The sequence below is a fragment of the Blastococcus atacamensis genome (assembly GCF_002938425.1).
GTDB classification, from domain to species: domain Bacteria; phylum Actinomycetota; class Actinomycetes; order Mycobacteriales; family Geodermatophilaceae; genus Blastococcus; species Blastococcus atacamensis.
Genome location: NZ_POQU01000006.1, coordinates 1 through 88,188, shown reverse-complemented (window position 1 = coordinate 88,188; position 88,188 = coordinate 1). Strand labels below are relative to the sequence as shown.

The window sequence follows — 88,188 nt, the reverse complement described above, 5'->3', positions numbered from 1 at the left end:
AGATGTGTATACGAGCCAGGGACACCGTGCTGTGGATCGTCGTGCCCTACGCCTGCCTGGCGGTGTTCGTCACCGGGCACGTGTGGCGGTGGCGGCACGACCAGTTCGGCTGGACCACGCACACCAGCCAGCTGCTGGAGAGCCGCATCCTGCGGTGGGGCTCCCCGCTGTTCCACCTCGGCGCCTTCGGTGTCATCGTCGGGCACGCGATGGGCCTCCTGATCCCGGCCGAGCTCACCCACGCCCTCGGCATCCCCGAGCACCTGTACCACGTGGTCGCGGTCTGGGGCGGGGCGATCACCGGCGTCGTCCTCGTGGTGGGGCTGTGCCTGCTCATCGCCCGGCGGCTCGTCAACGGGCGCGTCCGCCGGGTCACCACACGGATGGACAAGGTGCTCTACGTGGCGCTGACCGCCATGGTGGCGCTGGGCATGACCGCGACCATCGGCGAGAACCTGCTCGGCGGCGGCTACGACTACCGGGAGACGATCGCCGTCTGGTTCCGCGGCATCTTCTGGTTCAACCCCGATGCCTCTCTCATGGCCGGAGCGCCCGTTGTCTACCAGCTGCACGCCCTGGGCGGGTTCCTCTTCCTGGCGCTGTGGCCCTTCACCCGACTGGTGCACGTCTGGTCCGCCCCGCTGGCCTACCTATGGCGGCCCTACGTCGTCTACCGGGGCCGCGGCCGCGCTGTCCCGGCGCCACAGCCGCGGCCGGAGGAGGTGCGCGACGCCGCACTCGCGGCGAGCGGTTCGCCGCGCTGACCGCACTCCCGGACTGCCCACCGGCATCACTAGGTTGGGGGGCAGTTCCCGTCCCACGTCGGAGGAGCAGCCGTGACCTATCTGCCGCGCATCTACCAGGACTTCACCCAGCGCTTCCCCGAGGTGGCCGAAGCGCAGGGCCGGCTCGCCCAGGCCGTGCGCGACCAGAGCCCGTTCGACGAGAAGACCGAACGGCTGCTGACGTTCGCCCTCGCGGTCGGCGCCGAGGCCGACGGCGCGGTGCGGTCGAACGTCCGGAAGGCCATGGCCCACGGCGCGACCGCCGACGAACTCCGTGCCGTCGCGTTGCACGCGATCACCACCTGCGGCTTCCCGACCGCGATCGCGGCGCTGCGCTGGATCGACGAGGTGCTGGCGGCCGAGAGCGGGCGGGCACGTGACGGGGGGCCCGACATGGCATAGCCACCGCACCGGGCCATTCCCGTCATGTTCGAGGGATGAGCGCCGCAGCGGGGGACGACCGCACGGACAGCCACGAAGCCTTGCCGCCGCCCTGACCGGTCTGCGAAGACCGAACTGCTCGACGAGGTGCCGGACCGCCTGGCGACCGTGGCGTTGCAACCCGGCTCCATCTCGACCCGACGCTGGCCGGATCACCGAATCGGCGGCCGAGCTGGTCGCTGCCGGATACGGGCCCTCGGAGTGCTCTCCCGCAGCGGTCGAGAGGCCTTTCGGACTGGTGAGGACGCCCGAAAGGCCTTCGAGGACAACCATGTCGTCATGCTGCTGCTGACGGAGCGCGGTACTTCTCGGGACGCTGCTGCACGAAGACATGCCAGCCGCCGCCTCACCCTCCGAGCCGGCACTGCCGCTGGCGCACACCGACGGGAGTACCTAGCACCGACCGAGCATGCCGATGCGGTCCACCAACGGCTCCTCGCGGAGGGACGCGCAGGCTCGCCGTGGTCGGCCCGAGAGGCAGGCTGCTGGGGGTGATGTGCCTGATGCGTCGACGCGACGGTTTCGCATCGATGCGGACCCGGCTACCGGGGACCGCCGTGAAGGACGCGATCCCCTACGGCGTCGAACTTTCCGCAACCGTCGAGGAACTCCTCGAGCGGCTCGAGGTGACCCGCTCCCCTGCCACGGCCGCACCGTGCGGGCGGCCGCAACGCTGCCGTCCTCCTCCACAACCGACAGCTTCAGACTGCGGGAGCCTGCGTTGACCACGAGGAGTCTCATCCGGCGTCAGGTTCCCGCAGTGGGTGCCCGCCCTCGGTCGCCGGTCCGGGATGGGCACTCCACCGCCAGCCGCGGATCTCTGGCAGGTCCTCGCCGTGGGTGCGCAGGTAGCGCCGGTGCTCGATCAACTTGCCGGGCAGCCGGTCCCGCGCGCCCATGGCTCCACCCGACGGCCGCGTCCGTTCGGCGAGCGCGAGGCGGTGTTCCGGACGGACCTCCTCGGCCAGGCCACGGAGCAGCAGGCTCCACCCGTTGCGTCTTCTCGCGTCGGTCTCATCGACTTCGAAGGTCACATGGGCGTGCGAGACGGCCGACAGTGTCGTTCCCGGGTGGATGCGGATCACGATCGTAGTGCCGTCCATCCCATAGTTGACGGCGATGATCAGGGGGATAGTGCTCGGCGTTGACGCCGAGCCGGCCGATCTCCTGCCTGGCCGACAGCGCGTAGCACTCGCAGCGGGGATCACGTCCAGCGAACGGTCAAGGCTCCACCCTGACCGGCGGGGAAAGGTGCACATCGGGCGTTTCGGCGCGCGGATTGGGGACCAAGGGCCCGGCACGGCCGGGCAACCCGAGAGGCAGGCTGGCGTGGTGCGAGAAATCGACTGGGCGCAGATCGTGAGCGTCGCGACTCGGGCACCATCCATCCACAACACGCAGCCATGGCGGTTCACCGCCACCGCGGACCGGCTCGATGTCTTCTACGACCGACGGCGTGCCCTGCCGGTGGTGGACCCGAGCGGCCGGCAGCAGCTGATCAGCTGCGGGATGGCTGTGGCGTTCGCCGAAGTCGCCTTACGCGCCGCGGGTTTCGCGGTCGAGGTCGAACTGATGAGCGATCCCGGGCACGAGGACCACCTGGCGCGCCTGCGCGTGACCGGACGAGCGCGGCCCGACGGCGACGACCGCGCGCTGGCCGACGCCATCGCGCAGCGGCACACCGTGCGGGCGGCTTTCGAGCCCCGGGCCGTCCCCGCGGAACTGCTTGACCGGTTGGAGCGGGAGGCGGGCGCCCACGGGCTGTGGTTCAAGGTCATCACGCGGTCCGAGGAAGAGGTGGCCACCGTGTTCCTCCTCTCCCAGGCCGAGGAGCTGGAGCAGCGCGACCCGGCCTACGTCCGGGAACTGGAGAGCTGGGTGCGCACCGACCCCGCAACGATCGACGGCGTACCGGCGGACGCCGTACCGGCCGGCGACCCCCGCGATCGGCCATCGAACTGGTTGATCCGCGACTTCGCCGTGAGTTCCCGGGAGCGGCACTCGTTCCGCGCCCCGCAGGACCTCGACGCGCCCCCACCGGACGTCGAGCGGCCCACCGTGGTCCTCCTGGGTACGGCGAACGACCACCGCATCTCGTGGCTGGAAGCCGGCCAGGGTCTCGGGCGGGTCCTGCTCGTCGCAACGACCGCCGGGTTGGTCGCCTCCCCGCTCACCCAGGCCCTGGATTGGCCGGCGACACGCAGCCGGCTCCGGCAGCGGCTCTCCCTGATCGGTCATCCACAGATGCTCCTGCGCGTCGGCTACCCGCCGCCCGGCCTGGAGCTGGTGGTCACGGGGCGCCGCCCCGTTGGGGACGTCCTGAGCGTCGAGCCTGCGTGCTAGGGGGCGTCGGCGGGTGCACACGATGTCTAGGCCCGGCGTGATCCCCCCGTGCGCGAGCAGCCACGGCTGCAGGCGGTCCGTCCGCAGCGAGTCGCCCATCAGGTAGAACCGACTCACAGCTTGGTGGCTCGCCGCTCACCACCAGGTTCCAGCGCAGCCAGCCCCGCCGTCGGTCAGGCGTTCTGTCGTACCGGTGTCCGACTGCACATCCACACTGAGACCGCCGCACGCGAGCGGCTCGGTCGGCGGTGGGCCAGGCGTGCGAGGTCGGCCGGGTGCCGGCCGTCCGGATACCAGCAGCACAAGCACGGCAGCCGGGGGCGCCACCGCGGCGGCCAGTGCCACGACCGCCGGGCGTCCAGCCACTGGGCCCGTCCGTGCTGGCCGCGATCCGAGGAACTGCGGTGGCCTTCGGATGGACGGCCCCGGAGCGGAACGCCGCGGCACGGGACGGAGCGTCACGGGGCGGCATGCGTGGTCGCTGGTCCGGCGGAGAACACTCGGACGCACTGGCCCTGTTCCCCGCCGCACTGTGCGAGCACCGCTACGTCCGCGTCCACGCCGGCATGGTCCACGCGTGGCGGTCGACGCTCATGCGGATGGGGCTCCGCGCGGTGAGCGATCTCGCTGCCGGCTGGCTTTCCTGGCGGCACCAGCGGTGTCACTCTGGGCGGGTGCTCGGTACCCGGCAGTCCGCTCCCGACGGCGAGCCCCCGATGTCCTCATCCAGACCTGCCCCGAGGTCCGCGGACGCTTCCACCACGCTGTCGGCCATGCGACTGCCCGAACTTCTCGACGAGGTGCAGGAACGGCTGCGAGTCGTCGCGCGCACCCAGTCACGGGTGCAGGACCTGCTCGACGCCTTTCTCAGCGTTTCCACAGGGCTGGACCTGGCATCGACGCTGAGGAGGCTGGTGGAGGTCGCGGTCGACCTGGTCGAGGCTCGGTACGGTGCCCTGGGGGTGCTCCGAGAAGGCGGTGGCCTGGCGGCATTCATCCACGTCGGCATCGACGACGAGACAGCGGCCCGGATGGGAACGCTGCCCGAGGGCAAGGGCGTGCTCGGTCAGCTGATCACCGAGCCTTACCCGCTGCGCATCCCGGACCTCGGCAACCACCCGTCCTCCGTGGGCTTCCCGCCCAACCATCCCGAGATGCACTCGTTCCTCGGGGTGCCGGTGCTGGTGCGGGGCGAGGTCTTCGGGAACCTCTACATGACGGAGAAGATCCACGGCGAGTTCACCGCCGAGGACGAGGCCGTCCTCACCGCACTGGCAGGGGCCGCCGGCATCGCCATCGACAACGCCCGCCTCTACGAAGAGGGCGAGGTCCGACGCCGCTGGGCGGCCGCGGTGTCGGACATCCGCCATTCCCTGCTGGACACGGCCTCGCAGGACGACGCGCTGGACCTCGTGGTCACCCGGTTGACCGAGCTCACCGGCGCTGAGGGCACGTGGTTGCTCGTCGGCCCGGACCCCGACGACGGCCGCTACGCTGTCGCCCTCCAGCGCGGGACCGTCGAGCTGGAGGACATTGTGGGCCGGCGGCTGACGCCGGCGGACACCACCGTGGTCCAGGCCGTCGAGGTCGCCGGCGGCGTCGTGGCCGTCGACCTCAGCGCGCGGCCCTACGAGGGGCTGAACGCGCACATCGCCTGGGGTCCGTGCCTGTGCATCCCGCTGCACGGAGCGGATGCGGGCCGGTACGTGGTGGTCCTGGCCCGCCGGGCCGGCGCCCCGAACTTCCCGGAATCGGTGAAGCCGCTGGTCTCCGCCTTCGCCGATCAGGTCACGGTGGCCCTCGACATGGCCGCCCGCCAGCGTCTGGCCCGACAGCTGGACGTCTACGAGGACCGTGACCGCATCGCCCGCGACCTGCACGACCTGATCATCCAGCGCGTCTTCGCCGCCGGCCTCGCGCTGCAGTCGGTGCTCCCGCGCGTCGGCGACCCCGAGGCCCGGAAGCGGGTCCAGGGAGTGATCAGGCAGCTCGACGACACCGTCCGCGACATCCGGACGACCATCTTCGACCTGCACTCCACCGAGGCGGCCGACGGCGGCGACAGCCTCCGTCGGCACATCCTCGACGTGGTGACCGAGACCTCCGCGGACGCCGTGGTGCCCACCGTGCGCATGTCAGGGGCCGTCGACACCCTGGTCACCGGCGATCTGGCCGCCGAAGTGCTCGCCGTCGTCCGGGAAGGGGTGAGCAACGTCGCCCGGCACTCCGGTGCCCGGCACGTGACGGTCACTCTGGACGTGGCAGACGACGTCGTCGTCGAGGTGCTCGACGACGGCCGGGGGATCGACGAACGCGGCGCCCGCAGCGGCCTGCGCAACGTGGAGGAACGAGCCCGCCGGCGGGGCGGAGTGGCCGGCGTGGTGGCCCTGCCCGACGGGGGCACTCGACTGCGCTGGTCCGTGCCGCTGCGCTGAGACCGAGGCCGCGCGGTCCCCTCAGCGCGGGCGGGTGCCCGAGGGGTCGTTGCGCAGCCCCGCAGCCAGCACCGCGGCCTGGGTACGACGCTCGAGCCCGAGCTTGGCCAGCAGGTGCGAAACGTAGTTCTTGATCGTCTTCTCGGCCAGGAACATGCGCTCGCCGATCTGCCGGTTGGTGAGCCCCTCGCCGATCAGCTCCAGTACGGTGCGCTCCTGGTCGCTCAGCTTCGCCAGCGGACCGGCGGGCTCCGCGGCCCTGCGCATCCGCTCCAGCACGGCCGTGGTCGCCGTGGGGTCGAGCAGCGACCCGCCTGACGCGACGGTGCGGACGGCGCTGACCAGGTCCTGGCCGAGGATCTGCTTGAGCAGGTAGCCGGATGCCCCGGCCATGATCGCCTCGAACAGGGCCTCGTCGTCGCTGTAGCTGGTCAGCATGATCACCTTCAGCTCCGGCATCCGGGAGCGCAGCTCCCGGCAGACGGTGACCCCGTCGCCGTCGGGCAGGCGGACGTCGAGGATCGCGACATCGGGCTGGAGGGCCGGTACCCGCGCGATGGCCTCCGAGGCGTTCTTCGCCTCCCCGATGACGGTGATCTCCCCCGAGGCCTCCAGGACGTCGGCGACGCCCCGGCGGACGACCTCGTGGTCATCGAGGAGGAAGACCTTGACCGGGGTCGGCTGCACGCTGCTCACGGGGTCCATCCTGCAGGATTGCCGGCCCTGTCGGTCACGCGGCGTCGGGAGCCCCGACGGACTCCTCCGCGGAACGCTGGTCAGCGCCGCAGCGGCCCCCGCAGAGTCGAGCTCCCGATCGCATCGGACCAGTGGCGATACCGCCGGCCGCCGGACTTCCGGTCACCAGTGACGTCGGTCCCGTCACCTTCTCGTGTACCGGGCGGAGCGTCGCCACGGACACTCAACTCGAGGGCTACTGGTCCGCGGGGCCAGGTCAGTGCACGCGTCATCCAGTCGGTGCACGAGGACCAGGTGCCGGTCCGGGGCGTACGCATCTCCCAGCGAGCCGACGCCTACGGCTGACGGAACACCACCAGCGGCCGGTCGTGAAGCGTGTGCGCAAGTACCGTGTCCCCCCTCGGACACCGACATGAACCCCCACGGCTCCAAGCCGTGGGGGTTCCGTGGTTTCCCGGGAATGACTGCGGATGTGCAAGCGCCTGGACCCACGCACCTCTGAGATCGGCCTCGCCGATGGTGGTCCGTCCAGCCTGCAACTAGCGGGCCCAAGAGGGGGACGAGCCCGCCGGCTACACCTCCTACGCGAGGCTGGGAACGGCTCGGTGCGCGGCTGCGGTGCCGAAGGGCCCGGACGGCGCAGCCGCAGGAGGGCTCGTCGACTCGTGCCGTACCCGTGGCCTCGGCTTGGACGCCGAAGGCAGTGCTACCGGGTTCGCGGGGCCTGTGGCGGCGAGGTGGTCAGGACGCGATCTTCGCCGGTATGCGCCGACCTTCGAGGACCGAGAACAGGTGCTGAAGCCCGACGATGGAAGCGGCCTGGAGCAAGGGCAACCGCACGAAAACGACCCCCGAAGAGACCCAGGAAGGAGGCGAAGAGCCACATGGAGGTCGCCAGGCAGAGCAGTCGTCGGCCCCGGCAGTCGACGGCCGTCCCCCGCCAAGCGACGCGCAGCGCCCCGATCCCGAAGGCGACCGCCAGCACGATCCACAGCACCGCGGCGCTGCGTGCTCCCCCCCAGCCAGTCGGCAGGAAGCACGCCCAGCAGGGCCACCGCGATGGCGGCCGACCACCACATGCGTCCGGCGGGGCGGCCTCCCCCCGGTCCGGCCGGCTCGTAGCAGTCCAGTTCGGTCGGCGGGTGGTCGGCCAGCATCCGGGAACGGTCGCGATGAACCGCCACCGAGGGATGGTGCCGGATGATCAGCTCGACAAGATCCGCTGGCACAGCGGCCGACAGCCACAGCGCCTCGATCCGGCTGTGTTCGGCCCGCAGACCGCTCGTTCCCGCGATGATCCGACCTCAGCACGTGAGCACCGCGAGGACATGGCGGCTGATCGGGTGGTCGCTGACCTACTGCTCCGCACCGTAGGCGTAGAAGCCGCACGTGCAGTCCGGGGCCGGGCTGCGATGTGGCGGGCTGTCCTTCCCGAGCAACGCGCGGTATTGGAGCCGTCGTGCCAGCGCTCGTTCGAGAACAGGGCGTACAGGCCGCCATCCGGACCGATCCTGAAGGGTGCGCAGTGCCCTGACCTGGCCTACCTGTGGCTCGAAACCCCCGTAGGGATCCACCGCAGCTACCTCGCCGGGGCCGGTCCCCGATGCGGCTCAGGTCGCTCCGGCGACGCCGGCTGCGGAGTCGGCTCGGGGATTGGATCGGACAGCGCCAACGCAGGTGGCCGGCGAGGTCATCTCGCGGTGTGCGCGGTGCCGCACGTCCGGTCGGCACCGCCGACCCTTGATGTCACGCGCCCGGCGGAACAGCAGGGCGCACACCGGCACTCACTCGTCCCCGCTGCTCCTCTGCCCTCGGTGTTGCCGGAAGCCGGGACGGACCGAAAGCTGGGGGCGTGACCGTGCTGACCGCGCTCCTCCGGGCCCGGTCGACGGTCGCCCTCGACAGTGACGGGGAGCGGCTGCTGCTGCGCACCGACGCGACGGGGGTGGATCAGCTCGCGGAGTGGCGGTCCGGGGTACAGCGGCCACTCACCGCGTTCGACGACCGGGTGCTCACGGCCCGGTACCGCCCGGGTCACCGCCAGGTCGTCCTGGAGGGCGACGTCGGTGGCGACGAGCGGACCCGGCTCTGGCTCCTCGACCTGGACACCCCGCTCGTCCAGGACCGGTCCCGACTGCGAGCCCTGAGCCATCACCCCGACGCGGTGCACCACCTGGCTGGCGTCAGTCCGGACGGCCGTACTGTCGCGGTCCTGTCGAACCGTCGGGACCGGATCTCCTTCGACGTCTGGCTGCTCGACCTCGACACCGGCAAGGAGCAGCTGCTCTACGACGGGGGCGGATGGTGCCGACCGGGGTCCGGCTTCTCCCCGGACGGCCGCTGGTTGTCGGTCCTCCGTCCTGGACCGCGCGCGATGGACACCGATTCGCTCCTCCTCGACGTCGTCACCGGGGAGCAACAGGTGCTCCTCGCACACCCGCAGGAGGCCGCCGTCGTCGGGAGCCCGGCATGGGTAGACGCGACGACGCTGCTGGTTTCCAGCAACGTGGGCAGAGACCGCTCCGCCCTGGTCCGGGTCGGTGTCGCCACCCACGAGGCAACCGCCGTGCTCGAACGGGAATGGGACGTCGACGGCTGGACCAGCCCCGACGGCACGACGCTGCTGGCGGTCAGCAACGTCGACGGGGCGAGCCATTGCGAGCTCTTCGATGCCGCCACCCTCGCCTCGCGCGGCCCCGTTGCGCTCCCCGACCCTGACGCAGTTATCGCCTGGAGCCATCTGCTGCCCCACCCGCTCGTGCTCGACGACGGCGCGGCGGTGGTGACCTGCAGCTCCCCGACGATGCCGTCGGACGTGTGGCGGCTGCTGCCGGACACCGCGCCGCACCGGCTCACCGAGAGCCGCACCGGCGTGGATCCGGCAGCGCTGCGGCGCCCCGAACGGGCTGTGGTCAGGAGTTTCGACGGAGTCTCCGTACCCCTGTTCCTCTACCGCCCCGGGACGCCGCCCGGCGCAGGTCCACCTCCGGTCGTGGTCGTCCTGCATGGCGGACCGGAAGGACAGTCGGACCGCTCCTTCTCCCCCGTGGTCCAGGCGCTGGCCGCACGCGGGTACGCGGTCGTCGTCCCGAACGTCCGGGGTTCCACCGGGTACGGCAAGCACTACTACGGGCTCGACGACACGACCCGGCGCCTGGACTCCGTTCGGGACCTCGCCGCCGTCCACGGCTGGCTGGAGGAGGCCGGGCTCGATCCCGCACGGGCAGCGCTGTGGGGAGTCTCCTACGGCGGCTACCTGGTGCTCGCCGGCTGCGCCTTCCAGCCCGACGTGTGGGTCGCCGGCGTGGACATCGCCGGAATCAGCGACCTGGTCACCTTCCTCGAGCGGACTGCGGACTACCGGCGTGCCCACCGTGAGCGCGAGTACGGCTCACTGGACACCGATCGCGAGTTTCTTGCGTCCGCCTCTCCCCTGCGGCGAGTCGAGCAGATCCGCGCACCACTCTTCGTCGTCCATGGCGCCAACGACCCACGGGTCCCCCTGAACGAGGCCGAGCAGCTGGTGGCCGCCCTCAGGATGGGGGATGTCGCGTGCGAATTGCTCGTCTACGGGGACGAAGGACACGGGCTCGCCAAGCTGGTCAACCGGCTGGACGCCTATTCCCGGGCGATCGCCTTCCTCGATCGCGTGCTCGCGCCGGAGGCGGAAGGACGCGCCTGAGGGCGCCGGGGGACGACGATGCGACGTAGCCCGCCGCGGTACTGCCGCACCGTGGCCGACCGTCAAGAGAGCGATGTCCCCACGCTAGGAGAGGACGCGTAGCCCGCCACGTTCCCCCGGATGCCAGAGGGCCCGTACGGATGTCGGAGCAGCCGACACAGCCGGACGCCGCCGAGTCGCGAGCCGTCCTCCGCCGCTTTGCCCGCAGCGCCCATGACGTGCCAGCAGGGTGGTGAGCGGAGCCACACCGTTCGTCATGACCGCGCTGCTGGCGGGCACGGGCACATCGGCCTCGGTGTCGGCCTACATCGTCATTGGGCTCATCACGTTCGTCCCAACGCTTGCCCTGCGCGCGACCCACACCGGAGGACGGTCCGCAGTGGGCCGGACCCCGGCCCAAGAGGACGGAGTCGACGACCGGGATGGGCCCAGGCGCCTCGCGGCCGGCCCCTGATGGTGCGTGACGGTCGCGGCCGCCTGGCTGACCGTCATGACCTCTTGTTCGCTGCGGAGGCCGTCGGCAACGGCTACAGCGCGAGGCCGCTGCGCGGGTTCCCGTTCCACAGCCCGCTGTTACGGCCACCTCCGGGAATCCCAAGGCCGTCGCGGGACCGAATGGTTGCCGGTCTCTCGCCAAGCGCGCTCACCCCTACGGCCGCACCGACGGCGGACGTAGCCGTGTGCGTATGTACTGTGTCGCCCCTCGGACACCGAGTTGAACCCCCACTGCTTCGGAGCCGGTGGGGGTTCTGCTGTTTCTGGTGTCGGCGGATCCCGTCGATGCCTTGAGGGCCCATTCTTGATCGTCCCGATTGGGACGAGGTGTATCGCCTTCCAGGCGCCTCAGGTAGACCGGTGCCACAGTCGCCAAGCTCCGAGCGCAAGGACCATGGGGCCGGAACACCCATGAGGCCGGTTGGTGGCGCTACCGAAGCATCGAGTGCGCGTCCGCGGCTGGCGTGGCTATCCCCATGCACACCCGACCGGGGCCTGATGCCCCGCCACGCTCATTGGGGTGCCCTCCGTGGCGTTCCCCGGATGGATGTCTGACGTCGTCGGATGGCTCGGCGCCTGGGTCCAATCTCCCGGCTTCGGTGGTGTGGCAGCAGTCATCGCCGCGATCATCGCCTTCAAAGCAGCCACTCGAGCGGCCACCGCAGCGCGGACGACCGCAGCCCAAGACCGGTTGCAGCGTGAACGAGCGGAACGGAAGGCCCAGTGGTGGCTGCGCGCCCAGTGGGCTCTGGACCTGACGCTGAGCTCCGACAGCGAGACCCGAACCGTTGGCTTCCGCGTGCTCGAGGCGCTGGCGGATAGCGAGTGGGCAGAAGAGCACGAAGGGGACATCATCGCCGCCGCCACCGAGCGCGCACTGATCGAGGGAAGCGACACTGGACCGCAGCCACAATCGGCGAGAACATGGCGGCAACGACTAACCCCCCGCGGAGGACGCGAAGATGGCTGAAGCGAAGCAGACCGTCCGGGTAGCCGGCGGCAAGCGGGTCGCAAGCCGCACGCGCTCCGCGACCAACGGCCGGTTCGTCTCACAGAACGAGCGCGTCGCGGCGGCCAGAGCACGCGTGCAGGCGGACCGGAAACGCGGCGTGACCACCGAAGCCTGGATCGTCGACCTCGCCAAGCAAGGTGCATGAAGAAGCCCTATCCCTGCCGACGATGCCCGCGGACCGCCACCGCACCCGACGTCTCACCTCTCGCCAAGAGCACCCGCCCCTACCGCTGGACCGACGCTCGCCGTAGCCGTGTGCGTATGTAGCGTGTCGCCCCTCGGACACCAGTTGTTGCACACCGCCGAGTCGGGCGTGCACCTTAAGCGCGCAGAGTGACGAGCCCGAGTTCCTCGGCGCCGCGGATGAGCCGCTCATCGAAGGCGGCGACTCGCGCGGCCGTGTCCTGGGCGGCCAGCAAGACGCAGCAGTCCGGCATCCGCAGACCCGTATCGGCACGCAAGCGGGCCAGCCGAACAGCGGTGTCGGCGGGAAACGGCTGTTCTGCGACCTCGAGCTCCCGTAGCACCGAGCGCGCGGCGTCGAGCCGGCCGGTCCGGGAAGGGCCGACGAGCACCTCCGCGAGCGTGAGCGGGTTGGCGGCGAATTCGTCGTCGATCTCCCGTGCGAGCAACGACTCGGCCTGTTGATGCTGAGCGTCTTCGGCATCGAGGTAGGCGATGAGCACGCTGGCGTCGAGCACGATCACGCCGGCCACTCCTGGCGCAGCCGGTCCAGATAGCGCTCACCGTAGGCGCCGGTGAGGGCACCACTGTGCTCCCGCAGCGCGTCGAGCCGTTGGCGTCGCCGGTCTTCCTGTGCACGTTGGGCGACCCCCTGGCCTTCCAACGCGAGACGAGTGAGCAGCTGCGCGCGAGTGAGCTCTGGATACCGGGAGGCCGCGGAGTCCAGAGCTGCAGCGAGTTCGTCGGTCTCGGTCACCATGATCCGGGGACGCATGGTGGGCACGCGGGCTAGTGTAGCACCTCGTGGGCTAGGTGCTACACCAGCGAAACTTGTCGGTCACCACCAAGACACCTGACACCGACCGGGTGACGTCCATCGTGCCGCCGGGGGCGGCGAGCTCGGCTGGACAGGAACGGTCGGTACCGTCGGGCAACCAGGCGAGGGTCAGAAGCCCCCGAAGATGGTGCCGAGCGCGATCACCACGACCAGGGCCAGCACCGGGACGGCGACGGCCACCACGAAGATGTCCTTGTAGGACTGGCGGTGGGTCAGTCCGCAGATGGCCAGCAGGGTGATCACGGCGCCGTTGTGCGGCAGGGCGTCGAACCCACCGGACGCGAGAGCGGTCACCCGGTGCATGAGTTCCAGGCTGATCCCCTGATCCTCGGCGAGGTCGCGGAAGTCCTCACCGAGCGTCTGCAGAGCGATGCTCATGCCGCCGGAAGCCGAGCCGGTGATGCCGGCGAGCACGTTGACCGCGACTGCCAGGGAGATCAGGGGATTGCCCGAAACTCCCAGCACGGCGTCGCGCACCATGCGGAAGGCCGGCAGCGAGGCGATGACCGCGCCGTAGCCGACCTCGCTGGCGGTGTTGAAGATCGGCAGCAGTGAGCCCATCGTTCCGGCGTTGACCGACTTCTTCGCGCTGGTGAACCGCTTCCAGTTGAGAGCGAGGATGAGCGCGCACGCGGCGATCAGCGCGACGATGATCGCCCAGATGCCGCCGACGGTCTGGATGTCCGTGGCGCCGTAGGCGTCCTCGGCCAGGTAGGCGGTGTCCATGGCGGGGAAGACCCAGGTCACCATCGCGTAGTTCGTGACGATGACCACGAGGATCGGCAAGTAGGACACGGCTACCGACGGACGGTTCGCCGGCCGCTCGGTCTGCTCGTCGACGGTGGCGTCACCGGCCGTAGAGCTGCCGGAGGGCTGATCGAGCTCCCCGATGGGGTCGGCCGCCCCGGTGCCCGGGCCGGCCGCTCCCCCACCCGGGCCGGCCGCTCCGGACGCCAGCGGGCGCGGCCCCCCGGAGCCGGCGGCACCGGATGGGTTGTCACCGCGGTCGTCCGGGGCGCGCGAGGGTTCGTCGAGGTATCCTTCGCCGGCCGCCGCGGCCCGTCTCGCCCGGAAGGTCAGCCAGGCCATGCCGCCACCGAACATGATCAATCCGGCGATGGTGCCGAGGATGGGCGCGGCGAAGGCGTTGGTGCCGAAGAAGGGCGCCGGAATGGCGTTCTGGATGGCCGGAGTGCCCGGCAGCGCAGTCATCGTGAAGGTGGACGAACCCAGAGCGATCGCGGCCGGGATCAGCCGCTTGGGGACGCGCGCTTCGCGGAAGAGCGCTGCGGCGATGGGGAACACCGCGAACGCGACGACGAACAAGGACACGCCGCCGTAGGTGAGTATGCCGACGGACAGGACGATCGCGAGGAGCGCCCGCCTGCCGCCGAGCTTGTCGACGAGGGAGCGCGCGATCACTCGGGCAGCCCCGGAGTCGTCCATCAGCTTGCCGAAGATGGCCCCGAGCAGGAACAGCGGGAAGTAGGTGATGACGTAGTTGCCCAGGGCCGGCATGAAGACCTGGGTGTAGGTGGCCAGCAGCGGCAGGCCCCCAGCGAAAGCGGTGGCCAGCAGCGCCATCAGCGGCGCGAGGATCAGCACGTTGATCCCGCGGTAGGCCAGCACCATGAGCAGGACCAGCGACAGGATGATTCCAACCAGTCCGAGCATCTGACCCGCCTTTCTGTCCACAATTTTCTCGACCGGGGCGTGCCGTGGATCACATCACGAGGCCGGGTCGGCGGCGAACCCGGAAGCGGGCAGCCCGGCGCGGCGGCCTGTCGGTGGGCGCTCGGCGTCAGCAGGCAGCCGCCGCACCTGCATGTACTTCTCCGCGGCGCAGGCGCGGCAGAGCGCCCCCGCCTCGCGGTCAAGCGACGGTCCGGAAACCCGCCGGCCGGAGTGAGGACGTGTTCCGGCGAGCCGCTACACCGCCCTGGACGAGGAGCCCCATGACCACCCCGACGCCAACCGGCCCGCCGGCAGGCCGAGCCGACGTCGAATCATCGGTCAGCGGGCGATCAACACCCCTGCGTTGCAGTGGTCGACTTCCTCTACGGGATCTTGGCGGCCGACCCGTACCGCGTCGGAAAACCGTTGCGATTCGAACTCGAGGGCTACTGGTCGGCGCGGCGAGGTCGATACCACGTCATCTATTCGGTGCACGAGGACCAGGTACTGGTCCGGGTCCTACGCATATCCCACCGGGCCGACGTCTACGGCTGGCGGAACTTCGCAAGGGCGGGGTCGTCAGGAGCCGGGCGTGAAGCGAGTGCGTAAGTAGCGAGTCGCCCCTCGGCCACCGAGTTGAACCCCCCGGCACTGGCCGGTGGGGGTTCTGCTGTTTCTGGTTCGGCACGTCTGCTGGATGCCTGAAGGACGGGATCGGTCGGCCTCGGTCTCGGACGCCCCTCCGTCTCCCCGACGGACAAGGGGAGAGATGAACGGGGCGGGAGTGCCTGTGGTCAGTCCGTCGACCGCGCATCCGAGGGCACACCCAAGACTCCACAGACGCGATCGACGTCGACATCCTGTGCGAGCACGGTGGCTCCGCTACGCCAAGCCACCGCGACGATCAGACAGTCCAACAGGCCGCGAGGGGTCACCCCGACGCGACGGCAGCGCCGGTAGACACGGGCAGCCGCATCGAAGTCCGCCGCAGGATCGAGCGTCAGCAGATGACACCGCAGGAGCAATCGACGGAGATCGTCCGCCCGCCGTTCATCGCGTGCGCCGGCAAGTACCTCCATCATCACCGGTTCCGTGATGGCAAGGGGGCCGTCAGAGGCGATCAACTCAGTCATCCGCCGATCAACGGCACTGCCCGTCGCCCGGTCGAACTCCACCCAGGCGGAGGTGTCGGCGAGGATCACGCCGCGCCGCGGGGTGCGCGATCCTCCGGGACGTCCTCCATGGCTCGGGCGCCGCCCATCGACAACGCCTCATCGCGGCTCATCGGCTGACCGGCCAGGTGCCGCAGCGCGAGATCGACCGCCTCCGTCTTCGTCCGTAAGGCATAGCGGGTCATCACCGCCTGCACCAGATCATCCTCGAGTTCGATGTTCGTCCGAAGTCGCGGCATACACAAATCATACACGTAAGGTGTACGAACGGTGTACTCCGCACACCGAAGCTCGGTGGCTCAGCCGCGACCGCCACTGCATCGACGGAAACGGGTCATTGCAACCCACGCGGGGCCGCCCGATCGTCGATGAACAGCCGTGTGCCTACGAACCCTGTCGCCCCTCGGACACCGAGTTGGACCCCACGGCTCCTGAGCCGGTGGGGTCTCATTTTGCTGACGTCGGCACGTCCGCGGGCTCCCTCTGCGGTCTCCGGACGCCGATCGGTTGTCCGTTGATCGACAGGGGGCCGGCTGCCAGGTGATCGGCCGAGTCGGCGACGCGACAGCAACCGACGTGACGGGCGCGGCCGGTGCAGCACAGCTCCGGTCGCCGAAGTCCAGCCAGCGGAGGAACGTGGGGCACGTCGTCGCCCCGCACCGAGCGGGGGCTGAGGGAGGTCACGTGGGCCGGGTCCATCTGCTCGCCACGGGCGGCACCATCGCCAGCCGGCACGGGCCGGACGGGCTCGCGGCCGTCACGCCCGCCGCCGAGCTGCTCGCGGCGGCCGGACCACCCGCTGGGCTGACCGTCACGACCAGCGACTTCGGCGCCGTCGGCAGTTTCGCCCTCACGACGCCGGACCTGCGAGAAGTGGTGAGCCAGGCCGGCCGATGCCTGGCAGAGGGCGTGGACGGCGTCGTCGTCACCCACGGGACCGACACCATGGAGGAGTCCGCTTACCTCGCCGACCTCGTCCACGACGACCCGCGCCCGATCGTCTTCACCGGATCCCAGCGCCCGTTCGACGACCCTGCCCCCGACGGTCCGGCCAACCTCGCCGATGCCTTGCGGGTCGCCTCGTCGCCCCTGGCACGGGATCTGGGCGTGCTGCTCTGCTTCGACGGCCTGACCTTCGCCGCCGCCGGAGTGCGCAAGGTCGACACCCTGCGCAGCGGTGCGTTCGGCGCGCCCGGGCGGGGGCCGGTGCTCCGGCTGGCCGGAGAGTCGGTACTGGCCCTGGCCAGGCCCGCGCGTCGGGCACCCCTGCCGCTCGACCTGCGCGCGGAACTGCCACGCGTCGACGTCGTGGCCTGCTATCTCGGCGCGGACGCGGCGCTGCTGCACGCGGCGGTCGCCGCCGGCGCCGCCGGCATCGTGCTCGAGGCATTCGGCGCCGGGAACGTCCCGCCGGCGATGGCCGAGGCCGCGGAGGACCTCGTCGCCGGAGGGATCCCGGTCCTGGTGTGCTCCCGGGTGCAATCGGGCCCGGTCCTTCCCGTCTACGCCGCCGGAGGGGCGCGGCTGGCCCGGGCTGGAGCGGTGTTCGCCGGCGACCTCAGCCCCTGGCAGGGCCGGCTGCTGCTGGCCGCGGCGCTCGCCCTCGCACCCGACGATCCGCAGCGGCTCCTGGCCTCGCAGCTCGTCGTCTGACATCCCTCGCCCAGGCGCGGGCGACCTACCGGAAGGAACGCTCACGATGAGCAAAGAGATCTTCGTCGCCTTCGGCGTCGACATCGACGCCGTGGGCGGCTGGCTGGGCTCCTACGGCGGGGAGAACTCCCCGGACGACATCTCCCGCGGCGTCTTCGCGGGCGAGGTCGGCGTCCCGCGCATCCTCGAGCTGTTCCGGCGGTTCGGCCTGACACAGACGTTCTTCTGGCCGGGGCACTCGATCGAGACGTTCCCGGACGAGTTCGAGGCCTGTGTCGCGGCCGGGCACGAGATCGGCGTCCACGGCTACAGCCACGAGAACCCCATCGCGATGAGCCGCGAGCAGGAGCAGGCGGTGCTCGACCGCTGCATCGGGCTGATCGAGGAGAAGACCGGGCGACGTCCCACCGGCTACGTGGCCCCGTGGTGGGAGTTCAGCGGCGTCACCAACGAACTGCTGCTCGAGCGCGGCATCAAGTACGACCACTCGCTGATGCACCGGGACTTCGAGCCCTACTACGTCCGGGTGGGTGACTCGTGGACCAAGATCGACTACGGCGCCTCGGCCGAGAGCTGGATGAAGCCCCTCGTCCGCGGAGAGGAGACCGACCTGGTCGAGATCCCGGCGAACTGGTACCTCGACGACCTGCCCCCGATGATGTTCGTCAAGTCCAGCCCCAACAGCCACGGCTTCGTGAACCCGCGGGACATCGAGCAGATGTGGCGTGACCAGTTCGACTGGGTCTACCGCGAGATGGACTATGCGGCCTTCACCATGACCATCCACCCGGACGTCTCCGGACGCCCGCAGGTGCTGCTCATGCTCGAACGGCTCATCGAGCACATCAACGGTCACGACGGCGTCCACTGGGCCACCTTCGACCAGATCGCTGACGACTTCCTGGACCGCTCCCCGCGCAGCGATGGGCGGCCGTAGACCGGCACGACGTCCGGACCGGAACTCCGCACGCTGGTCGGCACCGACGGGCCAGTACCGGGTGGTCCAGTCCATCCACGACCAGCAGGTACGGGTGCGCGTCGTGCGCATCTCCCCCCGGGCCGAATGGCTTGAGCCACGGGTTGCGTCCGACTCCTGCCTCGAACACGGCTTCTCGCACACGGGCTCGGGCACTGGTCGCCGTGGCCGCGGCTTCGCGCCGCGGGCGTTCGGGCAGGTCTGCAGTGCGAAGAGCGTGCGCGTGCTCGACCGGCAACGCTGTCACCTCCGACAGGCGCATGCGCTCCGGCACGCACGCCGCAGGCGGCTCCGGCAACGGCAGCGTGCCGACGCGGTACCCGATGGCGATCTCCCAGCCACTCGCCGCCGAGAGCAGCAACGTGCTGGCGCGATCGGCGAGCAGGTCAGCCACGTCGTCCCGGATACGTTCGGGGGTCGTCTGGAGCCATCCTGGTCTCCGCCGCGGCACACGTGCATGACGGAAGGGTTCGTCGAACGCTTCGCGGAACGCGAGACCGTCCACGCCGAAGAGGTCAGGTGCGCACCCGATTCCGAGGCCGCCGGCGGCGGGCGAAGAACCGCTCGATCCGGCGCCACCGGTTGGGCGTCTTCTCCGGATCCATCACCTCGGACTCGGCGAGCGCCCGGTCGACCGGGCCCTGCGAGGGCGGCTCGAACGGCACGAGGGAGCGACCGGTCGGCCGGCGCAGCCGCTCGATACCCCGCACGAGCGACCCTGCGTCGGTGATCGCGGCGGCGACGTCGTCCGCGGTGCACCCGAGGTGCTCGGCGAGCAGGCTGTCACGGAAGCCGACGATGGTCGCAGCGAGCCGTTCCGCTCCCGGCCGCTCCTCGATCGCCTCGATGGCGAGGTCGCACTCGGTGTCCAGGCCCATCGAGCGGTTGTTCACGTTGCTCGAACCCAGCCGCAGCAGGCGGTCGTCGACCACGGTGACCTTGGCGTGCACGTAGATGTGCTCCCGCTGCTCGGTCACCGGTGTGTAGAGCCGGAACCGGTCGTACTCGTCGGCCTCGCGGACGATCTCCAGGGCCCGGACCCGCGCGGTCCCCATCGCCTTCTCCGACAACCAGCCGTCGGCGGTCCACGGGTTGATCACCACGACGTCGGGGCCGTCGGGCTCCCGCAGCCGCTCGGCGATCGCCTCGGCGATCCGGTGGGAGGCGAAGTACTGGCTCTCCACGTAGAGCGACGTGCGGGCCGCGGCGATGGTGGCCAGCCACAGCAGCTCGATCTCGTGGACGAGGCTCGTGCCGCCGTGCTCGGGACGGGTGCGGGAGATCGCGACGTCGACGTCGCTGAGCAGCGGCTCCACGTCCTCCGGCCAGCACGACCGCTCCTGGGGAACGGGCTCGAGCCGCTCCCCGGTGCCGCTCTCCCACCGCTCGCGGGCGAGTTCGGCGACGGCACGAGCTGCGGGCCCGGTCATCATGCTGGTCGCGTCGTGCCACGGGCCGGTCCGCCGCCCCTGGACCCGCCCGGTTCCGGGACGACGCCGGTGCGGGTTGTCGTCGGCGTGGTCGGAGGTGTCCCAGCGGTCCGCGGTGACGTCGATGCCGCCGGTGAAGGCCAGGCAGTCGTCGATGACCACGATCTTCTGGTGGTGCGCGCCGCCGACCGGGTGGTGGGTGTCGACGGCGAAGGTGAGCCGATCCGGCGTCTCCCGGTCGAGAAGCACGATCGGCTTGAGCCCCCGCCCGAGCGCGCGCAGCATGCCGAGGTCCCACTGCAGGACGCCGACGTGCAGCTGCGGGTTCTCCTCCACCGCCCGTTCGAGGATGGCGCCGAGATGGTCGTCCTCCGGGCGGCCGCCGTCCAGCGGATCGAGCCGGATCCGCGGGTCGAAGTCCCAGCCGATGAACAGCACCCGCCGCTCGGCGCGGAGCACGGCACGCTTCAGCGTGGCGAAGTAGCCGGCGGCGTCCACGAAGATCGCGAAGCGGTCGGCCCGCTCGATCCGCCAGCAGGTCTCGCCAGGAATCAACAACGGCGCGCCCTCCCGCGACGGGCCGTCATCGCGGCCGGCGGGCAGCGCCATGCCCGGATCGGTGTCTGGCTCGGCCGTCGCCTTACCGCTGTTCATCACCTCGGCAGTGTGCCCGCCGAGCGCCCACGTAACGGCCGCCCCACTCGAACGTGTCGCACGTCGGTTGCCGGAGGCCTCGTCGGCGGCGACGGGTGCACCGTTGGTCGACCTCCCCGATGTGCACCCCTGAGGCCCGCAGGCCGGCGGGCGGGCCTTCGGTCTCCCCCTGCGGTGTCAGCGCGGCACGAGCACCGACCATGCGGAACGCTGCACGCGCCACGCCCGGGCGTTCACGCCTTCCTCGACGTCGCCGTCGGCCACGAGATCGACAGGGCCGCCCGTGACGGCCACCTCTCGGCCACGGACGACGAGGACGTCGTCGCGCTCGACGTGCCGCCCGCTGGGCAGGGCCGCAGCGAAGGCTGCCCGCGCCACGGGACCCGTCGCGAGCGACACCACGACGTCGAGGAGCCCGTCGTCGAGGCTGGCGTCGGGAGCCATCGGCGTCGCGCCGCCGATGGTGGGCCCGTTGCAGACGGCGGCCATCAGGACGGGCGTGTCGCCGTCGGCAGCCCATCCGGCGGCGTCGTGCTCGACCACCCGGCCGTCGACCTCCACCCGCAGTCCCCAGCCGGCAGTGCTCACGCCCGCGATGACAGCCCCGAGCGGATATGCCACCGCCCCCAGCCGGTCCTTGAAGCGAGCCGCTTCGGCCGCCGCCCTGGCGCCGGCGCCGACGTGGACGGCATTGACCACCACGCCTCCGGCGTCGTCGCGCGCGAGGTCCAGCGGACGCGGAATGCCGTCGAGCACGACCGCAGCGCTCTGCGACGGGTCCAGCGGCAGCCCGAGGGCCTGGCCCAGGTCGTTGCCGGTCCCGAGGGGGATGATCCCGACCGGATCCTCGCCATGGAGGCCGCCCGTCGCGTCCAGAGCGGAGATGGCAGCGTGGACCGATCCGTCGCCGCCGAGGATCACGAGCCGCCGGTCCCCGCGGCCTGCCACCGCTCGTCGGAGCTCGTCGGCGTCCGCGGTCGCGGCCACTGTCACGTCCGCGCCCGAGCGCAGCACGGTCAACGCCGCCTGCACGGATTCGTCGTCGGTGGTTCCTGCGGCACGATTCACCACGACGAGCAGCCGCTGCATGGCAGAACTCCGTTCTCCGCGTCTGCGGCGAGTCCGGTCTGGGCGCGGGGCTCGCGCTCGGCACCACCATGCACCAGGGTCATCACGCAACGAGTGACGGGCGTGTGCGTACGTACTGTGTCGCTCCGCGGATTTCGATCCGAACCCCACGGCCGTTGGCCGGTGGGGCCAGGCTTGCCCTTGGCGCGCTACAGGTTCATGCCGGTGTCTCCGGAGGCTCCTCGCGCGTCGCCGCGCGGACCACCTGAACTGCCAGGTGGCATTCGTTCATGCTGGCGCCCGTGAGTCGCCGGTACTCCTTGTGGGCGGCGATGTCGGTGTGCTGCCTGACCAGCGTCACGAACTGCTGCAGCTCCGGCCTGGCACAGAACTCCGCCAACTGCTCACCGAACTGCCTCGTCAGGAAGTCGACGGCGACGTCGGTAGGGATGCGAGGCCGGAACAACTGCACGGGTGGGGTCTGCCATTCGAGTGAGGGCCAGCGAGATGCCGGCATCGACGGCGGAAGCGATGTCCGAGTGCGGACAGGCTAGTTGGGCAGGAAGCGCGTCTGCGCGCGCGGCGGACCCCGACGGCGGCGCCGGCGACGCCGGTGGTGATGAGCATCCCGGAATGCCGCCTGCCTCCGGTGCCGTTCCGCTGGACATGAAGGTGGAGATCTGGTCCGACGTCGTCTGTCCCTGGTGCCACATCGGCAAGCGCCGTTTCGAGGCGGCCTTGGCGCGGTTCCCCCACCGCGAGGCCGTCGAGGTGGAGTGGAAGGCGTTCGAGCTCGACCCCGGGGCGTCCTCCGCTGCTGCAAGTGACCCCGTCTCCTCGACCGGGTATGCCGAGCGGCTGGCCCGCAAGTACGGCACCTCGGTGGCCGGCGGGCAGCAGATGACCGATCACATGACGCAGCAGGCCGCTGGCGAGGGGCTGGACTTCCGGTTCGACCGCGCGGTGCCGGCGAACACGTTCGACGCACACCAAGTGATCCACCTGGCCGCCGAGCGCGGCGTGCAGGACGCGGTCAAGGAACGGCTGCTGACCGCCTACTTCAGCGAGGGCGAGGCCGTGGGCGACCGGGAGACGCTGGTGCGGCTGGCGGCCGAGGCCGGTCTGGACGCCGACGAGGTCCGCGAGGTGCTGGCGGACCAGCGCTACGCCACTGCCGTGCGCGCCGACGAGGCCGAGGCCGCGTCGCTGGGCATCGGCGGCGTCCCGTTCTTCGTCGTCGACCGGAAGTACGGGGTCAACGGCGCGCAGTCGGCCGACGCACTGCTGCAGGTGCTCGAGCGGGCGTGGGCGGAGAGCTCGCCGCTGATCTCCGTGTCGAGCGACGGCGCCGTCTGCGGACCCGACGGCTGCACCATCTGACACCCGCCTCGCGCGCGCCCGGTGAGAAGTCGCCGACGGCTGGATAGCCGCCGGCCCCCGGAGCCGCGGTCATGAGCACCGGCATACGTCGACGGCGACGCAGATCGCCGGCCCGGCGGTGCTGTCCCCGCTGCCGGCGCTCGCCGTCGCCGGTGGCCTCCTGCAGGCCGCCCGCCTGCTCGTCCGAGGGCTGATCCACCGGCCCGGGTGGCCGCCGACGCCTCGACACGTCCCGGGACTACTACTCGGGCCAGGCCGATCCCTTGATCATCTCGACGAAGTCGCCGCGGACGAAGCCGGGAACGTAGTGCGCGAGCACGTCGGCCTTGACGTTGCCGAACGTCGTCTCCGGGCGGTCTGCGATGCCTTCGGTGAAGGCGGCCAGGATCCGGTTCTTGAAGTCCGGCCGGGGATGGGCGTCCACCACGGCCGCGCGCTGCTCGTCGGAGACCGTGTCGTAGCCGATGCCCAGCACGTCCAGCTCCACTCCCCGGGTCAGCAGGGCGATCTCGGCCGCCATGTGCAACGGGATGTCCGGCGTCGTGTGAAGAGCGATCGCCGTCCAGACCCGGTCGGCGTCATCGCCGGCGATGCCGTGGGCGTGCAGGAACCGCCGCGCCTCATCGGCACCGTCGATCTCGAAGCGCTGATCGGTGCGACGGAACCGTTCGGTGAGCCCCAGGTCGTGGAACATCGCCGCCACGTACAGCAGTTCCGGATCGAACCGCAGACCCTGTTCCTCGCCGCGCAGCGCCCCCCAGACGAACACTCGGCGGGAGTGGTCGAACAGCAGCGGTGACGCTGCCTCGCGGACGAGGGCGGTCGCCTCCCGCGCCAACCCGCTGTCGGGGACGCGCACGCCCGCGATCGATCCGCTCATGACCAGTTCTCCTTGATCTCCGGGTGCTCCCTCCCAGGATCGACGAGCACGCGGCGAGGCGCCATGTCGGCTGGGACCGGGGGGTCAGGCAGGCCGCTGCCGGCGGTGCTCTCCCATCGTCGACGGGTGGTGGATGTCCACGACGGTCCTCACCCGTTGGCTTTCCGACATCGCATTCTCGGTCAGCGGCGTCCGCCGGGAGGTCGACCGAACCGGGCAGCCCCCCGAGGGGCGCCCCGAGTCGTCGGCCTCGGAGCCACCCAGGTTCAGCCGACGTGCCAGTGACGGCGGATGAATTCTTCGCGAGCCGCGTCGTCGTGTGCGAGCTCTCCGACCGGCGCGGCCTCCTCGGCGTCGCGCAAGCCCGCGACCACGGCGTCGAGGAGCGCGCCGGGAAAGACGCCGTCGGCCTCGAACATCCCACGTTCGGCCTCGAGGGCGTCGGCCGACTCGGCGCAGGAGGTCGGCAGTTGCTCGAACTCGCCTTCCTTGGCGGTGCTGAGCCGCTCGGCCAACTCCAGGCTGTCGGGATCAGCAAGCCCCCGCTTCGCTGCGACGGCCATACCGGCCAGCAGCAGGTGCACGTCGGCCGAGCCGTCGCCGAGCCGGAGCTCGACGGTCTGGGGGTGCGGAGCGGGTTCGGGGATGGTCTCGGTGCTGCCGGGATTGGCGTGGGCGACCATGCCGGGCAGCACGTCCCCGTTCCAGGCCAGTGGGACGCGGACCAGGCCGGTGCGGTCCTTCTCGCCCCAGCAGATGTCCCCGGGCGACTCGTTCCCGTCGGCGAACCGCAGATAGGACGTGGGAACCGTGTTGCCGAACGCGGTGAGCGCCCTGGCCGCCGAGAGGTAGCCGGCGATCAGCCGGCGCCCGATGTCGTTGATCCCGTCCCCGCCGACGATGGTGCTGGCACCGTCGCGCACCAGCCGGCTGTGGATGTGCAGGCCGTTTCCCGCGCCCTCGCCGCTCACCGAGGGGGCGAAGGTCACCTCCAGACCGTGAGCGGCGGCGACCTCGCGCACCACCCACTTCGCCAGGACGAGGTTGTCGGCCGCCTGGTCCACGGGCACAGGTTGGAGCTCGATCTCGTGCTGCACCAGCTGCCGGTCCTCCTCCAGGATGTTGCCGACCTCGCCGTGGGCGTACTTCAGCGGCACCCCCATGGCGCTGAGGTGGGCCAGCACCTGTTCCCGGACCCGCTCGCCCTTCGAGAAGGGGCTGGACTCCTGGTAGCCGCGCTCCTCTTCGACGGGGTAGATCCGCTCCGGCTCGTCGACGAGGTAGTACTCCAGCTCGCCGAAGGCCTCGAGCGTCATGCCGGTCTCCTGCGCGAGCACCTCGGCGGCCCTGCGCACGACCTGCTCACGCGCGTAGGGCAGCGGCTTCCCGGTCTCGTCGTAGAAGGAGCACAGCACGTCGAGCGACGGCCGCTCGCCGAAGGGGTTGAGGAAGGCGGTGCGGTGGCGCGGTACGACGTACACGTCGCTGGTGGCGGTGTCGGTGGCGAAGACGCTCGAGCCGTCCACGCGCTCACCGCGGATCAGCACCTCGACGAGGTGGTCTCGCGAGTTGATGGGGAAAGCCAAAGTCTTCAGGCGCCCATCGCCGCCGACGTAGCGCAGGTTCACCTGGCGTAGCCCCAGCTGCTCGATCGCCCGCACGAGATCGGCGGCGGTGAAGTCGGCCGCGGGCTTGCCGAGCACGCGGACGATGGGGTGCGGTTCGAACACGTCGATGGCCATGTCCCGTTCTACCAGCGCCGAGCAAGACCGGATCCGACGATGGCGACGCTGGACCAGTACCGCCAGGCGGGTGACGGCCGCAGATCGGCTCCGGGGCGGCACTCGCGTCCAGCGCCACCGGGGCGGCCATCGGGCGATCGCCGTCGACACCGGACGGGCACGCACACCGAGCTGCGCGATGTCGCCCACCAGCTCGTGGCGACCGGAGAACAGGAGATCCACCGACGGATCGGCAACGTCGTCGACCGGACCGACGCGGCAGACGTGCCCGTCAGAGTGGCCTCGCGGGTGCAGTGACTGTTCAGGGCTGCGGGTCGTCGACCCCGGTGGCCACCGTGTGGACCACCGGGGCCTCGCTCTCGCGGCCGAAGCATCGCACCGCGCCACCGTCCTCGTCTCGCGCATCGTGCGTCGCCACCGCGTGCGCGGCAGCGCCCTCGTCCCTTCGTCCGCGACAGGATGACGGCATGCCCACTCGGCCGCCGTCGTCGCGAATCCGGGCCGCTCTGGTCACCGGGACAGCCACCGCCCTGCACTACGCCTCACCCGACCTGATCACCGACCGCCGGGCGCGCGGCTGGACGAAGGTGGCCATCACGGCCGTCGCCCTCGCCGCCTCCGTACCGGAACTGCGGGCGGCCTGGACCGGCGAGGGCGAGCGCCGCACCGGCGAGCCCTCCCTCTCGGAGGTGTTCCGGTCGCTGCCTCCCGCGCGGAAGGCCGTCGCCCTCACCCCCGTGGTCGCCGTGGTCGCCGTCTCGGGCGGCTGGCTGGCCCTCGTGGAACGGTGGATCTTCCGGCGCGGCCAGGCCCGCGCGGCCGCCGGCAAGCGCTTCCCGCACACCGGCCCGGCACTGCTGTACGGAGCCCTCGCAGGTGCGCTCTGGTTCGTGGAGCCACCGGCGGATCGCGGCTGACGTCGAGCCGGGGACGGGCGCCGCGCCGGCACCCCGGGCTCCACCGGTCCGGGGAACCCCGTTCCGGGAGGTGTGGGAGCAACCGGCCGCGGGCACGCGCCCCCTGTCCGCGACCGCCCGGGAACGGGCGCGCGCTCCGACGCCGATGGGGAGAATCCGATTACCGCCTCCGAGGGCCACGCCCCGACTCCGTCCAGCACCCCCGGCACCGACGCGGCAGCACGGGACGACGGCGGCGGGCTGACCGGCGCCGTCGTGATCGTTGCGCTGGTGTCGGCGATCTCGGGGCTGCTCTACGGCTACGACACCGGGATCATCTCCGGGGCGCTCCTGCAGATCAGCGACGAGTTCGGCATCGGCAGCGGCTGGGAGCAGGTGATCGCCGCCTCCATCCTGGCGGGCGCGGTCATCGGCGCCCTGGTGTGCAGCCGGCTGAGCCAGCGGCTGGGCCGGCGCACGACGCTGCTGATCGTCGCCGCGGTGTTCGTCGTCGGCTCGCTCTCGGCGTCGCTGGCCCCGAACCCGGAGATGCTGTCGCTGGCCCGCATCGTGCTGGGCTTCGCGGTCGGTGGGGCCACGCAGACCGCGCCGGTCTATGTGGCGGAGCTGGCACCGTCGAAGTACCGGGGCCGGCTGGTTTTGTTCTTCCAGGTGGCCATCGGCGTCGGCATCCTCATCGCCACCATCGTGGGTGCGACCGAGACCGTGGACTGGCGGTTGGCGATCGGCGCGGCCGTGGTGCCCAGCGCGCTGATGCTCGGGCTCATGCTGCGGCTGCCGGACAGCCCGCGGTGGCTGGTCAAGGCCGGCCATGACGATCGAGCGCGGGAGGCCCTGGAGCGTGTGCGGCCGAAGGGCGCCGACGTCTCCGGCGAGCTGCGCGACATCGAGGACCTGGTGGAGGCGGAGCGTTCGGCGTCCACCATCGGGTGGCGGGGGCTGCGGGAGGCCTGGGTGCGGCCGGCCCTGATCGTCGGGTGCGGTCTGGCGATCTTCACCCAGCTGTCGGGCATCGAGATGATCGTCTACTACTCGCCCACGATCCTCACCGACAACGGCTTCTCCGACACCGCGGCGCTACGGGTGTCGGTCGCCCTGGGCGCGACGTACCTCGTCACCCAGCTGATCGGTTTGGCCATCATCGACCGGGTCGGCCGGCGGCGGCTCACCCTGATCACCCTGCCCGGGGCGGCCCTTGCGCTGATCGTGCTGGGCACCTTCTTCGTCACCGGCAACGACGGCGACGCCCAGGTGCCCTACATCGTCGCGACCCTGATCGCGTTCATGGCCTTCACCGCCGGCGGCATCCAGCTCATGGGCTGGCTCACCGGCTCGGAGATCTACCCGCTGGCCACCCGCGAGGCCGGCGCGGCCGCGCAGTCGGCGTCGCTGTGGGGCACCAACCTGCTCATCACCCTGACGTTGCTGAGCATCATCGACACGATCGGCACCGGCCAGACCTTCTGGCTGTACGCCGCCTTCAACATCGCCGGGTTCGTCTTCCTCTACCGGCGGATGCCCGAGCTCACCGGCCGCAGCCTCGAGCAGATCGAGAAGCGGCTCTCCGACGGGCGCTTCCGGCCGGCCGACTTCGCCGGAGCCCGCTGAGGCATGACCCCTCAGGCCTGAGGGGCGTCTCCGGCTCTCACCCGGCCTGCGTACATCGGGAGTCGCCCCTCGGCACGCCGACGAGGACATCGGGGCCATCCGTGACGACCTCCCGGAGCAGGACGCGAGGGGAACCGTCAGCTAGCGAACGGCCAGCCGCCGCCACCGCGTCAGCACGACGGCGTAGGACGTGAGGGCGATGCCCATCGCGATCAGCCAGGCGGCCGTCTCGTACTGCGCCGGAAAGAGGACGTCGTGCAGGTAGTGCGCGATGAAGCTGCCCTCGTACGGCGCCCTGCCGCCGACCTCGAGCAACCACTTCTCCAGGGTGGTGAGGGGACACGTGAACTGGGCCAGCGTCACGTAGGCCGAGTAGACGGTCGCCACCATGCTCGGCCACAGCCAGGCCGGCCTGCGCAGTGCCAGGAACCCGCCGAACACGATGTAGCCCAGGAAGGCCATGTGCACGACGGCGACGACGACCGCGGCCACCGCAGCCAGCCCGCTCCACACGCGGACAGCATAGGGCCCGGATGACCTGACGGACCCGGTTCGCCACGGCGGCCGGTGCGCGATGCCGGGGCGTTCCGGCGATCCGCGGTTGAATGGGGCGTGACCTCGCCTGCGGTCCGTGACCGCGAGCCCGCCCCCTCCCCCGGGAGCTCGGCCCGGCGGCTGCTCGTCCCGCTCTGCCTGGTCGTGGTGCTCGTCCGCGGGACGTACGTGCTGAGGCCCTTGCGGAACGACGAGGGCGGGTACCTGCTCATCGCCAGGCAGTGGCACACGGGCGGCGAGTTCATGTACGGCGACTACTTCGTCGACCGCCCGCCACTCCTCATGCTCATCTTCAGAATCGCGTCGCTCACCGAGTGGGATCAGGCGATCCGTGTCCTCGCGATCCCGTTCGTCGTCGTGTTCGTTCTCGCCGGCTGGCGTGCGGGCACGCTGCTGGGAGGCCCGACCGGCGGGCGGTGGGCCGCCGTGGTGGCCGCCGGGATCATGTGCTCCCCGGGGCTGGCGGCGGAGCAGGCGGACGGCGAGCTGTTCGGGGCTGCGCTGGTGATGGCGGCCATGGCAGCGGCCCTCTCGGCCTGGCACGCGGACTCACGCATGCGCCGGTTCGGGTGGGCCGCCGTCGCCGGTGCGGTCGGCGCGGCCGCTCCGCTGATCAAGCAGAGTCTGCTGGAGGGCCTGCTCCTCCTCGCCGGCCTGGCGATACTCGGGCGCTGGAGCAGGGGCGCGGCCCGTCGGCACGCTCTCGTGGTCGGGGTCGCGGGGTTCCTCGGTGCGCTGCTGCCCTGCGTGCTCGTCCTCCTGTGGCTGGCGGCGGCCCAGATCGCGCCGGGTGAGGCATGGCACGACCTCGTCGGTTCCCGTGGGGTCGCGTTCGACGTCCTCTGGTCCACCGGCCCCGACGACAACATCCGCAGGGGAGGCCAGCTCCTGGTCCTGGGCACGATCACCGGTCTTCTGCCGGTCGTGGTCGCCTGGTTCCTCGCCGTGCGCCGCGGTCGGGGGCGGGCGCCGGTCGAGGCGAAGCTGATCACCCCGCTCCTGGTGTTCGGGATCATCGGCATCGCGTCGGGCGGCGCCTACTGGCCCCCCTACCTGCTGCAGCTCGCGCCGGCGGCCGTCCTGGCCGTCGGCGCGGCGATGGCTCATCCGGCGCCCGTCACCGGTGCCCGGATGCGGGGTTGCGTCAGGATGGTCGCGGTCGCTGCGATCGTGGGCACCGTGGCCTCGGGGGTGGTCCACGCGACCGTTCCGTCCGCCTGGTACACCCAGCGGATCGGCGAGTGGTTGGCCGACTCGAAGGCGGCGACCGATACGGGCTTCGTGGTGTACGGCGTCCCCTCCATCCTGGAGGCCGCGGACATGCCGTCCACCTACCCGCACGTGTGGAGCGCCGCGATGCGCACGCTCGACCCCGGACAGACCCGGCTGCGGGCGACGCTCGCGGGGCCCACGGCACCGACCTGGATCGTCCAGGTCAACGGCTTCAACGCGTGGGGCATCGACGACAGGTCCCGGCTCCGCGACCTCGTCCGCCAGCGGTACCGCGTCGTGACCGAGATCTGCGGCCACCCGATCTGGGTGCGTCGAGACGTGACGAGGGAACTGGCAGCTCCGCCGTCCTGCTGATCCTCGCGCGACGTGGTCCGCTTCGAGCGCCTCGCGCTGCCTGCGGTTGCAGGGCCGACCGACGTGTCGACGTCACGGCCGCAGCGCGATGACGACGATCCGGCCGAGCTCGGTGCGCACGAACTCCGGGCCGGTCAGCAGCCGGTCGGGGAAGGCGACCTGCGCGCGCCGGGTGCGGTCCGGGAAGTCGTCGACCATGAAGAACAGCTTGAGCGACTCTCCCTCCCGCTCCAGTACGAGTCCGTCGACCGGATCGAACTCGTTGTTGCGCAGCAGTCCGGCCGCGCATGCGCTGTCCGGGCAGGCGGCGACCTCTTCGAGCAGGGCGACGCGGTCCTCGAACTGCCCGTTCGGGTGCGAGTAGATGCTCTTGTAGGCCACGAACCCGTGGACCGGCGTCGTGGCGAGGAAGTCGACCTGCGAGGTGACGAGGACGGCGTCCGACAGTGGTACGTCGGGGCGCAGATCCCGCCATGCCCTCCGGATCGCCTCGACGGATGGGCCACCGGGGTCCACGAACAGCACCCGGACGAGAGGCTCCTGCGTCGGATCACCGGTCGGCACCGACCCGTCGGGGTAGCGGGTCGTCTGGGCCACCAGCGCCCCCCGTCCGGTGACGAAGGCGTCCGCGAGGTGGTATGCGGCGCTGGCCGCCGCAGCGCCGACGAGCACGACGGCGGCGAGACGAGCCGGCCCCGACGCGCGAGCCGGTCCTGCACCCCGCTCTCGCTCGAGCCATCGCCGGAGCCAGTCGGCAGCGCCGAGCACACCGGCGGCCAGCAGGACCGTGATCACGGCGTCCTTCGTCTTGAAGGCGAGGAACCCGACGTCGGCCTGCTCGGCGAGCGCTCCGATGCCCAGCGTGAGCAGACAGCCGGCGAGGGCCAGACCGAGGCCTCCGGCGAGCTCGCCGGTGCGGGCGCCGGGGTCGTGCCTGCGCAGCCGGCGCCAGGCGGTCCACCCGAGCCAGGCCACACCGACCAGGCCGGCGAGCTGCGACGCCTCGGCCGGCGAGGGGAACGGTGGGAGGCTGCCGCCGATGTAGGAGTAGCGCAGCTGCAGACCGTCCGCCGGCAGCCGCAGCCTCGCGAGGACCGCAGGCGCCCACGACACGGCCGACACCGCGAGGCCGATCGCACCGATGGCCAGCGCTCGTCGCAGGGGCAGCCGCGGCTGCAACCCCGGCCGGGAACGGGCGCGCACGGCGTCGTACGCCAGCGCGAGCAGCGTCGCCACGCCGAACGGCAGGAACCAGTAGGTGTGGACGAGCAGCAGCAGTCCGAGCACGACACCGAGTCGCCAGGACGACCACCGCTCGACCCCCGGCGCGCGGAGATCCCGCACGGCCAGCAGCCACCACGGCAGCAGGCAGGTCAGCACCAGCCACTCGTCGGGCTTGTGCGGGTGCGCGGCCCAGATCGTCACCAGGGCGGCCACCGCGGACCCCTGCAGGGCGCCGACGACCGGCCGCCACAGGAGGTATGCCGCCAGTGGGATCAGCACGGCGACGAGCAACTGGACGGGCTTGACCGCTTCCCAACCGGCCAGGTCGGTGACGGCCGCCAGCCGGCCCTGCAGCCAGCTCAGGGCGGGCGGGTAGTAGGCAGGCAGATCGCGGTAGCCGTAGTCGACCAGCGCCGGTGTCTCGGCGTAGCGGGTCGCCATCTGCGTGCGGAAGGAGGTGTCGGCGTACAGGCCGTACCACCCCCAGCGGGTGCCGTGCAGCGCCGCCGTGCCGGCCGCGCCCAGCAGCACCCCGGCCGCGACCACGCCGGCCTCCGCTGCCAGCTCCGGCCGCCTGCGCGCCACGAGGGCCACCGCCGCACCGGCCAGGGCTGCACCGCCGGTCAGGATCGGCACCAGGCGCTCCCGCCACATCCGATCCACGACCGTCACGTCCGTCGCGTCGACCAGCCAGGCGGTCACCGCCCAGCCCCCGAGGATCGCCACCAGCACGACGGTGGGCCGCAGCAGCATCCGGCTCCTCACGCGATCGGATCGCCTAGGCCGGTATTCCTGCCGGGGCGCCTGGAACCGTTCTGCTGCCACCACGCCCGGGACCTACCCAGCCCGACGCGATGGTGAGACATCGCGGGCGGATCTTCAGAGGCACCTTGTCCCGTCCCGGGTCCGGTGGACGCTCCGCTCCGGCCCTCCGGAGGATCAGGCTCGGCGACCGTGCCCGCGATCAGCCGTGCATCTCCGGCCGGGGAGCCGACGGCTGCAGAGAGGGCCCCCGGACCCGACCCAGCGCTGCCGCCTTCGCGCCGTAGTCCAGGCCGGTGACCACCGTCCAGAGGACAGTCGCCACCACCACGACCGTCAGCACTTCCGTCCACCCGGGCGCCGCCAGTGCGAGCACGATCATCGTCGTCTGTGCCGCCGTCTTCACTTTTCCGCCGCGACTCGCGGGGATGACACCGTGGTGGAGGACCGCCAGCCGCAGGACCGTGACTGCTGCTTCACGGCCGAGGATCACGGCCGTCGCCCACCAGGGAACGAGGTCACCGGCGGACATGCAGATCAGGGCCGTGGCCACCAGGGCCTTGTCTGCGATCGGGTCCACGAGAGCGCCGAAGTCGGTGCACTCGTCCAGACGTCGGGCGAGCCAGCCGTCCGCGACGTCGGTGAGCGAGGCGGTGACGAAGAGGGCCAGGGCGATCCACCTGCCGCGGGCAGTGTCCCCCGAGTCGAGCAGCACGACGCCGAGGAACGGAACGGCGAGCAGGCGCAGTCCGGTCAGGGCGTTCGGGAGCGTCCACCAGCCGGAGCTCCTGCGAGGGGACGGCGCCTCCTCGGCAGGTACGCTGAACGTTCCCACAGCGCTCCCTTCCGGCGGCTCGAACCGCGCTTCGACCACCACGGGCGCTGGCCGACTACTCCGGAGAAGATAGCCGCGTATGGCCGAGCCTGCCCCCCGTGGATCTCTCAACCGGCACGCGTACGCCATGGCCGTGGCCGTCGCCCTCACCACGAGTGTCGTGGCCGTCGTCTGCGCCCTCGTGCTCGACCTGCCGCTGCGCGACCCCGATGGGTTCCTCGGGCCCACCTACGTGCGTCTGCCGTTGATCGCAGCGCTGTTGCTGGCCGTCGACGTGCTGCCCCGCGCCGTGCGCCGTGCCGGCTCGCCCAGGACCGTCCTCCGACAGATCGTCCTGGTGGCCCGCGAACGCTGGCCCTGGCGGCAACTCCGTCCGATCCTGATCGGGCTCGGGGCCTTCTACGTCACGTACGTGTCCTACCGGAACCTCAAGCACTACCTGCCGCTGCTCCGGCCGGGGCTCGTCGATGACCAGCTGACGGCATCCGACCGGGTGATCACCGGAGGGGTCGCGCCGGCCCAGATCCTGCACGACCTGCTCGGCACCGGGGTCTCCGCGCACATTCTGTCCTGGGTGTACCTGGCGTTCCTGATGTTCGTTCCGGCGTCCCTGGGCGTCGTCCTCATCATGAAGAGCCGGGCCGGGCAGGCCAGCTGGTATGTGACGGCACTGTGTCTCAACTGGGCGCTCGGCACCGCCAGCTACTACGTCCTCCCGTCGAGAGGGCCCATCTATGTACAGCCCGAACTGTTCCGGGACCTGCCCCAGACCGGCACGTCACAGCTGCAGGACAGCCTGCTGGTGTCCCGGGTGATCATGCTCATCGATCCGCAGGGAACCGACCGGCTGAACAGCATCGCCGCCTTCGCGTCGCTGCACGTGTCGATCATCTTCACCGCGGCCCTCATCGCTCAGCTCACCATCCGGTCCGTCACGGTGCGGGCGGTGCTCTGGACCTTCTTCGGGCTGACCGCCATCGCGACGATCTACTTCGGCTGGCACTACGTCGTGGACGACATCGCCGGGCTGGCGATCGGCGGAGCATCGGTGCTGCTCGCAGGTTGGGGCACGGGTCAGCTCCGGGGCCGGCGACTCCGCGTGGATGTGCTGCGCGAGTCGGACGTGGCCAGGACGGGCCGGCCACGTCGCCCCTTCCGGCGCCGCCCGGAGGCCTCGCCGTCCGCGTCCTGACAGAGAGGACGCGGGCCGCTGTCCGCACCAGGCGGATCAGGTCGCGTGCTGTTCCTGGAACACGTAGCGCCGGTAGGTCAGGAACCGGAAGAGGCTGCCGAGCGCGAGGCCGACGCCGTTGGCCGAGACGTTGTCGGCGGCCGGGCTGGTGAGGTTGAGGACGTAGCGCGAGACCATCAGGCAGGCCAGCGAGATCACGAGGGCGACGCCGCTCAGCGCCATGTACAGCGTGTACTCCCGGGCGATGCGGCCGCGTGGCCGGTCCCGGTAGGTCCAGAACCGGTTGCCGACATAAGCGACGGACGTCCCCGCGATCAGGGAGATCGTCTTGGCGACGAGCGGCTGGTCGTCCAGCACGCCGCCCCCGCCCAGGTGGACCAGCAGGTTGTAACCGCCGATGTCGACGGCGAGGCCGACGGCGCCCGCGAGCGCGAATCCCGAGGCCTCTCGCCGGAGCCCTTGCCCCCGTTGCCGCCGCCCGGCGATCCTCGGCGCCACAGCGGCAGCCCCCGGGAGACGGTCGGGGCCGCGCGCCGCGGTCCGCCCGCGTCTGACCGGCGAGCGGGTGGTACCCACTTCACGTCCCCCGACCGCTCCGCGTGAGCCCGGGCGCCGCCACGTCCACTGTCGCCGAGGCGACGTTCCCGCTTCGGCCTTGGCGCGGCCACCCGGCGCCAGGACCGAGCGGGTGGCATCACCCGGATGGGAAGATCGCCGGACTCGGCGTCCGATCGGCGCGGTTCGACGTCGCTCGGCCGGCCGAGGGCCTCGCGCCAGCGGATCGATCCAAGCCATCGACTGGACGCTACGGTCGTAAGTTTCACTGAGCAAGTCGAGGTCGACGGGGCGCCGACCGTACGAACTCATGGAGCGGCCTCGGCGCCGGCATCGCACACGGGGCCGGGTGGAGCCGTCGGCGGTGGCCGGCCCGTCGCGGGTGGGGCCGCCCGCCGGTCCTGCGTCGTGACCGGTCGCCGCCCGCCTGCAGCCCGTCGAAGATGGGTCTCATGGGCGCCGCACCGACCTTCACGCTGAGGCCGACACGGCCCCGGGCCGACGCCGTCGACAGGCTGAGGGGTCGGCTACCGGCCGTCGGGCTGGACGGCGTCCTCGCCGACCTCGACCGCGCCGCCACGGCGTGCCCGGTCCCGGGGGAGGCCGCGGCTGAGGGGTTCACCTGGGACGAGCAGGATCGCAACGACCCCGGGTGGTGGCCGCAGGGGGTCGCGACCATGCGGTCCGGGACCCTGCTGCTCGTCAGCTGGTACGCCCGGCGCGGCCGACTGCTGCGCACACCGGGTTCACGGATCACGGTCGTCGACCGGACCGCTCCGGGAGGCCCCCGCTACCGGCACGTCCTGCTCGTCGCGCCCCGCCGGCGTCTCGGGATCGTGGTCATGGGCACCGTCCCGGTGCACGCGGGGGGCATCGCCGTCCACGGCGACCACGTCCTCGTCGCCGACACCCGCCGCGGGGTGCGCATCTTCCGCCTCGGAGACGTCCTGGCCCTTCCCCAGGACTCGTCCGGCGCAGCCGGCAAGGCGTCGCACGGTTGGCTCCAGAGGCTGCGGCGCTCCGCCGGCAGCGGCTCGGGTCCTTCCCGGGACCACGCGTACGTGCTACCCGAACTGATGGCGTACCGGGTTCCGCTGCGCTGGGGCCCCCGCCGGTTACGGCACTCGTTCCTGTCCATCGGGGACGTCGAGGGTCGGCCGAACCTCGTCGTCGGGGAGTACCGCCGCAAGGACGATCCCCCTCCCCGGCTCGTCCGCTACCCCGTCGACCCCGAGACGGGGCTCCCGGCTGTCGACGCCCACGGCCGATGTGCTGCTCTGGCGGTCCACGAGGACCAACCGAGGCGCATGCAGGGAGCGGCGGTGCACGGGTCCACGTGGTTCCTCACGGCGAGCGCCGGCCCGAAGTCGGCCGGGGACCTGTACCGCGGTACGCCGGACAGGTGGCACCGCCATCGGGGAGTATTGCCGAGCGGGCCTGAGGACCTCGACTGGTCCCGTCCCGGGGAAGAACTCTGGTGCGTCACCGAGTGGCCCGGGCGCCGGTGGGTCTTCCCCATCCCTGCGGACCGTTGGTAGCAGCGGCCGGACGCGCTCGGCGCACCGACCCGCCGGCGGGGGCGTAGGCGCCATGGGCGCCTGGCCCCGTGGGGCTGTCACGCGCGCGGGGCCAAGCCCTGCTGCAGCTCGTCCAGCGCCTGCGCGAGGCTCACCCGCGGCCGCCAGCCCCAGCCTCGCGCGCGGTCGCTGAGCAGCTGCCCCGTCCAGACCGGCTCGTCGGTCCACTCGGGAGCCACGCCCAGCGCTTCGGTCACGGTGCCGAGGTAGTCCCGCCACGTCGCCGGCTCGCCGGCGACGATCACCGGGGTCGTCGCACCGGCCACGGGACCTCGCTCCGGATCGTCGGCGGTCGGGAACGTGCCCGTCGCGACGTCGGCGAGGAAGGCCGCCAGGTCGTCGACGTGCACCCAGGCCCAGGCCTGCGCCGGGTTGGCCCGGCGTTCGCCGTTCCGGATCGCCCGCGGTCGCAGCGTGTTCCAGACCGACGTGTCGCCGGCCCCCAGGATGGCCGGCGGCCGGACCAGCACCGTGGTGAGCCCCTCGACCTGCGCGAGTGCGGCGTCGGCGGCGTTCTTGGTGTCGGGGTAGTCGCCGCTGCCCTCGGGCAGGAGGGCGCCGTCCTCGGCGATGTCGCCGACGCCGGCCGAACGGTCGTAGACCCCTGACGTGGACACGTGCACCAAGCGGGCGACGCCGGAGTCCCGCGCGGCCCGGGCGAGCACCGCCGTCCCCTGTGCCCCTACCCGGTGCTGCACCTCGCGCGAGGCGCCCATCGGGTGGACCGTCGTCACGACCGCGTCGGCCCTCTGGGTCACCGCACGGGCGAACCCCTCGTCGGCGAAGTCGCCGACGTGCTCCGTGACGCCGTCCAGCACGGCAGCACTGCCGGCGCGGCGGACGACGGCGCGCACACGGGCCGACCGCTCCACCAGCGCCCGGCACACGGCGGCGCCCACCAGTCCGTTCGCACCGGTGACCACGACGACGGGAGAGGGATCGACCATGCCGTCCACCCTGCCAGCGACCGCACGACGGCGCCCGCGCACCCTCGACGTGCGCCGCGCCGCTCGGCCGCCGTCCCCAGGAGCGGCGGCAGGTCCGCGGGCTCGGTAGGTTCCGTCCCCGATGCACCGCGTGTGATCGAACCTGCGACAGAGGAGAGGCCGATGTGGCCACAGCACGACCGGGGCGAGCTGGAGTTCGGTCTCTTCGACTGGATCGACGCCGTCCCCGGCCGGTCGACGGCCGAGGTGTACGACGAGCGGCTGCGGGTGCTCGCGGAGGCCGACCAGGACGGCTTCAGCACCTACCACCTGGCCGAGCACCACGGCACCCCGCTGGGCCTGTCGCCCTCCCCCGCCGTGTTCCTCGCCGCCGCGGCCCGGGAGACCGAGCGGATCCGCCTGGCCCCGACCACGTTCATCGTCCCGCTCTACGACCCCCTGCGGCTGGTGCAGGAGATCTGCATGCTCGACCAGCTCAGCCACGGGCGGCTCGACATCGGCGTGGGCAAGGGCTCCTCCCCCATCGAGGCGGCCATGTACGGGCTCACCCCGCCGGAGACGGCGGAGCGTTTCGAGACGCTGTTCCCCGCGATCGTCGGGGCGCTGGAGACGGGAGTCTTCCGCCGGCCGGGGGCTGAGGGAGCGGCGGCGGAGATCCCGCTGCACGTCCCCGTCCTCCAGCGCCCGCACCCGCCGTTCTGGTACCCGACGTCCAACGCGGCCTCGATCCCGCGCCTGGGCGACGAGGGCTACAACGTCCTGTTCGGGTTCGGCTTCGCCTCGCCGCCGCTGGAGGTCGTGCGGGAGCAGAGCCGGGTGTTCTTCGAGCACTTCTCACGCTCCGCCGCCGAGGGCGGGGTGCGCTACAGCCTGCCCGGTTCACCGCCACGGTTCGGCATGCTGCGCCACGTCGTCGTCGCGGAGTCCGACGAGGCGGCCGTGGCGCTCGCCCGGCCCGCGTTCGACGCGCACTACGAGAGTTTCACCCACCTCTGGCGGGTCCACGGCAGCGACCGGTTCACCGGCCCGCCCGACTTCGACGCGCTGGTGTCCGAATCCAAGGTGTTCGTCGGTTCGCCGGAGACCGTGGCGGCGCAGGTGGCCCGCGCCCGGGACATCGGCGAGATCAACTACTTCGCCGGCGCCTTCGCCTGGGGTTCGCTCGACGTCGAGTCGGTCCTGACCTCGGTCCGGCTGTTCCGCGACGAGGTCGTCCCCGCCGTCCGCTCCACGGCAGGCCGGTGATGACGACGACGGTCCTCCGCGACATCGTCTACTCGACGGTCGACGGCGGAGAGCTGCGGCTGGACCTGTACCTGCCCGACGTCCGGCCCGCGCCGCTGTGCATCTGGCTGCACGGGGGCGGCTGGATGCGCGGATCGCGCACCGACCGCGCCGAGGCCCGTCTCCTGCCGCTGGCCGACAGCGGCGTGGCCGTGGCCGCCGTGCAGTACCGGCTCAGCGGGCAGGCGCCGTTCCCCGCCCCGCTGGACGACGCGCGCGCCGCCGTCCGCTGGTTGCGCGCGCACGCCGGCGACCACGGCCTCGACGCCACTCGGATCGGCGCCTGGGGCGCCTCGGCGGGCGGCCATCTCGCCGCGCTGCTGGGGCTCACCGACGACGGGACCGACGCCTCGGGCGGCGACTCGTCGGTCCAGGCCGTCGTCGCCTGGTTCCCGGTGTCGGACCTGCTGCGGCGGGACTCCGACGTCCCCGAGGGCCCGCTGCCGCCCTTCGTCACCGGACCGCTGCCGGAGCCGTCCTTCGAGGCACGCCTGCTCGGCGCCGAGCGCGTGCGGGACGATCTGGACGCGGCGCGCGAGGCCAGCCCCGTGGCGCACGTCTCCCCGGGCGCCCCGCCCTTCCTGCTCATGCACGGGGACCGCGACGGGCTCGTCCCGTCCGAGCACAGCCGGGAGCTCCACCGGGCGCTGCGCGCCGAGGGCGCCGACTCGACGCTGTGGCTGCTCGCCGGGGCCAACCACGAGGACCCCGGCTTCGACTCACCGGCCTGCCTGGCCGCGGTCAGCGCCTTCCTGCGCTCCCACCTGCTCCTCTGAGCGCGCCGCGATCCGAGCCGGTCAGACGCCGTCGCCGCGGATGAGCCGGAGATCGGGCCGGGTGGTGATGCTCTCCCGCTCGTCGGGGACCTGCGGCAGCCCGGCTGCCCGGCGCACCCGGTTCTCCGGCACGTCGAGGGCACGCGCCAGGAATCCGGCCAGCCCCTCGCTGATGAAGCTCCTGCCACCACGGCGGGCCATCAACGAGAGGGTCTCGGGCGGGATGACCCAGCGTGACCGGCGCGACGCCTCGTGCGCCGTCCTGGCCAGTTCCCAGAGACGACGGCGGACGAGGTCCTGCAGGTCCTCTCTGGCCACCCGCGAAGGCTAGGTCCGGGTGCTGCCGGCCGCATCCGGGACGGTCATGCGCCGGCCCGCGGACCCGGCGTCAGCTTCCGCCAGATCCAGCTCGCCGGCACGCGGTGGCCGGTCACGACGTACTCCAGGGCGCCCTCGACCAGCAGGATGGTGGACAGCGCGCGCCGCGCCGCCGCCCGGCCGGCGAGGAGGAGCTCGTCGTCCGGCTGGAGCACGAAGTCCTCGGCCGGCGCCGTCGTCGCCTCCCCGCCGCGGAGGACCATCAGCGTCACCGCGTGCAGCGGCTCCTCACGCTCCTCGGGATTGCGCAGCAGCGCGCCGAGGGTCGCCGTGCCCGAGGCCAGCCAGCGCTGCAGCGCCGGGGCCTCCGCCGCCGTCAGCCGCACCTTCCACAGCGTCTGGAGGCGAGTGCCGCACACGTCGGTGAGCCGGTCGACCATCCGCTGGGCCCACGCGTCGCCCATGCTCGGCATCTCGCGGATGAACCGCCACAGCAGCGGCGTGGACAGCTGCGCGTACACCTCGTGGGCGACCACCTCCGTCGGCACGAGCAGCGCGTCGATGTCCATGGCGGCGAACAGCGGCGCGGTCGCGGGGCGGTTCTGGCGCGCGGCGACGAACAGCGACGGATTGCTGCGTCGGGCTGCCGCGACCAGGGAGAGGTTGGTGGTGTCGTTGTCCGTGCCCGCGACCAGCCCCACGGCCCGGTCGAGATCGGCCTGCGCCAGCACCCAGGGGTCCGACCCGTCGCCCACGAGGACGTCGGTGCCGCCGACGTCGGTCGGCTGCACCTCGACCACGGTGACGTCCAGCCCCTCGGCTCGCAGGTCCGCTGTGAGCTCCCGGCCCAGGCGCCCGTAGCCGAACACCACCCAGCGGCCGCTGACCGGCGGCGCCGCCCGTTCGGGCAGCCGGCCTCCCGGACCGCTCTCCAGCCACCGCATCAGCTGGTAGGTGGCGGGCGAGCGCAGCGCCAGCCGCAGGTGGTCACCGAACCGGTCGAAGGCGTTCACCGTGCTCGGGTTGCCGAACGCCTGCATGCGCTCGGCGATGGTGCGCGAACTGACCCGCGCGATGACCGGCAGCTCCGGCCGCAGGAGCGCCGCAGCCATGACGATGGTCAGGTTGGCCTCCTCGTCGTTGGTGAGCGCGACGACGGCCTCGCAGCAGGGGTGCCCCAGCCCGGCCACCGCCAGGTGCCCGGGATCGCGGGCGTCGGTGGCCAGGCCTGGGACGTCACCGACGTAGGACCCGAGTTCCAGGCCGTCGATGCGCTCCTCCGACAGGTCGAGCACGACGAACCGGCGGCCCAGCTTGTCGAAGGACCGCCCGACGAGCTCACCGGTCCGTCCGTAGCCGGCGATGAGCAGGAAGGGCTCGCGCAGCCGCGACACCTTGCGGCTGAAGTGCTGCAGCGCCAGCGCGGACCGGAAGGCGCGGTCCCGCAGCAGGGCCAGCAGCGTGCCGATCGCGTACGCCCAGCCGATCACGGCGAGGTAGATCGAGAAGGTCACCCACATCCGCTGCCCGTAGGTGAAGGCGTAGGGCAGCTCCCCGAAGCCGATCGTCGTCGCGGTGTAGCTCATGACGTAGAAGGCGTCGAAGAAGCCCATCCGCCAGGGGTTCCCGTCGCCGTCCTCTCCGGGGATCAGGGTCAGCCCGAGCACGCTCACGGCGAAGATGACGATCAGGACGATCAGCGGCGCCCGCATCCGCCGCAGCACCAGGAACACCGTGGCCGACGCCTGGGCGGCGGAGGTGGCCGCGACCCGGAAGGCCGCCCGGCGCACCCGCCGCTGGTCGGGTCCCTCCGAGCCGGCGAGTCTCCTCCGGAAGGCCTGCAGCGGGTTGCCCATGGTCAGCCGCGGTGGAAGGAGACCGTCTCCACGACGAGCAGGACGACGGAGACGATGTTGGCCAGCAGCGCGCCGCCGGACAGGGAGACGACGCTCGCCGTCCACGACTCGTTCATGCCTGCTGTCGAGACCAGCGTCGCGTACCCGAAGAAGATGGCGGCCGCGATGAGCTGCAGGTCGGCCACCAGGCTCGTCGCCAGGTGCACGGCACCGATCTGCGTCCGGTCGCCGAACTTCAGCACCGTGGCGATCAGGTTGACCACGACGGCCGCGAACAGCTCGTAGGGGTTGTGCAGCGCGGGGTCGTCGATGTCGCCGATGAAGAAGCCGAAGTTCAGGGTCGCCGCGAGGACGACGAAGAACCCGAAGACCACCTTCTCCAGGTTCATCCAGCCCTCCTCGTCGGCGCCTGGCCCTGCCCTGCCGCTCGCGGTCCGAAACCCGGGCCCCGAGCCGGCAGGGCACCGGCGGCGGGCATCAGTGCGGCATGGTGAGGATGGGCTTGACCACCGCACCGCTGTAGGAGGCCTCGACAGCGTCCTCGATGCGGTCCAGGGGGAAGAACTGCACCAGCTGGTCGAACGGGAAGCGACCCTGTGCGTGCAGGTCCATGAGGGCGGCGATCAGCTGCTGGCCGTGGCCGCTGCCACCGAGCGTCCCCCGGATGGTCTTGCCCCACAGCGTGCTCAGGTGATCGGCGCTGAACTCCGCCCCCGCGGGTGCGCCGCCGATGAGCAGCGCCGTCCCGAGCATGCCGACGGAGTCGATGGCCTGGCGGATGACGGCGATGTTGCCGGTGCAGTCCAGCGAGGCGTCCGCTGGGCCCTCGCAGATCTCGGTGACCGCCTGCACCGGGTCGGTGCCGGTCGCGTCCACGGTGTGCGTGGCGCCCAGCCCTTCGGCGAGCCGCAGCCGGGCCGGGTGCCGGTCGACGGCGATGACCGTCGTCGCCGCGGAGTTGCGGGCCGCCATCACCGCCGCGAGCCCGACGGTCCCGGCGCCGTAGACGACGATCGAGCTGCCGGGTTCCGGGCGCAGCGTGTTGAACACCGCGCCGGCACCGGTGGCCAGACCGCAGGCCAGCGGGCCCATCATCTCCACCGGCAGTCCGGCCGGCACGGGAACCAGGGAGGAGGCGGTGGTCATCGCATACGTGCCGAATGACGACTGCCCGAAGAAATGGCTGGCCAGTGGTGAGCCGTCGGTGCCGCGCAGCGCGGAGGAGCCGTCCAGCCGGGAGCCGCCGGCGACCAGCTCGCCCATGCGCAGGCAGTAGCGCGGTTCCCCCGGCCCGGCAGTTGCGGCAGGCTCCGCACGACGGCCAGCCGAGGACGACATCCTGCCCCTCGGCGACGCCGGTGACGCCCTCCCCCACCGCCACCACCGTCCCGGCCCCTTCGTGACCCAGGACGCCGGGCAGCGGGAAGGGCAGGTCACCGTCGCGGGCGATGCCGTCGGTGTGGCAGAAGCCGGTGGCCGCCACCTTGACCAGGACGTCCCCGGGACCGGGCTCGTCGAGGTCGACCTCCCGGACCACGAACGGCCCGTGCAGCTCCTCGACGACGGCGGCGGTGATCCTCACGAGCGTTCTCCTCGACGGTGCGGCCGCGGGTCCGGTGATGGTGCCGCCCGACGGTCCCCTGACGAGCATCGCCGAGCGGCCCCGGACCGCAACCCGGCGACGCCTCCCACGACGGAGCCCCCACCGCTGCCGTGGTCGGGGACTTCGCCGTGTGCGGTCAGTGCGCCGGCTCGACCGCCTGGACGGGGCGGGCGAGGCGGACCCCGACGGCCGTGAGGACCGACACGACGCCGAGCACCACCAGAGCGCTGCCCAATCCTTCGAGGGCGCCGGTGAGGGCGAGGACGACGAGGGGGCAGAAGAACTGGCCGATGAAGACGGCCGAGGTCCACACCCCGGTCCCCCGGCCCCGCTGCTCGAAGCCCAGGGAGCTGAGCGCCCAGGTGAGCAGGGCCGGCAGCAGCAGCCCGTTGCCGAACCCGGTCACCACGGCGAAGGCGATGACGACCGGCACGGAGGAGGCCAGACCGAGGCCGATGATCCCGATTCCCGACAGGCCGAACGCCAGCGGCACGAGCACGGCGGGTCCCCGTCGGGCCAGCCGGCCGAACAGGAAGGCGCCGATCGCCGTGCCGAGCGAGGCGATCGCGCTGGCCGCCCCGAGGGTCGCGGTGGACTCGACACCGATGCTGTCGAGGGTGAAGGAGAGCTCGACGATCAGGACGTAGAAGACCAGCCCGCCCAGCAGGGTCACCCCGACGGGCACACCCAGCTGCCGCCACGGGAGGGGCGCCAGCCCGGAGGTCCGGGCCGCTGCCTGCGCCCGCGGGGCCGGCTGCCAGATGAGCTTCGCCGCGGCGACGGCCAGCGGCAGGCTGACGACGTAGAGCCAGAACGGGGCGCGCCAGTTCGCAGCTCCCAGCGCCCCACCGACGCCGAAGCAGATCGTCGCCGCGACGGTCGTGCACACCACCTGCAGCCCGAAGTAGCGTTCCCGGGTCGTGCCGTGGAAGTAGTCGGCCAGCAGCGTGGTGCAGCAGGTCATGATGGCGGCCTCGGTCAGCCCCAGCAGTACGCGGCTGGCGACGATCAGCTCCAGCGACGGGAGCCACAGGGGGGCCGTGCCGACGAACGCATAGGCGACGAGAGCGGAGACCAGCAGCCGCTTGCGGCCGACGCGGTCGACGATCCGACCGGCGATCATCGCGGTCAGGCCGATGACGAGGGCGGGCGCGGTCAGGACGACGGGCGTCAGTGCCTCCACGCCGGGTGTTCCGGCGAACGCCTCCTGGATGGCCGGCAGCACCGGCGCCAGCAGGACGGCGCCGAGGATGGCGAGGCAGCTGGCCAGCAGCAGCACCGCGGCCTGCGCCCGGCCGGCGGGACGGCCGGTGGCGGGGTCGACCGCCACCTCACCGGCGAGGGGCTCCTCGGTCACCGAGGGCTCGAGAACACGTTCCGACACGGGCGTCTCCGGATGCCGTGCGCCGATCCGGGTGATCGGCGTCACTGGCGTGGAAGTGTCAGGACAACCTGGCCGCAGCGGAAATCACTTCTCCTGAGGCCGGCCATTCACGGCATCGAGGACCGGCGCAGCGGTGGGATCCCCGGTCGCCAGTGCCGTGGCCCGCCGCACGACATCACGCAGCCACACGTGCTCAGGGTCGTGCTGGTACACCGGATGCCACCACATCGCCTCCACCAGGGTTCCCGCCTCGAAGGGGGCCGGGAGGGTCCGGATGCCGGTGTTGAGCGGCAGGAGGTCCACCAGGCGCCGCTGCAGCAGCGCCACCCGGTCGGTGCCGGTCACCAGACCCGGGACGGTCAGGAAGTTCTCGGTCACCACCTGGACCCGCGGCTCGATGCCGCGCATCCGCATCTGCCGCACCGCCGGGGTGGACGCCGTCGGCCCGTTGTAGGTGACGACCCAGGGCAGCGACTCCAGGTGGGTCACGGTCAGCTCGTTCCCCACCTCGGTGTTGTCCGCGGAGACGATGCAGACCCATGCGTCCCGGTAGAGGTCCAGGTGCGGCAGGTCGGACACGAAGCCGTGCGGCAGCACGAGGAGGTCGGTGGTCAGCAGCACCTGGTCGGCCCGGTCGACCATCTGCGGCGTGTTCGCGGCGAAGCGCAGCCGGGTGCCGGGCGCCTCCTCCGACATCAGCGCGGCGATGCTGTCGCCGAACACGGCCACGCCGTAGTCGCTCACGAGCAGCGAGAACTCCCGGGTGGAGGAGGCCGGGTCGAACTGCGGCTGCGCGCTGAACACCCGCTCGACACCGGACAGCGCCACCCGCGCCAGACCCTCCAGCTGGGTCGCCAGCGGCGTGAGGCGGTACTCGTTGCCGACGCGGCTGAGCAGCTCGTCGTCGAAGTGCCGGCGCAGCCGCGCCAGCGATGCCGAGAGAGCCGGCTGGCTGAGCCCCATCTGCGCGGCGGCCCGCGTGACGCTGCGCTGCTGCAGGAGGGCATCGAGGGAGACCAGCAGGTTCAGGTCCAGGCCGGCGAGGTTCACGGGCGCACCGTATAGACGCCGCTGATGGCTGTCATCAGACATCTCGTCTTCCCTCACCCGTGTGGGCCGGACCACTCTCGACCCGTGCCTGAGTCCTCCCCGCTCCTCGACCGGTCCGATCCGGAGGGTGCGATCGCCGCCGCGGCCGAGCGCTGCCGCAACTGGGGTCGGTGGGGTGCCGACGACGTCTTGGGGACGCTGAACTTCCTGGACGACGCCAAGCGCGTCGAGGGCGCGGCCCTGGTCCGCCGGGGCGCGTCGTTCTCCCTGGCCCAGAGCTTCGACATGGACGGGCCGCAGAAGGGCTGGCGTCGCCGCACCAACCCGGTGCACACGATGCTCGACACCGGCACCGACGCCGAGCGGGGCGTTCAGGGCTTCCCCCACGGGATCGGCGGTGCCGACGACGTGATCGCGATGCCGCTGCAGGCCTCGACCCAGTGGGACGGCCTGGGGCACATCTTCGACCACGGCACGGCCTGGAACGGCCGGCGGGCCGGCGACGTGGTGACCAGCGACGGGGACAAGGTCACCGGCATCCAGACCGTGGGCGGCCTGATGGCCGGTCGCGGCGTGCTGCTCGACGTCGGCCGGGCGATCGGCACCGACGGCGAGCTCCCGGACGGCTTCGCGATCACTCATCAGCACCTCGAGGCCACCATCGCCGCGCAGGGCGACTCGTCACGGATCGGCCGGGGTGACCTCGTCGTGGTCCGCACCGGCCGACTGACCCGCGCCCGCCGCGACATCGCCGAGGGCCGTGGCTGGGGGGACTACGCCGGCGGTGACTCCCCGGGCCTGTCCTTCACCACCGCCGACTGGCTGCACGGCACCGAGATCGCCGGCATCGCCACCGACACGTGGGGCTTCGAGGTGCGGCCCAACGAGTTCGACGTGGCCTTCCAGCCCCTGCACCAGGTCGCCATCCCGAACATCGGCCTCTTCATCGGCGAGATGTGGGACCTGGACGCCCTCGCCGCCGACTGCGCCGAGGACGGCCGCTACGACTTCTGGCTCACCGCCGCCCCCCTTCCCGTGACCGGCGCCGTCGGCGCCCCGGTCAACCCGATCGCCGTCAAGTGACCAAGGAGTCCTCATGTCTGCGGTGAACACCGTCCTGGTCGTCGGAGGGGGGACCGCCGGCGCCGCCGCGGCGATCCTGCTCGCCGACGCCGGCGTCAGCGTCGAGCTGGCCGAGATCAAGCCCGACGTGACCGCGCTGGGCTCCGGCATCACGCTGCAGGGCAACGCCGTGCGCGTGCTGCGGGAGCTCGGCGTCCTGGAGGAGTGCCGCGCCGAGGGCTGGGAGGCCGAGGGCCTGGTGCTCCGGGCCCCGTTCGACCCGGAGGCGAAGGTCGTGGCCTTCCTGCCGAACCACCGGTCCGGTGGCCCGGACCTGCCCTCCAGCATGGGGATGTACCGGCCCGCCCTCGCCCGGATCCTCGTGGGCCGGGCGGAGCGGGCGGGCGTCAAGCTGCGTTTCTCCACGACGATCCAGGAGCTGGAGCAGGACGACGACGGCGTCGACGTGCGCTTCACCGACGGCTCCACCGGGCGCTACGACCTGGTCATCGGCGCGGACGGCGTCCGTTCCTGGACCCGCCGCATGCTGCAGATCCCGCTGGAGACCCGGTCGGTCGGCATGGGCATCTGGCGGGTCTTCGCCCCCCGGCCCGCCGAGGTGGAGAACTCGGAGTTCTTCTACGGCGGCCCCTGCTACATCGCCGGCTACACGCCCACCGGTCAGGACTCCCTCTACGCCGTGCTGGTCGAGGACGCGCAGGACCGCACCACGCTCGGCCCGGAGGAGAAGGTGGCCCTGGTCCGGCAGCTGTCCGAGGCCTACCACGGGCCGTGGGACGAGATCCGGGAGTCGATCACCGACCCGGAGACCATCCACTACACGTGGTTCGAGGAGCACCTGCTCGACGAGCCCTGGCACCGCGGGCGGGTCGTCCTCATCGGCGACGCCGTCCACACCTGCCCGCCCACCCTCGCGCAGGGCGGGGCCCAGGCGCTGGAGGACGCGTCGGTCCTCGCGGAGATGCTCATCGGCGCCGACACCCTCGACGACGAGCTGCTCACCGCATTCACCACCCGCCGCCACGACCGCGTCCAGGCGGTCGTCGACGCCTCCCTGCAGCTCGCCCGGTGGCAGCTCGCCCACGAGCAGGGCGACGTCCCCGCCCTGATGGGCCGCATCGCCGCACTCACCAGCCAGCCCGCCTGAACCCTCGTCCACCACTCTGGAGACCCCGATGACCCAGCGACTGATCACCCACCTACGGCACGTCGACCTGGCCGTGCCGGACTTCGCCACGCAGCTCGACTTCTACGCCGGCATCTGGGGCCTGAAGCCCGAGCACACCGACACGGGGCTGGCCTTCCTGGCCGCCGAGGGTTCGCCGGAGCAGTACATCGTCCGGCTGCGCCAGGCGGCCGACAAGCGGATCGACCTCATCTCGTTCGGCGCCGCGAACGCCGCCGACGTCGACACCCTGGCCGGGCGGCTGGCCGCCGACGGTGTGCAGCTGATCGGCGAGCCCGGTGCGCTGCAGACCCCCGGTGGCGGCTACGGCTTCCGGTTCTTCGACAACGAGGGCCGCACGATCGAGGTCAGCTCCGACGTCGAGGTGCGGCAGCACCGCACCATCGAGGAGGGCGAGTCGATCCCCGTCCGCCTCTCCCACGTCGTCCTCAACTCGGCCGACCCCGAGGGCACCGTCGCCTTCTACGAGAAGCACCTCGCCTTCGCGCTGTCGGACACCCTGATGCACCCGCACATGGGCAAGATGATGTATTTCATGCGGACCAACGCCTGGCACCACAGCATGGCGATCGCCAAAGGCCCGCACCCCTCGCTCCACCACGCCTCGTTCGAGATGCGCGGCCTGGACGAGTACATGCGCGGTACCGGCCGGTTGCTGCGCGCGGGCGTCGAGAAGGTGTGGGGGCCCGGGCGGCACAAGGCCGGCAACAACACCTTCAGCTACTTCCTCGACCCGCACGGCAACACGGTCGAGTACACGACCGAGCTGGAGACCATCGACGAGGACACCTGGCACCCGTCCCTCCACGACATCACCGACCCGATGACCGCCGACCAGTGGGGCACGGCGAACGCGATGAACGAGTTCGTCGCGAAGAAGTCGTTCAACGACCCGGACAAGGGTCTGTTCGTCGCTCCCCCGGTCTGATGCGGTTCGCCACCTGGGAGGCGGCCGGTCGCATCGCTGCCGGCGTCGTCAGCGATGCCGGGCTCCACGAACTCCCCGCGCGGGCGACGGTGCTCGACCTCGTCCGCGCGGGGCTCCCAGCCGCGCTCGAGGCCGGTGCCGCAGCGCTCGAGGGACCGGCGGTGCCGGTGGACTCGGTGCGCTTGCTCCCGCCGCTGACCGCGCCCACCGTCCGCGACTTCGTCGCCTTCGAGGAGCACGTCGAAGGTGTGCGGAAGGCCATCGACGGCGTGGCCGGGGTGGTCCAGGAGTGGTACCAGGCGCCCACCTTCTACTTCACCAACCCCTACGCGCTGGTCGGCGCGCACGACGACGTCGCCGTCCCGCCCGGGTCGCAGCGCTTCGACTTCGAGCTCGAGGTCGCCGTGGTGATCGGGAAGGACGGGGCCTCGCTGACGCCCGAGGAGGCCCGGGAGCACGTCTTCGGCTACTCGGTCCTCAACGACTGGTCGGCCCGAGATCTGCAGGCCCGCGAGATGAAGGTCAGCCTCGGCCCGGCCAAGGGCAAGGACTCGGCCACCACCCTGGGTCCGTGGCTGGTGACCGCCGACGAGCTCGCGCCCTACCGCGACGCCGACGGCTTCCTCGCGCTGGACATGCGGGTGTCGGTCAACGGCGTCGAGATCGGGCAGGACCTGCTGTCGAACATGGGCTGGCCGTTCGAGGAGCTGATCTCCTACGCCTCGCGCGGCACGGAGGTCCGGGCCGGCGACGTGCTCGGCTCGGGCACCTGCGGCAACGGCGGCTGCCTGGCCGAGCTGTGGGGACGGCACGGGGACCAGGCCCCTCCCCCGCTGGTCCCCGGCGACGTCGTGGAGATGACCGTCGAGGGCATCGGCACGATCCGCAACCGCGTCGTCCCCGGGCTCGACCTGCCCCCGGTCCGCCCCGCCCGGCAGCGGTCGCGAGCCCGGACCCGGCCGTCGTGACGGTCACCGGGAAGGTCGTCGTCGTCACCGGAGCGGGCCAGGGCCAGGGCGCCGCGGAGGCCCGGCTGCTCGCGGCCGAGGGCGCCACCGTTCTCGGCTGCGACCTGACCCCCGAGCCGGTCGAGGCGCTGCCCGGGGTCGAGTACCGGCAGCTCGACGTCACCGACGCCGCGGCCTGGGCGGCACTGGCCGCCGGCCTCGGCAGGGTGGACGGTCTGGTCGCCAACGCCGGGATCACCTGGCGGGCGCGGTTGGGCGAGCTCGACCCGGCCGACCTGGCGCGGGTGGCCGAGGTCAACGTCACCGGCACCCTCCTGGGCATCCAGGCGCTGACGCCGCTGATGACCGGCGGCGGCTCGGTGGTCGTCGTCGGCTCGGTCGCCGCGCTGACCGGGCACTTCCCGGTCGCCTACACGGCGAGCAAGTGGGCCCTGCGCGGGCTGGCCAAGGCCGCGTGCCTGGAGCTCGGACCGCGCGGCATCCGGGTCAACACGGTGCATCCGGGCTACATCGAGACGCCGATGACCGCCTCGGCGGCGCCCGCCTTCCGGGCGGCCAACCTCGCCGAGACACCGCTCGGCCGCACCGGCACCGTCGAGGAGGTGGCTCCGCTGATCGCGTTCCTGCTCAGCGACGCCGCCTCCTTCATCACCGGCGCCGAGATCCCCGTCGACGGCGGCCTGACCGCCCACGGCGGCGTGAAATCGATCAGCGACGCCGTCCGCACGTCCATTTGAGAGGAAAGCCCTTGTTCGAGTACTTCCCCACCGGCCCCTACACCTGGAACCTCGGCATCCTCGGAGCACTGAACTCCGGTGGCCTCATCGACGAGGTGGACCGCGCCTGCCGGCCGATCAAGGACGCCGCCAACGCCGGCGAGGACGCCGGCACGCGGGACTTCCTCCGCGCCTGGACGGCCCTCACCGACCAGCTCGTCGGGCAGGCCGAGGACGCGGAGAAGGCCGGCCACACCCGCACCGCCGGCCAGCTGTACTTCCGCGCCAGCAACTATCTCGCCCAGGCCGAGCGGATGATCGCCCACTCCGACCCCGACCGGGTGCCGACCTACCGGCGGATGCTGGAGATCGCCCAGAAGGCGTTCGACACGCACAGCCCTCGGGTCTCCCGGGTCGAGATCCCCTACGAGGGGACGACGCTGCCCGCGTACTTCAGCCAGGCGCTGGCCACGGACGACGGGCCCGCCCCGGTGATCATCCTCGTGAACGGCCTGGACTCCACCAAGGAGCACATGTACGCCTCGAACCACTGGGAGGAGCTGGCCGCCCGTGGCATCTCGTGCCTGATGCTCGACCAGCCGGGAACCGGTGAGTCGCTGCGCCTGCAGGGGATCACCGCCCGCATCGACGCCGAGGTGTGGGCCGGCGCGGCCGTCGACTTCCTCGAGACGCGCGCCGACGTGGACGCCGCCCGGATCGGCATCGTCGGCTGGTCGCTGGGCGGCTACTACTCCCCCCGCGCAGCGGCCTTCGAGAAGCGGCTCGCGCTCTGCGTCGCCTGGGGCGCGAACCACAACTGGGGCGCGGTGCAGCGCCGCCGCAAGGAGCGCGAGGGCGAGCGCCCGGTCCCCCACTACTGGGAGCACGTGCTCTGGGTGTGGGGGCAGGAGGGCGACGAGAACGACCTCGACGCGTTCCTCGACTTCGCCGACGGCGTCCACCTCGACGGCGTCGTCGAGAACATCACAGTGCCGTTCCTCATCGCCCACGGCGCCAACGACCGGCAGATCCCGGTCGAGTACGCCCACCGCTCCTACGACCAGGCGGTCAACTCCCCCAAGCGCGAGCTGCGCGTCTTCACCCCGGAGGAGGGCGCGACCGAGCACATCGGCCTCGACCACCTGCCGTATGTGAGCACCTTCGTCGCCGACTGGGTCGCCGACACCTTCGCCGAACTGGCGGACGCCCGGTCCTGAAAGAGGTCGCCCTGCACACGGGCCGGACGGCGGGGACGGTGGCACGTGCCGGGATCCCCGCCGTCCGTTCCGGGCGGCTCACCGCTCACCGAGAGGACGGACGAGGAATGGCATACGTCGTACGGGCCACGTGGACGGCGACCCCGGAGACCGTCGCTGACGTCCGCTCCGCCCTCGCCGAACTCGGGCCGCTGTCCCGGCAGGAGCCGGGCTGCCGCCTGTGGATCGCGCACCAGGATCCCCAGCAGCCGCTGGTCTTCGAGCTCTTCGAGCTGTACGACGACGCCGAGGCCTACCGCGCGCACGGGACGTCGGACCACTTCCAGCGCATCGCCGTACCCACCATCCCGCTGCTGGCCGACCGGGTGCGCGCTTTCTCGGAGACGCTCGACCTCTGAGCGCGCGGTCATGGATTCTGCGAATGGCTGCACATGGGCAGGAGTCATTTCCGGACGGCACCGCGGGCGCCCAGACTCGACCGCGGCAGTGGCGCCGCTCAGCGGGATGCGGCGCGCCGACGCACCAGGAGGCACCGTGACCGTCGCCGCACCGTCGTCACCGGACGTGCTGGCGGTGCTCACCGGCCTGCTGCGCGACGCCGCGCTGCTGGTCGAGCGCGGAACCGCGACACCGGCCGACGTCGACACCGCGATGCGCCTGGGCGCCGGCCACCCTGCCGGGCCGATCGAGGTCCTGTCGGCGCTTCCGCCGGAGGACCGGGACCGGCTGGACGTCGTCCGCCCCGCGGAGCCGACCGGCACGACGGTGACCGACGAGGCGACCGCCGGTGCGTGGACGGGTCCGGTCGGCGTCGTCGGCACCGGCCACATGGCCGTCGGCATCGTGGAGGCGGTCGCCCGGAGCGGCCGGCCGGTGCAGGTGCTCGCCCGCACGTCGGCGTCCGGTGCCCGGCTCCTCGGCACGCTCGGCAGGAGCCTCGACCGGGCCGTGTCCCGCGGTCGCCTGGACGAGGCCGGCCGGCAGGACGTCCTGGACCGGGTGTCGGTCACCGAGGACCCGGCCGGCCTGACGGGCACCGACGTCGTGATCGAGGCGGTGGCCGAGGACCTGGACGTCAAGGCGGCGGTCGTCGGTGCCCTCGACGGGGCGTTGCCGAGCTCCGTGCCGCTGGCCACGAACACGTCGTCGTTCCGCGTCTCGGACCTGCGGCCGTTCGTCGGAGGCGAGCGTCCGGTGCTGGCGCTGCACTTCTTCAACCCGGCACAGGTCATGAAGCTCGTCGAGGTGGTGGTGCCCGACGACGTCGAGGCCGCCGACGGGCTCAGGGCAGCCGCGACCGCATGGGCCCGCGAGATCGGGAAGACGCCGATCCGCTGCGCCGACTCCCGCGGCTTCGTCGTCAACCGACTGCTCATCCCCTTCCTCAACGACGCGGTACGGCTGCACGAGAGCGGCGTGCCCGTCGAGGAGGTCGACGCGCTCCTCACCGAGGGCGCCGGGCACCCGATGGGCCCGCTCGCGCTCGTCGACCTCATCGGTCTGGACGTCACCGTCGCGGCTCTGGAGTCGATGGCCGCCGTCGAGGACGACCCGCGCATCGCCCCGGCGGAGGCACTGCACAACCTGGTCGCCGCCGGACGGCTCGGCCGCAAGACCGGCGGCGGCTTCCACAGCTACGAGAGGACCCGATGACGATCCTGGCCGACCCGCGGACCGCGGCCGACTCGACCGCGGCCTGGACCGCCCTGATCAGCCGGTACTACGACGGCTGCAGCGCCGGCGACGTCGACCTGATGCTCTCGACGCTGCACCCGGACGTCGTGCACTGGTTCCTCGCCCCCAACACCGGGTCGAGGCCGGTCCAGGGCGCGGAGCACCTGGCCCGCTACTGGCGCAAGGTCACCGGCATGCTGCAGGCGCGCTGGGTGGTCGACAGCATCTGCGCCACCCCCGAGCAGGCAGTCATCGAGTGGACCATGTGGTGGCTGCCCGAGGGCGCCTCCGAGCGGGTCGCGACCCGCGGCGCGGAGTGGTTCACCGGGCAGGACGGGCTGATCCACGAGATCCGGTCGTACTACCAGATGCGGCCGCAGACGACGGAGCTCGACGGCTTCCCCTACGCCGACCGCGGCTACTCGGTGCCCGGCGCCGAGCGCAGCAGCATCCACCCCGACGCCGAGCAGTACGGACCAGGAGGCACCGCGTGAGCGCCGTCGAGACCACCCGGGAGGGCGCGGTCGCGACCGTCGCCCTGAACCGCCCCGACAAGCTCAACGCCCTGGACCGGCCCACCCGCTGGGAGCTCATCGGCGCGCTGCGCGAGGTGGCCGCCGACGCGGGCGTCCGCGCGGTCGTGCTGACCGGCACCGGTCGCGCCTTCAGCGTGGGGCAGGACCTGGCCGCGGTGGAGGAGCTCGAGCACGCCGACGAGACGGTGGCGGGCTCCTACAACCCGCTCGCCCAGACGATCGCCGACATGCCCAAGCCGGTGATCGCCGCGGTCAACGGCCTGGCCGTGGGCGCGGGCATGGGCCTGGCCCTCTCCTGCGATCTGCGCCTGGCCGCCGACACCGCGTCCTTCGCCTGCGCGTTCGGCAAGGTCGGCCTCGTGCCCGACACCGCCGTCTCCTGGTACCTCGTGCGAGAACTGGGCTACGCCCGCGCCTTCTGGCTGGCCGCCAGCGGGCGGTCGATCCCCGCGGCCGAGGCCTCCCAGCTGGGGCTGCTGAACGAGGTCGTGCCGGCCGACGAGCTGACCGGCCGGGCGCACGCCCTGGCCGAGCTGCTCGCATCGGGGCCGGCGCACGCGCTCGCCCTCACCAAGCGCCAGTTCCGGGCGGTGAGCGAAGTGAGCTTCGAGGCGGCGCTGGCCATCGAGGCCCGCCACCAGGGCGACGCGGGCGGGCACCCGGACCACCTCGAGGGCCGGACCGCGTTCGCCGAGAAGCGCGCGCCCCGCTGGGCATGACCGCGCCGGGCGCCGTCCTGGTGCACGGTCTCTGGCACGGTGCGTGGTGCTGGGACGGCGTCCGCGCCGCCCTGGCCGCCCGCGGGATCGACAGCGTCGCGGTCGAGCTCCCGCTCACCGACCTGGCCGAGGACACGGGGGTGACCCAGGAGGCGCTGGACGCCTTCGGCCGCCCCGCCGTCCTGGTCGGGCACTCCTACGGTGGCGCGGTGATCACGGCGGCCGGCAGGCACCCGCTGGTCCGCGAGCTCGTGTACGTCGCCGCCTACCAGCTGGACGAGGGCGAGTCGGTCAGCCGGCCGGGGGCAGTCGCCGGGCTGCCCGACACCCGGCTCGGCGAGGCGCTGCGGGTGACCGCGGACCAGGTGGCCCTCGACCCGGACCTCGGCGCCCAGCTGCTGTACGGCGACGCGCTCCCCGAGGTGGCCGCGGTCGCCACCGCCCGCCTGCGGCCGGTGGGCCGGAACGTCTTCCGCGGCGTGCCCGAGGGCATCGCCTGGCGCAGCGTCCCCTCGACCTACGTCGTGTGCGCCGGCGACGAGGTCGTGCACCCCGACCGGCAGCGCGCGATGGCACAGCGCGCCACCCGAGTCCTCGAGTGGCCCGGCGGCCACAGCCCGGCCGCCACCCGCCCCGGAGCCGTCGCCGACCTGGTGGCCGAGCGGGTCCGGGCCGTCAGCTGACGGTCTTCCGCACCAGCTTCCGGACCCCGGCCAGCCAGCGGTCGGGGTCGGCGGCCTTCTGCGCCCAGTAGGTGCCGACCTCGGGATGCGGGAGGATCAGGAACCGCTCGTCGGCGACCCCCTCGGCGACCGTCCGCGCGACCTCTTCGGGCGTGAGCACGGTGCCGGAGGCCGCGACCACCGAGGCGGCCGAGCTGCCCTCCTCGAGCGGGTCGAGGAGCAGCGGGGTCGCCACGCCCAGGGGGCAGACGGCACTGACCCTGATCCCGCGGTCGCCGTAGGTCACGGCCAGCCACTCGGCGAAGGCCACCGCGCCGTGCTTGGACACCGTGTACGGGGCGTCGCCGGGGGTGGTGAGCAGGCCCGCCGCGGAGGCGACGTTGAGCAGGTAGCCGCTGCCCCGCGCGAGCATCGAGGGGAGGACGGCGCGCGCCGCGTGCACGTGCGCGAGGACGTTGACCGCGAACACCTGCTCCCAGACCGCGGTCGGGGTCTCCACTCCCCCACCGGAGAACACCCCGGCGTTGGAGCAGAACAGGTCGATCCGACCGTGCGCGGCCAGCGTGCGCTCGACGAGCGCGGTGACCGCCGACTCGTCGGTCACGTCGGTGGTGTCCGCCGTCCCGCCGATCTCCCCGGCCACCCGCCGCGCGGCTTCGCCGTCCCGGTCGCTGACCACCACGGCCGCGGCGCCCTCGGCGGCGAACCGCCGGGCGAGCGCCGCACCGATCCCACTGCCCGCGCCGGTGACGACGACGACGGCGTCCTTCAGCTCCATGCTCAGGCCTCCGGCCGGATCCGGCGCCGGCCCGACGGGATCTCCACGGGCTCGGGGCCGGGCACGAGCCGGTTCTCGATGTACCCCAGCTGCTCGACCTCGATGCGGACGACGTCCCCGGGAGCCAGCCAGCCGGGGGCGGTGTCCGGGTTGGACCGCTTGATCTCGGCGAGGCAGCCGGTGCCGCAGGTGCCGGAGCCCATGACGTCACCGGGGCGGACGACGGTGCCGCGCGAGGCGTAGGCGACCAGCTCGGCGAACGACCAGGCCATGTTGGAGGTGACGTCACCGCCGGTGCGCACCCCGTTCAGCGAGACCTCGGTGCGCAGGGCCAGGCGCCCGTCCTGGACGTGATCGGCGAGCTCGTCGGCGGTCACCAGCCACGGCCCCAGGGTGATGGCGGCGTCCTTCGACTTCGACGGGCCCATGGGGAACTTGAACTCGTGCACCTGCAGGTCGCGGGCGGACCAGTCGTTGAAGATCGTGTACCCGAGGATCGAGTTCGCGGCCTGGGCCGGAGTGAGGTCCGAGCCCGCGCGGCCGACGACGACGCCCACCTCGAGCTCGTAGTCCAGCTGCGTGGCCAGCGGAGGGATGCGCACCTCGTCGTAGGGGCCGGTGATCGACGCCGGGTTGGAGAAGTAGAACAGCGGCTTCTCGTACCACTCGTCGGGCACGCTGCCGGCCAGCTCGGCCAGGTGCGCCTCGTAGGTCAGGAAGTCGCGCACGCTGGGCGGCTCGAGCAGCGGGCCGAACGGGGCGTCCGGCACCGGCACGGCGTCCCCGGAGCGGACCCGGCGGGCGACGTCGGCCAGCGCCTCGTCTCCTCCCCGGATGACGTCGAGCAGCGTCGGGCCGGCGTCGAGGAGCCGGATCACGTCGCCGTCGAGGAGGCCGACGCGAGGGCCGTCGCCGGTCCGCAGGGTGGTCAGGCGCACGTCACTTCACCGCCACGGGGTTGACCGGCGACCCGACGGCACGGGTGAAGGGCAGCGGCTGCGCAGCGAGGAGGAACTCGTACACGCCGTCCTCGGCGCAGTCGGCGGCCAGGCCGTCCAGGTCCCACATCTCCCCCAGAAGCAGGCCGATGTGCGGCAGCGCCACCTGGTGCAGCGGCTGCATCGCGCCCGGCCACTCGTTGGGCCGCACCTCCGCGCCCCAGGTGTCGGTGGCCAGCGCGGCGATCTCGGAGGAGTGCAGCCAGCCCGCCGTCTCGAACGAGAGCCCCGGCGCCGGCCCCCCGGCGTAGGAGCCCCAGCCCTCGCCCGCGGCCAGCCGACGGCGGACGCGGGCCAGCTGGCCGGTCCGGACCAGCACGATGTCGCCCCGTCCGACCCGGGAGGTCTCCCCCTGCCGGCGGATCGTCTCCTCGAGGTCTGCACTGGTGATCGGGCAGCCGTCGGGCAGCTCCCCGTCGTCCCCGAGCGCGCGGCCGACGTCGAGCAGCACACCGCGACCGACCACGGGCGCGGCCAGGTGCTCGATGCCGGTGGCGAAGTCGCCCTCGCTGGTCACGACCTCGCGGGCCACCCGGCCGTTCCAGGCCACACCGTGGTCGAAGACGTGGCCGAGGCCGTCCCACTGCGTCGAGCACTGCAGCGGCATGAAGACCGAGTCGTCGGCGACCGAGAGGCCGTGCGGGAGACCCATCTGCTCGGCGGTGTCCATGCCCGTGGAGGTCATGACCCGCACCGGGTTCACCCGGCGCTTCCAGCCGAACTGCGGGCCGTCCTCGTCGAAGGGCAGCGACAGGCTGAACGAGTCCCCCCTGCGCACGAGACCCGCAGCAGCGGCGCGCTTCGCGGCGTCGAGGAGGTTCACCGTGCCGAGCGCGTCATCGGCGCCCCACCGGTTCCAGTTGCTGAACCGCTTCGCCGAGTCGGCGATGGCGGCCTCGGGATCCGGTCCGAAGTTCGCCGTGATGTCGTAACCGTTCACGAGTCCAGTCCTAGGAGTCGGGCGGCGTTGCCGCCGCGGATGGCGTCGGTGGTGGCGGGGTCTAAGCCGGCTGCTTCCAGCCGGTCGACCGGGTCGTCGACACCCATGTCGAAGGGGTAGTCGCTGCCGAGCGTCACCTGGCCGGGCCCCATGACCGAGACCAGGTGGCGCAGCTGCTCGGGCGTGTAGACGAGCGAATCGATGAAGGTGCGGCGGAGCAGTGCGCTGGGCGGCTGCTCCGTCGTGTGGGCGTCAGCTCGAGCGGCCCAGGCGTGGTCCGCGCGGACGACGTAGCTGGCGAGGTAGCCGCCGCCGTGGGCCGACCAGACCTTGAGCCCCGGGTGACGCTCCAGGAGGCCCGAGAAGACCAGGCGCGACAGGGCCAGCGCCGTCTCGGTCGGGTTCCCGACGCTATTGAACAGGTAGTAGGCGTTCAGCCGCTCGCCGAGCGTGCAGCCCCACGGATGGATGAGCACGGCGGTGTCCAGCTCCTCGGCGGCGGCCCAGAAGTCGGCCAGGGACGGGTCGTCCAGCTCCCGTCCGGGACCGGCCGCGGTCGAGATCTGCACGCCGCGCATGCCGAGGTCGCGCACCGCCGTCTCCAGCTGGCCGACGGCCAGGTCGGGGTGCTGCAGGGAGACGGTCCCGATCGGCAGCAGCCGGTCCGGCTGCTTCGCGCACGTCTGGACGATGCCCTCGTTGGTCGCGGCGACGAGCCGTGCCGCCAGGTCCCGATCGGCCCAGGCGTGCGGCAACGGGGTGGCACTGACCGCTTGCACGTCGATCCGTGCCGCGTCCATCGCGGCGAGCCGCAGGTCGAGGTCGGTCAGCTTCGGGGCGAGTTCGGCGATGTGTCGCATGTTGTAGGCGAGCGACTCGGGGCCGAGCGTGGCGGCGTCCACCCCGCGTTGCTGCGCCAGACCCGGCTGCCCTTCCAGGAGGGCGTCGGCCGCGGGGACGGCGGCATGGGCGTGGACGTCGATGGCAGGTACGTCGGGCAAGCGTCCACTCCTCGTGTGACGGCGATGGCACAGCGGCTCTCAGCATCGGCGGTCGCACTCGGGAGCGGAACCACGGATTCGGTATGGCGTGCCATTCACGGCACGGATGGATCCGTCGTTGCCGTCGTGTCGACGCCGAGAACCAGCCGGCGCAACCACTGGTGGGCCGGGTCCCGCTGGGCCGACCGGTGCCAGTACAGGCTCTCGACCAGCGGCTCCGGGAGGAAGGGCACCTCGAGGACCCGCACCGCGTAGCCGGGCCGCAGCCGCGCGGCCAGGCTGGCCGGAAGGAACCCGATCCGCTCGGTGCCCTCGACGAGTGCCGGCACCGCGGAGAACGACTCGGCGTTGACCGATCCGGTCGCGGTGATGCCGCGGACGGTCAGCAGGCGCTCGATGTGCGCACCGGAGCCGAGGTCGTGGAAGAGGCCGACGAGGGAGCGCCCATGGAGGTCGGACTCCTCGAGCCGATCCCCTGCGTGCTGCGCATCGACGACCGCGACCCACGGCTCGCTGGACAGCGGCTCGCTCGGGTACCCGTTCAGGAATGCTCGGGGGGCCAGCAGGAGGTCGACGCGGCGCATCACCGCCTCGCTGTCCCGCACGAAGCCGTGGTCGATCTGCACCAGGTCGACCACCACCCGCGGCGCGACCTGCCCGAGATCGCGGAGCCGCTCGGCGATCAAGGTCATGCCGTAGTCGCTGGCCGCGATGCGGAACACCTGGGCCGCGGTCGACGGGTCGAAGGACGCCTGGATGCGCAGGGCCCGTTCCACCATCCCGAGCGCGGGCTCCACGGCGTGCTGCAACTCCCGCGCCACGGGGGTCAGCGTCAGGCCGCGCCCCTCGCGGACCAGGAGGTCGTCGCCGAACTGCCGGCGAAGGCGGGCCAGCGCATTGCTCATCGCCGGCTGGCTCAGCCCGACCAGCTGCGCAGCCCGCGTGACGTTCCGCTCCTGCAGCAACGCGCGCAGCGAGACGAGCAGATTCAGGTCCACTCCAGCCAGGTTCATGCGGTCCTCCCTCGTGGTGGTGTCGCGCACCGTACCGTCGCCATTCACCGGCTGAATGCTTCGCATCCGGAGGAACCATTTCTCGTGTGACCTGACCCACTCCACACTCGCCGCTGTGACCCAAGCACTCTCACCGGATCGCTCCGCGACCGACGCCGCGGGCGGCGCTCCACCTGCCCTCGTGGCGCGCGGTGTCGGCCTGTCGTTCGCCGGACTGCGCGCCCTCGACGATCTGGTGTTCGAGATCGCGGCCGGAGGCACCTCGGCCGTGATCGGCCCCAACGGAGCCGGAAAGACCACGCTGTTCAACTGCATCAGCGGCCTCTACCGGTACGAGGGCGAGCTGACCCTCCACGGCCGTCCGCTCGGCAGGCTCCGCCCGCACCAGCGCGCCCGACTGGGCATCGCCCGCACGTTCCAGACCCCGGCGCTGCTGGACGGCGAGTCGGCCCTGCAGAACGTCGCTCTCGGCGCGGTGGCGCACAGCCGTGTCGGCGTCCTGCACTCCATGCTCGCCACGCCCCGCCGTCGGCAGGAGGAGCGCGAGACCCTCGAGCGCGCGTTCGCGGTGCTGGACCGGTTCGGGATCGCGGCGCTCGCCGACCGCCCGGTCGCCGGACTGGCCCACGGCGACCGCCGGCGGGTCGAGGTCGCCCGCGCGTTGATGAGCACGCCCAGCCTGCTGATGCTCGACGAGCCGGCTGCCGGCCTCGGCGCCGAGGAGGCGCGGGACCTGCTGGCCGAGGTCGAGGCACACGCCGGCGCGGACACCACCGTCCTCCTGGTCGAGCACGACGTCGCCCTGGTGATGTCGGTGGCCCGCCGGGTCGTCGTCCTCGACTCCGGCCGGTTGCTGGCCGTCGGGACCCCCGACGAGGTGCGTGCCGACCCCCGCGTGGTCGCGGCGTATCTCGGCGCGGACGACGTGGACGAGCCGTCGCCCGAGCGTCTTCACGCAGTCTCCGAGGACTCGGCATGACCGGCCTGCTCGAGGTCACGGGGCTCACCGCCGGGTACGGCGGTGTTCGGGTCCTCCACAGCATGGACCTCACCGTCGCGGAGAACGAGATCGTCGCGGTCCTGGGCGCGAACGGCGCCGGCAAGACGACGCTGCTGCGAGCCCTGTCGGGCACGGTCAAGGCGGGTGGCGGGATCTCGTTCGCCGGCCGCGCGCTGAACGGGACGAGCGCGGCGCGCATCGCCCGCAGCGGGCTGGGCCACGTGCCCCAGGGCCGCGGCACCTTCACCGCCCTCACGGTCGAGGAGAACGTCCGGCTCGGCGTCATCTCCCGTCCGGCGTCGACCCGAGCCCAGGCCGACGGCGACCTCGATCGCATCTACGACACCTTTCCGGTCCTCCGCGAGATGCGCCGCCGCCCGGCGGGTGCGCTCTCCGGCGGCCAGCAGCAGATGCTGGCCCTTGCCCGGGCGCTCATGGCCCGGCCGCGGCTGCTGCTCATCGACGAGCCGTCGCTGGGCCTTGCGCCGCTGACCTCGGCGGACATGTTCTCCGTCCTCGCCCGCCTGCGCGAGGAGTGGTCGCTGTCGGTCCTGCTCGCCGAGCAGAACGCACGCGCCTCCCTGAAGGTGGCCGACCGCGGCATCGTCCTGGCCCGCGGTCGGGTCGTGGCCGCTGCGCCCGCCGCCGAGCTCGCCGCCGACGCCGGCCTGCGCGCCGCCTACCTCGGCGAATCACCCGACGGTCTCACGGGGGTGTCCTCATGACCGAGCTCGCGAGGTCATGGAGCAGCACAGCACCGTCGGTCATGCGTCCGACGAGCCCCAGCGAGGAGGGGGCATGACCGAACTGCTGCAGCAGACCGTGTCGGGGCTGACGACGGGGCTGGTCTACGCCGCCTTGGCGCTGGCCATCGCGCTGGTCTTCCAGGGCACGGGGACGCTCAACTTCGCCCAGGGCGAGTTCGCCACGCTGGCGGCCTTCGTGTCCTTCGCCCTCAGCACGGCCGGGCTCTCGTGGTGGCTGATCGTCCCGCTGCTGGTGGTCCTGGCCTTCGTGTTCGGCGCCGGAGTCGAGCGGCTGCTCGTGCGGCCGGTCGAGGGCAGCGGCCCGCTGGCGCTGCTGACGGTCACCGCCGCCCTGCTGCTCGGCAGCAACGCCGTCGTGGCACTGATCTGGGGCACCGACGTCCGCTCGATGGCCAGCCCCTTCGGCGGGGCCGTCTACCACGTCGGCCCGCTGACGTTCACGGCTCAGGCCATCGGCGGCGGGGCGCTGGTCCTGCTGGCGATGCTCCTCTGCGGGCTGATCTTCCGGTTCACACCGCTGGGGCTGCGGCTCCGCGCCGTGGCCGACAACCCCGACTCGGCCCGCCTGCTGGGCATCTCCACCGGGGTGATGCTGGCTGTCGGCTGGGGCATCGCCGCCGCCGTCGGCGCCGTCGCCGGACTGGTGGCGGCACCCACGCTCGGCCTGTCGCCGGAGCTCATGACCAACGCGCTGCTGCTCGCCCTGGCGGCGGTGACGCTCGGCGGCTTCTCCAGCCGGCTGGGCGCGGTCGTGGGCGGCCTGCTGATCGGCGTCCTGTCCAACCTGGCCAGCCGGTACGTCCCCGGCATCGGAGGTGACCTGCAGTTGGTGGTTCCGTTCGCCGTCATCTTCCTGGTGCTGCTCGTCCGGCCCCAGGGTCTGTTCGGCCGCGCGTCGACGGTGCGTGCCTGATGGCCACGTCGATCTCCGGTCCCCCGACCCGCACCGAGGGGGCGGCGCCCACGCCGACCCCGACGGCCGCGCCGGCGCTGGCCGAGCTCCGCCCGATGTGGCGACGGCCGGTCACCTGGGCGTGGACTGCGCTCTTCGTCGTCGCACTCGTCGTGCCGTTCCTGATCAGCGACTACGACCTGTTCAAGGCCACTCGCGTGCTGACGATCGCGATCGCGGTGGCCGGACTGAACCTGCTCATCGGCCGAGCCGGACAGATCAGCGCCGGCCACGGCGCCCTCTACGGCCTCGGTGCCTACACCGCGATGATCCTCGTCAAGGAGCTCGGCTGGGCATGGCCCGGTGCTGTCCTGGCGGCTGTGGTGGTCTCGGGAGCGGCCGGCTGGTTGATCGGCCTGCCGGCACTGAGGGTGCGCGGGCTCAACCTGGGCCTGCTCACCATCGCCATCGCCGCGATCTTCCCCCTGCTGCTGTCCCGCTTCGAGGGCCTCACCGGCGGCACGATCGGGCTGCAGCTGGCCGGCTCTCCCATCACGCCGCCGGCGGCGCTGGCCCTCACGCCGGAGCAGTTCCAGTTCCTGCTGCTGGTCGTCGTCCTGGCCGTGGTCCTCGTGCTGCTGCGCAACCTGACCACGGGGCCGATGGGCCGGGCGGTCGAGGCGCTGCGGGTCAACCCGCTCATGGCACGGTCGGAAGGCGTCGACGTCAACCGGCTGACGCTGACGATGTTCGCGATCAGCAGTGCCGTCGCCGGGCTGGGCGGCGCTCTCGGCGGTCTGGTCCTGGCCTCGACGGTGCCCGACAGCTACTCGATGTTCTTCTCGCTGACACTGCTGTCGGCCTGCGTCGTGGGCGGGTCCCGCACGTGGGCGGGCTCCCTGGTCGGGTCGGCGTTCATCGTCTACCTGCCCGACGTGATCAGTCAGCAGATCGGCTCGACGACGGGCGGCCAGTGGTCGCAGCTGGTCTACGCCGTCGCCCTGCTCCTGACCCTGTTCTTCCTCCCGGCCGGCGTCGCCGGCGGGGCCGGACGGTGGCTCGCCCGCCTCACCCGAAGGCTCCGCAGGCGCTCGCACGCCTGACCACCGAGGACTGCACCACCCCGTTCCGCCGGGGGCCGGCGACCGCCGTCCCCTCCCGTCCCGCACTGCGCCGTCGCAGTGGAGAGCGAGGTCCCCCATGTCCGTTGCCCCTGGCCCGATCCCGCGACGCGTGGTCGTCGCGCTGGCCGCCGGCAGCCTGCTGCTGACCGCCGCCTGCAGTGGCCGCGCCGATGAGTCGTCCGGATCCGGAGCCGGCTCGAACACCGGCTCCGACGAGCCGATCGTCGTCGGGATGAGCTTCCCGCTCAGCGGGCCGCTGTCCGGAGCCGCAGCGGTCGCCGACGGTGCCGCCGCCTACTTCGAGCGGATCAACGCCGAGGGCGGCGTCGGGGGCCGGGAGATCGACTACCAGGTCCTCGACGACGCCTACGACCCGGCGCGGCAGGCGGAGAACGCCCGGCAGCTCGTCGACCAGGAAGATGCCGGCATCGTCCTCACGTTCGGCGGCATCTCCTCGGCCACGGCGCCCTACCTGAACGGGCAGAAGGTGGCGCACGTCGCCTTCGGCACCCAGGCGGCCCTGTCCGACACCGACGCCACGCCGTACACGCGCGGCTGGTTCCCGGACGGCAGCTGGGAGGGGCAGGTCGTCGCGCAGCACATCCAGGACGAGCAGCCGGATGCGTCGGTCGGCGTGCTCGGCATCGCCAACGACCTCACCACCAGCCAGGTGGACGGCATGGCGGCGGCCGGGCTCACGCCGGACAAGGTGCTGACCGTTCCCCCGGGCGTGGTCGACCTGACCAGCCAGCTCAACGAGCTGCGGGCCGCCGGCGTGGACACGCTGTTCCTCGCCGTCGTCGGCCCGGCCCAGCCGGCCACCCTGCGCACGATGGCCAACATCGGTTACCAGCCGACCACCTACCTGTACAGCGCCGCGTCGGACCTCGCGACGTCCGTCGGCCCAGCCGGCCCGGAGAACGCGACGGACGCCTTCACGGCGCAGTACTTCAAGGACCCGGCCGACCCGAGGTGGGCCGACGACGAGGGCGTGCAGGCCTTCAAGGAGGACATCGCCGAGTACGGCGACGAGGCGAACGCCGACTCCTACCTCGCCATCGAGGGATACGGGGCCGCCGCAGCCATCGTCGCTGCGCTCGAGGACTCCGGCGGTGAGGGCGGCGACGCCTTCACCGAGGCGTGGGACTCGATCGACGGCATCGACAACCCCGCGATCCTGCCCGACATGCAGCTGTCTGCAGGCCCCGGCAGCCGCCTGGTGCACCAGTACCGGGTCCTGCAGTTCGATGGGACGAGCTGGCAGGACGCCGGCGACGTCGTCGACGCGGACGACCTCGCGCAGGGCTGAGCCACCGGCGCCCACCCACCCGGCGACACCGGGTGGGTGGGCGCCGCCCTCACGGCTGCACGGGCGGCGGCGCTCCCGTCGGGACCGGGTACCCGGACTCCGACTCGGCGACGGTGACCAGTTGCTCGCGGAGCCAGACGTGTCCCGGGTCGCGGTCGCGGCGAGAGTGCCAGAACGCCGACTGCCGCAAGGGCTGGAGCTCCATCTCCGGCTCCAGGAGCCGGATGTCGGCCGCTGCGGCCACCCGGCGAGCCAGCCGCTCCGGCAGCACGGCGACCAGGTCGGTGCCGGCGAGCATGAACGGCATGGGGACGAAGCCGCCGGCGGTGGCGGCCACGCGCCGGGGGCAGTCCGCCGCGTCGAGCTCCTCCTCCACGATCGACCGCCGGCCCTCGATCAGGTACTCGAGGTAGGGCGAGCCGGCCAGCAGCTCCGCGGTCAGCCGGTCCCCCGCCGTCGGATGCTCCGTCCAGACCGCGCCGACGAACCGGTCCTCGATGACGGGGATCCGGGAGCAGTCCGGCAGCGAGCGCTCGTCGACGATGCGGTCGGGCAGGATCGCCAGGTCGATCTCGTCCCGCTGCAGGGCGTCGATGTACCGCCCGCTGACCGGGGTAGCGTCGACACGGAGCCCCGTGGCGAGGCCGCCGAGGCGGGCGATGAGCGGCCGCACCAGCGTCACGCCCACGTAGTCGCTGCCGACGACGGAGAACCGGCGGGTGTCGGCCGTGGGGTCGAACGTGGGCGGCCGGACGATCGTCTGCTCGATGGTCGTCAGCACCTCCCGTACCGGCTCGATGAGCGATTCGGCGCGCGGGGTGAGCTCCAGGTACCGACCGTTCTTGTAGAGCAACTCGTCGCCCAGCACCCGGCGCAGCCGAGCCAGAGCGGTGCTCGTCGCCGGTTGGGACAGGTACAGGCTCTCCGCCGCCCGCGTCACGTTCTTCTCCCGCAGGAGTGCGTCGAGCACCACCAGCAGATTCAGATCCACCTGCCCCAGCTTCACGGGCTCTCCTCGGTAGCGGTCGTGACGGCCATCACGACGGTGGATCGCAGCCAACCATGCTGTGCATTTCCGGACGACGGAGGTCCTCCCTAGCGTCGGGTGCACTCGACGAGGAGGTGCGATGTCCGACGTCCGCATGCGTGTGCTGGTCACCGATGTCGCATGGCCGACCACCGACGTGGAACGCGACGTGCTGGCCGCAGCGGGCGCCGACCTGGTGCTTGCCCCCAGTGGCGACCCGGCGGAGCTGGCGCGCCTCGCGGCCGACGCCGACGCGATCCTCACCTGCTTCGCGAAGATTTCCGCTGAGATCCTCGACGCCGCACCCCGCTGTCGCACCGTGGCCCGGTACGGCGTCGGCGTCGACAACATCGACGTCGCCCGCGCCACCGAACTCGGCATGGTCGTGAGCAACGTGCCGGTCTACTGCGTCGACGAGGTGGCCGACTCGGCCCTGTTGGGGATCCTCGCCCTCGCCCGTCGGTTGCTGCCCCTGAACCGCGACATCGTGCGTGGTGGCTGGGGCCGGGACGTGCCCGGTGCCGGGACGCGGCTGCGCGGCAAGGTCCTGGGCCTGGTCGGTCTCGGCGTGATCGGCTCGGCACTGGCCGCCCGCGCCCAGGCGCTGGGTCTGGAGGTCATCGCGTACGACCTGTCGGGGCGCCCCGTGCCCGGGGTCCGTGTCGTGAGCTCGCTGGACGACGTCCTCGCCGAGGCGGACGCCGTCTCGCTGCACGTCCCGCTCACCCCGGCCACCCACCACCTGATCGGCGCCGAGCAGCTGCGGCTCATGAAGCCCACCGCGTGGCTGGTCAACACCGCACGCGGTCCGCTCATCGACAACGAGGCACTGCTCGCCGCCCTTGACGCCGGCGAGATCGCCGGGGCGGCGCTCGACGTGACCGACCCGGAGCCACTGCCGGCCGACCATCCCCTGCGCACGCGCGACGACGTCGTCCTGACCCCGCACACGGCCTTCTCCTCCGACGGCTCCCTGGCCGAGCTCGCCACCAAGGCGGCCACGAACGTCGTGGACGTGCTGCAGGGGCGGGTTCCCGCCACCGTGGTCAACCCGCAGGTGCTCAGCAGCCCGGCCCTCCGCGGCGGGCTGGAGCCCCGGTGACCGCGGCCGCGACCTACGACACCGCCGCGCTGACCGCCCACCTGGTCGCGCGGGGACTGACCACTTCGCCGGCCGGCGTGGAGATCCACCCGCTGGCCGGTGGGGTCTCCAATGACGTCGTCGCGGTGCGGGCGCCCGGCCTCGACGCGGTCGTCAAGCAGGCGCTGAGCCGGCTCCGGGTCGCCGAGGAGTGGCTGGCCGACCCGGCGCGCCTGGACACCGAGGGCCGGGCCCTGCGGCTGGCCGGCCGCATCGCGCCCGGCTCCGCGCCCGAGGTGTTCGACCTCGCCGACGGCTACCTGGTCATCGAGCGGGCGCCTGACGGCTGGGTGCCGTGGAAGCAGCAGCTGCTCGAGGGCACGGCCGCCCCGGCCGTCGCCGCACGCCTCGGCACGGTGCTGGGCGCGTACCAGGGGGCCACCGCCGGTTCCGACGACGTGTTCCGGGAGTTCGACGACGTCACGGCCTTCGGCCAACTCCGCGTCGACCCGTTCCACCGCACGGTCGCCGCCCGGCACCCCGACCTCGCCGAGGCAATCGGGCAAACGGTCGACGTCATGGCGGCCTCCCGGGTCTGCCTCGTGCACGGGGACTACACCCCCAAGAACGTCCTGGTCGATCCGGACGGCGAGGGGCTGTGGGTCATCGACTGGGAGGTCGCGCACGTCGGCGACCCCACGTTCGACCCGGCCTGGACGATCGGCCACCTGCTGCTCAAGACGGTGCACCGCCCGCCCTCGGCGGCCGACTACGCCGTGGCCGGGCAGGCCTTCCTGACCGCCTTCACCGAGTCGCTGGACGGCGCGGTCCCCATCGATCCCGCACAGCTCGTGCGCCAGACGGGCTGCCTCCTGCTGGCCCGCGTCGACGGCAAGAGCCCGGCCGACTACCTCACCGCCGACGAGCGCCCGCGCGTGCGCGACCTCGCCCGCCGACTGCTCCTCGATCCGCCCGCAACCATCACCGACGCCTGGGAGCTGCTCGCATGAGCGACACCACCATCACCGGCCTGCTCGCCTGGGAGGCCCTGGACTCCCGCGGCAAGCCCACGGTCGGCTGCGAGGTGCGCCTGGACGGCGGCGCCACAGGCAGGGCGACCGTCCCGTCCGGTGCCTCAACCGGCACGCACGAGGCCCGGGAGCTGCGCGACGGGGACGCCCGCTACGGCGGCCAGGGGGTCCGCCGGGCGGTGGCCAACGTGACCGGCGAGATCGCCGACGCCGTCCGCGGGCTGGACGGCACGGACCAGGCGGCGCTCGACCGCACGCTGCGCGACCTCGACGGCACGGCCGATCTCGGACGGCTGGGCGCCAACGCGGCGCTCGCCGTCTCCGTCGCGACCGCGGTGGCCGGCGCCGCCGCCCGCGGCCTGCCGCTGCACGAGGCGGTGGCCGACGAGGGCGCCGCTCCCCTGCTGCCGCTGCCGATGGTCAACAGCATCTCCGGCGGCGCCCACTCCGGCCGGTCGATCGACGTGCAGGATTTCCTGGCCGTGCCGATCGGAGCCGGCTCGTTCGCCGACGCGATCGAGTGGGCGTCCCGGGTGCGGGCCGGTACCGCCGAGGAGCTGGTCTCGCGCGGCCTGCCGGTCGCCCTGGTCGCCGACGAGGGTGGCCTCGGGCCGCTGCTGCCGACCAACCGGTCGGCGCTCGACGTGCTCGTGGCCGGGATCGAGCGGGCCGGACTGCGGCCCGGCGACGACGTGGGGATCGCGATCGACGTCGCCGCCACCCAGTTCGTGCGGGACGACGGCCGCTACGTGCTCGCGGCCGAGGACCGCGAGCTCACCGCCGACGAGCTGGTGGAGGAGCTGGCCGCCTGGTGCGCCGCCTACCCCATCGTGTCGCTCGAGGACGCCCTCGCCGAGGACGACTGGGCGGGCTGGCGCACCGCCACCCAGCGGCTGGCCGGACGGCAACTGCTGGGCGACGACCTGTTCGTGACCAACCCCGAGCGCCTCCAGCGCGGCATCGACGAGAACGTCGCGAACGCGGTGCTGGTGAAGCCCAACCAGATCGGCACGCTGGACACCGCCCGCTCCGTCGTCCGCACCGCGCACGCCGCCGGGTACGCCACGGTGCTGTCGGCCCGGTCCGGTGAGACCGAGGACGACTGGCTGGCCGACCTCGCCGTCGGCTGGCGTACCGGGCAGATCAAGGTCGGGTCGACCGCCCGCTCCGAGCGCACCGCCAAGTGGAACCGCCTGCTCCGCCTGGAGAGCGAGCTCGGCGACCGCGCCGAGTACGCGGGCCGGGCCGCCCTCCCCCACGCACAGAGATGAGCACCAGCATGACGCGATCCGTCGACGGATACGCACTGGGCCGGTTCGACGACGGGGCGGGCCCGTTCACCGGCCTCGTCGTCGGGAACCGGGTTCTCCGGCTGCAGGACGACGGCCTGGTCACGGGCCCGGCTACCTACCAGGCGCTGCTCGACGAGTGGCCGGCCGTCGCCCCGCGCCTGCGCGCTCTGGTGGGCCAGCTCGGCGCGGCCGACGGGGTGCCGATCGCCGACCTGGCCGTGCTCGCGCCCGTCGAGCCACGGCAGGTGTTCCAGGCCGGCGCCAACTACCGCTCGCACGTGGCTGAGATCATCGTGTCCTCGAAGGCTGCTGACGACCCGCGGACGGAGGAGGAGCTGCGCCGGCACGCGGAGTCCGTCATGGACGAGACCGCCCGCACCGGCAGCCCGTTCGTCTTCGTCTCCCTGCCCAGCGCGATCTGCGGGCCGGACGACGACGTCGTGCTCCCCCGGGAGGCGGAGAGGGTCGACTGGGAGGCCGAGCTGGCCGTGGTCATCGGCCGTCGGACCCACAAGGTGTCGCGGGGCCGGGCGATGGAGCACGTCGCCGGGTTCACCGTCTGCAACGACGTCAGCGCCCGCGATCTGCAGTTCCCTCCGCAGCACAAGGCGCTCGGCGGGGACTGGCTGCGGGCCAAGAGCCGCCCCACCTTCCTGCCGACCGGGCCGTTCTTCGTACCGGCCGACCAGGTGCCCGATCACCGGCACCTGCGGATCACCTTCGACCTCGACGGCGAGCGCAAGCAGGACGACGTCCCGGCCAACATGCTGTTCGACGTCCCGAGCCTGATCGCTTCCGTGTCCGCGGCCGCCGTCCTGCTGCCCGGCGATCTGCTCCTCACCGGCAGCCCGGCCGGCAACGGCGGCCACTGGAAGCGGTGGCTGCAGCCGGGCGACGTCATGGAGGCCGCGATCGAGGGGCTGGGCGCCCAGCGCAACCGCTGCGTGGCCGAGGAGGGGTGAGTTCCCCGCCGGTCGACCGCGGCCGGGACGTCACGGTCCTCGCCGTCGGCCCGGTCGCCGACCGCATCGTCGAGGTCGTCCTCGGGCCGGCGGACGACGCACCCCTCCCCCGCTGGGCACCGGGCGCACACGTGGACGTCGTCCTGCCGACCGGCATCGCACGGCCCTACTCGCTCGCCGGGGATCCGGCCGACGCCCGGTCGTGGCGGTTGCTGGTCGCCCGCTCGGCGCCCGGGGACGCGTCCGCCCACGTCCACGACGAGCTGCGCCCCGGGGACCGGCTGCGGGTACGGGGACCGCGCCACCTCTTCGCCCTCGGCGGGGGCGCCCGCTACCTCTTCCTCGGCTCCGGCTCCGGCATCGCGCCGCTGCTACCGATGGCCCGGTGGGTCTCTGCCGCCCGGATCCATCCGTGGGCGCTCGTGCACGTCGACCGCTCCGCGCGTCACCGGGTGCTCCAGGAGGAGGTCGCCGCCCTGGGGGCGGGCGCACGGACCGTGGACACCGCCGACGACGCCCTCGCGGCCCTGGCGGACGCAGCACCGGGGACGGCCGTCTACGCGGCGGGCAGCAGCTCCTTCGTCGACGCCGTGGCCGACGCCGCTCCCGAGCACGTAGCGCTGAACCGGCAGCGGTTCGACGCTCCCGTCGGGGTGTCGGGTGCAGCCCGTCCCTTCGAGCTGGTGCTCAGCCGGCGCGGAGAGCGGGTCCGCGTCGAGGCAGGGATGCCGCTCCTGACGGCTCTGCACCAGGCCGGGGTCGACGTGCCGGTCTCCTGTGGCGCCGGCATCTGCGGCGCCTGCGTCGTCGGTGTGCTCGAGGGTGCCGTCGAGCACCGTGACTCGATCCTGACCGGCGCGGAGCAGGCAGCCGGTTCCCGCATCGTCACCTGCGTCTCCACCGCGGCCGTCGACCGCCTCGTCCTCGACGTGTGACGTGGCTCATGCGCCCGATGGATCGGAGCGATAGCAACGAAGCATTTCCGCCGAGCTCGCGCAGTTCCTAGCGTCCTTTTCGACAGGAGTCCCGCGTCACACCGAGGAGCAGCCATGAAGGGCCACATCGCCAAGCTGGGCTACGTGGGCGTCCAGACGCCCCGCTACGAGGAGTTCCGGACCTGGGGCCCGGAGGTGCTGGGCTGCATGGTGGGTCCGGACGGCGAGGACGGCGCGGTCCGCCTCAAGATCGACGACGCCGACTACCGGCTCTCCTTCCACCCCGGGGACGACTACCGCTTCCTCTACGCCGGCTGGGAGGTCCTCAACCACCGCGATCTCGACGCGGCAGTCAAGCGGCTCGAGGACAACGGGGCGAAGCCGCGGTACGCCGACAAGGCGCTGGCCGAGAAGCGTGGCGTCGACGTCCTGGTCCAGTTCGAGGACCCGTTCGGCCAGCCGCAGGAGCTGTTCTGCTACCAGGAGTCGAACTACCACTTCTGGCACCCGCCGCGCCCGCACGCCGGCTTCGTGACGCAGCAGCAGGGCCTCGGGCACGTCGTCTTCGCCGTGCCGGACGCCCGCAAGGCCGTGGACTTCTACATCGACGCCCTGGGGTTCATCCCCAGCGAGGTCCTGAAGATGAACGAGCCGCTCGGCGAGATGTGGTTCCTGCGGGTCAACCCGCGCCACCACAGCGTCGCGTTCCTCGAGGTGCCCAACTCGCTCGGCCTGCACCACGTCTTCCTGGAGTCGGTGGACCTCAATGACGTCGGCTACTCGTACTACGACGTCCTGGGCGGCGACGCCAACCCCGATCTGCAGATGGCCTTCGGCCGGCACATCGGCGACCAGGTCGTCTCCTACTACATCCACACCCCCGGCGGCTTCATGATCGAGTACGGCTGGGGCGGCGCGGCGATCGACGAGATGGACAAGCGCTCGCCGAACAACCTCAACTTCCGCAACGGCAAGCGGCAGGAGCTGTGGGGCCACAAGTTCCGCTTCCAGCCCAATGAGGCCGTCCACCCCTTCCAGCCCTGACGGGTCCCCGCACCAGGACGAAGGAGTCCACCGTGCCTGCCGTGAACAACGTCCTCGTCGTCGGCGCCGGCGCCGCCGGAGCCACGACCGCCATCCTGCTCGCCGACGCCGGGGTCGCGGTCGACCTCGTGGAGATCAAGCCCGAGGTCTCCGCACTGGGCTCCGGGATCACCCTGCAGGGCAACGCGCTGCGGGTGCTGCGACAGCTGGGCGTGCTCGACGAATGCCTGGAGCACGGCTTCCCGTTCTCGGAGCTCGTCATCCGAGTGCCGGACCCGGCGGCCACGATCGTCGCCCGCGTGGACGACGTGCCGTTCGGTGGCGTGGACCTGCCGTCGACCATGGGGATGTACCGGCCCGAGCTGGCGAGGATCCTGATGGACCGCGCCGAGCGGGCGGGCGTGAAGGCCCGCTTCTCGACGACGATCGAGTCGCTGGACCAGGACGGCGACGGCGTCGACGTCACGTTCTCCGACGGCTCGTCGGGACGCTACGACGTCGTCGTCGGGGCCGACGGGCTGCGGTCGTGGACCCGCCGGATGCTCGAGATCCCGCTGGAGACCCGCTCGGTGGGCATGGGCGCCTTCCGCATGTTCGGGCCCAAGCCCGCCGACATCACCGAGTTCCACGCCATCTTCGGCGGGCCGTCGTACATGGCCCTGGTCTGCCCGACCTCCGAGACGACGGCCTACTGGTCGCTCGTCGAGGTCGCCCGGGACCGGACGACGCAGACCCCCGAGGAGCGGCTGGCCGACTTCCTCGAGCTCTCCCGCCCGTACCACGGGCCCTGGGACGAGGTCCGGGACGCCTTCACCGACCCGGCGAACCTCAACTACACGTGGTTCGAGCACCACCTGCTCGACGCGCCGTGGAACAGGGGGCGCGTCGTGCTGATCGGCGACGCGGTGCACGCCTGCCCACCGACCATCGCCCAGGGGGCGGCGATGGGGTTCGAGGACGCCGCCGTCCTCGCCGAGCTGCTGACCACCCGCGACCGGGTCGACGACGAGCTGTGGGACGCGTTCACCACCCGCCGCTTCGACCGCGTCACGACCGTCGTCGAAGCCTCCATGCAGATGGCGCAGTGGAACCTCGACCACGTGCAGGGCGACGTCCCCAGCGTCACCCGCCGCGTGGCGGCCGCCGTCAGCACCCCCGCCTGACCTTCGACGAAAGGGACGACGATGTCCACGAACACCCCCGGTCCACGAGGGCGGGTCGCCGTCCTGGGCGGCGGCCCGGCCGGCATGGCCACCGCACTGTCGCTCCACAAGGCCGGCCACGACGTGACCATCTTCGAGCGCTATCCGGAGGCCCGCCCCGCCGGGAACGTGCTCAACCTGTGGCCGCCCCCGCTCAAGGCGTTGCGCCTGATGGGCGTGGACACCGAGGACCTGGGGGCACCGTGCCAGACGGAGTTCCGCAGCAGCAAGGGCAGGGTGCGCGCCGTGGTCAGGTCCGCACCCGAGGTCGTGGAGCAGTACGGCAGAGGTGGCGGCTTCATCGGCCCGCTGCGGCCGGAGCTCTACGAGCGCATGCTGGCGGCGCTGCCGCCGGGGGTGCTCCGCACGAACCAGCTGGTCGAGCGAATCGAGCAGGACGACCGCGGGGTAACGCTGTACTTCGCCGATGGCACGATCCACGAGGCGGACGTGCTCGTCGGCGCCGACGGGATCAACTCACTCGTCCGCACGACGCTGTGGGGTGAGACGCCGATCCGCGAGCACCGGCTGCACACCATCGCTGGGTTCACCTTCGCCGACGACATCGACGGCGAGACGGGCATGTGCGTGATCAGCCACGGCCGCCGCGTCCAGGGCAGCTGGACCTCGATCCGCCACAAGGGCCGGAACGGCTACCAGTGGTGGGTGCTCGAGGCCACCGACCCCGAAGCGCCGGCGCCCCCAGACCTGCACGCCCGGGCCACGGAGCTCGGCCGGGAGTTCCTGCACCCCCTCCCCGACCTCATCGAGCGCACCGAGCCGGAGAACGTGCAGCGCTGGGTGCTCCGCGACCGCGGCTACCTCGACCAGTGGTCGAAGGGGCGGATCACGCTCGCGGGCGATGCAGCGCATGCCACGTCGCCGTATGCCGCCTACGGCGCCGGCATGTCGATCGAGGACGGCTGGTTTATCGGCCGTGCGCTGCAAGGGGTCGATCTGACCGATCTCGCGGCCGTGCGTCGGGCTCTGCAGGCGTACGAAGAGCCCCGGAAGCCGCACGTGAACTTCCAGGTGAAGATGGCCTACGAGAACGGGCAGCGGTTCCACCACGCACCCCGGCTCCTGGAGCCGATCCGGGACCTCGTCTTCGACCACACCCCCTTCCTGCAGAAGGTCGTCGGCGACACGAACCCCACGGAGATCAACAAGCAGCTCACCCTGATCACCGACTGATGGCGCTTCCCGGGCCTGTCAGTCTCTGGCAGGTTCGGGGCCGGTAGCGGCCGACACACCGCTCGCATGCCTTCCCGGGCCTGCCAGTGGCCTGCGCCCCTCACCGCTGTGACGCGGGCTCACGGCCGCTCGACGGAGAGCAGCCACCGGCGGGTGACAGTCTGTCCCGCCACATCGATTGAGTCGATACTGCAGCGGTGGACCTGGCTCGCCTCGATCTGAACCTGCTCGTCGCGCTGGACGCGCTGCTGCAGCAGCGCAGCGTCAGCAAGGCCGCGGTGCAGACCGGTGTCGGTCAGCCGGCGATGTCGTCCTCGCTCGCCCGCCTGCGTCGGCACTTCGGTGACGACCTGCTGGCCCGCGTGGGGAACGAGTACCACCTGACGCCTCTCGCGCTGGAGCTCCGAGAGCGCGCGCGGATGGCGCGGGTAGGGCTCGAGCGGGTGTTCGGCGCCCACGATGAGTTCGACCCGGCATCCTCGGATCGTGAGTTCACCCTGCAGGTCAGCGACTACGGGGAAGCGGTGCTCGGCTCCCCCGTCGCCGATCTGCTTGCCGATGCCGCGCCCAGGGCACGGCTGCGCCTCGTGGCCAACACGGCGCGCCCCCTGGACTCGTCCGACCCGACACTGCTGGGCACCGACCTGGTGGTCATGCCGCACGGCTTCGTGACCGACCTGAGGCACGAGGACCTGTACCGCGACGAGTGGGTCTGCCTCGTCTCCACGGCGAACACCGCGGTCGGTGATGCGCTCACCCTCGACCAGTTGCGCGCGCTGCCGTGGGTGGTCACCTTCCACAGCTCGGCGGGGACGACGCAGGGCATGGCCGCCCTGCGGCTGATCGGGGTCGAGCCGGACGTACGGGTCGTCACCGAGCACTTCCTGGGCGTGCACGGGCACGTCGCCGGCAGTCAGCGGATCGCTCTGATGCAGCGCCGACTGGTCGACATCCTGCCGCCGCGCGACGACGTCCGGGTACTGCCCTGTCCGTTCTCGGCCGGCGTCCTGACGGTGGCGATGTGGTGGCACCCGGTCCACGACGACGACCCGGCCCACGCGTGGTTTCGGGCCCTCGTCCGGCGCGCCTCCCGCACGCTCGAGCCGCTCCCCTGAGCCGCTCGGCATATCGATTCGATCGATATGCGCCCTCGCCAATCGTGTGTTCCCGGCAGCAGTCGCCGTCCATACCGTGACCGGCATCACCACGGCGGGCCCTCGCCCGCGCCGCTCGAGGAGGACTCCATGGCTGATGTGCTGACCAGTGCCACCCCCGGCGCCGGGCTGTGCCGCTGATGGCCGCCGTTCACAGGGTCCTGATCCAGGGCGGGGGGGTCGGTGGCCTGACGCTCGCCGCTGCGCTCGGCCAGCGTGGCATCGAGGTCGATGTCGTGGAGGCCTCCGGGCCGGACGCGGTCCTCGGCGTCGGGCTCAGCCAACCGAACAACGCCTTGGCCGCTCTGGACGAGATCGGTGTCCGCGACGCCTGCCTCGAGGTCGGCTTCCCCTTCGAGCCGCTCGCCATCTGGAACCCGGCGGGAGTGCAGGTCGCGGCGATCCCGCCGGCGGACGGGCGCTACGGCAAGCCGTCCAACAACGCGATCGGCCGTCCCGTCTACAACCGCATCCTTCGCGACGCCGCTGAGAAGGCCGGTGCCCGCATCCGCACCGGGGCCACCGTGTGGGACATGACGGAGGACGCCGACGGCGTCGAGGTCGAACTGGCCACCTGGACCGGCAAGCGCACCCCGCCCGTCCGCGACCTGGGCACCGCCAGCAACCGCTACGACCTGGTGGTCGGCTTCGACGGTCTCAACTCGAGAATCCGCGAACACCTGTTCGGGGACCGGTACACACCGGTTTACACCGGGTCCGCCTGCTGGCGAGTCACCATGCCGCGCCCGGCCGACCTCACCCACATCGCCTTCGCCATCAGCGGTCCTGCCAAGGCGGTGCTCACGCCGATCAGCGATGCGCAGATGTACGTCGGGCTCGTCACCCCCGAGCCGGGGAACCCCAGGTTCGACTCCGCCGACTTCGTGCGACTGGTGAAGGAGCGCATGCAGGGCTTCTCCGGCCGGATCGGCGAGATGCGCGACAACATCACCGAGGACAGCTACGTCAGCTACGCGCCGCTGTACCACGTGACCGTCCGGGAACCCTGGTTCCGCGGCCGGATCGCGATCGCCGGCGACGCGGCACACACGAGTACCCCGCACATGGCTCAGGGCGCCGCCATGGCCGTGGAGGACGCTGTAACCCTTGCCGCAGCCCTCGACGAGCACCAGACGCTCGACCGAGCGCTGGACTCCTGGTTCCACCGTCGGCGTGACCGTGCCCTGTTCGTCGCCGACATGTCGCTGGCGCTGCTCAAGCAGGAGTCCGGCGGGGACGACCTGACCCCCGACGAGGCCGAGCTGCTGGAGCTCGGCATCCCGGGCGCCCAGGCCCGCATCGCTCAGGAGGCCTACTGATGCGCGCCTACGTGCTCCCGGCCGAGGGAGCCGCACCGGCCTTCGCCGAGATCGAGGTTCCAGAGCCGGCCGACGACGAGGTCCAGGTGCGGGTGACGGCGTCGTCCGTGAACCCGCACGACGTGATGGTCGCCAGCGGCGCCGCCGCCCGCTACATGACCTACCGCTACCCCGTCGTGCTCGGCAGCGACGTCGCCGGCGTCGTGGAGGCTGTCGGTGATGGCGTCCACGACCTCACCCCTGGCCAACGGGTCTTCGGCCTGGTCCGGGAGCTCGTCGCGGCGCGCGGCTCGTTCGGCGAACTGGTCGCCGTCCCGCGCGACTGGTTGGCGGCGGTTCCCGACGGCGTGACGGAGGCAGCTGCCGGGGCGCTCGGGCTGGCTGCGCTGACCGCCCTGCGCTGCGTCGAGGCCATCGCTCCCACGACCGACGAGGTCGTCCTGGTCAACGGCGCCACCGGAGGCGTCGGCAGCTACGCCGTGCAGATGCTGGTGGCCAGGGGCGCGACGGTGGTGGCCACCGCCCGGCCGGGCGAGGAGGAGAAGCACGTCCGGGACATGGGTGCGACCGAAGTCGTGGACTGGTCGACCGGCGACCTCGCTGAGCGGGTCCGCTCGATGCAACCCGCCGGCGTCGCCGCGGTGATCGACCTCGTGAACCGCGACCGCGGCGTCCTCACGGCCCTCGCCGCCGGCGTACTGGCACCCGGCGGCAGGGTGGCGTCGACCGGGCACGCGGCCGACGCGGACGCGCTGTCCGGCTTCCGGACGGTCAACGTCCGGGCCGAGGCGGACCGGGCCGCGATGGCCCTCCTCGGGGAACTCGCCGGCAGCGGCCGGCTGCGAGCTCCGGTCACCCGGACGTTCCGCATGGACGAGATCGACAGCGCCTTCGCCGCCCTGCGCGACGGCGCCCTGGGGAAGATTGCCGTCCGGATCTGACCTGGCTGTCAGGCGGGCGGCGGGTGAGCTGCGCGATCCGGCCCATGAGCGCTCGACCGCCTCGTGGTCGGCATCGACCTGCTGGTCCTCGTGCACGGGCGCCTGGCCGGTGACCCGACGGCGGCGAACTCCAGGGGGTCGACCCCCCCCCCGTCCAGCTCTCGCCCCTCACCGAGACGGCCTGGCCACACCCCGTCCGGCATCTCGATCCCGGGCAACGCTGGTTTCTCGACGTAGTCACCGAGGTGGGCGCCGCCCTGGATCAGTCGACGACGTCTGCCAGCAGGTAGCGCGCCGCCGTCTCGCCGAGGTCGGCGACGAAGCGCTCGTCGTCGACCGGCGTCGGTGTCGCGAACCCGGGCCCGTACGCCACCCGGATGATCGACGCGGCGAAGACCGTGCCGAAGCACGAACGGACGGCCGCCTCGGGGTCGGGATGGCCGATCACGTCCCGGGCGGCCAGCACCACCTGGACGAAGCCCTCGCCCAGCTCCTGGCTGTAGCGCGATCCCCGGCGCCGCACCTCAGGGTGGACGGCCGAGACCAGCACGACGGCCCGCAGGAACGGTGCATGGCGGAAGGAGATCCCGACCATCTCGGCCACCGCGGCCCGCACCAGCTCGGCCGGAGGCAGGCCGGCCCACCGGGTGTCGTCGGCGAAGACGGCCTGCTCGTCGCGCAGCCGCCCGACACCGTGCTCGTAGACGGCCAGGAAGAGCGCGTCCTTGCTGGTGGTGCGGGCGTAGATCGCGGTCGGCGCGACCCTCGCCCGGTCGCACACCGCCGCGATGGTGAAGGAGTCGGAGCCGCCCTCCTCCAGCACGGCCACGCCTGCGTCGAGCACCCGGTTCCAGGCCTCCCGGCTCCGCTGCTGCTTGGGCGGGCGCACCTCGAGCTCGGCATCCATGCGGTCATCCTTCCCGACCCTTGACAGAACAGTGACGAGCGCTACAGTCCCGCGCTAACTGTAGCGCTCGCTACGGTTTGCGCGATCACACCGAGGTGCTCGATGACCCCTTCCTCACCCTCCCCCCGCGGCCGCGGCCGCGTCGCCGTCCTGGGCGCCGGCCCGGCCGGCATGGCCGCCGCTCTCGGCGCCCTCAAGGCCGGACACGACGTCGTCGTCTACGAGCGGTACCGGGAGGCCCGCCCCGCGGGCAACATCCTCAACCTGTGGCCGCCGCCGCTGAAGGCCCTGCGGGCACTCGGTGTCGACACCGACGACCTGGGCGCCCCCACGCACTCCGAGTTCCGCAACGTCCGGGGCAAGGTGCGCGTCGACGTCAAGCTCGACGAGGACGTCCAGCGGGAGTTCGGCGGTGGCTTCATCGGCCTGCTGCGCCCGCAGCTCTACCAGCGCATGCTCGCCGCGATCCCCGACGGCCTGATCCGGTTCAACTCCCAGGTCGACCGCATCGAGCAGGACGACCGCGCCGTCACCCTGCACTTCGCCGACGGCACCACCGCCGAGCACGACGTGCTGGTCGGGGCCGACGGCATCGACTCGCTGGTCCGCCGCACGCTCTGGGGCGAGGCACCCAAACGCGAGCACCGGCTGCACATCTTCGGCGGGTTCACCTTCGCCGAGGTGGACGGCACGATCCCGAACAAGTGCGTGCTCACCCACAGCCGGACGACGCAGGGCAGCTGGACCTCCATCCGGCACGACGGCCGCGACGGCCACCAGTGGTGGGTCCTGACCGCGACCGACCCGGACGCGCCGGCACCGACCGACCTCAAGGCGACGGCCACCGCTCTCGGGGCCGAGTTCCCCGCGCCGCTGCCCGGCCTGATCGCCGCGACCGAGGCGCAGAACGTGCAGCGCTGGGTGCTGCGGGACCGGCCGGCGCTGGAGCAGTGGTCGAAGGGCCGCGCCACCCTCGTCGGCGACGCCGCACATCCGACGTCGCCCTACGCCGCCTACGGGGCGGGCATGTCGATCGAGGACGGCTACTTCCTGGGCGTCGCGCTGCGCGGGGTCGACCTCACCGATGCCGCCGCGGTCGCCCGGGCGCTGCAGTCCTACGAGGAGCCCCGCAAGCCGCACACGGCCAAGCAGGTGCAGATGGCGTGGATGCTCGGCAAGGTCTTCCACCACGCGCCGGCGCCGCTCCGGCCGCTCCGCGACTTCGTCTTCGACCACACGCCGTTCCTGCAGAAGATGGCCGGCGACTCCAACCCTCGCGAGATCAACAAGCAGCTCGCCCTGATCGAGGGCTGATCCGTGCTCATCGTGATCGGCAGCGCCACCGCCGCACCCGGCTCCCGCGACGCACTGATCGCCGCGGCGCAGGCGGTCGCCGCGGCCACCCGTGCCGATCGGGGCTGCCTGGCCTACTCCTTCGCCCAGGACGTCGAGAACCCCGACCGCATCCTGAGCATCGAGACGTGGGCCGACCAGGCCGCGCTCGACGCGCACATGGAGCACGACCACACGCGCGAGTTCCTCGCCCGTGCACCGGCGCTCGTGACCGGGCAGCCGGTCATGGCCTTCCACCAGGTCCACGACCAGCCGCCTGGTCCCGAGCGCCCGCAGCCCTGACGGGACGCCGCGGGTCGGGAGCGAGGCGGCCGGCGCCCGGCGCCGGCCGCCTCAGCCGAACGTGGACAGGCGAACCGTCTCGGGCAGCTCCCGCAGCGCCGCCAGCAGCGCCGGCGGGAGGTCGGCGTTGACGTCGGTGACGACGTAGCCGAACTGACCACGGGTGACGAGGATCTGCCCGTCCACGTTCAGCCCGGACTCCCCCACCAGCGCGTCCACCCGCGCCAGGACGCCCGGCACGTTGTGGTGCAGCAGCCCGAACCGGGCCGCCGACGACCCGTGGAGGACCACCGCGGGCAGGTTGACGCTGAGCGTCGTCGTCCCGGTGCGCGTGTAGTCCGCGAGCTTTCCCGCGACGAAGCGCCCGATGTCGTACTGCGCCTCCTGGGTCGAGCCACCCACGTGCGGGGTGAGGATCACGTTGGGCAGCCCGCGGAGCACCGACTCGAACGCGTCGCCCTGCTCCCGCGGTTCCTCGGGGAACACGTCGACGGCCGCGCCGGCGAGATGGCCGCTGAGGATGTTGTCGCGCAGCGCCTCGTGGTCGACGACGAAGCCGCGGGACAGGTTGAGGAACAGGCTGCGCGGGCGCATCTTGGCGAACTGCTCGGCGCCGAACATGCCGGCGTTGCCGCCGCGGCCGTCGACGTGCAGCGAGACCGTCTCCGCGCGCTCCAGCAGCTCGTCGAGGGTGTCGCAGCGCTGCGCGTTGCCCAGCGCCAGCTTGTCCTCGAGGTCGTAGTAGACGACCCGCATGCCCAGCGCCTCGGCGAGCACCGACAGCTGGCTGCCGATGTTGCCGTAGCCGACGATGCCGAGCGTCCGTCCCCGGATCTCGTGGCTCCCGGACGCCGACTTGTCCCACGTCCCGGCGTGCAGCGCCCGGTCGCGGTCGCTCAGCCGCCGGGCCAGGCTGATGATCTCCGCGATCGCCAGCTCCACGACGCTGCGGGTGTTGGAGAAGGGCGCGTTGAACACCGCCACCCCTGCGGCGGTCGCCGCCGCCAGGTCGATCTGGTTGGTGCCGATGCAGAAGGCGCCCACCGCGTCGAGGCCAGGCCTGTTCTCCAGCACCTTCGCCGTCACCCGGGTCTTCGACCGGATACCCAGCACCTGGACGCCCTCGAGCGCCTCGATCAGGTCGGTCTCGTCGAGCGCTCCGCGCACCGACTCCACCTCGTAGCCGGCCGCCGACAGCAGCTCGACCGCCACGGGGTCGATGTTCTCGAGCAGCAGAGCTCTGGGCATGTGCGCGGCCTCCTGGTGCAGCGTCGCTGCGGATACGAGCAGCCACCACTATGGCGCAGGCCCTTCCGGCACTCGGACCTCGGCCCGCAGCTCAGGATCTCAGCCGCCCCCAGGGAGCGCGGCGGGGCGGGTGATCAGCCGGAGCCGCCCGGTGCCCCGCTGCGCATCCGGATCGGCGCATGACGATCCCGGGGCGGCCCGGCCGAGGACGCCGGGTCGTGGCTGACTGACCGTCATGCACCTCGCGCGACGTCCCGGGCGGGCGTGGCCGTCGGGGTCCTCCGGCGCGCCCGGGCGCGGGTGGCCGGCTCGCTGTGGCCCCTCCCCGTGATGGCGATCGTGGTCGCCATCGGGCTGGGAATCGGCCTGCCTGCTCTCGACGGAGTGCTCCAGCAGGCCGGCGGGCAGCATCCGCTGACGCTGGTGTTCGGCGGCGGCTCCTCTGCCGCCCGAGACGTCCTGGCCGCGATCGCCGGTTCGCTGATCTCGGTCACCGGGCTGACGTTCTCGTTCACCGTCGTCGCGCTCCAGCCGAGCAGCAGCCAGCACTCCCCCCGCCTCCTGCAGACCTTCGTCACCGACCGGGTCGTGCAGGCGACGCTCGCCCTGCTGGTCGGGGTGCTGTTCCTCGGCCACCTCGCGCGATCGCCGCGGGTGGAGACCATGCTGCGCGACGTCTCCGCCGAGGCCCGCGCCACGTTCGCGCGCGCTCCCCGACAACGAGGTCCACGGGCCCCCGGCCCCGCCTTCGGCGCCGACCGGGCCCGTCGTCCCGCTCCCGGCCGGCGGCAGCGGCTTCCTCACCGACGTGGACGGCGACCGCATAGCGGCGGTCGCCGAGGAGGCACACGCGGTGGTGCTGCTCGAACCGCGGATCGGCGACTCCGTCGTCGCGGGTACCCCGGTCGCCCACGTCGGGCCGAGCGACCCGGGGCGGGCACCCGACCTCGCCGCGGTGCAGCGGGCCCTCGACGAGGGGCTGCGCCTCCAGTTCGAGCGCACCCCGCACCGCGACGTCGCCTACAGCCTGCGCAAGGTCGTCGACATCGGCGTGCGGGCACTCTCGCCGGGGACGAACGACCCCACGACGGCGGTGCACGCCCTGTCGCACATCTCCGCGCTGCTCGGTGAGCTCGCCTGCCGGCCGCTCGGACCGCTGCTCGGCCGCGACGGCCGCGGTGTCGTCCGACTGGTCGCCCGCCAGTGGGAACTGGCCGACCTCGTGCGCCTCGGCCTCGAGGAACCGGTGCAGTTCGGCGAGGGGCAGCCGGCGGTGCTGCGCCGCCTGGCCGGCCTGCTGCGGGAGCTCGCCTGGCGGGCACCGGCCGGCGTCCTCGACGAGGACCTGCGCCGGTACCTCGACCGCGTCGTGGACCTCGCCGAGCGCTCCACCACCGTGGCGCCGGCGGAGATCAGCCGGTGGCGGCAGCAGCTGGGCGACGCGCTGACCGGTCGGTGGGAGGCGCCCGCCGCACCGCACCTCCGCTGACCCACGGGAGCCAACCGCCCGGTGGCGTCACCGGACCCTCATCCGGGGCCTCCCGCCCGGGCGGACCACCATGACGGTTACGCGACATCCGGCGGCGGCCCGCATGCTCGGGCGGCAGCCGGGTCAGGATCCGACGGCGCCGGTCGACCCCGGCGGGCCGGGCGCCTGGTGCGAGGAGGGGCGGCATGGGCAGACTTCGTGACGTGCCCCGTTCCGTGCTCATCATCGAAGACGATCCCCGCATCCGCCGGATCCTCCAGATGACCCTGCAGCGGGAAGGGCTGGATGTGACCGAGGCCGCCAGCGGCGAGTCCGGGCTCGAGCAGCTCGGCGAGCGGGAGTTCGACGTCGTCCTGCTGGACCTGATGCTGCCCGGCAAGGACGGCTTCGAGGTGTGCCGCGAGGTCCGGCGCACTTCCAACGTGCCGATCATCATGGTGACCGCCCGGTCCGACAGCCACGACGTCGTCGCGGGTCTCGAGGCCGGCGCCGACGACTACGTCTCCAAGCCCTTCGTGGCCAAGGAGCTGTCCGCGCGGATCCGGGCCCTCGCCCGCCGCACCCGCGTCCCCGAGCCCCGGGCGCGCATCACCGTCGGAGATCTCGAGATCGCCCCTCAGGACGGCACGGTGATGCGCAACGGCGAGGCGGTGAACCTGACCCGCACGGAGTTCCGCCTGCTGTGCGAGCTCGCCGAGGAGCCCGGCCGCGTGCTCAGCCGCGAGGAGCTCCTGGAACGCGTCTGGGGCTACGACTACTTCGGCGATTCACGGCTGGTCGACGTGCACGTGCGGCGGCTGCGCAAGAAGGTCGAGATCGATCCGGGGCAGCCGACGGTGGTGACCACCGTGCGGGGCATGGGCTACCGCATCCCGGCGTGACGGCGACGCGGCCCCGCGCGGAGATCCCGCCCTCGCCGGCCGCCGAGCCGGCCCGCGACCACGTGGGGCGCGGGCGCCGGACGCCGTTCGGGCCCGTCCGGACGCTCCGGGGTCGGGCGACCCTGGCCTTCACCGCGGTCACCACGGTGCTCTCCGGCGTCCTCGCGGTGGCGGTCTGGGTCGCGGTCTCCCAGTACCTGCTCGTGCAGCGCGAACGCACGACGCTCGTGCAGGCCGCGGACAACGCGGCACAGGTGCAGCGGGCGCTGGGCACCGAGGGGTTGACGGTTCCCCAGCTCCTCGCGCAGCTCCCGCGGGAAACCGGCTCGGTCTCCCTCTACGTGGACGACGGCGAGTGGGTGACCACGTCGCTGCTGATCGGTCGCGACGACCTGCCCGACGGCCTGGCCGACGAGGTGCTGGCGGGCACCCCCGCCCGGCAGCGGATCACGGTCGGGGACGCCACCGTGATGGCCGTCGGCATCCCCCTGGTCGGGCTCGACGAGGCCTACTTCGAGATCTTCCCGCTCGAGGAGCTGGACAACACCTACCGAGTCCTCGGCACCGTGCTCACGCTCTCGGTGGCCGGACTCGTCCCGCTCCTGCTCCCGGTCGGCTGGTGGGTCACCGGCCCAGCGCTGCGCCCGCTGCACCGCATCTCCTCGGCCGCCGAGTCCATCGCAGCAGGCGACCTGACCACCCGCATCGACCCTCGTGGCGACCCCTCGCTCGTACCGATCGCCTCCTCGTTCAACCGCACGGTCGCCGCGCTGGAGGCCCGCGTCCGCACAGATGCGCGGTTCGCTGCCGACGTCAGCCACGAGCTGAGGAGCCCGCTGACCGCGATGCTCGGGGCCCTGGAACTCGTGGAGACGACCGCGGAGGACCTGCCGCCGGAGGGCAGTGAAGCGCTGGACATGCTGCGCGCCGAGCTGCACCGGTTCGAGCGGCTCGTCGCCGACCTGCTGGAGATCTCCCGGGCCGACGCGGGCAACGCCGACCTCGTCGTCGAGGAGGTGCGGCTGGCCGCCCTCGTCGAGGAGGCGCTGTCGCGACGCCGGCTCCTCGGCCGGGGCGCGGAGCGGCTCAGCGTGACGTCCGAGGCCGCCGAGGTGGTGATCCACGCCGACAAGCGGCGGCTCGAGCGGGTGCTGGGCAATCTCATGGACAACGCCGACAAGCACGGCGGTGGGCTCACGGCGATCACCGTCGCCCGCGGTGCGGACACCGCCTGCGTCCTCGTCGACGACGACGGCCCCGGGGTGCCTCCCGGGGAGCGGGAACGGGTCTTCGACCGCTTCGCCCGCGGCGCGGGGGGCATCCGCACCCGGACCGAGGGCGCCGGCCTGGGTCTGGCCCTGGTGGCCCGCCACGTGCACGCCATGGGCGGCACCGTGACCGTGGGCGAGAGCCCGTCGGGCGGTGCACGGTTCGGCGTCGAGCTCCCGATCCGTCCGGTGCCGTGAGCCGGCGCGAGGCGCTTCTCGGTGCGCTGCTGGCCCTCTCCGCGGCGGTGACCGGCGGGTGCGGAGTACCTGCGCAGGACCGTCCGGAAACGGTCCCCACGGCGGCCGGACCGGCGTTCGAGCCCAGCACCGGCACCTCGTCCTCCGGACCCGGCCTCACCGTGTACTTCGTGCGCGGCGCCGAGCTGGCGCCGACGGAGCGGCGGACCCCGGCGCCGACGGCAGGCGTCGCCCTGGACCTGCTCCTCGAGGGGCCCACGCGGATCGAGGCGGCGGACGGTGTCCGGACCGCCCTGGCGCCCGAGGTGGTCGGAGCCGAGGAGGATTCCCCCGACGGGACGGCGACGGTCTCGCTCGCCCGCGGCTTCACCGGGCTGACCGGTGGGAACCAGCTGCTGGCGGTGGCCCAGGTCGTGTGGACGCTGACCGAGCTGCCCTCGGTCACCGACGTGCGGTTCACGGTCGAGGGTTCCCCCATCGAGGTTCCGACCGACAGTGGCCTGACCGCCCGACCGGTGGACCGGGAGGACTACGCCTCGGTCGCTCCGCAGGGGAGCTGAGCGTCCGCAGGGAGCGGGCGGGCTCCTGCGCTGTTCATGCACCCGTCACCGTCGGGGCGGCGCGGATGACGAATCCGCGACGGTCCGCCGGAGGACGGGCGCCGCTGTCCCCGTCCGGGCACGCCCCGGGCACCGCGGGGACGCCCCGGCCCGATCCGGGGTGGAGACCGATGACCCTGCGCACGACGGTGGCCGACGACCTGGCCGGCGGCACCGACCAGCCGCGCGGGACGTCCGGCGTGCCCGCCTGGGCGCTGCGGGCGCTGACCGTGAGCGGAGCGGTTCTGGGGACCGCCGCAACCGCGTGGCTGGCCTGTGGGTGCTCACCCGGGCGCCGCTCCTGACCGTTCCCCTCGCGGTGGCGGTGCTCCTGGCCGCGCTGCTCGCGCCGATCGCCCGACGGTTGCGCGACCTCGGGGTGCCGCGTGCGGGCGCCGCCCTCCTCTGCGTGCTCCTTCCCTGGGGTTCCTCGGCGGTGTGGGGCTGCTCGTCGGGTTCCGCGCGGCCGGCACGATCCAGGAGCTCGCGCTTCCCCTGGCCGCGGGCATCGATCGCATCCGGACCTGGCTCATCGACGGACCGCTGGGGCTCGATCCCCTGCGGATCACCCAACTGCAGAACACGGCCGTGGAGGCGGTGTACGGACTGACGCCTGGACCGGTGTCCGCGGCCCGGGCGGCGCTGCACGCGCTGGCCGCCGTCGTCCTCGCGACATTCGCCACGTTCTTCCTGCTCAAGGACGGCGCCGCCATGTGGGCGTGGGTGGTGCGGCGCCTGCCCGGACGGCGGCGGGACCAGCTGGACGGCGCCGGGCGGTCCGCCTGGACGTCCCTGTCGCACTACGCACGGGGGATCGTGGTGGTCGCCCTCATCGACGCGGCCGGCATCGGGCTGGCCCTGCTTGCCCTCGGCGTCCCGCTCTGGGTGTCGCTGACCGTCCTCACCTTCGTCGGGGCCTTCGTCCCGCTGTTCGGTGCCACGGTCAGCGGCGCGGTCGCGGTGCTCGTGACCCTGGTGACCAACGGACCGACCGACGCACTCGTCGTGCTCGTGGTGGTCGTCGTGGTGCAGCAGGTCGAGGGCAACGTGCTGCACCCGCTGATCGTGGGCCGCGCCGTGGACCTCCACCCGCTCGTGGTCCTCGTCGTCGTCACGGCCGGAGCGCTGCTCTGGGGCCTGGCCGGGGCGCTCCTGGCCGTTCCGGTGACCGCGGCCGGCTACCAGGTCACCGAGCACCTGCGCACGCACCCTCTGCCGGGCCCGGCTCCCTCCCCGAGTACGGAGCCCTCCCCACCGGAACAACCGGACGTCTCCGCAGCACCACGGGTGTCGCCGGCTGCCGGAACGGGCTGACGGCCGGGAGCGGCCCCCGGTCGAGGCGGTCCCAGGAAGCCGTCCGCGGGGCCGTCACCCGGCCGGGACCCGTCGGCCCCCGCGGCCCGCCCGCCGCCCCGGGGGCGCGGGCACGGCGCTCAGGCGGTCGTCGAGCAGTTCGTCGATGCGACGGGCACGGGCCTCCACGGCGAGGACCAGCACCTGTGTCTTATACACATCCGAAGCTGCCGACGGAGAGGATAGTGTAGTACTCGGAGGTTCCCGTACCAAGTGATGCTAACGAGCACTAGATGATGTAGACGTACAACGTGCTAACTAAATAATTAATCTAGAGCATAATAATAGCGACATAGACAATCAAATGTATATAAACTACTATACAGA

84 protein-coding genes and 3 pseudogenes are annotated in these 88,188 nt (G+C 72.3%); 54 read left to right on the top strand and 33 right to left on the bottom strand.

Features of this window, described 5'->3' with window-relative positions:
• Positions 1 to 764 (top strand): respiratory nitrate reductase subunit gamma (gene narI / locus C5508_RS03265; protein ID WP_104523515.1); only part of this gene is annotated, 764 nt, incomplete at its 5' end.
• A 72-nt stretch (positions 765 to 836) separates the two neighbouring features.
• Positions 837 to 1,187 carry a carboxymuconolactone decarboxylase family protein gene (locus C5508_RS03260; protein ID WP_104523514.1) on the top strand — a complete coding sequence of 117 codons (351 nt, stop codon included), beginning with the start codon at positions 837 to 839 and terminating at the stop codon, positions 1,185 to 1,187.
• Positions 1,188 to 1,963: 776 nt separating this feature from the next.
• Here C5508_RS03260 and C5508_RS03255 read toward each other — a convergent pair.
• Positions 1,964 to 2,485, bottom strand: coding sequence for a pyridoxamine 5'-phosphate oxidase family protein (locus C5508_RS03255; protein ID WP_269801746.1), 522 nt, complete (start codon positions 2,483 to 2,485; stop codon positions 1,964 to 1,966).
• Between the two features lie 73 nt (positions 2,486 to 2,558).
• On the opposite strand from C5508_RS03255, the gene C5508_RS03250 reads away from it, so the two are divergent.
• Entirely contained in the window at positions 2,559 to 3,569 is a 1,011-nt protein-coding gene (locus C5508_RS03250) for an Acg family FMN-binding oxidoreductase (RefSeq protein ID WP_198597827.1), read from the top strand.
• Between the two features lie 773 nt (positions 3,570 to 4,342).
• Positions 4,343 to 6,004, top strand: a complete 1,662-nt coding sequence (locus C5508_RS03245) for a GAF domain-containing sensor histidine kinase (protein WP_198597826.1) — start codon at positions 4,343 to 4,345, stop codon at positions 6,002 to 6,004.
• 21 nt (positions 6,005 to 6,025) lie between these two features.
• Here C5508_RS03245 and C5508_RS03240 read toward each other — a convergent pair whose 3' ends face one another.
• Entirely contained in the window at positions 6,026 to 6,709 is a 684-nt protein-coding gene (locus C5508_RS03240; protein ID WP_104523511.1) for a response regulator, read from the bottom strand.
• Positions 6,710 to 8,552: 1,843 nt separating this feature from the next.
• Here C5508_RS03240 and C5508_RS03235 point away from each other — a divergent pair.
• The 3 genes from C5508_RS03235 to C5508_RS03225 all read left to right on the top strand — a co-directional run bounded on the left by C5508_RS03235 (position 8,553) and on the right by C5508_RS03225 (position 12,034).
• Complete coding sequence (locus tag C5508_RS03235) at positions 8,553 to 10,382, top strand: S9 family peptidase (protein WP_198597825.1); 1,830 nt, start codon at positions 8,553 to 8,555, stop codon at positions 10,380 to 10,382.
• 1,024 nt (positions 10,383 to 11,406) lie between these two features.
• Positions 11,407 to 11,847: a hypothetical protein gene (locus C5508_RS19400; RefSeq protein WP_157943939.1), complete on the top strand. Its 441-nt coding sequence runs from the start codon at positions 11,407 to 11,409 to the stop codon at positions 11,845 to 11,847.
• On the top strand, positions 11,840 to 12,034 hold the full coding sequence (locus C5508_RS03225) for a hypothetical protein (protein WP_104523509.1): 195 nt from the start codon (positions 11,840 to 11,842) through the stop codon (positions 12,032 to 12,034). The genes C5508_RS19400 and C5508_RS03225 overlap by 8 nt, the downstream gene beginning before the upstream one ends.
• Positions 12,035 to 12,209: 175 nt before the next feature.
• Here C5508_RS03225 and C5508_RS03220 read toward each other — a convergent pair whose 3' ends face one another.
• From C5508_RS03220 to C5508_RS03210, 3 genes are all read right to left on the bottom strand, one after another.
• Positions 12,210 to 12,596 (bottom strand): type II toxin-antitoxin system VapC family toxin, encoded by a 387-nt coding sequence (locus tag C5508_RS03220; RefSeq protein ID WP_157943937.1) that lies wholly within the window; start codon positions 12,594 to 12,596, stop codon positions 12,210 to 12,212.
• The gene (locus tag C5508_RS03215) at positions 12,593 to 12,856 is read right to left on the bottom strand and encodes a hypothetical protein (protein WP_104523507.1); all 264 of its coding nucleotides are present in this window, start codon (positions 12,854 to 12,856) and stop codon (positions 12,593 to 12,595) included. The genes C5508_RS03220 and C5508_RS03215 overlap by 4 nt, the downstream gene beginning before the upstream one ends.
• A 162-nt stretch (positions 12,857 to 13,018) precedes the next feature.
• Positions 13,019 to 14,584, bottom strand: a complete 1,566-nt coding sequence (locus C5508_RS03210; RefSeq protein ID WP_104523506.1) for a GntP family permease — start codon at positions 14,582 to 14,584, stop codon at positions 13,019 to 13,021.
• 369 nt (positions 14,585 to 14,953) lie between these two features.
• Between C5508_RS03210 and C5508_RS03205 the strand changes: the two genes are divergently transcribed.
• Positions 14,954 to 15,193 carry a type II toxin-antitoxin system RelE family toxin gene (locus C5508_RS03205; protein WP_104523505.1) on the top strand — a complete coding sequence of 80 codons (240 nt, stop codon included), beginning with the start codon at positions 14,954 to 14,956 and terminating at the stop codon, positions 15,191 to 15,193.
• Between the two features lie 185 nt (positions 15,194 to 15,378).
• On the opposite strand, the gene vapC is transcribed toward C5508_RS03205, so the two are convergent.
• Together vapC and C5508_RS03195 are read right to left on the bottom strand one after the other, a co-directional pair.
• A complete protein-coding gene (gene vapC, locus C5508_RS03200; protein ID WP_104523504.1) occupies positions 15,379 to 15,786 on the bottom strand; it encodes a type II toxin-antitoxin system VapC family toxin in 408 nt (135 codons plus the stop codon).
• Positions 15,783 to 15,995 carry a type II toxin-antitoxin system VapB family antitoxin gene (locus tag C5508_RS03195; protein ID WP_104523525.1) on the bottom strand — a complete coding sequence of 71 codons (213 nt, stop codon included), beginning with the start codon at positions 15,993 to 15,995 and terminating at the stop codon, positions 15,783 to 15,785. Before C5508_RS03195 ends, vapC begins: the two co-directional genes overlap by 4 nt.
• Positions 15,996 to 16,440: 445 nt before the next feature.
• Between C5508_RS03195 and C5508_RS03190 the strand changes: the two genes are divergently transcribed.
• Positions 16,441 to 17,409: an asparaginase gene (locus C5508_RS03190; protein WP_104523503.1), complete on the top strand. Its 969-nt coding sequence runs from the start codon at positions 16,441 to 16,443 to the stop codon at positions 17,407 to 17,409.
• A gap of 46 nt (positions 17,410 to 17,455) precedes the next feature.
• Entirely contained in the window at positions 17,456 to 18,346 is an 891-nt protein-coding gene (locus tag C5508_RS03185) for a polysaccharide deacetylase family protein (RefSeq protein WP_104523502.1), read from the top strand.
• Positions 18,347 to 18,900: 554 nt separating this feature from the next.
• Here C5508_RS03185 and C5508_RS03175 read toward each other — a convergent pair.
• From C5508_RS03175 to C5508_RS03165, 3 genes are all read right to left on the bottom strand, one after another.
• On the bottom strand, positions 18,901 to 20,469 hold the full coding sequence (locus C5508_RS03175; RefSeq protein ID WP_104523501.1) for a phospholipase D-like domain-containing protein: 1,569 nt from the start codon (positions 20,467 to 20,469) through the stop codon (positions 18,901 to 18,903).
• A 177-nt stretch (positions 20,470 to 20,646) separates the two neighbouring features.
• A complete protein-coding gene (locus tag C5508_RS03170; protein ID WP_104523500.1) occupies positions 20,647 to 21,558 on the bottom strand; it encodes a diacylglycerol/lipid kinase family protein in 912 nt (303 codons plus the stop codon).
• A gap of 196 nt (positions 21,559 to 21,754) precedes the next feature.
• Entirely contained in the window at positions 21,755 to 22,009 is a 255-nt protein-coding gene (locus C5508_RS03165) for a hypothetical protein (RefSeq protein ID WP_104523499.1), read from the bottom strand.
• A 161-nt stretch (positions 22,010 to 22,170) separates the two neighbouring features.
• Between C5508_RS03165 and C5508_RS03160 the strand changes: the two genes are divergently transcribed.
• Complete coding sequence (locus C5508_RS03160; RefSeq protein WP_232796889.1) at positions 22,171 to 22,917, top strand: DsbA family oxidoreductase; 747 nt, start codon at positions 22,171 to 22,173, stop codon at positions 22,915 to 22,917.
• Between the two features lie 241 nt (positions 22,918 to 23,158).
• On the opposite strand, the gene C5508_RS03155 is transcribed toward C5508_RS03160, so the two are convergent.
• Both C5508_RS03155 and C5508_RS03150 read right to left on the bottom strand, forming a co-directional pair.
• Positions 23,159 to 23,797 carry an HD domain-containing protein gene (locus C5508_RS03155; RefSeq protein WP_104523498.1) on the bottom strand — a complete coding sequence of 213 codons (639 nt, stop codon included), beginning with the start codon at positions 23,795 to 23,797 and terminating at the stop codon, positions 23,159 to 23,161.
• Between the two features lie 266 nt (positions 23,798 to 24,063).
• The gene (locus tag C5508_RS03150; RefSeq protein WP_104523497.1) at positions 24,064 to 25,539 is read right to left on the bottom strand and encodes a glutamine synthetase beta-grasp domain-containing protein; all 1,476 of its coding nucleotides are present in this window, start codon (positions 25,537 to 25,539) and stop codon (positions 24,064 to 24,066) included.
• A gap of 467 nt (positions 25,540 to 26,006) precedes the next feature.
• Here C5508_RS03150 and C5508_RS03145 point away from each other — a divergent pair, with 467 nt between their 5' ends.
• A complete protein-coding gene (locus tag C5508_RS03145; protein ID WP_104523496.1) occupies positions 26,007 to 26,456 on the top strand; it encodes a hypothetical protein in 450 nt (149 codons plus the stop codon).
• 255 nt (positions 26,457 to 26,711) lie between these two features.
• Positions 26,712 to 28,064 (top strand): sugar porter family MFS transporter, encoded by a 1,353-nt coding sequence (locus C5508_RS03140; protein ID WP_198597824.1) that lies wholly within the window; start codon positions 26,712 to 26,714, stop codon positions 28,062 to 28,064.
• 141 nt (positions 28,065 to 28,205) lie between these two features.
• Here the strand turns inward: C5508_RS03140 and C5508_RS03135 are convergent, their stop codons facing one another.
• Positions 28,206 to 28,577, bottom strand: coding sequence for a DUF2784 domain-containing protein (locus C5508_RS03135; protein WP_157943936.1), 372 nt, complete (start codon positions 28,575 to 28,577; stop codon positions 28,206 to 28,208).
• A gap of 99 nt (positions 28,578 to 28,676) precedes the next feature.
• Between C5508_RS03135 and C5508_RS03130 the strand changes: the two genes are divergently transcribed.
• Positions 28,677 to 30,206: a hypothetical protein gene (locus tag C5508_RS03130; protein WP_104523494.1), complete on the top strand. Its 1,530-nt coding sequence runs from the start codon at positions 28,677 to 28,679 to the stop codon at positions 30,204 to 30,206.
• Positions 30,207 to 30,278: 72 nt separating this feature from the next.
• Here C5508_RS03130 and C5508_RS03125 read toward each other — a convergent pair whose 3' ends face one another.
• The gene (locus tag C5508_RS03125) at positions 30,279 to 32,183 is read right to left on the bottom strand and encodes an arabinofuranosyltransferase (RefSeq protein WP_104523493.1); all 1,905 of its coding nucleotides are present in this window, start codon (positions 32,181 to 32,183) and stop codon (positions 30,279 to 30,281) included.
• A gap of 211 nt (positions 32,184 to 32,394) precedes the next feature.
• Positions 32,395 to 33,027: a CDP-diacylglycerol--glycerol-3-phosphate 3-phosphatidyltransferase gene (pgsA, locus tag C5508_RS03120; protein WP_198597823.1), complete on the bottom strand. Its 633-nt coding sequence runs from the start codon at positions 33,025 to 33,027 to the stop codon at positions 32,395 to 32,397.
• Positions 33,028 to 33,154: 127 nt separating this feature from the next.
• Between pgsA and C5508_RS03115 the strand changes: the two genes are divergently transcribed.
• Positions 33,155 to 34,219: a phosphatase PAP2 family protein gene (locus tag C5508_RS03115; protein WP_198597822.1), complete on the top strand. Its 1,065-nt coding sequence runs from the start codon at positions 33,155 to 33,157 to the stop codon at positions 34,217 to 34,219.
• A 36-nt stretch (positions 34,220 to 34,255) separates the two neighbouring features.
• On the opposite strand, the gene C5508_RS19800 is transcribed toward C5508_RS03115, so the two are convergent.
• Positions 34,256 to 34,717 carry a GtrA family protein gene (locus tag C5508_RS19800; RefSeq protein WP_198597821.1) on the bottom strand — a complete coding sequence of 154 codons (462 nt, stop codon included), beginning with the start codon at positions 34,715 to 34,717 and terminating at the stop codon, positions 34,256 to 34,258.
• A 509-nt stretch (positions 34,718 to 35,226) separates the two neighbouring features.
• Here C5508_RS19800 and C5508_RS03105 point away from each other — a divergent pair.
• Positions 35,227 to 36,312, top strand: coding sequence for a hypothetical protein (locus C5508_RS03105; protein WP_157943932.1), 1,086 nt, complete (start codon positions 35,227 to 35,229; stop codon positions 36,310 to 36,312).
• Positions 36,313 to 36,389: 77 nt separating this feature from the next.
• On the opposite strand, the gene C5508_RS03100 is transcribed toward C5508_RS03105, so the two are convergent.
• A complete protein-coding gene (locus tag C5508_RS03100) occupies positions 36,390 to 37,298 on the bottom strand; it encodes an NAD-dependent epimerase/dehydratase family protein (RefSeq protein ID WP_104523521.1) in 909 nt (302 codons plus the stop codon).
• Positions 37,299 to 37,460: 162 nt separating this feature from the next.
• Between C5508_RS03100 and C5508_RS03095 the strand changes: the two genes are divergently transcribed.
• Both C5508_RS03095 and C5508_RS03090 read left to right on the top strand, forming a co-directional pair.
• On the top strand, positions 37,461 to 38,543 hold the full coding sequence (locus C5508_RS03095) for an LLM class flavin-dependent oxidoreductase (protein ID WP_104523489.1): 1,083 nt from the start codon (positions 37,461 to 37,463) through the stop codon (positions 38,541 to 38,543).
• Positions 38,543 to 39,358 (top strand): alpha/beta hydrolase, encoded by an 816-nt coding sequence (locus C5508_RS03090; protein WP_104523520.1) that lies wholly within the window; start codon positions 38,543 to 38,545, stop codon positions 39,356 to 39,358. The genes C5508_RS03095 and C5508_RS03090 overlap by 1 nt, the downstream gene beginning before the upstream one ends.
• Positions 39,359 to 39,379: 21 nt before the next feature.
• Here the strand turns inward: C5508_RS03090 and C5508_RS03085 are convergent, their stop codons facing one another.
• From C5508_RS03085 to C5508_RS03060, 7 genes and pseudogenes are all read right to left on the bottom strand, one after another.
• Positions 39,380 to 39,676: a hypothetical protein gene (locus C5508_RS03085; protein WP_104523488.1), complete on the bottom strand. Its 297-nt coding sequence runs from the start codon at positions 39,674 to 39,676 to the stop codon at positions 39,380 to 39,382.
• Between the two features lie 44 nt (positions 39,677 to 39,720).
• Complete coding sequence (locus C5508_RS03080) at positions 39,721 to 41,532, bottom strand: NAD-binding protein (protein ID WP_104523487.1); 1,812 nt, start codon at positions 41,530 to 41,532, stop codon at positions 39,721 to 39,723.
• 2 nt (positions 41,533 to 41,534) lie between these two features.
• Complete coding sequence (locus tag C5508_RS03075) at positions 41,535 to 41,921, bottom strand: DUF6394 family protein (protein WP_104523486.1); 387 nt, start codon at positions 41,919 to 41,921, stop codon at positions 41,535 to 41,537.
• 88 nt (positions 41,922 to 42,009) lie between these two features.
• Positions 42,010 to 42,795, bottom strand: coding sequence for a zinc-binding dehydrogenase (locus C5508_RS03070; protein WP_198597820.1), 786 nt, complete (start codon positions 42,793 to 42,795; stop codon positions 42,010 to 42,012).
• Between the two features lie 22 nt (positions 42,796 to 42,817).
• A pseudogene (locus tag C5508_RS20655) lies at positions 42,818 to 43,183 on the bottom strand (alcohol dehydrogenase catalytic domain-containing protein); the annotation flags it as partial.
• An 88-nt stretch (positions 43,184 to 43,271) separates the two neighbouring features.
• The gene (locus tag C5508_RS03065) at positions 43,272 to 44,519 is read right to left on the bottom strand and encodes an MFS transporter (RefSeq protein ID WP_104523519.1); all 1,248 of its coding nucleotides are present in this window, start codon (positions 44,517 to 44,519) and stop codon (positions 43,272 to 43,274) included.
• Positions 44,520 to 44,603: 84 nt separating this feature from the next.
• A complete protein-coding gene (locus tag C5508_RS03060) occupies positions 44,604 to 45,569 on the bottom strand; it encodes a LysR family transcriptional regulator (RefSeq protein WP_104523485.1) in 966 nt (321 codons plus the stop codon).
• An 84-nt stretch (positions 45,570 to 45,653) separates the two neighbouring features.
• Here C5508_RS03060 and C5508_RS03055 point away from each other — a divergent pair, with 84 nt between their 5' ends.
• The 11 genes from C5508_RS03055 (at position 45,654) to C5508_RS03005 (ending at position 55,279) form a co-directional block, all read left to right on the top strand.
• Positions 45,654 to 46,652, top strand: coding sequence for a cyclase family protein (locus C5508_RS03055; RefSeq protein WP_232796888.1), 999 nt, complete (start codon positions 45,654 to 45,656; stop codon positions 46,650 to 46,652).
• A 13-nt stretch (positions 46,653 to 46,665) separates the two neighbouring features.
• Positions 46,666 to 47,799: an FAD-dependent monooxygenase gene (locus tag C5508_RS03050; protein WP_104523483.1), complete on the top strand. Its 1,134-nt coding sequence runs from the start codon at positions 46,666 to 46,668 to the stop codon at positions 47,797 to 47,799.
• 28 nt (positions 47,800 to 47,827) lie between these two features.
• A complete protein-coding gene (locus tag C5508_RS03045) occupies positions 47,828 to 48,766 on the top strand; it encodes a VOC family protein (RefSeq protein WP_104523482.1) in 939 nt (312 codons plus the stop codon).
• Entirely contained in the window at positions 48,766 to 49,734 is a 969-nt protein-coding gene (locus C5508_RS03040) for a fumarylacetoacetate hydrolase family protein (RefSeq protein WP_104523481.1), read from the top strand. Before C5508_RS03045 ends, C5508_RS03040 begins: the two co-directional genes overlap by 1 nt.
• Complete coding sequence (locus C5508_RS03035; RefSeq protein WP_104523480.1) at positions 49,731 to 50,471, top strand: SDR family NAD(P)-dependent oxidoreductase; 741 nt, start codon at positions 49,731 to 49,733, stop codon at positions 50,469 to 50,471. Before C5508_RS03040 ends, C5508_RS03035 begins: the two co-directional genes overlap by 4 nt.
• Before the next feature lie 11 nt (positions 50,472 to 50,482).
• On the top strand, positions 50,483 to 51,667 hold the full coding sequence (locus C5508_RS03030) for an alpha/beta hydrolase family protein (protein ID WP_104523479.1): 1,185 nt from the start codon (positions 50,483 to 50,485) through the stop codon (positions 51,665 to 51,667).
• A 107-nt stretch (positions 51,668 to 51,774) separates the two neighbouring features.
• Positions 51,775 to 52,065, top strand: a complete 291-nt coding sequence (locus C5508_RS03025; RefSeq protein WP_104523478.1) for a putative quinol monooxygenase — start codon at positions 51,775 to 51,777, stop codon at positions 52,063 to 52,065.
• A 136-nt stretch (positions 52,066 to 52,201) separates the two neighbouring features.
• Positions 52,202 to 53,320 (top strand): 3-hydroxyacyl-CoA dehydrogenase family protein, encoded by a 1,119-nt coding sequence (locus tag C5508_RS03020; RefSeq protein WP_198597819.1) that lies wholly within the window; start codon positions 52,202 to 52,204, stop codon positions 53,318 to 53,320.
• The gene (locus C5508_RS03015; protein WP_104523476.1) at positions 53,317 to 53,835 is read left to right on the top strand and encodes a nuclear transport factor 2 family protein; all 519 of its coding nucleotides are present in this window, start codon (positions 53,317 to 53,319) and stop codon (positions 53,833 to 53,835) included. The genes C5508_RS03020 and C5508_RS03015 overlap by 4 nt, the downstream gene beginning before the upstream one ends.
• Complete coding sequence (locus C5508_RS03010) at positions 53,832 to 54,596, top strand: enoyl-CoA hydratase/isomerase family protein (RefSeq protein ID WP_104523475.1); 765 nt, start codon at positions 53,832 to 53,834, stop codon at positions 54,594 to 54,596. The genes C5508_RS03015 and C5508_RS03010 overlap by 4 nt, the downstream gene beginning before the upstream one ends.
• A complete protein-coding gene (locus C5508_RS03005; protein WP_104523474.1) occupies positions 54,593 to 55,279 on the top strand; it encodes an alpha/beta fold hydrolase in 687 nt (228 codons plus the stop codon). Before C5508_RS03010 ends, C5508_RS03005 begins: the two co-directional genes overlap by 4 nt.
• Here C5508_RS03005 and C5508_RS03000 read toward each other — a convergent pair.
• The 5 genes from C5508_RS03000 to C5508_RS02980 all read right to left on the bottom strand — a co-directional run bounded on the left by C5508_RS03000 (position 55,272) and on the right by C5508_RS02980 (position 60,009).
• A complete protein-coding gene (locus C5508_RS03000; RefSeq protein WP_104523473.1) occupies positions 55,272 to 56,057 on the bottom strand; it encodes an SDR family oxidoreductase in 786 nt (261 codons plus the stop codon). The two genes, C5508_RS03005 and C5508_RS03000, sit on opposite strands and share 8 nt — an antisense overlap.
• A gap of 2 nt (positions 56,058 to 56,059) precedes the next feature.
• Complete coding sequence (locus C5508_RS02995; RefSeq protein WP_104523472.1) at positions 56,060 to 56,995, bottom strand: fumarylacetoacetate hydrolase family protein; 936 nt, start codon at positions 56,993 to 56,995, stop codon at positions 56,060 to 56,062.
• Between the two features lies 1 nt (position 56,996).
• Positions 56,997 to 57,995 carry a cyclase family protein gene (locus C5508_RS02990; RefSeq protein WP_232796887.1) on the bottom strand — a complete coding sequence of 333 codons (999 nt, stop codon included), beginning with the start codon at positions 57,993 to 57,995 and terminating at the stop codon, positions 56,997 to 56,999.
• A complete protein-coding gene (locus tag C5508_RS02985; protein ID WP_104523471.1) occupies positions 57,992 to 58,996 on the bottom strand; it encodes an amidohydrolase family protein in 1,005 nt (334 codons plus the stop codon). The genes C5508_RS02990 and C5508_RS02985 overlap by 4 nt, the downstream gene beginning before the upstream one ends.
• Before the next feature lie 95 nt (positions 58,997 to 59,091).
• Positions 59,092 to 60,009: a LysR family transcriptional regulator gene (locus tag C5508_RS02980; RefSeq protein WP_198597818.1), complete on the bottom strand. Its 918-nt coding sequence runs from the start codon at positions 60,007 to 60,009 to the stop codon at positions 59,092 to 59,094.
• Positions 60,010 to 60,124: 115 nt separating this feature from the next.
• On the opposite strand from C5508_RS02980, the gene C5508_RS02975 reads away from it, so the two are divergent.
• The 5 genes from C5508_RS02975 to C5508_RS02955 all read left to right on the top strand — a co-directional run bounded on the left by C5508_RS02975 (position 60,125) and on the right by C5508_RS02955 (position 65,101).
• Positions 60,125 to 60,988: an ABC transporter ATP-binding protein gene (locus tag C5508_RS02975; RefSeq protein WP_198597817.1), complete on the top strand. Its 864-nt coding sequence runs from the start codon at positions 60,125 to 60,127 to the stop codon at positions 60,986 to 60,988.
• Entirely contained in the window at positions 60,985 to 61,734 is a 750-nt protein-coding gene (locus C5508_RS02970) for an ABC transporter ATP-binding protein (RefSeq protein ID WP_104523468.1), read from the top strand. Before C5508_RS02975 ends, C5508_RS02970 begins: the two co-directional genes overlap by 4 nt.
• Before the next feature lie 73 nt (positions 61,735 to 61,807).
• Positions 61,808 to 62,689 carry a branched-chain amino acid ABC transporter permease gene (locus C5508_RS02965; RefSeq protein WP_157943930.1) on the top strand — a complete coding sequence of 294 codons (882 nt, stop codon included), beginning with the start codon at positions 61,808 to 61,810 and terminating at the stop codon, positions 62,687 to 62,689.
• Entirely contained in the window at positions 62,689 to 63,771 is a 1,083-nt protein-coding gene (locus tag C5508_RS02960) for a branched-chain amino acid ABC transporter permease (RefSeq protein ID WP_104523466.1), read from the top strand. Before C5508_RS02965 ends, C5508_RS02960 begins: the two co-directional genes overlap by 1 nt.
• Before the next feature lie 97 nt (positions 63,772 to 63,868).
• Complete coding sequence (locus tag C5508_RS02955) at positions 63,869 to 65,101, top strand: ABC transporter substrate-binding protein (protein WP_104523465.1); 1,233 nt, start codon at positions 63,869 to 63,871, stop codon at positions 65,099 to 65,101.
• A 49-nt stretch (positions 65,102 to 65,150) separates the two neighbouring features.
• Here C5508_RS02955 and C5508_RS19395 read toward each other — a convergent pair whose 3' ends face one another.
• Positions 65,151 to 66,107 (bottom strand): LysR family transcriptional regulator, encoded by a 957-nt coding sequence (locus tag C5508_RS19395; RefSeq protein ID WP_198597816.1) that lies wholly within the window; start codon positions 66,105 to 66,107, stop codon positions 65,151 to 65,153.
• 121 nt (positions 66,108 to 66,228) lie between these two features.
• Between C5508_RS19395 and C5508_RS02935 the strand changes: the two genes are divergently transcribed.
• From C5508_RS02935 to C5508_RS02885, 11 genes are all read left to right on the top strand, one after another.
• Positions 66,229 to 67,230, top strand: a complete 1,002-nt coding sequence (locus tag C5508_RS02935; protein ID WP_104523461.1) for a C-terminal binding protein — start codon at positions 66,229 to 66,231, stop codon at positions 67,228 to 67,230.
• Positions 67,227 to 68,219 (top strand): phosphotransferase family protein, encoded by a 993-nt coding sequence (locus C5508_RS02930; protein WP_104523459.1) that lies wholly within the window; start codon positions 67,227 to 67,229, stop codon positions 68,217 to 68,219. Before C5508_RS02935 ends, C5508_RS02930 begins: the two co-directional genes overlap by 4 nt.
• The gene (gene eno, locus C5508_RS02925) at positions 68,216 to 69,511 is read left to right on the top strand and encodes a phosphopyruvate hydratase (RefSeq protein ID WP_104523457.1); all 1,296 of its coding nucleotides are present in this window, start codon (positions 68,216 to 68,218) and stop codon (positions 69,509 to 69,511) included. Before C5508_RS02930 ends, eno begins: the two co-directional genes overlap by 4 nt.
• A gap of 8 nt (positions 69,512 to 69,519) precedes the next feature.
• On the top strand, positions 69,520 to 70,494 hold the full coding sequence (locus tag C5508_RS02920; protein WP_104523455.1) for a fumarylacetoacetate hydrolase family protein: 975 nt from the start codon (positions 69,520 to 69,522) through the stop codon (positions 70,492 to 70,494).
• Positions 70,491 to 71,429, top strand: coding sequence for a flavin reductase family protein (locus C5508_RS02915; protein WP_157943926.1), 939 nt, complete (start codon positions 70,491 to 70,493; stop codon positions 71,427 to 71,429). The genes C5508_RS02920 and C5508_RS02915 overlap by 4 nt, the downstream gene beginning before the upstream one ends.
• A 114-nt stretch (positions 71,430 to 71,543) precedes the next feature.
• On the top strand, positions 71,544 to 72,473 hold the full coding sequence (locus C5508_RS02910) for a VOC family protein (protein ID WP_104523451.1): 930 nt from the start codon (positions 71,544 to 71,546) through the stop codon (positions 72,471 to 72,473).
• A gap of 32 nt (positions 72,474 to 72,505) precedes the next feature.
• Complete coding sequence (locus C5508_RS02905) at positions 72,506 to 73,636, top strand: FAD-dependent monooxygenase (RefSeq protein ID WP_104523449.1); 1,131 nt, start codon at positions 72,506 to 72,508, stop codon at positions 73,634 to 73,636.
• A gap of 21 nt (positions 73,637 to 73,657) precedes the next feature.
• Positions 73,658 to 74,869: an FAD-dependent oxidoreductase gene (locus C5508_RS02900; protein WP_104523447.1), complete on the top strand. Its 1,212-nt coding sequence runs from the start codon at positions 73,658 to 73,660 to the stop codon at positions 74,867 to 74,869.
• 197 nt (positions 74,870 to 75,066) lie between these two features.
• Complete coding sequence (locus tag C5508_RS02895; RefSeq protein WP_104523445.1) at positions 75,067 to 75,984, top strand: LysR family transcriptional regulator; 918 nt, start codon at positions 75,067 to 75,069, stop codon at positions 75,982 to 75,984.
• A 179-nt stretch (positions 75,985 to 76,163) separates the two neighbouring features.
• Entirely contained in the window at positions 76,164 to 77,342 is a 1,179-nt protein-coding gene (locus C5508_RS02890) for an FAD-dependent monooxygenase (protein WP_104523517.1), read from the top strand.
• On the top strand, positions 77,342 to 78,283 hold the full coding sequence (locus C5508_RS02885; protein WP_198597815.1) for a quinone oxidoreductase family protein: 942 nt from the start codon (positions 77,342 to 77,344) through the stop codon (positions 78,281 to 78,283). The genes C5508_RS02890 and C5508_RS02885 overlap by 1 nt, the downstream gene beginning before the upstream one ends.
• A 262-nt stretch (positions 78,284 to 78,545) precedes the next feature.
• On the opposite strand, the gene C5508_RS02880 is transcribed toward C5508_RS02885, so the two are convergent.
• Complete coding sequence (locus C5508_RS02880; protein WP_104523443.1) at positions 78,546 to 79,190, bottom strand: TetR/AcrR family transcriptional regulator; 645 nt, start codon at positions 79,188 to 79,190, stop codon at positions 78,546 to 78,548.
• A gap of 102 nt (positions 79,191 to 79,292) precedes the next feature.
• On the opposite strand from C5508_RS02880, the gene C5508_RS02875 reads away from it, so the two are divergent.
• Positions 79,293 to 80,504: an FAD-dependent oxidoreductase gene (locus tag C5508_RS02875; RefSeq protein ID WP_104523441.1), complete on the top strand. Its 1,212-nt coding sequence runs from the start codon at positions 79,293 to 79,295 to the stop codon at positions 80,502 to 80,504.
• Between the two features lie 3 nt (positions 80,505 to 80,507).
• Positions 80,508 to 80,825, top strand: coding sequence for a putative quinol monooxygenase (locus C5508_RS02870; protein WP_104523439.1), 318 nt, complete (start codon positions 80,508 to 80,510; stop codon positions 80,823 to 80,825).
• Positions 80,826 to 80,876: 51 nt separating this feature from the next.
• On the opposite strand, the gene serA is transcribed toward C5508_RS02870, so the two are convergent.
• On the bottom strand, positions 80,877 to 82,073 hold the full coding sequence (serA, locus tag C5508_RS02865) for a phosphoglycerate dehydrogenase (RefSeq protein ID WP_104523437.1): 1,197 nt from the start codon (positions 82,071 to 82,073) through the stop codon (positions 80,877 to 80,879).
• Positions 82,074 to 82,403: 330 nt separating this feature from the next.
• Here serA and C5508_RS20650 point away from each other — a divergent pair.
• The 7 genes and pseudogenes from C5508_RS20650 to C5508_RS02835 form a co-directional block, all read left to right on the top strand.
• Positions 82,404 to 82,634 (top strand): annotated as a pseudogene (locus C5508_RS20650) (DUF2254 family protein); the annotation flags it as partial.
• A 193-nt stretch (positions 82,635 to 82,827) separates the two neighbouring features.
• Positions 82,828 to 83,562, top strand: a pseudogene (locus tag C5508_RS02855) (DUF2254 family protein); the annotation flags it as partial.
• A gap of 203 nt (positions 83,563 to 83,765) precedes the next feature.
• Positions 83,766 to 84,443 (top strand): response regulator transcription factor, encoded by a 678-nt coding sequence (locus C5508_RS02850; RefSeq protein WP_104523433.1) that lies wholly within the window; start codon positions 83,766 to 83,768, stop codon positions 84,441 to 84,443.
• Positions 84,440 to 85,909 (top strand): HAMP domain-containing sensor histidine kinase, encoded by a 1,470-nt coding sequence (locus C5508_RS02845; RefSeq protein WP_104523431.1) that lies wholly within the window; start codon positions 84,440 to 84,442, stop codon positions 85,907 to 85,909. Before C5508_RS02850 ends, C5508_RS02845 begins: the two co-directional genes overlap by 4 nt.
• Positions 85,906 to 86,469, top strand: coding sequence for a GerMN domain-containing protein (locus C5508_RS02840; RefSeq protein ID WP_104523429.1), 564 nt, complete (start codon positions 85,906 to 85,908; stop codon positions 86,467 to 86,469). Before C5508_RS02845 ends, C5508_RS02840 begins: the two co-directional genes overlap by 4 nt.
• A 170-nt stretch (positions 86,470 to 86,639) precedes the next feature.
• Positions 86,640 to 86,813, top strand: coding sequence for a hypothetical protein (locus tag C5508_RS19385; protein WP_157943924.1), 174 nt, complete (start codon positions 86,640 to 86,642; stop codon positions 86,811 to 86,813).
• Positions 86,785 to 87,822, top strand: a complete 1,038-nt coding sequence (locus C5508_RS02835) for an AI-2E family transporter (RefSeq protein WP_104523427.1) — start codon at positions 86,785 to 86,787, stop codon at positions 87,820 to 87,822. Before C5508_RS19385 ends, C5508_RS02835 begins: the two co-directional genes overlap by 29 nt.
• Before the next feature lie 54 nt (positions 87,823 to 87,876).
• Here C5508_RS02835 and C5508_RS19380 read toward each other — a convergent pair whose 3' ends face one another.
• A complete protein-coding gene (locus C5508_RS19380) occupies positions 87,877 to 88,020 on the bottom strand; it encodes a hypothetical protein (protein WP_157943920.1) in 144 nt (47 codons plus the stop codon).
• Positions 88,021 to 88,188 lie beyond the last annotated feature (168 nt).

Excerpts from the sequence above, each read along its gene's own strand:
- C5508_RS03145 (WP_104523496.1), top strand. The coding sequence starts at position 26,007 with ATGCCCACTCGGCCGCCGTCGTCGCGAATCCGGGCCGCTCTGGTCACC.
- C5508_RS03100 (WP_104523521.1), bottom strand. The coding sequence starts at position 37,298 with ATGGTCGATCCCTCTCCCGTCGTCGTGGTCACCGGTGCGAACGGACTG.
- C5508_RS03175 (WP_104523501.1), bottom strand. The coding sequence starts at position 20,469 with ATGAACAGCGGTAAGGCGACGGCCGAGCCAGACACCGATCCGGGCATG.
- C5508_RS03015 (WP_104523476.1), top strand. The coding sequence starts at position 53,317 with ATGACGATCCTGGCCGACCCGCGGACCGCGGCCGACTCGACCGCGGCC.
- C5508_RS03155 (WP_104523498.1), bottom strand. The coding sequence starts at position 23,797 with ATGAGCGGATCGATCGCGGGCGTGCGCGTCCCCGACAGCGGGTTGGCG.
- C5508_RS03105 (WP_157943932.1), top strand. The coding sequence starts at position 35,227 with ATGGGCGCCGCACCGACCTTCACGCTGAGGCCGACACGGCCCCGGGCC.
- C5508_RS02900 (WP_104523447.1), top strand. The coding sequence starts at position 73,658 with ATGTCCACGAACACCCCCGGTCCACGAGGGCGGGTCGCCGTCCTGGGC.
- C5508_RS03115 (WP_198597822.1), top strand. The coding sequence starts at position 33,155 with ATGGCCGTGGCCGTCGCCCTCACCACGAGTGTCGTGGCCGTCGTCTGC.
- C5508_RS02970 (WP_104523468.1), top strand. The coding sequence starts at position 60,985 with ATGACCGGCCTGCTCGAGGTCACGGGGCTCACCGCCGGGTACGGCGGT.
- C5508_RS02880 (WP_104523443.1), bottom strand. The coding sequence starts at position 79,190 with ATGGATGCCGAGCTCGAGGTGCGCCCGCCCAAGCAGCAGCGGAGCCGG.
- C5508_RS03005 (WP_104523474.1), top strand. The coding sequence starts at position 54,593 with ATGACCGCGCCGGGCGCCGTCCTGGTGCACGGTCTCTGGCACGGTGCG.
- C5508_RS03170 (WP_104523500.1), bottom strand. The coding sequence starts at position 21,558 with ATGCAGCGGCTGCTCGTCGTGGTGAATCGTGCCGCAGGAACCACCGAC.
- serA (WP_104523437.1), bottom strand. The coding sequence starts at position 82,073 with ATGCCCAGAGCTCTGCTGCTCGAGAACATCGACCCCGTGGCGGTCGAG.
- C5508_RS03025 (WP_104523478.1), top strand. The coding sequence starts at position 51,775 with ATGGCATACGTCGTACGGGCCACGTGGACGGCGACCCCGGAGACCGTC.
- C5508_RS03240 (WP_104523511.1), bottom strand. The coding sequence starts at position 6,709 with ATGGACCCCGTGAGCAGCGTGCAGCCGACCCCGGTCAAGGTCTTCCTC.
- C5508_RS03080 (WP_104523487.1), bottom strand. The coding sequence starts at position 41,532 with ATGGGCAACCCGCTGCAGGCCTTCCGGAGGAGACTCGCCGGCTCGGAG.
- C5508_RS03160 (WP_232796889.1), top strand. The coding sequence starts at position 22,171 with ATGCCGCCTGCCTCCGGTGCCGTTCCGCTGGACATGAAGGTGGAGATC.
- C5508_RS02965 (WP_157943930.1), top strand. The coding sequence starts at position 61,808 with ATGACCGAACTGCTGCAGCAGACCGTGTCGGGGCTGACGACGGGGCTG.
- C5508_RS02885 (WP_198597815.1), top strand. The coding sequence starts at position 77,342 with ATGCGCGCCTACGTGCTCCCGGCCGAGGGAGCCGCACCGGCCTTCGCC.
- C5508_RS03150 (WP_104523497.1), bottom strand. The coding sequence starts at position 25,539 with ATGGCCATCGACGTGTTCGAACCGCACCCCATCGTCCGCGTGCTCGGC.
- C5508_RS02960 (WP_104523466.1), top strand. The coding sequence starts at position 62,689 with ATGGCCACGTCGATCTCCGGTCCCCCGACCCGCACCGAGGGGGCGGCG.
- C5508_RS02920 (WP_104523455.1), top strand. The coding sequence starts at position 69,520 with ATGACGCGATCCGTCGACGGATACGCACTGGGCCGGTTCGACGACGGG.
- C5508_RS02935 (WP_104523461.1), top strand. The coding sequence starts at position 66,229 with ATGTCCGACGTCCGCATGCGTGTGCTGGTCACCGATGTCGCATGGCCG.
- C5508_RS03075 (WP_104523486.1), bottom strand. The coding sequence starts at position 41,921 with ATGAACCTGGAGAAGGTGGTCTTCGGGTTCTTCGTCGTCCTCGCGGCG.
- C5508_RS03070 (WP_198597820.1), bottom strand. The coding sequence starts at position 42,795 with ATGGGCGAGCTGGTCGCCGGCGGCTCCCGGCTGGACGGCTCCTCCGCG.
- C5508_RS03195 (WP_104523525.1), bottom strand. The coding sequence starts at position 15,995 with ATGCCGCGACTTCGGACGAACATCGAACTCGAGGATGATCTGGTGCAG.
- C5508_RS03045 (WP_104523482.1), top strand. The coding sequence starts at position 47,828 with ATGACCCAGCGACTGATCACCCACCTACGGCACGTCGACCTGGCCGTG.
- C5508_RS02875 (WP_104523441.1), top strand. The coding sequence starts at position 79,293 with ATGACCCCTTCCTCACCCTCCCCCCGCGGCCGCGGCCGCGTCGCCGTC.
- C5508_RS02910 (WP_104523451.1), top strand. The coding sequence starts at position 71,544 with ATGAAGGGCCACATCGCCAAGCTGGGCTACGTGGGCGTCCAGACGCCC.
- C5508_RS03090 (WP_104523520.1), top strand. The coding sequence starts at position 38,543 with ATGACGACGACGGTCCTCCGCGACATCGTCTACTCGACGGTCGACGGC.
- C5508_RS19385 (WP_157943924.1), top strand. The coding sequence starts at position 86,640 with ATGACCCTGCGCACGACGGTGGCCGACGACCTGGCCGGCGGCACCGAC.
- C5508_RS03185 (WP_104523502.1), top strand. The coding sequence starts at position 17,456 with ATGAGCAAAGAGATCTTCGTCGCCTTCGGCGTCGACATCGACGCCGTG.
- C5508_RS03125 (WP_104523493.1), bottom strand. The coding sequence starts at position 32,183 with ATGCTGCTGCGGCCCACCGTCGTGCTGGTGGCGATCCTCGGGGGCTGG.
- eno (WP_104523457.1), top strand. The coding sequence starts at position 68,216 with ATGAGCGACACCACCATCACCGGCCTGCTCGCCTGGGAGGCCCTGGAC.
- C5508_RS03050 (WP_104523483.1), top strand. The coding sequence starts at position 46,666 with ATGTCTGCGGTGAACACCGTCCTGGTCGTCGGAGGGGGGACCGCCGGC.
- C5508_RS03255 (WP_269801746.1), bottom strand. The coding sequence starts at position 2,485 with ATGTGCACCTTTCCCCGCCGGTCAGGGTGGAGCCTTGACCGTTCGCTG.
- C5508_RS03210 (WP_104523506.1), bottom strand. The coding sequence starts at position 14,584 with ATGCTCGGACTGGTTGGAATCATCCTGTCGCTGGTCCTGCTCATGGTG.
- C5508_RS03095 (WP_104523489.1), top strand. The coding sequence starts at position 37,461 with ATGTGGCCACAGCACGACCGGGGCGAGCTGGAGTTCGGTCTCTTCGAC.
- C5508_RS03225 (WP_104523509.1), top strand. The coding sequence starts at position 11,840 with ATGGCTGAAGCGAAGCAGACCGTCCGGGTAGCCGGCGGCAAGCGGGTC.
- C5508_RS03245 (WP_198597826.1), top strand. The coding sequence starts at position 4,343 with ATGCGACTGCCCGAACTTCTCGACGAGGTGCAGGAACGGCTGCGAGTC.
- C5508_RS02955 (WP_104523465.1), top strand. The coding sequence starts at position 63,869 with ATGTCCGTTGCCCCTGGCCCGATCCCGCGACGCGTGGTCGTCGCGCTG.
- C5508_RS02980 (WP_198597818.1), bottom strand. The coding sequence starts at position 60,009 with ATGAACCTGGCTGGAGTGGACCTGAATCTGCTCGTCTCGCTGCGCGCG.
- C5508_RS03000 (WP_104523473.1), bottom strand. The coding sequence starts at position 56,057 with ATGGAGCTGAAGGACGCCGTCGTCGTCGTCACCGGCGCGGGCAGTGGG.
- C5508_RS02890 (WP_104523517.1), top strand. The coding sequence starts at position 76,164 with ATGGCCGCCGTTCACAGGGTCCTGATCCAGGGCGGGGGGGTCGGTGGC.
- C5508_RS03040 (WP_104523481.1), top strand. The coding sequence starts at position 48,766 with ATGCGGTTCGCCACCTGGGAGGCGGCCGGTCGCATCGCTGCCGGCGTC.